Annotated in this window: 104 protein-coding genes, 4 tRNA genes and 1 pseudogene (1 of these 109 running past the window's edge); 60 read left to right on the top strand and 49 right to left on the bottom strand. The window is 71.6% G+C overall.

The features are described 5' to 3' along the window. Positions 1-1,678, bottom strand: partial view of a LuxR C-terminal-related transcriptional regulator gene (locus tag AB0B39_RS01325; RefSeq protein ID WP_357573200.1) — the 5' portion only. It extends 1,001 nt beyond the left edge of the window; the window shows 1,678 of its 2,679 coding nt (coding positions 1-1,678); it begins with the start codon at positions 1,676-1,678; the stop codon falls past the left edge of the window. Positions 1,679-1,875: 197 nt separating this feature from the next. On the opposite strand from AB0B39_RS01325, the gene AB0B39_RS01320 reads away from it, so the two are divergent. The 11 genes from AB0B39_RS01320 to rdgB all read left to right on the top strand — a co-directional run bounded on the left by AB0B39_RS01320 (position 1,876) and on the right by rdgB (position 11,065). After that, positions 1,876-3,426, top strand: coding sequence for a hypothetical protein (locus tag AB0B39_RS01320; protein ID WP_357493995.1), 1,551 nt, complete (start codon positions 1,876-1,878; stop codon positions 3,424-3,426). A 148-nt stretch (positions 3,427-3,574) separates the two neighbouring features. Continuing rightward, complete coding sequence (gene clpS, locus AB0B39_RS01315; protein WP_234581506.1) at positions 3,575-3,865, top strand: ATP-dependent Clp protease adapter ClpS; 291 nt, start codon at positions 3,575-3,577, stop codon at positions 3,863-3,865. 2 nt (positions 3,866-3,867) lie between these two features. Continuing rightward, on the top strand, positions 3,868-4,362 hold the full coding sequence (locus AB0B39_RS01310) for a DUF2017 domain-containing protein (RefSeq protein ID WP_234581563.1): 495 nt from the start codon (positions 3,868-3,870) through the stop codon (positions 4,360-4,362). A gap of 52 nt (positions 4,363-4,414) precedes the next feature. Continuing rightward, positions 4,415-4,903, top strand: a complete 489-nt coding sequence (locus AB0B39_RS01305; protein WP_308195324.1) for a M67 family metallopeptidase — start codon at positions 4,415-4,417, stop codon at positions 4,901-4,903. Positions 4,904-4,971: 68 nt separating this feature from the next. After that, entirely contained in the window at positions 4,972-5,313 is a 342-nt protein-coding gene (locus AB0B39_RS01300; protein ID WP_357573199.1) for a MoaD/ThiS family protein, read from the top strand. Between the two features lie 11 nt (positions 5,314-5,324). Continuing rightward, complete coding sequence (locus AB0B39_RS01295) at positions 5,325-6,290, top strand: pyridoxal-phosphate dependent enzyme (RefSeq protein WP_357494000.1); 966 nt, start codon at positions 5,325-5,327, stop codon at positions 6,288-6,290. Positions 6,291-6,514: 224 nt separating this feature from the next. Beyond that, entirely contained in the window at positions 6,515-7,258 is a 744-nt protein-coding gene (locus AB0B39_RS01290) for an MBL fold metallo-hydrolase (protein WP_357494002.1), read from the top strand. 89 nt (positions 7,259-7,347) lie between these two features. Next, entirely contained in the window at positions 7,348-8,493 is a 1,146-nt protein-coding gene (locus AB0B39_RS01285) for a glycosyltransferase family 1 protein (RefSeq protein WP_357573198.1), read from the top strand. Continuing rightward, the gene (locus AB0B39_RS01280) at positions 8,490-9,659 is read left to right on the top strand and encodes a glycosyltransferase (RefSeq protein WP_357573197.1); all 1,170 of its coding nucleotides are present in this window, start codon (positions 8,490-8,492) and stop codon (positions 9,657-9,659) included. The genes AB0B39_RS01285 and AB0B39_RS01280 overlap by 4 nt, the downstream gene beginning before the upstream one ends. A gap of 10 nt (positions 9,660-9,669) precedes the next feature. Continuing rightward, positions 9,670-10,395: a ribonuclease PH gene (gene rph, locus AB0B39_RS01275; RefSeq protein ID WP_357573196.1), complete on the top strand. Its 726-nt coding sequence runs from the start codon at positions 9,670-9,672 to the stop codon at positions 10,393-10,395. A gap of 52 nt (positions 10,396-10,447) precedes the next feature. After that, on the top strand, positions 10,448-11,065 hold the full coding sequence (rdgB, locus tag AB0B39_RS01270; protein WP_357573195.1) for an RdgB/HAM1 family non-canonical purine NTP pyrophosphatase: 618 nt from the start codon (positions 10,448-10,450) through the stop codon (positions 11,063-11,065). A gap of 30 nt (positions 11,066-11,095) precedes the next feature. On the opposite strand, the gene hutH is transcribed toward rdgB, so the two are convergent. The 6 genes from hutH to AB0B39_RS01240 are packed head-to-tail and all read right to left on the bottom strand — an operon-like array spanning position 11,096 to position 18,895. Then, positions 11,096-12,634 carry a histidine ammonia-lyase gene (gene hutH, locus AB0B39_RS01265; protein WP_234581498.1) on the bottom strand — a complete coding sequence of 513 codons (1,539 nt, stop codon included), beginning with the start codon at positions 12,632-12,634 and terminating at the stop codon, positions 11,096-11,098. Continuing rightward, complete coding sequence (gene hutI / locus AB0B39_RS01260; protein WP_357573194.1) at positions 12,631-13,815, bottom strand: imidazolonepropionase; 1,185 nt, start codon at positions 13,813-13,815, stop codon at positions 12,631-12,633. Before hutI ends, hutH begins: the two co-directional genes overlap by 4 nt. Beyond that, on the bottom strand, positions 13,812-15,179 hold the full coding sequence (locus AB0B39_RS01255; RefSeq protein ID WP_357573193.1) for a formimidoylglutamate deiminase: 1,368 nt from the start codon (positions 15,177-15,179) through the stop codon (positions 13,812-13,814). Before AB0B39_RS01255 ends, hutI begins: the two co-directional genes overlap by 4 nt. Continuing rightward, positions 15,170-16,372: an allantoate amidohydrolase gene (locus AB0B39_RS01250; protein ID WP_357573192.1), complete on the bottom strand. Its 1,203-nt coding sequence runs from the start codon at positions 16,370-16,372 to the stop codon at positions 15,170-15,172. Before AB0B39_RS01250 ends, AB0B39_RS01255 begins: the two co-directional genes overlap by 10 nt. Further along, entirely contained in the window at positions 16,369-18,027 is a 1,659-nt protein-coding gene (hutU, locus tag AB0B39_RS01245; protein WP_357573191.1) for a urocanate hydratase, read from the bottom strand. Before hutU ends, AB0B39_RS01250 begins: the two co-directional genes overlap by 4 nt. A 16-nt stretch (positions 18,028-18,043) precedes the next feature. Then, positions 18,044-18,895, bottom strand: coding sequence for a MurR/RpiR family transcriptional regulator (locus AB0B39_RS01240; RefSeq protein WP_357573190.1), 852 nt, complete (start codon positions 18,893-18,895; stop codon positions 18,044-18,046). A gap of 327 nt (positions 18,896-19,222) precedes the next feature. On the opposite strand from AB0B39_RS01240, the gene AB0B39_RS01235 reads away from it, so the two are divergent. The 3 genes from AB0B39_RS01235 (at position 19,223) to AB0B39_RS01225 (ending at position 24,228) form a co-directional block, all read left to right on the top strand. Further along, positions 19,223-21,190 carry a trypsin-like peptidase domain-containing protein gene (locus AB0B39_RS01235; RefSeq protein WP_357573189.1) on the top strand — a complete coding sequence of 656 codons (1,968 nt, stop codon included), beginning with the start codon at positions 19,223-19,225 and terminating at the stop codon, positions 21,188-21,190. After that, positions 21,190-22,998 (top strand): hypothetical protein, encoded by a 1,809-nt coding sequence (locus tag AB0B39_RS01230; protein WP_357573188.1) that lies wholly within the window; start codon positions 21,190-21,192, stop codon positions 22,996-22,998. Before AB0B39_RS01235 ends, AB0B39_RS01230 begins: the two co-directional genes overlap by 1 nt. 300 nt (positions 22,999-23,298) lie before the next feature. Continuing rightward, positions 23,299-24,228 carry a glycosyltransferase gene (locus AB0B39_RS01225; protein ID WP_357494027.1) on the top strand — a complete coding sequence of 310 codons (930 nt, stop codon included), beginning with the start codon at positions 23,299-23,301 and terminating at the stop codon, positions 24,226-24,228. A 53-nt stretch (positions 24,229-24,281) separates the two neighbouring features. Here the strand turns inward: AB0B39_RS01225 and AB0B39_RS01220 are convergent, their stop codons facing one another. Genes AB0B39_RS01220 through AB0B39_RS01200 form a run of 5 tightly spaced genes read right to left on the bottom strand, consistent with a single transcriptional unit; the run spans position 24,282 to position 29,625 of the window. After that, positions 24,282-24,992: a nucleotidyltransferase family protein gene (locus AB0B39_RS01220; RefSeq protein WP_357494029.1), complete on the bottom strand. Its 711-nt coding sequence runs from the start codon at positions 24,990-24,992 to the stop codon at positions 24,282-24,284. Beyond that, positions 24,989-26,029 (bottom strand): GDP-mannose 4,6-dehydratase, encoded by a 1,041-nt coding sequence (locus tag AB0B39_RS01215; RefSeq protein ID WP_357494031.1) that lies wholly within the window; start codon positions 26,027-26,029, stop codon positions 24,989-24,991. The genes AB0B39_RS01220 and AB0B39_RS01215 overlap by 4 nt, the downstream gene beginning before the upstream one ends. Next, positions 26,022-26,969, bottom strand: coding sequence for an NAD-dependent epimerase/dehydratase family protein (locus AB0B39_RS01210; RefSeq protein ID WP_357494033.1), 948 nt, complete (start codon positions 26,967-26,969; stop codon positions 26,022-26,024). The genes AB0B39_RS01215 and AB0B39_RS01210 overlap by 8 nt, the downstream gene beginning before the upstream one ends. Beyond that, a complete protein-coding gene (locus AB0B39_RS01205) occupies positions 26,966-27,997 on the bottom strand; it encodes a glycosyltransferase (protein ID WP_357573187.1) in 1,032 nt (343 codons plus the stop codon). The genes AB0B39_RS01210 and AB0B39_RS01205 overlap by 4 nt, the downstream gene beginning before the upstream one ends. 32 nt (positions 27,998-28,029) lie before the next feature. After that, positions 28,030-29,625, bottom strand: a complete 1,596-nt coding sequence (locus tag AB0B39_RS01200) for a lipopolysaccharide biosynthesis protein (RefSeq protein ID WP_357573186.1) — start codon at positions 29,623-29,625, stop codon at positions 28,030-28,032. A gap of 204 nt (positions 29,626-29,829) precedes the next feature. Here AB0B39_RS01200 and AB0B39_RS01195 point away from each other — a divergent pair, with 204 nt between their 5' ends. Together AB0B39_RS01195 and AB0B39_RS01190 are read left to right on the top strand one after the other, a co-directional pair. Continuing rightward, positions 29,830-30,999: an endo-1,4-beta-xylanase gene (locus AB0B39_RS01195; protein WP_357494039.1), complete on the top strand. Its 1,170-nt coding sequence runs from the start codon at positions 29,830-29,832 to the stop codon at positions 30,997-30,999. 197 nt (positions 31,000-31,196) lie between these two features. Then, positions 31,197-32,651, top strand: a complete 1,455-nt coding sequence (locus tag AB0B39_RS01190; protein ID WP_234581560.1) for a sugar transferase — start codon at positions 31,197-31,199, stop codon at positions 32,649-32,651. A gap of 71 nt (positions 32,652-32,722) precedes the next feature. On the opposite strand, the gene AB0B39_RS01185 is transcribed toward AB0B39_RS01190, so the two are convergent. Next, positions 32,723-33,802: an LCP family protein gene (locus AB0B39_RS01185; RefSeq protein ID WP_234581448.1), complete on the bottom strand. Its 1,080-nt coding sequence runs from the start codon at positions 33,800-33,802 to the stop codon at positions 32,723-32,725. A 146-nt stretch (positions 33,803-33,948) separates the two neighbouring features. On the opposite strand from AB0B39_RS01185, the gene AB0B39_RS01180 reads away from it, so the two are divergent. Together AB0B39_RS01180 and AB0B39_RS01175 are read left to right on the top strand one after the other, a co-directional pair. Beyond that, the gene (locus tag AB0B39_RS01180; RefSeq protein WP_357573185.1) at positions 33,949-34,767 is read left to right on the top strand and encodes an MOSC N-terminal beta barrel domain-containing protein; all 819 of its coding nucleotides are present in this window, start codon (positions 33,949-33,951) and stop codon (positions 34,765-34,767) included. Positions 34,768-34,891: 124 nt separating this feature from the next. Further along, positions 34,892-35,941, top strand: a complete 1,050-nt coding sequence (locus AB0B39_RS01175; RefSeq protein ID WP_357573184.1) for an expansin EXLX1 family cellulose-binding protein — start codon at positions 34,892-34,894, stop codon at positions 35,939-35,941. A 22-nt stretch (positions 35,942-35,963) separates the two neighbouring features. Here AB0B39_RS01175 and AB0B39_RS01170 read toward each other — a convergent pair whose 3' ends face one another. The 3 genes from AB0B39_RS01170 to bcp form a co-directional block, all read right to left on the bottom strand. Then, positions 35,964-36,491 (bottom strand): GNAT family N-acetyltransferase, encoded by a 528-nt coding sequence (locus AB0B39_RS01170; protein ID WP_357494047.1) that lies wholly within the window; start codon positions 36,489-36,491, stop codon positions 35,964-35,966. A 93-nt stretch (positions 36,492-36,584) separates the two neighbouring features. Next, positions 36,585-36,667: transfer RNA gene (locus AB0B39_RS01165), tRNA-Leu, on the bottom strand. 109 nt (positions 36,668-36,776) lie between these two features. Next, positions 36,777-37,253: a thioredoxin-dependent thiol peroxidase gene (gene bcp, locus AB0B39_RS01160; protein ID WP_234581438.1), complete on the bottom strand. Its 477-nt coding sequence runs from the start codon at positions 37,251-37,253 to the stop codon at positions 36,777-36,779. 283 nt (positions 37,254-37,536) lie between these two features. Between bcp and AB0B39_RS01155 the strand changes: the two genes are divergently transcribed. The 4 genes from AB0B39_RS01155 to AB0B39_RS01140 are packed head-to-tail and all read left to right on the top strand — an operon-like array spanning position 37,537 to position 40,240. Continuing rightward, positions 37,537-38,253 carry an energy-coupling factor ABC transporter permease gene (locus AB0B39_RS01155; protein WP_357573183.1) on the top strand — a complete coding sequence of 239 codons (717 nt, stop codon included), beginning with the start codon at positions 37,537-37,539 and terminating at the stop codon, positions 38,251-38,253. Next, positions 38,250-38,699, top strand: a complete 450-nt coding sequence (locus AB0B39_RS01150; protein ID WP_357573182.1) for a PDGLE domain-containing protein — start codon at positions 38,250-38,252, stop codon at positions 38,697-38,699. Before AB0B39_RS01155 ends, AB0B39_RS01150 begins: the two co-directional genes overlap by 4 nt. A gap of 15 nt (positions 38,700-38,714) precedes the next feature. Beyond that, positions 38,715-39,485, top strand: coding sequence for a cobalt ECF transporter T component CbiQ (gene cbiQ / locus AB0B39_RS01145; protein WP_357573181.1), 771 nt, complete (start codon positions 38,715-38,717; stop codon positions 39,483-39,485). Next, a complete protein-coding gene (locus AB0B39_RS01140) occupies positions 39,482-40,240 on the top strand; it encodes an ABC transporter ATP-binding protein (protein ID WP_357494055.1) in 759 nt (252 codons plus the stop codon). The genes cbiQ and AB0B39_RS01140 overlap by 4 nt, the downstream gene beginning before the upstream one ends. A gap of 98 nt (positions 40,241-40,338) precedes the next feature. Here the strand turns inward: AB0B39_RS01140 and AB0B39_RS01135 are convergent, their stop codons facing one another. From AB0B39_RS01135 to AB0B39_RS01120, 4 genes are read right to left on the bottom strand one after another with little or no spacing between them, the layout of a single operon-like run. Further along, a complete protein-coding gene (locus AB0B39_RS01135; protein WP_357573180.1) occupies positions 40,339-41,412 on the bottom strand; it encodes a hypothetical protein in 1,074 nt (357 codons plus the stop codon). Further along, positions 41,409-42,125, bottom strand: coding sequence for a thioredoxin domain-containing protein (locus AB0B39_RS01130; protein ID WP_234581425.1), 717 nt, complete (start codon positions 42,123-42,125; stop codon positions 41,409-41,411). Before AB0B39_RS01130 ends, AB0B39_RS01135 begins: the two co-directional genes overlap by 4 nt. Continuing rightward, positions 42,118-42,642, bottom strand: a complete 525-nt coding sequence (locus tag AB0B39_RS01125; protein WP_357573179.1) for a MauE/DoxX family redox-associated membrane protein — start codon at positions 42,640-42,642, stop codon at positions 42,118-42,120. Before AB0B39_RS01125 ends, AB0B39_RS01130 begins: the two co-directional genes overlap by 8 nt. A gap of 32 nt (positions 42,643-42,674) precedes the next feature. Then, a complete protein-coding gene (locus tag AB0B39_RS01120) occupies positions 42,675-43,256 on the bottom strand; it encodes a sigma-70 family RNA polymerase sigma factor (RefSeq protein ID WP_357494061.1) in 582 nt (193 codons plus the stop codon). Positions 43,257-43,458: 202 nt separating this feature from the next. Between AB0B39_RS01120 and AB0B39_RS01115 the strand changes: the two genes are divergently transcribed. The 3 genes and pseudogenes from AB0B39_RS01115 to AB0B39_RS01105 form a co-directional block, all read left to right on the top strand. Next, on the top strand, positions 43,459-45,123 hold the full coding sequence (locus AB0B39_RS01115; protein ID WP_234581420.1) for a copper resistance protein CopC: 1,665 nt from the start codon (positions 43,459-43,461) through the stop codon (positions 45,121-45,123). Positions 45,124-45,140: 17 nt separating this feature from the next. Next, positions 45,141-45,872: a YcnI family protein gene (locus AB0B39_RS01110; protein WP_357573178.1), complete on the top strand. Its 732-nt coding sequence runs from the start codon at positions 45,141-45,143 to the stop codon at positions 45,870-45,872. A 675-nt stretch (positions 45,873-46,547) separates the two neighbouring features. After that, positions 46,548-46,826 (top strand): annotated as a pseudogene (locus AB0B39_RS01105) (hypothetical protein); the annotation flags it as partial. A gap of 282 nt (positions 46,827-47,108) precedes the next feature. Here AB0B39_RS01105 and AB0B39_RS01100 read toward each other — a convergent pair. Continuing rightward, positions 47,109-48,386, bottom strand: a complete 1,278-nt coding sequence (locus AB0B39_RS01100) for a glycosyltransferase 87 family protein (RefSeq protein WP_357494067.1) — start codon at positions 48,384-48,386, stop codon at positions 47,109-47,111. 73 nt (positions 48,387-48,459) lie between these two features. On the opposite strand from AB0B39_RS01100, the gene orn reads away from it, so the two are divergent. Then, positions 48,460-49,050 (top strand): oligoribonuclease, encoded by a 591-nt coding sequence (gene orn, locus AB0B39_RS01095; protein ID WP_308195323.1) that lies wholly within the window; start codon positions 48,460-48,462, stop codon positions 49,048-49,050. A 108-nt stretch (positions 49,051-49,158) separates the two neighbouring features. Beyond that, positions 49,159-49,234, top strand: a tRNA-His gene (locus tag AB0B39_RS01090). 79 nt (positions 49,235-49,313) lie between these two features. Here AB0B39_RS01090 and AB0B39_RS01085 read toward each other — a convergent pair. Further along, on the bottom strand, positions 49,314-50,087 hold the full coding sequence (locus AB0B39_RS01085) for a GntR family transcriptional regulator (protein ID WP_357494069.1): 774 nt from the start codon (positions 50,085-50,087) through the stop codon (positions 49,314-49,316). Between the two features lie 362 nt (positions 50,088-50,449). Here AB0B39_RS01085 and AB0B39_RS01080 point away from each other — a divergent pair, with 362 nt between their 5' ends. After that, a complete protein-coding gene (locus AB0B39_RS01080; protein ID WP_357573177.1) occupies positions 50,450-50,761 on the top strand; it encodes a hypothetical protein in 312 nt (103 codons plus the stop codon). A 92-nt stretch (positions 50,762-50,853) separates the two neighbouring features. On the opposite strand, the gene AB0B39_RS01075 is transcribed toward AB0B39_RS01080, so the two are convergent. Both AB0B39_RS01075 and AB0B39_RS01070 read right to left on the bottom strand, forming a co-directional pair. Continuing rightward, entirely contained in the window at positions 50,854-52,143 is a 1,290-nt protein-coding gene (locus AB0B39_RS01075) for an Ig-like domain-containing protein (protein WP_357573176.1), read from the bottom strand. Positions 52,144-52,394: 251 nt separating this feature from the next. After that, entirely contained in the window at positions 52,395-53,666 is a 1,272-nt protein-coding gene (locus tag AB0B39_RS01070; protein WP_357494074.1) for an Ig-like domain-containing protein, read from the bottom strand. Positions 53,667-53,854: 188 nt separating this feature from the next. On the opposite strand from AB0B39_RS01070, the gene AB0B39_RS01065 reads away from it, so the two are divergent. Continuing rightward, a tRNA-Lys gene (locus tag AB0B39_RS01065) sits at positions 53,855-53,930 on the top strand. An 87-nt stretch (positions 53,931-54,017) separates the two neighbouring features. Here the strand turns inward: AB0B39_RS01065 and AB0B39_RS01060 are convergent. From AB0B39_RS01060 to AB0B39_RS01045, 4 genes are all read right to left on the bottom strand, one after another. Beyond that, positions 54,018-54,959 carry a helix-turn-helix domain-containing protein gene (locus AB0B39_RS01060; protein WP_357573175.1) on the bottom strand — a complete coding sequence of 314 codons (942 nt, stop codon included), beginning with the start codon at positions 54,957-54,959 and terminating at the stop codon, positions 54,018-54,020. A 16-nt stretch (positions 54,960-54,975) separates the two neighbouring features. Then, entirely contained in the window at positions 54,976-55,395 is a 420-nt protein-coding gene (locus AB0B39_RS01055; RefSeq protein WP_357494077.1) for a DUF6010 family protein, read from the bottom strand. A 159-nt stretch (positions 55,396-55,554) separates the two neighbouring features. Then, positions 55,555-57,090 (bottom strand): sigma-70 family RNA polymerase sigma factor, encoded by a 1,536-nt coding sequence (locus AB0B39_RS01050; protein WP_357494079.1) that lies wholly within the window; start codon positions 57,088-57,090, stop codon positions 55,555-55,557. 82 nt (positions 57,091-57,172) lie between these two features. Next, on the bottom strand, positions 57,173-57,643 hold the full coding sequence (locus AB0B39_RS01045; protein ID WP_030331183.1) for a TspO/MBR family protein: 471 nt from the start codon (positions 57,641-57,643) through the stop codon (positions 57,173-57,175). Between the two features lie 273 nt (positions 57,644-57,916). On the opposite strand from AB0B39_RS01045, the gene AB0B39_RS01040 reads away from it, so the two are divergent. Then, positions 57,917-60,397 (top strand): M14 family metallopeptidase, encoded by a 2,481-nt coding sequence (locus AB0B39_RS01040; protein WP_357573174.1) that lies wholly within the window; start codon positions 57,917-57,919, stop codon positions 60,395-60,397. Between the two features lie 124 nt (positions 60,398-60,521). Then, positions 60,522-61,736, top strand: coding sequence for an FUSC family protein (locus AB0B39_RS01035; protein ID WP_357494084.1), 1,215 nt, complete (start codon positions 60,522-60,524; stop codon positions 61,734-61,736). 16 nt (positions 61,737-61,752) lie between these two features. Here the strand turns inward: AB0B39_RS01035 and AB0B39_RS01030 are convergent, their stop codons facing one another. Further along, a complete protein-coding gene (locus AB0B39_RS01030; protein ID WP_357573759.1) occupies positions 61,753-63,420 on the bottom strand; it encodes a Na+/H+ antiporter in 1,668 nt (555 codons plus the stop codon). Between the two features lie 414 nt (positions 63,421-63,834). Between AB0B39_RS01030 and AB0B39_RS01025 the strand changes: the two genes are divergently transcribed. The 8 genes from AB0B39_RS01025 to AB0B39_RS00990 all read left to right on the top strand — a co-directional run bounded on the left by AB0B39_RS01025 (position 63,835) and on the right by AB0B39_RS00990 (position 75,895). Further along, positions 63,835-66,819, top strand: a complete 2,985-nt coding sequence (locus tag AB0B39_RS01025) for a glycoside hydrolase family 3 C-terminal domain-containing protein (protein ID WP_357573173.1) — start codon at positions 63,835-63,837, stop codon at positions 66,817-66,819. Positions 66,820-67,168: 349 nt separating this feature from the next. After that, the gene (locus tag AB0B39_RS01020) at positions 67,169-69,862 is read left to right on the top strand and encodes an RICIN domain-containing protein (protein WP_357573172.1); all 2,694 of its coding nucleotides are present in this window, start codon (positions 67,169-67,171) and stop codon (positions 69,860-69,862) included. A 119-nt stretch (positions 69,863-69,981) separates the two neighbouring features. Beyond that, a complete protein-coding gene (locus tag AB0B39_RS01015; RefSeq protein ID WP_357573171.1) occupies positions 69,982-70,278 on the top strand; it encodes a DUF6582 domain-containing protein in 297 nt (98 codons plus the stop codon). Between the two features lie 77 nt (positions 70,279-70,355). Continuing rightward, positions 70,356-70,431 (top strand) — tRNA-Lys (locus tag AB0B39_RS01010). Positions 70,432-70,663: 232 nt separating this feature from the next. After that, entirely contained in the window at positions 70,664-72,319 is a 1,656-nt protein-coding gene (locus AB0B39_RS01005) for a glycoside hydrolase family 44 protein (RefSeq protein ID WP_357573170.1), read from the top strand. A 54-nt stretch (positions 72,320-72,373) separates the two neighbouring features. Beyond that, a complete protein-coding gene (locus AB0B39_RS01000) occupies positions 72,374-72,943 on the top strand; it encodes a kinase (RefSeq protein WP_357494286.1) in 570 nt (189 codons plus the stop codon). A 109-nt stretch (positions 72,944-73,052) separates the two neighbouring features. Next, on the top strand, positions 73,053-73,439 hold the full coding sequence (locus tag AB0B39_RS00995; protein WP_357494092.1) for a hypothetical protein: 387 nt from the start codon (positions 73,053-73,055) through the stop codon (positions 73,437-73,439). A 230-nt stretch (positions 73,440-73,669) separates the two neighbouring features. Continuing rightward, positions 73,670-75,895 carry a peptidase M6 immune inhibitor A gene (locus AB0B39_RS00990; RefSeq protein WP_357573169.1) on the top strand — a complete coding sequence of 742 codons (2,226 nt, stop codon included), beginning with the start codon at positions 73,670-73,672 and terminating at the stop codon, positions 75,893-75,895. 125 nt (positions 75,896-76,020) lie between these two features. Here the strand turns inward: AB0B39_RS00990 and AB0B39_RS00985 are convergent, their stop codons facing one another. Continuing rightward, a complete protein-coding gene (locus tag AB0B39_RS00985) occupies positions 76,021-76,446 on the bottom strand; it encodes a VOC family protein (protein ID WP_234581386.1) in 426 nt (141 codons plus the stop codon). A 147-nt stretch (positions 76,447-76,593) separates the two neighbouring features. Here AB0B39_RS00985 and AB0B39_RS00980 point away from each other — a divergent pair, with 147 nt between their 5' ends. Further along, positions 76,594-78,426 carry a glycoside hydrolase family 15 protein gene (locus AB0B39_RS00980; protein ID WP_357494098.1) on the top strand — a complete coding sequence of 611 codons (1,833 nt, stop codon included), beginning with the start codon at positions 76,594-76,596 and terminating at the stop codon, positions 78,424-78,426. Between the two features lie 15 nt (positions 78,427-78,441). Here AB0B39_RS00980 and AB0B39_RS00975 read toward each other — a convergent pair whose 3' ends face one another. Continuing rightward, on the bottom strand, positions 78,442-79,257 hold the full coding sequence (locus AB0B39_RS00975; RefSeq protein WP_357494288.1) for a DUF72 domain-containing protein: 816 nt from the start codon (positions 79,255-79,257) through the stop codon (positions 78,442-78,444). Positions 79,258-79,373: 116 nt separating this feature from the next. On the opposite strand from AB0B39_RS00975, the gene AB0B39_RS00970 reads away from it, so the two are divergent. Together AB0B39_RS00970 and AB0B39_RS00965 are read left to right on the top strand one after the other, a co-directional pair. Further along, a complete protein-coding gene (locus tag AB0B39_RS00970) occupies positions 79,374-80,378 on the top strand; it encodes a glycosyltransferase (protein ID WP_357494100.1) in 1,005 nt (334 codons plus the stop codon). A gap of 59 nt (positions 80,379-80,437) precedes the next feature. Further along, positions 80,438-81,169 carry a Clp protease N-terminal domain-containing protein gene (locus AB0B39_RS00965; protein ID WP_234581381.1) on the top strand — a complete coding sequence of 244 codons (732 nt, stop codon included), beginning with the start codon at positions 80,438-80,440 and terminating at the stop codon, positions 81,167-81,169. Positions 81,170-81,179: 10 nt separating this feature from the next. On the opposite strand, the gene AB0B39_RS00960 is transcribed toward AB0B39_RS00965, so the two are convergent. Next, positions 81,180-81,698: a hypothetical protein gene (locus AB0B39_RS00960; protein ID WP_357573168.1), complete on the bottom strand. Its 519-nt coding sequence runs from the start codon at positions 81,696-81,698 to the stop codon at positions 81,180-81,182. 152 nt (positions 81,699-81,850) lie between these two features. Then, positions 81,851-82,039, bottom strand: a complete 189-nt coding sequence (locus tag AB0B39_RS00955; RefSeq protein WP_234581379.1) for a DNA repair protein — start codon at positions 82,037-82,039, stop codon at positions 81,851-81,853. Positions 82,040-82,239: 200 nt separating this feature from the next. Between AB0B39_RS00955 and AB0B39_RS00950 the strand changes: the two genes are divergently transcribed. Beyond that, the gene (locus AB0B39_RS00950; protein ID WP_357494104.1) at positions 82,240-82,902 is read left to right on the top strand and encodes a GNAT family N-acetyltransferase; all 663 of its coding nucleotides are present in this window, start codon (positions 82,240-82,242) and stop codon (positions 82,900-82,902) included. A gap of 242 nt (positions 82,903-83,144) precedes the next feature. Here the strand turns inward: AB0B39_RS00950 and AB0B39_RS00945 are convergent, their stop codons facing one another. The 4 genes from AB0B39_RS00945 to AB0B39_RS00930 form a co-directional block, all read right to left on the bottom strand. Continuing rightward, the gene (locus AB0B39_RS00945; RefSeq protein ID WP_357573167.1) at positions 83,145-83,840 is read right to left on the bottom strand and encodes a TetR family transcriptional regulator; all 696 of its coding nucleotides are present in this window, start codon (positions 83,838-83,840) and stop codon (positions 83,145-83,147) included. Then, positions 83,806-84,288 carry a DCC1-like thiol-disulfide oxidoreductase family protein gene (locus AB0B39_RS00940; RefSeq protein WP_357573166.1) on the bottom strand — a complete coding sequence of 161 codons (483 nt, stop codon included), beginning with the start codon at positions 84,286-84,288 and terminating at the stop codon, positions 83,806-83,808. Before AB0B39_RS00940 ends, AB0B39_RS00945 begins: the two co-directional genes overlap by 35 nt. Further along, positions 84,285-84,845 (bottom strand): hypothetical protein, encoded by a 561-nt coding sequence (locus AB0B39_RS00935; RefSeq protein ID WP_357573165.1) that lies wholly within the window; start codon positions 84,843-84,845, stop codon positions 84,285-84,287. Before AB0B39_RS00935 ends, AB0B39_RS00940 begins: the two co-directional genes overlap by 4 nt. A 159-nt stretch (positions 84,846-85,004) precedes the next feature. Next, the gene (locus AB0B39_RS00930) at positions 85,005-86,459 is read right to left on the bottom strand and encodes a glycoside hydrolase family 3 N-terminal domain-containing protein (RefSeq protein WP_357573164.1); all 1,455 of its coding nucleotides are present in this window, start codon (positions 86,457-86,459) and stop codon (positions 85,005-85,007) included. 165 nt (positions 86,460-86,624) lie between these two features. Between AB0B39_RS00930 and AB0B39_RS00925 the strand changes: the two genes are divergently transcribed. Further along, positions 86,625-87,800, top strand: a complete 1,176-nt coding sequence (locus AB0B39_RS00925) for an ROK family transcriptional regulator (protein WP_234581370.1) — start codon at positions 86,625-86,627, stop codon at positions 87,798-87,800. A 109-nt stretch (positions 87,801-87,909) separates the two neighbouring features. On the opposite strand, the gene AB0B39_RS00920 is transcribed toward AB0B39_RS00925, so the two are convergent. Continuing rightward, positions 87,910-88,926, bottom strand: coding sequence for an ABC transporter permease subunit (locus tag AB0B39_RS00920; protein WP_357494114.1), 1,017 nt, complete (start codon positions 88,924-88,926; stop codon positions 87,910-87,912). Beyond that, positions 88,923-89,930, bottom strand: coding sequence for an ATP-binding cassette domain-containing protein (locus tag AB0B39_RS00915; RefSeq protein ID WP_357573163.1), 1,008 nt, complete (start codon positions 89,928-89,930; stop codon positions 88,923-88,925). Before AB0B39_RS00915 ends, AB0B39_RS00920 begins: the two co-directional genes overlap by 4 nt. 131 nt (positions 89,931-90,061) lie before the next feature. Here AB0B39_RS00915 and AB0B39_RS00910 point away from each other — a divergent pair, with 131 nt between their 5' ends. Beyond that, entirely contained in the window at positions 90,062-90,904 is an 843-nt protein-coding gene (locus tag AB0B39_RS00910) for an ABC transporter ATP-binding protein (protein WP_234581363.1), read from the top strand. A gap of 10 nt (positions 90,905-90,914) precedes the next feature. Next, complete coding sequence (locus AB0B39_RS00905) at positions 90,915-91,811, top strand: ribokinase (RefSeq protein WP_357573758.1); 897 nt, start codon at positions 90,915-90,917, stop codon at positions 91,809-91,811. 40 nt (positions 91,812-91,851) lie between these two features. Here the strand turns inward: AB0B39_RS00905 and ftrA are convergent, their stop codons facing one another. Beyond that, positions 91,852-92,877, bottom strand: coding sequence for a transcriptional regulator FtrA (gene ftrA, locus AB0B39_RS00900; RefSeq protein ID WP_357573162.1), 1,026 nt, complete (start codon positions 92,875-92,877; stop codon positions 91,852-91,854). A gap of 71 nt (positions 92,878-92,948) precedes the next feature. Between ftrA and AB0B39_RS00895 the strand changes: the two genes are divergently transcribed. Beyond that, positions 92,949-93,407 (top strand): rhodanese-like domain-containing protein, encoded by a 459-nt coding sequence (locus tag AB0B39_RS00895; protein ID WP_357573161.1) that lies wholly within the window; start codon positions 92,949-92,951, stop codon positions 93,405-93,407. A gap of 33 nt (positions 93,408-93,440) precedes the next feature. On the opposite strand, the gene AB0B39_RS00890 is transcribed toward AB0B39_RS00895, so the two are convergent. Further along, entirely contained in the window at positions 93,441-94,169 is a 729-nt protein-coding gene (locus AB0B39_RS00890; RefSeq protein ID WP_234581361.1) for a hypothetical protein, read from the bottom strand. 78 nt (positions 94,170-94,247) lie between these two features. Here AB0B39_RS00890 and AB0B39_RS00885 point away from each other — a divergent pair, with 78 nt between their 5' ends. Next, on the top strand, positions 94,248-95,771 hold the full coding sequence (locus AB0B39_RS00885; protein WP_357573160.1) for an alpha/beta fold hydrolase: 1,524 nt from the start codon (positions 94,248-94,250) through the stop codon (positions 95,769-95,771). Between the two features lie 35 nt (positions 95,772-95,806). Here AB0B39_RS00885 and AB0B39_RS00880 read toward each other — a convergent pair whose 3' ends face one another. The 3 genes from AB0B39_RS00880 to AB0B39_RS00870 all read right to left on the bottom strand — a co-directional run bounded on the left by AB0B39_RS00880 (position 95,807) and on the right by AB0B39_RS00870 (position 97,245). Then, complete coding sequence (locus tag AB0B39_RS00880) at positions 95,807-96,178, bottom strand: hypothetical protein (protein ID WP_357494123.1); 372 nt, start codon at positions 96,176-96,178, stop codon at positions 95,807-95,809. Continuing rightward, complete coding sequence (locus AB0B39_RS00875; RefSeq protein WP_357573159.1) at positions 96,175-96,657, bottom strand: DUF6232 family protein; 483 nt, start codon at positions 96,655-96,657, stop codon at positions 96,175-96,177. Before AB0B39_RS00875 ends, AB0B39_RS00880 begins: the two co-directional genes overlap by 4 nt. A gap of 105 nt (positions 96,658-96,762) precedes the next feature. Continuing rightward, on the bottom strand, positions 96,763-97,245 hold the full coding sequence (locus tag AB0B39_RS00870) for a DUF6232 family protein (protein ID WP_234581352.1): 483 nt from the start codon (positions 97,243-97,245) through the stop codon (positions 96,763-96,765). A 98-nt stretch (positions 97,246-97,343) separates the two neighbouring features. On the opposite strand from AB0B39_RS00870, the gene AB0B39_RS00865 reads away from it, so the two are divergent. The 4 genes from AB0B39_RS00865 to AB0B39_RS00850 all read left to right on the top strand — a co-directional run bounded on the left by AB0B39_RS00865 (position 97,344) and on the right by AB0B39_RS00850 (position 101,771). Then, positions 97,344-98,117, top strand: coding sequence for an enoyl-CoA hydratase-related protein (locus tag AB0B39_RS00865; protein WP_357573158.1), 774 nt, complete (start codon positions 97,344-97,346; stop codon positions 98,115-98,117). Between the two features lie 82 nt (positions 98,118-98,199). Then, positions 98,200-99,822: an acetolactate synthase gene (locus tag AB0B39_RS00860; protein ID WP_357573157.1), complete on the top strand. Its 1,623-nt coding sequence runs from the start codon at positions 98,200-98,202 to the stop codon at positions 99,820-99,822. A 171-nt stretch (positions 99,823-99,993) separates the two neighbouring features. Continuing rightward, positions 99,994-100,965: an ATP-binding cassette domain-containing protein gene (locus AB0B39_RS00855; RefSeq protein ID WP_357494131.1), complete on the top strand. Its 972-nt coding sequence runs from the start codon at positions 99,994-99,996 to the stop codon at positions 100,963-100,965. Beyond that, the gene (locus AB0B39_RS00850) at positions 100,962-101,771 is read left to right on the top strand and encodes an ABC transporter permease (protein ID WP_357494133.1); all 810 of its coding nucleotides are present in this window, start codon (positions 100,962-100,964) and stop codon (positions 101,769-101,771) included. Before AB0B39_RS00855 ends, AB0B39_RS00850 begins: the two co-directional genes overlap by 4 nt. Before the next feature lie 24 nt (positions 101,772-101,795). On the opposite strand, the gene AB0B39_RS00845 is transcribed toward AB0B39_RS00850, so the two are convergent. The 3 genes from AB0B39_RS00845 to AB0B39_RS00835 are packed head-to-tail and all read right to left on the bottom strand — an operon-like array spanning position 101,796 to position 102,934. Continuing rightward, positions 101,796-102,212, bottom strand: coding sequence for a PLD nuclease N-terminal domain-containing protein (locus tag AB0B39_RS00845; protein WP_357573156.1), 417 nt, complete (start codon positions 102,210-102,212; stop codon positions 101,796-101,798). A 27-nt stretch (positions 102,213-102,239) separates the two neighbouring features. Continuing rightward, positions 102,240-102,545: a DUF202 domain-containing protein gene (locus tag AB0B39_RS00840; protein ID WP_357494137.1), complete on the bottom strand. Its 306-nt coding sequence runs from the start codon at positions 102,543-102,545 to the stop codon at positions 102,240-102,242. Beyond that, positions 102,542-102,934, bottom strand: coding sequence for a DUF202 domain-containing protein (locus AB0B39_RS00835; protein ID WP_354855211.1), 393 nt, complete (start codon positions 102,932-102,934; stop codon positions 102,542-102,544). Before AB0B39_RS00835 ends, AB0B39_RS00840 begins: the two co-directional genes overlap by 4 nt. Positions 102,935-102,976: 42 nt before the next feature. Between AB0B39_RS00835 and AB0B39_RS00830 the strand changes: the two genes are divergently transcribed. From AB0B39_RS00830 to AB0B39_RS00815, 4 genes are all read left to right on the top strand, one after another. Next, positions 102,977-103,774, top strand: a complete 798-nt coding sequence (locus AB0B39_RS00830; RefSeq protein ID WP_234581340.1) for a GNAT family N-acetyltransferase — start codon at positions 102,977-102,979, stop codon at positions 103,772-103,774. After that, on the top strand, positions 103,771-104,184 hold the full coding sequence (locus AB0B39_RS00825; protein WP_354855213.1) for a hypothetical protein: 414 nt from the start codon (positions 103,771-103,773) through the stop codon (positions 104,182-104,184). Before AB0B39_RS00830 ends, AB0B39_RS00825 begins: the two co-directional genes overlap by 4 nt. 187 nt (positions 104,185-104,371) lie before the next feature. Then, positions 104,372-105,151, top strand: coding sequence for an electron transfer flavoprotein subunit beta/FixA family protein (locus tag AB0B39_RS00820; RefSeq protein WP_344357351.1), 780 nt, complete (start codon positions 104,372-104,374; stop codon positions 105,149-105,151). A gap of 15 nt (positions 105,152-105,166) precedes the next feature. Then, positions 105,167-106,126, top strand: a complete 960-nt coding sequence (locus AB0B39_RS00815) for an electron transfer flavoprotein subunit alpha/FixB family protein (RefSeq protein WP_234581336.1) — start codon at positions 105,167-105,169, stop codon at positions 106,124-106,126. 95 nt (positions 106,127-106,221) lie between these two features. On the opposite strand, the gene AB0B39_RS00810 is transcribed toward AB0B39_RS00815, so the two are convergent. Beyond that, on the bottom strand, positions 106,222-107,040 hold the full coding sequence (locus tag AB0B39_RS00810; protein ID WP_357494142.1) for an anti-sigma factor: 819 nt from the start codon (positions 107,038-107,040) through the stop codon (positions 106,222-106,224). Next, on the bottom strand, positions 106,994-107,596 hold the full coding sequence (locus AB0B39_RS00805) for a sigma-70 family RNA polymerase sigma factor (RefSeq protein ID WP_357573155.1): 603 nt from the start codon (positions 107,594-107,596) through the stop codon (positions 106,994-106,996). Before AB0B39_RS00805 ends, AB0B39_RS00810 begins: the two co-directional genes overlap by 47 nt. Before the next feature lie 230 nt (positions 107,597-107,826). Here AB0B39_RS00805 and AB0B39_RS00800 point away from each other — a divergent pair, with 230 nt between their 5' ends. The 4 genes from AB0B39_RS00800 to mnmA all read left to right on the top strand — a co-directional run bounded on the left by AB0B39_RS00800 (position 107,827) and on the right by mnmA (position 111,845). After that, a complete protein-coding gene (locus tag AB0B39_RS00800) occupies positions 107,827-108,657 on the top strand; it encodes a DUF4397 domain-containing protein (RefSeq protein WP_357494144.1) in 831 nt (276 codons plus the stop codon). Next, entirely contained in the window at positions 108,654-109,313 is a 660-nt protein-coding gene (locus tag AB0B39_RS00795; protein ID WP_357573154.1) for a class F sortase, read from the top strand. The genes AB0B39_RS00800 and AB0B39_RS00795 overlap by 4 nt, the downstream gene beginning before the upstream one ends. Positions 109,314-109,421: 108 nt before the next feature. Further along, complete coding sequence (locus AB0B39_RS00790) at positions 109,422-110,597, top strand: cysteine desulfurase family protein (RefSeq protein ID WP_357494148.1); 1,176 nt, start codon at positions 109,422-109,424, stop codon at positions 110,595-110,597. Between the two features lie 174 nt (positions 110,598-110,771). Then, the gene (gene mnmA, locus AB0B39_RS00785; RefSeq protein WP_357494150.1) at positions 110,772-111,845 is read left to right on the top strand and encodes a tRNA 2-thiouridine(34) synthase MnmA; all 1,074 of its coding nucleotides are present in this window, start codon (positions 110,772-110,774) and stop codon (positions 111,843-111,845) included. Positions 111,846-111,899: the final 54 nt, after the last annotated feature.

The following is a 111,899-nucleotide window of genomic DNA, read 5'->3' as shown; positions in this document are numbered from 1 at the left end:
CGACGAGGTCTCCGGTGAGCATGAGCCGGGTGCCGCGGGCCAGCTCCAGGGCCAGTTGCAGGTACGGCATGTCGGTGCGCCAGCTGGCCGCGGCGGAGTGCACCTGCGCGATGGCCGCACCGCTGCGCGTCAGCTGACCCTGGGCCGCCTGGACGTACGCGATGGTGCTGCGCGCCAGTTCACGGGCGGCGATGCTGGCCGCGGGCCGATCGAGCACCCGCTGACTGAGCCGTACGGCGGTGGTCGTGTCGAGCCGGTGCAGCCGCATGATCGCCTCGAAGGCGTGCACCCGGGCGCGGTCGGCCGAGTCGCCGAGCTGCTCGACCCGGCTCGCGATCTCCTCCACGGTGGACTCCCGGCTGAGCCCCCAGTAGCTGACCATGCCGCGGACGGTCAGCCACCGGCAGAGCCGCCGCTCGTCCCCGGGCTCCAGGGTCACCGCGTCGAGAACGGTGATCGCCTCGTCCGGTCGGTCGGCGAACATCAGAATCGTGGCCAGCAGCTCCGCCGCGTCCGAGCCGCCGTCGGCGTTCAGCGCGGCCCGGGCCAGCCGGGTCGCCAGCGGTACGTCGTAGCGGGTGAACGCCTGCATCGCGGCGTCCACGAGCAGGGCGGCGTCCTGTGCGGTGCCCGAGTCGAGCCGCCAGACCGCCACCCGCAGCAGGTCGTCGCGGCGGCGCTTGCCGACCTGTTCCAGCAGCTCGGCGAGGTGCGCCTGGAGGCGTCGGGTGCGGCTGACCGGGCACCGGCGGCGCATCACCTCGCCGTAGAGCGGGTGGGCCAGGCGTACGTTGGTCCGCCGGTCGTGCTGGATGACGGTGATCAGGCCGCGCTCCTCGGCGCACTCCACATCGGACTGCTCGGCGGCCTGGTTGAGCAGGTGCAGGCCGAGTGGCTCACCGAAGGCGACCAGCTCGACGACCGTACGAACGCCGTCGGTGAGCTGCCCGACGCGGGTGTCGATCAGGTCGGTGAGGCTGGGCGCCAGCTCCAGCCGCCCGGTCCACTTCCAGATCCCGTAGGTGCGCTTCAGCTCCTCGCTGCCGCTGGCGGCGTGCACCAGCTCGCGCAGCAGCAGCGGGTTGCCTGCCGACAGCCGGCCGAGCCGGTCGGCGGAACCGGCGTCGACCGGGCCGCCCAGGATCGCCGCCAGCAGGCCGGCGGTCTCCGACGGTGGCATGGGGGTCAGCTCGACGTGCTCGACCAGGTCGTCGGTCCAGAGTGCCCGGATCGGCAGCGGGATCTGTTCGCCGTCGCGCAGGGTGCCCACGACTGTGGCGTTGTCGGCGCGGGCGACCAGATGCACCAGCGCCGCGGAGGGTGGGTCGAGCAGGTGCGCGTCGTCGATGGCGAGCACGATCCGGCGGCCGGCGGCCTGCTGTTGCAGAACGCCGAGCGCCCAGCGGAGTATGCCGGCGGGGGAGAGGCCCTGGGGCTGCTCCGCCGGGAGGACCTGCACCAGCCCACCGAACGGCAGCGCGGCCGTGGTGGCGCTGGCCGCGATGGACCAGATCGCGTACCTGTCGGTGGGTAGGGTGTTGACCCCCTCGCGCAGCAGCCGGCTCTTGCCGATGCCCGCGCTGCCGCTGAAGAAGAGCCCTCGGCCGGCCTCGCCGGTCACCGCCGCCAGCAGGCGGTTGAGCTCGTCGGTCCGGCCGACGAACTGCCATCGACTCATCCGGGCAGCATATCCATCGAATTCCGTCCGCGCCCGCATCGTCACGCACCGAAGTTGAGTAGCGGCACAATTACCGGTGAGTATCCGATGTGTTCCGCCTGGTCGGCCGGCCGAACGTACTCTTCCGGCATCCGGGTAGTGTCACCGGAATTTCCACGCGACCGGCGTGCCGGTCGCCTGCCCCGGGAGGCCACCCGATGCAGCAGGGCCCTCTCCCCTCGCTCGACTCGCCCGGCGACATGGCCAGCTCAGCCGACCCGCCGAGCTGCGCCCCGCTGCCCACCGATCTCGGCGTGCCGGTTGCCCGCGCGGACGAGCCGCTCGGCGTGGTCGCCGTCGGCCCGGCCGGCGCGGACCGGCGCGCGGTCCTCGCCAGCCTCGTCGGGCTCGACCCGGTGATGCTCACCGTGCCGGCGGGCAGTTGGCTGCTGGTCCGGCACGCCCAGGTGCCCACGCGGGCAGCCTTCGTCCCCGGCTACCGCCAGCCGCACTCGTACGGCGCGGACCGGGACGCCGCCGGCCCGGCGTTGGCCCGGCCACCGCGGCGGGTCGAGCTGAGCGTGCCCGAACCCCTGCTGCGCCACTTCACCCTGATCGACACACCGGACACGGGCGCGCTCGGCGTGGCCGGCGTCCGGGTGCTGCGCGAGGCGGTCGGCCGGGCCGGCGCGCTGCTCTTCGTGATCGCGGCCGACCAGGCGTTCACGGCCCAGGAGCTGAACCTGCTCGCCGAGGTGGCCGCCGCTGCAGTGGAGGTCGTCTTCGCGGTGACGCCGGGTGCGGCGGGTTGGGCGCCACCGGCCGACGGCGGGGCGCTGACGGAGGACGCGGGGGCGTCCGTCTCGCCGGCCGACGGCCGGCCGGGGGAGGTGGACCCGGTGGCGGTGATCGTCGAGGCACACCGGGCGGCGCTGCTGGCCGCGGTCCCCTCGCTGGCGGGCTCGCGGTGGTTCCCGGTCGACGGCGCCGATTCCGCAGCCGACCTGCGCCGGGCGCTGGTGGGCTGGTCGGCGAACGAGGGGTTGCAGCGGGCCAGCGCCGATCCGCCGGTGCTGCCGGGGCAGCACGACCGGGTGGCGGTGTCCGCCGAGCCGGGGGACTGGTCCGAGCGGCTCGACCGGCAGACCCGCTCCTGCTCCCAGCGGATCCGCCAGCACCTGGCGCTGGAGCTGGCGAACATCCACCTCCGGGCCGTCCAGGAGATCGTCTTCGGGGTCGGCTGCGCCGGCCTACCGGACCTGCTCGACCGGGAGATGGCGGCGCTGTCGCTGCTGGCCACCGCCCAGTGCGACCACGCGGTACGGGGCATCGTGGCCGACACCGCCGCCCAGGTGCTCGGCGGGACACCGGCGGAGGGCGTCCGCCGCCGGATCGCCACCGCCGTCCAGTACGGCCTGGCGGATCACCGCTCCGGGCGCGACCTGGACCGGGTGCTGCTGATCACGAGTACGGCGGGTGTGGCCGGACTGACCGGCACGGAGGCGATCGACGCGCTCGCCGGCTATCCGACGGTGACCCGTGACGAGGTGCTTCCGCCGGTCGCGGTGGCGCTCTCCGGCGGGTGCTGGCAGCAGTGGCGTACCCCGGGCAACGATGACCACAGCGCCGCGCGGGCCTGGTCCCAGCGGGCGTTGCGGGAGGTCGAGTTGGAGCTTTCCCGGGAGATCTCCCGACGGTTCGAGGTGATCCGTCTCTCGCTGGGCGTGGTGCTCTCCGATGCGGTCGACCACGGCATCCTGCTCGCCTGACGGCGTGGCCATCTCCTGGCTCGGGCCCGTACCGCGCCCCGGCTCCGACGGGGTGCGGGCCGACTCCGGGGTGGCCACGGCGGGTGATCCTGGTTCGCCCGGCGTTCCGGTTCCTCGGTTCCGGGAAACCGGTGGCACGATGGGGGGCATGGCGGCTCCACAGGTTGCACCGGTCGAGACGCCGGCCACTGACGAGGTGCCGGCGCCCGACCGGCAATGGGTGACGATCGTGTGGGACGACCCGGTCAACCTGATGACGTACGTGACCTGGGTCTTCCAGAAGCTGTTCGGCTACAGCCGGGAGAGGGCGGAGCAGCTCATGCTGGACGTGCACCACAAGGGCCGCGCCGTGGTCTCCACGGGGGCCCGGGAGCGGATGGAGCACGACGCGTCGCAGTTGCACGCGTACGGGCTGTGGGCGACGGTGGACCGCTCGTGAGCATGTTCCGGCGCCAGGCCGGCCGCTATGTCGCCACCTTCGCCGTGGACGAGGTGCGGGTGCTGCGCAAGGTCGCCAGCGAGGTGGTCGGCCTACTCACCGACGGTTTCGACCACACGGACCCGGTCGTGGGCCGGCTGTTTCCGGCCGTCTACCCGGAGGATGCGAGCGGCACCGCCGAGTTCCGCCGCTACACCGAGGGTGATCTGAAGACTGCCAAGATCGACCAGGCGGGGGCCATCCTGGCCGCGCTGCCCGACGAGGCCGGCGGCGAGGTGCGGTTGGACGCCGAGGCCGCCGAGGCGTGGCTGCGGGCGCTCAACGACGCGCGGCTGGCGATGGGCGTCCGGCTGGAGATCAAGGACGGCACGGATCTGGGTGAGGAGCTGGACGACGCGGTGACCGAGGATCCCGGTTCCAGCCGGGTGTTCCAGCTGTCGGTCTACGCGTATCTCGGGTATCTACAGGAGTCGCTGCTCAACGCCTTGATCGACTAGGCGTGACCGGCACCACTTCAGGGCCCGCCCACTAGGCGTTAGGCTGGTGCACGTGCTGAGCATCGACCGGTCGATCATTGACGCGATCGTCGCCCACGCGCGCCGGGACCACCCGGACGAGGCGTGCGGCGTCGTCGCCGGTGCCGTCGGCAGCGACACCCCGACCCGGCACATCCCGATGGACAACGCCGCCCGGTCGATGACCTTCTACGAGTTCGACTCGATGGAGCATCTGCGGGTGTGGCGGGAGATGGACGACCGGGACGAGGAGCCCGTGGTCATCTACCACTCGCACACCGCCACCGAGGCATACCCGTCCCGGACGGATGTGTCCTTCGCCGGCGAGCCGGGCGCGCACTACCTGCTCGTCTCGACCCGTGAGCCCGACTCGGAGGAGATCCGGTCGTTCCGGATCGTCGACGGCGTGGTGACCGAGGAGCCGGTCCAGATCGTGGAGGCCGGAATCGACCCGCACGCCGTGCAGTCCTACATGTTCGGGCAGAGCCCGGCGACGGTCGACTACGAGTGTTCCGGCCGCTGACCCGTCAGCGTTCGCACCCGTTCTCCGTCCCGTCACCGTTGGCACACCCGTTTGAGGAGCACGACATCATGGCCATCGAGGTTCGCATCCCCACCATCCTGCGCAGCTACACCGGCGGCGCCAAGGTCGTCGAGGGCGCCGGCGACACGCTGGCAGACCTGCTCACCGACCTGGACTCCCGGCACGCCGGGCTGCGTGGCCGCCTGGTCACCGAGGCCGGCGCGCTGCACCGTTTCGTGAACGTCTACGTCAACGACGAGGACGTCCGCTTCCTCGGCGCGCTCGACGCGAAGCTCTCCGACGGTGACAGCGTCACCATCCTGCCGGCCGTGGCCGGCGGCGCGTTCGGCTTCGCGGCGGCAGCGGCGATCAGCTCGCACAGCGCCGCGACCGCCGTCGCCGCGCGCTGAGGGCGGCCGCCATGGCGCGGTACGACAGCCTCCTCGACGCCTGTGGTGGCACGCCGCTCGTCGGTCTGCCCCGGCTCTCGCCGACGGTGCCCGACGGCGCACCGCCGGTGCGGCTCTGGGCGAAGCTGGAGGACCGGAACCCGACGGGCAGCATCAAGGACCGCGCGGCGCTGTTCATGGTCCGCGCGGCGGAGGAGGCCGGCCGGCTCCGGGCGGGTGACACCATCCTGGAGCCGACCAGCGGCAACACCGGCATCTCGTTGGCCATGGTGGCCAAGCTGCGCGGGTACCGGCTGGTCTGCGTGATGCCCGAGAACGTCTCCACCGAGCGGGTCCAACTGCTCCGGATGTACGGGGCGGAGATCATCTTCTCGGCGGCGGCGGGCGGCTCCAACCAGGCCGTCGCGACGGCCAAGCAGATCGCCGCCGAGCACCCGGACTGGGTGATGCTCTACCAGTACGGCAACGAGGCCAACGCGCGGGCACACTACGAGACGACAGGTCCGGAACTGCTGCACGACCTGCCCACCATCACGCACTTCGTGGCCGGGTTGGGCACCACCGGCACCCTGATGGGCACCGGACGCTACCTGCGCGAGAAGGTCGAGGGCATCCAGGTCGTGGCGGCCGAGCCGCGCTACGGCGAGCTGGTTTACGGCCTGCGCAACATCGACGAGGGGTACGTGCCGGAGCTGTACGACGCCTCGGTGCTGTCCCGGCGCTTCTCGGTCGGCACCCGGGACGCGGTGCTGCGTACCCGTCAGCTCGTCGAGGTGGAGGGCATCTTCGCCGGCTTCTCCACGGGCGCGATCCTGCACGCCGCGCTCGCGGTGGCGCACGAGGCGGTCCGCGACGGCCGGCGTGCCGATGTGGCGTTCGTGGTCTGCGACGGCGGCTGGAAGTATCTGTCCACCGGCGCCTACGGCGGCACCCTCGCGGATGCCGAGGACGCGCTGGAGGGTCAGCTCTGGGCCTGATCGCAGGGGTCTTGCGCGAACGGGCCGTCGGCGTACGCGTCGGTGGCCCGTTTGTCGCACCGGGGCTGTGAGCGGGTGTCACGTTCGTGACAACTTCCAACGGATGATTCTTGTCCTCGGGCACCCCAGCGTAGGCTGCGCAGCGTGGCGTACGCGTCGGTAGAGATCATTGCCGGGACGACCGCCGGCACGGCTGCTACTGACAGTGACAGCGAGACGACCCGATGCGACTGACTGTCCTGGGGTGTGCCGGTAGCTTCCCCGGCCCCGAGTCGCCGTGCTCCGCCTATCTCGTCGAGGCGGACGGCTTCCGCCTCCTGGTCGACTTCGGCCCGGGGTCGCTGTCCAGCCTCCAGCGCTACGTGGGGCTGCACGCGCCCGACGCGATCCTGCTGACCCACCTGCACTGTGACCACATCCTCGACGCCGCGTCGTACGTGGTGGTCCGCCGGTACGCCCCGGACGGCCCCTACCCGCCGTTGCCGGTGTACGCGCCCTCCGGCGCACCGGACCGGCTCAGCGCCGCCTACGGCGACGACGGCACGGTGGAGGACGTCTACCAGTTCTACGCGTTGCAGCCGGGCACGTTCCCGATCGGGCCGTTCACCGTCACCGTCGACCGGGTCAACCATCCCGTCGAGACGTACGGCGTGCGGTTGGAGCACGGCGGTCGGTCGCTGTGCTACTCGTCGGACACCGCGCCCTGCGACGCGTTGCTGCGCCTGGCCCAGAACGCCGACGTGTTCCTGTGCGAGGCCAGCTACCTCGACGGCGTGGACAATCCTCCGGACCTGCACCTGACCGGCCGCGAGGCGGGCGAGACGGCGACCAAGGCGGTGGTGGGGCGGTTGCTGCTCACCCACCTGGTCGCGGCGTGGGGCAGCGAGGCGCACACGTTGGAGTCGGCTGCCGCCGCGTACACCGGCCCACTCGAGGTGGTCCGGGCCGGCGCCAGCTACGACATCTGACCGCCTCGCGGCGGTGTTGTGCCGTACTGTTCGCCGGCCGGTCAGCGGCTGGTCGCCTGGGGCACCCGTGGCACCAGCACGGTGTGGGCATGCGGATCGCCATCGTGACCGAGTCGTTCCCGCCGGACGTGAACGGCGTCGCGCACTCCGTGGTGCGCACGGCGGAGCACCTGCTGGCCCGGGGCCACGAACCGGTGGTCATCGCACCCGCACCGCCCGGGGCGGCAGGGCGGGACATCGAGGGGTCGCCGTACCCGGTGGTGCGCATCCCGAGCGTGCCGTTGCCCCGTTACCAGGGTTTCCGGCTGGGCGTGCCGACCACCACCCGGCTGGCGGGGGCGTTGCTGTCGGCGGCGCCCGACGTGGTGCACCTGGCCAGTCCGTTCATCCTCGGCGCCCGCGCGGCAACCCTCGCCAGCCGGTACGGGCTGCCCATGGTGGCGGTGTACCAGACCGACGTGGCGGCCTATGCCAGGGCGTACCGGGTGAGCTGGGGTGAGGCCGCCGCGTGGCGACGGCTTCGGGAGATCCACAATCTGGCGCAGCGGACCCTCGCGCCGTCGACCCGGGCGGCCGCCGACCTGATCGCCAACGGGGTGCAGCGGATCTGGCTGTGGGGCCGGGGCGTGGACGCCGTCCGGTTCGATCCGGCCAAGCGGTGCGACGACCTGCGGCGTCGGCTGGCCCCCGGCGGGGAGCTGCTGGTCGGCTACGTCGGCCGGCTGGCCCCGGAGAAGCGGGTGGAGCTGCTGGCGGCGACGTCCCGGCTGCCGGGCGTGCGGGTCGTGGTGGCCGGCGACGGCCCCGCCCGCCGCCAGCTGACCCGGGCGCTGCCGGGGGTGGACTTCCTGGGGGTGCAGCACGGCGAGGACCTGGCCCGGCTCTACGCCAGCCTGGACGTGTTCGTGCACACCGGGCCGCACGAGACCTTCGGCCAGACCCTCCAGGAGGCGCTGGCCTCCGGGGTGCCGGTGGTCGCGCCGGCCAGTGGCGGGCCGGTCGATCTGGTCGACTCGGGAACGACCGGGCTGCTGGTCCCGCCGGCCGACGGCGACGCCCTCGCCGCCGCGGTGGCCGAGTTGGCCGGGGACGCCGACCGGCGGCGGGCGTACGGGGTGGCCGCCCGGGCCGCGGTCCGCAGACGCAGTTGGGCGGCCGTCGGCGACGAGCTGGTCGGGCACTACCGGGCGGTACGCGCCCAGGGTGCCACCGTGGGCCTGCCGGCCGCGTCGTGACGGGGACGGCCGGCGGGCTGCGGATCGTCCGGCTCGCGAACTTCGTGACCGCGCGCTCCGGTGGCCTGCGCACCGCGCTGCGCCACCTCGGCGCGGGCTACCGCGCGGCGGGGCACGATCCGGTGCTGGTGGTGCCCGGTCGACGCGACGCACACGAGTGGCACCCGTGGGGTCGGGTGGTGACCCTGCCCGGCGTGGAGCTGCCTGGCACCGGCGGTTACCGGCTGCTGGTTGGTCGGCGGCGGCTGGCCCGGGTGCTCGCCGAGCTGGCGCCGGACCGGCTGGAGGTGTCCGACAGGTCGTCGCTGCGCTGGACGGGGAACTGGGCGAAGGCGCACGGGGTGCCGTCGGTGATGGTCTCGCACGAGTCGCTGACCGGGCTGCTCGGCCAGTGGGGTGTGCCGGACGTGCTGCGGCGGCCGGTCGCGGACCGGCTCAACCGGGCCACCAGCCGGGCGTACGACCGGATCGTGTGCACGACCCGGTGGGCGGCCGAGGAGTTCGACCGCATCGGCGCCGACAACGTGGATCTCGTGCCGCTCGGGGTGGACCTGGACACCTTCCACCCCGACCGGGTCGACCCGGCGATGCGGGAGCGCTACGCCGATCCGACCGAACTGCTGCTCGTACACTGCGCCCGGTTGTCTCCGGAGAAGCGGCCGGAGCTGGCGGTCGAAGCCCTCGCCGAGCTGCGCCGCTCGGGCGTGCCGGCGGTGCTGGTGCTGGCCGGGGACGGGCCGTTGCGGGCGTCGCTGGCCCGCCGGGCCGCCGGCCTGCCGGTCACGTTCACCGGTCACCTGCCCGACCGGGCGGCGGTGGCCGCGCTGCTCGCCAGCGCGGACGTGGTGCTCGCGCCCGGCCCGGTGGAGACCTTCGGCCTCGCCGGGCTGGAGGCGTTGGCCTGCGGCACCCCGGTGGTGGTGAACGCCGCGAGCGCGTTGCCCGAGGTGGTCGGCTCGGCCGGGATCGCCGCATACGGTTCCGGAAAGTCGATGGCCGAGGCCGTGACCCGCCTCGTGGCCCGGCCGGAGGCCGCGCGACGGCGGGCCGCCCGGGCCCGGGCACAGGAGTTCGGCTGGCCGGCGGCGGTCGCCGGATTCCTGCGGGTGCACGACGCGGACACTGCTCGGGACACCCAGGGGGAAGCGGATCGCCGCACCGCATAGGGTGCAGGGCATGGCGCGACCTGACGGGCGAGGGCCCTCTCAACTCCGACCGGTGACCCTGACCCGGGGCTGGAGCACCCATCCGGAGGGCTCGGTGCTCGTCGAGTTCGGCGGCACCCGGGTGCTCTGCACGGCGAGCGTCACCGAGGGCGTGCCCCGCTGGCGCAAGGGCTCCGGGCTCGGCTGGGTGACCGCCGAGTACGCGATGCTGCCCCGGGCCACCAACACCCGCTCGGACCGGGAGAGCATCAAGGGTCGGGTCGGTGGGCGCACCCACGAGATCTCCCGGCTGATCGGCCGCAGCCTGCGGGCCAGCATCGACCTCAAGGCGCTCGGCGAGAACTCGGTAGTGCTCGACTGCGACGTGCTCCAGGCCGACGGCGGCACGCGCACGGCCGCGATCACCGGCGCGTACGTGGCGCTGCACGACGCGGTGGGCTGGCTGGCCGCCCGCAAGGCCCTCGCGGGCAAGCCGGAGAAGGTGATGCACCGGTCGGTGGCGGCGGTCAGCGTGGGGATCATCGCGGGGGAGGCCCGGCTCGACCTCTGCTACGAGGAGGACGTGGCCGCCGAGGTGGACATGAACGTGGTGTGCACCGGTGCGGGCGACTTCGTCGAGGTGCAGGGCACCGGTGAGGCGGGCGTGTTCGCCCGCGACCAGCTCGACAGCCTGCTCGACCTGGCCGTGGCGGGGTGCGCGGATCTGGCCGAAGCCCAGCGCAAGGCACTCGCGTGAGCGCGAGGAGTGAGCTTGCGAGCCCCGCAGTCGCGAACGAAGGTGAATCCGCATGAACAAGGCCCTGCTGGCCACGCGTAACCGTAAGAAGCTGGTGGAGCTTCAGCGGATCCTGGACGGCGCGCTCGGCGCGCACCGGATCGCCCTGCTCGGCCTCGACGACGTCGACGAGTATCCGGAGCTGCCGGAGACCGGCCTGACTTTCGGCGAGAACGCGCTGATCAAGGCGCGGGAGGGCTGCCGGCAGAGCGGGCTGCCGACCATCGCCGACGACTCCGGGCTCGCGGTCGACGCGCTCAACGGCATGCCGGGGGTGTTCAGCGCCCGCTGGTCCGGCCAGCACGGCGACGACCGGGCCAACCTTCAGCTGGTGCTGGACCAGATCGCCGACGTCCCGGACGAGCAGCGCGCCGCCTCGTTCGTCTGCACCGTGGCGTTGGTGCTGCCCGGCGGCAAGGAACACCTCGTCGACGGCCGGCAGTCCGGGCGGGTGCTGCGTGCGCCGCGTGGTGACGGCGGGTTCGGCTACGACCCGATCTTCCTGGGCGACGGACAGGACCGGACCAACGCGGAGCTGACCCCGGCGGAGAAGGACGCCATCAGTCACCGGGGCAAGGCGCTGCGCGAGCTGGCCAAGCTGATCGCCAAGGTGCTGCCGCCCGCCGCCTGACCCGCGGCGGGCGACAGCGACCCGCGGAGGTCAGCCCAGCGGGCCGACCTCCCGTTCGATGGCGGCGCGCAGCTCCGGCCCGGCCAGCACCGCGCGGGCGGCCTCCAGCACCGGGGCGAGGAACACGTCCGGGCCGGGTTCACCGGCGGCCGTGCCCAGGGCGGCGACGGCGGCCCGGCCGGCCGGCGACGGCACCAGCGGTGCGCGCAGTTGCAGGCCGCGTACGCCGGCCAGCAGCTCGACGGCGAGCAGGCTGGTCAGGTTGTCCAGCACCGTGCGCAACTTCTTGGCCGCCGCCCAGCCCATCGAGACGTGGTCCTCCTGCATGCCGCTGGTGGGCAGCGAGTCCACCGAGGCGGGGGCGGCGAGCCGGCGGTTCTCCGCGACGATCCCGGCCGCCGTGTACTGGGCGATCATCAGGCCGGAGTTGACCCCGGCGTCGGGGGAGAGGAACGCGGGCAGTTCCCGGTTGCGGGCCACGTCCAGCAGGCGGTCCACCCGCCGCTCGGCGATCGCGCCCACCTCGGCGGCGGCGATGGCGAGGAAGTCGGCGGCGAAGCCCAGCGGCGCACCGTGGAAGTTTCCGGTGGACTCGACCCGGCCGTCGGGCAGCACCACCGGGTTGTCCACGACCGACACCAGCTCCCGTGCCGCGACCGTGCGGACGAAGTCCAGGGTGTCCCGGGCCGCGCCGGCCACCTGCGGCGCACAGCGCATCGAGTACGCGTCCTGCACGGCGTGCGCCAGGTCGTCGCGGTGCGAGTCCATGACCCGGGAGTCCTGCAACAGCCGGTGGATGTTCGCCGCCGACGCCGCCTGGCCGGGGTGCGGACGGATGGCGTGCAGCTCGGGCAGGAACGGCCGCTCCGAGCCGAGCATCGCCTCGATGGCCAGCGCTGCCGTCACGTCCGCCATGGCGAACAGGTGCGCCGCGTCGTGGATGGCCAGCAACAGCATGCCGAGCATGCCGTCGGTGCCGTTGATCAGCGCCAGCCCCTCCTTGGCGGCCAGGTCGATCGGCTTGAGCCCGGCGGCGGTCAGCGCGTCGGCGGCGTCGCGCCGCTCGCCGTCCGGGCCGAGCACCCAGCCCTCACCGAGCAGCGCGAGCGCGCAGTGCGCCAGCGGCGCCAGGTCGCCGGACGCGCCCAGCGAACCGTGCTCCGGCACCCACGGGGTGATGTCGTGGTTGAGCAGGTCGACGAGCGCCTCGGCGACCAGCGGGCGGACCCCGGAGCGGCCCAGGGCGAGCGAGCGGACCCGCAGCAGCATCATGGCCCGGACCACCTCGCGCGGCATCGGGGCGCCCACCCCGGCGGCGTGCGAGCGGATCAGCGCGTGTTGCAGTTCGGCCCGTCGCTCCGGCGCGACGAACGTGTTGGCGAGCGCGCCGAACCCGGTCGACACGCCGTACACGGGCCGCCCGGCGGCCTCGATCCCGTCGACGATCGCGCGGCTGGTCGCCATCGCGTCCCGGGTGGCCGGGTCGAGGGACACCGTGGCGGTGCCGCGCGCGACCGCGAGGACGTCGTCGGCGGTGATACCGGTGGGTTGAATGATCACGGTCGTCACTGGGGAACTCCGTTGCGTATTACCTGGTGGATCAGGGGGACACCGGGCCGGTAGGCCAGGTGCAGGTAGGACGGCGCGTCCAGGACGACCAGGTCGGCCCGCGCGCCGGGGATGAGCACGCCGACGTCGTCCCGGCGCAGGGCCCGTGCGCCGCCGGCGGTCGCCGCCCACAGCGCCTCCGCCGGGGTCATCCGCATCTCCCGGACGGCGAGGGCGATGCAGAACGGCATCGACGAGGTGTACGACGAGCCGGGGTTGCAGTCCGTCGCCAGGGCCACGGTGACTCCGGCGTCGAGCAGCCGGCGCGCGTCCGGGTAGGGCGAGCGGGTGGAGAACTCGGCGCCGGGCAGCAGGGTGGCCACGGTGCTGGTGCCCGACCCGTCGCTGTGGGCAGTGCCGGCGAGCGCGTCGATGTCGGCGTCCGACAGGTGGGTGCAGTGGTCCACGCTCGCCGCGCCCAGCTCCACACCGAGCTGGACGCCCGGGCCGGGGCCGAGCTGGTTGGCGTGCAGCCGTACGCCCAGCCCGGCGGCCTGCCCGCAGGCCAGGATGGCGCGGGCGTGGTCCACGTCGAAGGCGCCCCGCTCACAGAACACGTCGATCCACTTCGCGTGCGGCGCGGCGGCGGCAAGCATCGGTCCGCAGACGAGTCCGACGTAGTCGTCGGGGCGGTCGGCGTACTCGGGGGGCACCACGTGGGCGCCGAGGAACGTGGTCTCGCTGCTGGTCTCGGTGGCGATCCGCAGCGAGCGGGCCTCATCGGCGACGTTCAGGCCGTACCCACTCTTGATCTCGATGGTCGTGGTGCCCTGGCGCAGCGCCTCGCCGCGCAGCCGGCGCACGGTGGCCCGCAGCTCGTCGTCGGTGGCGGCCCGGGTCGCGCCGACAGTGGTGCGGATGCCACCGCCGGTATAGCGCTCGCCGGCCATCCGGGCGGCGAACTCGGCGGCCCGCTCCCCGGCGAAGACCAGGTGCGCGTGGCTGTCCACGAAGCCAGGCAGCACGGCGGCGCCACCGGCGTCGATCCGCCGGTCAGCGGCCGGCGCGTACGCGGCCGGCCCGACCCAGGCCACCCGGCCCTCCTCGATCAGCACGGCAGCCTTGCGGCGGATGCCCAGCGGGCCCTCGCCGACGCCGTTGGTGACCAGTTCGCCGATGTTGTCGACCAGCAGACTGCTCATGAGGGGATCACCGCCTCGATGGCCGCCGACAACTCGGCAGGCACGTCGACGCTCAGGTGCCGGCCCTCGGCCACCACCACGCGGCCGTCCACCACCACCTGGTCGACGTCGGCCGCCCCGGCGGCGAAGAACGTCCCCACCGGCGGCACACCGGCGGTGCGGGCGCTGTCCAGTCGTACCGTGACCAGGTCGGCGCGGGCGCCCACGGCGATCCGCCCGGCGTCGGCCCAACCCAGCGCGGCGTGCCCGGCGGCGGTCGCCATGGTCAGCAGGCCCGCCGGCGTGAAGTGGCCACGGCGGCGGGTGCGCAGCCGCTCGTCCAGCTCCACCGCCCGGGCCTCCTCGAACAGGTCGATCACGGCGTGGCTGTCGCTGCCCAGGCTCAGCCGGATCCCCGCGTCCGCCATCCGCCGGGCGGGGCCGATGCCGTCGGCGAGGTCGCGTTCGGTGGTCGGGCAGAGGCACACCCCGGTCCGGCTGTCGCCGAGCAGCGTCAGGTCGCCGCTGGTCGGATGGGTGGCGTGCACGGCTGTGGTGTCCGGCCCGAGCACCCCGTGCTCGGCGAGCAGCGCGGTGGGCGTACGCCCGTGCACGGCCCGGCACTCGTCGTTCTCGGCGGGCTGCTCGGAGAGGTGCACGTGCAGCGGCGCGCTCCGCTCCCGGGCCCAGTCGGCGACCGCGCGCAACTGCTCGGCGGGGACCGCCCGCACCGAGTGCACGGCCGCGCCCACCCGGACGTGCGGGTCCGTCGGTGCGAACGCCGACACCCGCTGCGCCCAGCGGGCCGCGTCGCCGTCGCCGAAACGCCGCTGCGGCCCGGCGAGCGGCCGGCCGTCCACTCCGGCGCTCAGGTAGCAGGCGTCCAGCAGGGTGAGCCGGATGCCGGCGTGCGCGGCGGCCTCGACAAGCGCCGCCCCCATCGCGTTCGGGTCGTCGTACGCGCCGCCGTCGGGCCGGTGGTGCAGGTAGTGGAACTCGCCGACGCAGGTGACCCCCGCGAGGGCCATCTCGGCGTACACGGCGCGGGCCAGCGCCAGGTAGGTGTCCGGGTCCAGCCGGTCCGCCACCGCGTACATCCGGTCCCGCCAGCTGAAGAAGTCGCCCCGGCCGCCGTGGGTACGCCCGCGCAGCGCCCGGTGGAAGGCGTGCGAGTGCACGTTCGCGAGGCCCGGCAGGGTCAGGCCGGGCAGCGGCACAGCGTCGGCGTACACGTCCACACCTGCGCTCGGCCGGCCGGGCGCGGCCAACGCGGTCACAGCGGTGATCACCCCGGCGTCGGTCTCGATGAGCACGTCGGGCGTGGGCTGGGCGAGATCGGGCAGCCAGGCGTACTCGGCGAGCCAGCGCGTCGGGGTCACCGGCATGTCAGCTCCTTGAGCACGCGGGCCAGCGCGCGCACCCCGGCGGCGCAGTCGTCGTCGGTCGCGGCCTCGGCGGGGGAGTGCGACACCCCGGTGGGATTGCGGACGAAGAGCATCGCGGTGGGCAGGTGCGCGGCGAGCACCCCGGCGTCGTGCCCCGCACCGGTCGGCAGCACCGGCGCGTCGAGCAGCGTGGCCAGGCGTCTGGCCAACCCACCGTCGAAGGCGACGAGCGGGGTCACCGACTCCTCGGTGACTGTCACCTCCGTACCGTCGCGGCGGGCCCGCTCGGCGAGCTTGCCGCGCACCGCGTCGACAAGCCCGGTCAGCGTCTCCGGGTCGGCGGCGCGGGCATCCAGCCAACCGGTCACCTTCGACGGGATCGCGTTGGTGGCGTTGGGTTCGACCGCGACCCGGCCCACTGTGGCGTGCGCCCCGCGCAGCCGGGCCTCCTTGTTGGCCGCCAGCACCGTGAACGCGTAGGTCAGCATCGGGTCGCGGCGGTCGGCCATCCGGGTCGTACCCGCGTGGTTGCCCTCGCCGACCACGTCGAAGCGCCAGCGGCCGTGCGGCCAGATCGCGCTGGCCACCCCGACCGGCGCGTCCGTGTCGACGAGCGCGCGGCCCTGCTCGACGTGCAGCTCCACGAAGGCGCCGAACCGGCCCAGCAGATCCGGCCGGGCGCCCGCCGGCGCCGCGCCGAGCGCGTCGGCGAAGCTCACCCCGGCCGCGTCGCGCAGGCCGGCCGCGCGGTCGGCCGCCAGCGCGCCGGTGAGCAGCCGCGAGCCCAGACAGGGTACGCCGAAACGGGCACCCTCCTCCTCGACGAACGCGCCCAGCACCAGCGGCCGGACGGGGGTGACGCCGGCGGCGCGCAGCTCGTCCACGGCCAGGAACGCGCTGACGATGCCGAGCGGCCCGTCGTACGCCCCGCCGTGCGGCACCGAGTCGAAGTGGCTGCCGGTCAACACCGCGTCGGCGCCCTCGGGGTCACCCCAGTGGGCGAACAGGTTGCCGTTGCCGTCCTCGGTGACCGGCAGGCCCCGCCGCTGCGCCTGCGTACGGAACCAGGCCCGCAGCTCCTGCTCCGGCTCGGTCAACGCGTAGCGCAGGTAGCCGCCGCTGCCGGCGTCCCGTCCGACCGGCGCGATCTCGTCCCACAGGGCCCGGAAACGGGCGGAGAGGTCGTCCCTCACGCGGGTCCCCCTTCCGTCATGGGCACCCGGACCCCGGTGCGCTCGGCCACCTCGCGGGCGCTGTCGTAGCCGGCGTCGACGTGTCGGATGACGCCCATCGCCGGGTCGTTGGTGAGCACCCGCTCGATCTTCTGCCCGGCGAGGGCGGTGCCGTCGGCCACGCAGACCTGCCCGGCGTGGATCGACCGCCCGATGCCCACGCCACCGCCGTGGTGAATCGACACCCAGGACGCCCCGCTCGCAGTGTTGACCAGGGCGTTGAGCAGCGGCCAGTCGGCGATGGCGTCGGAGCCGTCGGCCATGCCCTCGGTCTCCCGGTACGGGCTGGCGACGCTGCCGGTGTCCAGGTGGTCACGACCGATCACCACCGGGGCGGAGAGCTCACCGGACGCGACCATGTCGTTGAACCGCACACCCGCCCGGTCCCGTTCGCCCTGACCGAGCCAGCAGATCCGGGCCGGCAGGCCCTGGAAGGCGACCCGCTCGCCGGCCAGCTTGATCCATCGGGCCAGTGACTCGTTCTCCGGGAACAGGTCCAGGATGGCCCGGTCCGTGGCCGCGATGTCGGCCGGGTCGCCGGAGAGCGCCGCCCACCGGAACGGGCCCCGGCCCTCGCAGAACAGCGGCCGGATGTACGCGGGCACGAAACCGGAGAAGTCGAAGGCCCGCTGGTAGCCGCCGAGCTGCGCCTCGCCCCGGATCGAGTTGCCGTAGTCGAACACCTCGGCGCCGGCGTCGAGGAAGCCGACCATCGCCTCGACGTGCTTCGCCATCGACGCACGGGCCCGGTCGGTGAACTCGGCCGGCTTCGCGGCGGCGTAGTCGCGGGCGTCGGCCAGCTCGACCCCCACCGGCAGGTACGCCAGCGGGTCGTGCGCGCTGGTCTGGTCGGTCACGATGTCGATGGCGACGCCCCGGTTGAGCAGCTCGGGAAAGACCTCGGCGGCGTTGCCGACGACGCCGACGCTCAACGCCCGCCGCTCCCGCTTCGCCGCGAGGACCCGCTCGACGGCGTCGTTGAGGGAGTCGGCCACCTCGTCGAGGTAGCGGTCGTGCACGCGACGGTCGAGCCGGGTGCGGTCCACGTCCACGATCAGGCAGACGCCGCCGTTCATGGTGACCGCGAGGGGCTGCGCGCCACCCATGCCGCCGCAGCCGGCGGTCAGCGTCAGCGTGCCGGCGAGGGTGCTTCCGAACCTCTTCGCGGCCACCGCCGCGAACGTCTCGTAGGTGCCCTGGAGGATGCCCTGAGTGCCGATGTAGATCCACGAGCCGGCGGTCATCTGCCCGTACATGGTCAGGCCGAGCTGTTCGAGGCGGCGGAACTCCGGCCAGGTGGCCCAGTCACCGACCAGGTTCGAGTTGGCCAGCAGCACCCGGGGCGCCCACTCGTGGGTGCGCATGACGCCCACCGGTCGGCCCGACTGCACCAGCATCGTCTCGTCCTCGCGCAGGTCGGTGAGCGTACGGACCAACGCGTGGTACGACGGCCAGTCCCGCGCCGCCTTGCCGGTGCCGCCGTAGACGACCAGATCGTCGGGGCGTTCGGCCACCTCCGGGTCGAGGTTGTTCATCAGCATCCGCAGGGCGGCCTCCTGCTGCCACCCGCGGGTGGTGAGCTGGCTGCCCCGTGCGGCACGGATGGGCTGGGTCATCTGCGGTCTCCTCCGGTCAACCGAGGAACAACTGTCGGCGGGCCGCGGAGGCTTCGAACGCCTCCAGACGGCGTTGGGTGTCGGCCGGCGCGGCGTCGCAGATCGCCTGCAACAGCACCATGGCCAGGGTCATCGGGGCGGTGTGCAGGTCGAAGACGAGCTGGGCGCCGACGGCGGCCGGCAGCAGCACGTCGGCGTGTTCGGCGGCCGGGCTGACCGGCGAGTCGGTGATCGCCACGACGGTCAGTCCGGCGGCACGCGCGTCGCGCAGCGCGTCCAGGGTCTCGCGGGGGTAGCGGGGCAGCACGAAGGCGAGAACGGCGGACGCCCCGGCCTCGGCGGCCTGCTCCAGGCGGTCGGTGAGCAGGCTGCCGCCGTCGTCGAGCACCCGTACGTCCGGGTGCACCTTGGCGGCGAAGTAGGCGAAGTACGCCGCCAGCGGCGCGGCTGCGCGCAGGCCGAGCACCGGCAGCGGTCGGCTGGCCGCGAGCAGCCGGCCGGTCTCGGCGATCCGATCGGTGTCGGCGAGCTGGCCGGCCAACCGGTCGAGGTTGCCCATCTCGGCGCGTACCGCCTGCTGGAGCTCATTGCCGGCGTCCGTCGGCCCGCCGGGCGTCGTGCTGGTGAGGTCGCGCAGCCGGCGGCGCAGCGACGGATAGCCGTCATGGCCGAGCGCGACGGCGAACCGGGTGACCGACGGCTGGCTGACCCCGGCCAGTTCGGCGACCTCCGCCGCGGAGAGGTACGCCACGGCCGGCGCGTGTTGCACGAGACAGTGCGCGATCCGGCGCTGGGTCGGGGTGAGCCGTACGCCGTCGAACAGGTGGAACACCTGTTCGGCCGACGCCTGGACAGCTCCTTCATTCACTCCGTGACTCTATGCATGAAAACTTTCAGAGGGCAAGCGGCTACGCGGACAGGCTGGATGCCACAGCCGGGGCGGCCATCGATTCGGCAGCGTCGGCGAGCGACATACCCGTGTGGATGGCCAGCCTGGGTGCCGAGCGGATCCCGACGAAAACAGGTGCCCAAGAACCCGGTCCCTGCTGGTTTGCTGGGGAGAGCGAACGTCGTCGGTGTGGGCGAGAGTGCCGTCGGCGAGGGGTCCGGACGAGTGTCGGGCCGACGACCGCCGGGCCGGTGGGCGAGCGCGCTCTCTGTAGTATCCGCACGGCGGTTGAGCAGAGGAGTGCGCATGCAGCCGGTTGGCCCTTACAGGTTCACCCACATGCTGGGCGTCTGCCCTGCCGGGAAGGCATGGGCGGCTATCGACGGGCAGGGCCGATTGGTGACGATCGCCGTGCTGGACGCCGCCGTAGCCGGCACGCCGGGCTGGCGCGAGTCCTTCGCCGCAACGTCCAATGCGTTGGCACAGGCTTCCGGTGGCCAGGCGTTCGCGTACGCCGATTTCTCCGCCACCGAACCGTGGGTGGCGTACCCCGCGGAGGTCGGTCCGGGCGCGGAGCGGTTGTTCCGAGCGCTCGGTCAGGAATACCAGCCGATTCCGGCGGAGGGTGGTGCCACGGCCCCGGTTTCCGGGATACCGCAACAGGTGTCGGGCATTCCCCAGCAGGTCTCGGGGATACCGCAGCAGGTCTCGGGCATTCCCCAGCAGGTGTCTGGTGTCCCGCAGCAGGTATCGGGGCCGCCGCAGCAGGTTTCCGGCGTTCCGCAGTTGACTTCGGGACCGCCGCCGGCGCCGTGGGCGCTGCACGCCGGTCCGTCCGCTGCAGTCCCCGCCCCGACACCCGTGCAACCCGACGCTGACGCGCCGCAATCGCCCGCCGCTGCGCCGGTGGATGCGCCGTCCCATGATCCGTTCTCCGGCTCGATCCGCAGGATCCGGCCGTCGGAGCCGCCGAAGCGGCAGGCCGGGCTCTGGGGCGGACTGGTCGCGCTCGTGCTGGTGGTGGCCGTGGCCAGCGGCGGCCTCGTCTGGATACTCTCCGACGACGAGCCGGCTGGGCCCGGTACGCGACCGACGAGCGGCGTTACCGCGTTTCCGACGGCCGCCGCCGTGGATCCGCCGCTGAAGCCGTGGGCGCAAGCCGCGCCGTACAGCCCGGAGGAGCGCGCCCTGGCGGTCGCCGCGCCGTCGTTGGTCTTCGTCGAGGCGGTGTTCACCGGCTACGTCCGCGACGCCAGCACCAATGCACCGGTCCGGGCCACGCCGATCAGCTTCAGCCGCCGGTGCAGCGCATTCGTGGTCACGCCGGACGGGCATGCCCTCACCAGTAGCGCCTGCGTCAAGCCAACGCAGGACAATGCCCGCCAGATCGCCCTCGACGCCGTGGCCCGGATGCTCGTGCGCGAGAACCAACTGGACGCCGCGCAGGTCGAGACCTATGTGCGTACCAACCTGAGCAAGACCAGGTTCACCGGCATCGACCCCGGGACCGAGCCGGTCACCGAGATTCGTGGTCAGCTCAACACTGCCAAGGGCAATCTGACCACCGACACGGCGATCCCGGCGCAGGTAATCCGGACCCTGCCCAACGAGACCGGGAACACCGCGCTCATCAAGCTTGCGGGGGAAAACCTGCCCGTGGTGGAACTCAATCAGTCGGCGAGCCTCGCGGAAGGCAGTTCGCTGCTGATCCTGGGCTTCACGACCGCTGACACCGACTTCCGCACAGCCTCCTACGGCCCGCAGTCGAAGCTGGTGGACATCACGAGCACCGGCCGGCGGGGCCCGGTGTCCATCTACCGGATCAACCAGGATCTCGGTGCCAGCTCCCATGGCGGCATCGCGCTCGACCCGACCGGCCGGGTCGCTGGCATGATCGACCAGGACCAAGCCCGCCCCGACCGGGCGAATCGGGTGGTGGTGCCGTCGTCGGCCCTGGGCACGCTGCTGGGCGAGGCCGGCGTCGCCAACAGGCTCGGTGATTCCGACAAGCTCTACCGCAGTGCCCTTGACGCCTATTTCGCCGGCGAACACTCGACCGCTATCGCTCAGTTCAGCACCGTCGCGCAGACCTCCCCGGCCAACCTCCTCGCCAAGGCGTACCGGCAGAACGCCGTGGAACGGCAGCAGAACGAAATCGAATCGGGCAACCGGACGACGTGGCCCATGGTGCTGCTCGCCGCCGCCGGCGGTGCGCTGTTTGTCGGTCTGGTCGTCCTCGTGGTGATGCTGGTCCGGCGCCGTAGGAACGTGTGATGACCGGTTCGCTCGACCGAGAAGTGGCGCCGGGGGCCGGCCCGACAGAGCCGTCCTTCCGGCCCATCTCGGCGTTCCTCTCCACCGTCATCGTGGTGGTCGTCGGTGCACTGCTGGTGCACGTGCTTCTCGAGACGTGGGCCCAGGTGCTCACCGGGCCAACGAGCGAGGATCCGCGGGTCAACCTGGATAGCGCCGCGCAGTGGCCCAAGCAGTTGAAGACCGCCCTCTACCTGGGGCTCGCGGCATTGACCGTGGCCAAGGTCGCCACCGACCGCCTGTGGCACCGGTTTCGTACCGGTGCCGACCTCGCCCTGGTGGCGCTGGGGCTGGTGATGGTGCTCGCCGGAGTGGTCAACGACTCCTCCACGTCGCTGATGGGCGAGGCGCTGTTCGTCTACTTCCGCGGCGTCATCGTCTTCTACGCTTTACGCGCTGCCGAGCTGAATCAGACGATGATTCGCCGTCTGTTGCTCGTGGTGGCTGCTGTGGTGGGCGTCAACGTACTGCTCGCACTGGTCCAGATGGTCGTCGGTCGCCCGGCCTACCGTGCCCTAGGCTGGGTGGATCTGACCTGGGCGGATCAGAGCCGCGCGCAGGGTCTGCTGTCCCATCCGAATCACCTCGGTCACGTCCTGGGGCTGACTCTGCTCGGCGTCGTCGCGTGGGTGGCGACCACGACCGAAGTCCGACGGCGTTGGTGGGTGGCGGGTGCCGTCATCGCCGTCGCCATGTCAGCTACCCAGTCCCGGGAAACCCTGCTGGGTGTGTTGATCGGCGCGGCGGTCGTCGCGGTGGTGGTCCGGAGCAACCTCCGACGGATCCTCGCCGTCTGCCTGCTCGTGGTTCTGTGTACGGTCACACAGATCGCCGTCCGCCCGGACAACCGGGCCGAGTGGGAACGCCGCATCGGCAACGCGTTCTCGAGCTTTAACCACCCCGCCGGAAGCGAACCGTCCCGGCCTGCGGCGGCACCCGGTACGACGCCGGGGCCTCCCACCGTCAGGCCCTCGGCCCCTGTCACAGCGAAGCCGTCCACACCGGCCACGGGTAAGGCCAGTGGCCTCAAGGCCTCGGTGAAGCCGTCGTCATCTCCCCGGCCGGGCGGTTCCGCATCTCCCCGGCCGGGCGGTTCCGCGCAGCAGGCCACGTCGCCGAGGGCGGTCACGCCGACGGCCACTCGCTCGCCGGCTCCGGTCCGCGAGATCCGGGTGCTCTACCTCCAGCAGGCAGCGAACATTCTGCCGCGTCAACCCGTTCTCGGCTTCGGTATCGGTCAGTTCGGTGGTGTGGTTGCCGAGAAGAACAATCCCAACTGGCACAAGAACCCGAAACTTGGTCCAGGCGGCTTCAATCGCTACGGCTTCCAGGCCGTTCAGGTCGACTCGTTCTGGCTGCATCTGATCATGGAGGTCGGCGTCCTGGGGTTCGCCACCTACCTGGTGTGGCTGTTCCTCGTTGCCAGACCGCTCCTGTCCCGGCCGCGGCATTTGCATCAAGTGGACCGACGCATACCGCCCACCGTCCTATGGGGAATCGCCGCCCTCGTATTCGCCTGTATCGTCGGCTTCTTCTCGCCCTCGATGGAGGATCCGTTGCTCCCGCCGCTGCTCTGGACGGTCGTCGGGCTCGCGTGGTGGGCCGAGCGCCAGCCTGCGGCTGTCGATCAGGAGCCAGACAGAGAAGGTGTTGCGGCCGCGGGTAGCGGTCGCCCCGCAGGGGCGCAGGAGGCCGAGACTCTCGTCCTCGCCACTGACGAGATCCTGGCTACCGCACGTCAGATGCGTCCTCCGACCGAATCCACCTGAGTCGGTCCGACACGGCCCGCGTGACCCTCCGTCCACTTTCGGTAGTGGTGCGGTGGTGTGAGCATCGTTAGAATCCATCTGCCGCGCACGGCGTCCACATCGGCGTCCATCGGTGTGACGGTCCTCCGGAGCGTCGCCAGGACGGCCAGCAGTGACCATCACGGGGGTTTTGGGCATGGGCGATAGCAGCAGAGTCGACGGCTCGTTCGACGGGCGGGTTCCGACCTGTGTGGACGCCATCCCGGACGGCGGTCGGCGCTCGCCGTGAGCGACAGCGTTTCCGTTCTGAGGGCCGCGCAGGTGACCAACCAGGACGGCCATGCGCCGCCGCGATGCCCGGGGGTGTCCGGCCACGACATTGACGCGCCGACTGTTGGTCCCAACGAGCCCGTGCGCACGGCGGTCGACGCGCCGACGGTCGGCCTCATCGAGCCAGTACGACGGATCACCCCGGCAATCTCTGTGTGCATCGCCGTGCGCGACCGCCCGGAGCTGCTGGTCACGTCGATCCGCAGTGTCCTCGGTGGCACCTTCGACGACTTCGAGGTCGTCGTGGTCGATGACGGCTCCACCGTCCCTTCCCAGGAGTGCCTGGCAGCCGCCGGTCTTCTGGCCGACCAACGCATTCGGCTCGTCCGTCAGAAACCCTCGGGCATCAGTGCGGCCCGCAACACGGCGCTGCGCGTCGCCCGCGGTCGGTACATCACCGTCCTCGACTCCGACGACGAGCTCACCGAAGACGGTCTGAGCCACATCCAGGACTTCCTGATAGCGACCGGCGCCGTATGGATCTACACCGACTATCGGGAACTGGCCGGCGGTTCCGTCCGGCAGATCCGCCTTCCGTCCTATCCGACGGCACGCCGCATGCTCTGGTCGGTCCTGGCTCGCCCCCGGCTGCCGTTCAAGCACTCCGGCATGTCCATCGATCGGGAGCTGCTGATCCGGTTGGGCGGATACGACGAGAAACTGCCCATCAAGGTGGATGTCGAACTCGTCCTGCGGGCACTCGCCAGCGGCGTTCATCTGACTCATCTCGGGCATCCGGTCGTCCGGTTCCATCGGCACGTCGGGAGTATCAGCCGGCATCGGCTCGCCGGGCTCGCCGTCTGGTTCCAGCTGATCAGCCGGTACACCCGACCCCGCGTGCCGGGTCTGGCGCTGGGCATCAAGATGCTCCGCGCAGCCAGCGAGATCGGCAAGTTGCTGGTCGCCGCGCTCGGGCGGTGAGCCGCCGTCAGCAGCCCGGCCGCCCCTGCGGTGGCCGGGCTGACTCGGCAACGTCAGCTGGGAGGCAGAAACACCGCGGGGTTCTCGGTGAACATCTTGTTCGCCAGGTTGTAGTCGTCCAACCGGCCGATGTCCAGCCAGAACCCGTCATGCCGCCAGCTGGCGACCCGGCCGGTCCTGGCCAGCAGGTCGAGAACGAGTTGCGGCATGTCGTACGCGCCCACGGGAATCTGTTCGAGCGCCTTCGGTGACATCGCGTAGGCACCCATGGAGACGTCCAGGTTCAGCGTCGGCTTCTCGTCGTAGCCGACCACGTCACCAGACTCGTCGATCTTCAGGATGCCCAGCTCGATCTTCTCTGACCGGGTGTACACGCTGACCGTCACGGGGGCGCCGCTGCCGCGGTGATGCGCCATCAGGGCGTCGAAGTTCAGGTCGGTGAGCAGGTCGCCGTTCATCACGAGAAAATCGTCGAGCAGGGACCCCGCGAGCTGGCGCAGCGGCCCTGCCGTGCCCAGTGGCCGCTCCTCACGGAGGTAGTCGATACGCAGGCCGAGCTTGCTGCCGTCCTCGAAGTACCCCTCAAGCAGGTAGGCCAGGTGACCGGTCAGCAGCGTCACGTCCGTGACGCCGTGTGCCTTGAGCTGGCGGAGCAGAATCTCCAGGATCGGGATGTCGCCGACCGGCATCAGGGGCTTGGGGAAGCTGGTGGTGAAGGGACGCAACCGGGTGCCGCGCCCACCAGCGAGAATGATCGCCCTCATACCGCGTACCGGTCCACGTCGAATCGGTCCAGGTGCGTGCGTACATAGTCGACGACTTGGGCGAGACCGTCACGCAGCGACACCGTGGGTTCCCAGCCGCAGCGTTCCCGCACCCGGTCGATGCCGGCGATCAGCTCGAACACCTCGCTCTGGGCAGGTCGGAGCCGCTGGCTGTCCTCGACGATGTCGACGTTCGGCCGCCCGGCCACCTCCGCGATGAGGCGGGCGAGATCACCGATCGTGATACCCCGGCCGTTGCCGATGTTGGTGACCCGTCCCACGCAGTCGTCCGCACCCGCCACGGCCAGGAAGCCGTCCGCAGTGTCGGTGACGAATGTCAGATCTCGCACCGGCCTCAGATCGCCCAGGGCGATCTTCTCTCGACCAGCCACGACCTGCGCGGCCACGGTGGGAATCACCGCGCGTGCGCTCTGGCGGGGGCCATACGTGTTGAACGGGCGGATTACGGCCACTGGCAGACCGAACGACCGGTGGAACGACTCTGCCACCGCGTCGGCGCCGATCTTCGACGCCGAGTACGGCGACTGGGGCTGGAGGGGGTGCTCCTCGTCGATCGGTGTGTAACGAGCCGTTCCATACGTCTCGGAGGTGGATGTGTGCACCAGCCGCCGTACCCCGAGATCCCGTGCCGCCTCCAGCACGTTCAACGTGCCGCCGACGTTGGTCGCCAGGTACGACGCCGGGGCGACGTAGCTGTAGGGAATCGCAATCAGCGCGGCCAGGTGGAAGACCGTGTCGCAGCCGGCGATCGCGCGACGGACCGCGAAGGGATCGGTGATGTCGGAGTGCACCACCTCCATCGACCCGCGTACCTCCGGATCGACGTCACCGAGCATGCCGAGATCCGACCTGCCGGTGTACCGGACCATGGCGCGTACGTCTGCGCCGGCCCGGACCAACCTCTCGGTCAGGTGGGAGCCGATGAACCCGCCGGCACCGGTGACCAGGACACGGCGCCCCGTCCAAGCCCGATCGGTCGACAACGCGGTCATCCCGTGCCTCTCCTTGTCAGTCATCGGCCGACTCCGGCCGGGTGGCCAGTTCTGTCAGTAGGTCACGAAGGCTCTCCCGCAACGGCGTCTCAATCTTCCAGTGGGTCTCGACCGCGAGCCTGTCCGCGGAGCCCACCTGACAACGGATGTCGCTCTGCCCGGCGGTCACGTCGACGACCGACCAGTCCAGCCCGGCCACGTCCAGCAGAATCTCCAGGACCCGTCGCACCGTGACACCGGAACCCGAGCAGACATTGTAGATTCCGCCCGGTGTTCCCAGCTCCGCCAACTCGACGTAGGCCCGCGCGACATCCCGGACGTCCGTAAAGTCACGCACCGCGTCTAGGTCGGAGACCCGGACCCGCTCGGCGCGACCGGCTGCCACCTCGACCACCCTTCGAGCGAGCGCACCGGTCACGGTGAAGCTGTCCTCGCCGGGACCGACATGGTTGAAGGAGCGGGCAGCGAGCACCGCTATCCGCCCGTCAGCGCCGAGCGCGAGGGCCAGGGACTCGGCGGCAGCCTTGGCGTGGCCGTATGCGCCAACGGGGCGGGGCAACGTCTGCTCGGTCACCGGATTCAGCTCCGGCGGCACGGCCCCGTACTGTGCGGAGGACCCGGCGAGGACGAGACGTACCGGGGCGCCCGACCGGGTGTCGACGCGTCGCAGTTCCTGGCAGAGGTTGTAGGTGGTCTGCACGGCATCGGCCACCACGTCGGCCCCGTCGGCGCCGCGCTGGGGGAGGGTGGCGGCCAGGTGGAACACGACGTCGGGCCGCACCGCCTGAAGTGCCGCCTGCACCTTCCTCGGGTCGCGCAGGTCCACTTGGTGGTAGGTCTCGCCCGGCCCCGCCGGCCGCGGCTGGCGACCCAGCCCGACGACCCGCTGGCCATCAGCGACGAGTAGGCGGCGCAGGTGGGTACCGACCCAACCGCAGGAACCGGTGACGAGCGCGGTGCTCACGAGTCGAGCACCGACCGGTAGATCTCGGCGATCCGCTGCGCGACGAGGCGCTCGTCCAGCCAGCTGCTGCGTTCCCGCCCATCAGCCCGTGCCCCGTGGTCCAACACCTGGCGCACCTGGTTGGCCAGCTCGGTCACCAGATGGTCGCGAGCAGGACCGGTCACCGGGCCTGCCGGGAAGGGCACGACCGCTCCCGGTCGGACGTCGGCCAGCACCTCGACGACATCTCCGACGTCAACGGAGACGACCGGCAGGCCCATCGCCGTGGCCTCCTTGACCACCGTGGGGGAGCCCTCGCTGCCGGGCCGTGAGGTGAACAGAAGGACGTCGGCCGCGTCGTACTTACGGACCAACTCCGCCTCGGGCTGGCCCGGCGCGGACAGGATCAGCTCCTGCACGGAGGGATCCGCACGTCGCAGTTCGGCCAGCGCGTCACGGAAGACGTCGTACCCCTTCACGGGCCGGCCTGGGTCGGCGCCGAAGAGCATCACCCTGGCGGTGGGTGAGATGCCCAGCGCGCGCCGGGCGGCGAGCCGGTCACCCGGTCGGAAAAGCTGGAAGTCGACCCCGTTCGCCACCACGTGACCGGCGGGATCGCCGGCCGTCTCGGCGAGCCGGCGGGACACGTAGATCCGAGCCCGAGTGCCACCCCAGCCGAACTTCGTGACGAGCCGCTGGCGTGGCGCGTTGACGTCACTGCCGTAGAGAGAGAGCACCCGCGCGGGGTGACCGGCGAGCCGGGCGGCGGGAGCCGTCATTCCGTAGTGCACGTGGACGATGTCGTAGCCGCCCGTTCTCGCACGCCGACGAATCCGCGGCGCCGCAGTGAGATAGTCCCGTTTGCCGCGGGACTGCGCGACCACCTCGACGTCGACGTGATGGCCCAACGCCCGCAGCGCAGACACCTGCCGCTGCACGAAGATTCCCCGGTAGCTGCCCTGCTCCGGCCACAGATTGGTCACCGCCAGGATCCGCAGGCTACGTATCTTGGCGGGGGACGGGGACAACTGCTTGTGAGTCTCGTTCACGTTGTTCTCTCTCGTGGTCCGCACGGGTTGTCTCAGGCAGGAGTTTCGGCTGACGGGTACCCGGATCCGCGGTGGGCCCGGACGAGGCCGAGGAGCTTGCGGAAGTCCCCGTTCAGCACCAGCACGGTCACCGCGAGCCCGGCGAGGGTCACGGCGGCGGCGGTCCACGACCAGGTCTGCAGGACGTCCAGGCGGGCCACCAACGCGGCAAGCGTGACCACACCGATGCTGCGTGCCAGAGTCGCCGCCCAGGCTAGTCGGTGCAGCCACCAGACCGTGACGACTGGGATGGTCGCGGTGATGGCCGTGCCCACCAGGTAGCCGATGCCGACTCCCGTGGCACCCATCGATCCGGCCGTGGAGACCGCCACACCCAGCCCGACCAGGCAGCCCACCACAGCGGAGATCACCGGAACCCGGGCCTGCGTCAGCGGTCCGCTGGCCAAAGCGTTCACTGACGGCACCTGGAGGGTGCCCAGGAAGGCGGCGCACAGCATGATCCGCAGCACGGGGGCGCCTGCGGTGTATTCGTCACCGCCGAAGACTCCCAGCACGAGCGGGGTAGCCAGCAGGCCGACCACGAAGACCGGGGCCATCGTCACCGCCAGGGCCCGGGTGGACGCGTCCACCTGCCGGCGTACCGCGGTGGTGTCACCCGCTCCCTGCGCCCCGGCCATAGCGGGGAACAACGCCAGCGCAAGGGCGCGGGGCAGGAACCACAGCGGCGCGATCAGCGCGACGGCCGCGACCAGGTAGGCCACCTCGGACGGGTCGGCGAAGTGTCCGGCGAGAAGCTGCGTCGCCTGGAGGAATCCGGCGCTGGCCAGAGTGCCGATGCTGCCCAGGACGGCGAACATGACGACCTGCCGCCGGTCGAAGCGTCCGCCCTCCGGCGCACCCTCGCGTCGACGCTGGGCGCGCAACCGATGCCGGCACAGTCCGACGAAGATGCCGTACCCCAGGCAGAGCGGCAAAAGATAGGCGGTCTCGCCGGTCGCGATGACCACGACGGTGCTCACCACGGCCAGTGCGGAGGTGGCCAGCTCGATGCGGGCGTACTGCGGGACGAGTCCGTGCCCGTACATGGCCGCCTTGTCCACCGTGTAGAGCGAGTAGGTGGCCGTCAGCACCGCGAGCGTCAGTGTGTCCAGCACGCCCAGGTTGTATATCCGCTGGATCACCAGCCCGGTCGCCGCGCCGAGCACCAGGCAGGCCATCAGGCCGAGTCGGGAGAGGAATCGGTGGACCGCCCAAGCCCCGGGCAGGTCGCCTGCGCCGCGATGAAAGGCGACGAACTTGGACAGCCCGCTGGAAACACCGCCCGGCAGCAGCAGGCTGGCGACCATGCTCGCGGCAAGCATGATGCCGACCAGTCCGTAGGTTGCGCGGTCGGTGGCGTGGCTGGTGAGCGAGCCGTGCACGAGCCGGGTCGCGCCCACCGCAACCAGGGCGAGCATCGAGAGCGCCCCGGTCCGGATGATGGCAGAGCCACCGAGGACCGGGGGTGTCGCCAAGGACGCCATGGTGGCGCCGGTCGTGGTGGCGTCGCCAGGGGTCCGGCCGAGCGGTGGGAGCCCGGGGTCCCGCAGCCGGGCCGCGCTGCCGTCGGAGGGGTTGCCGTATGGCACTGTCGGACCGCCGATGTCTCTATGGGTCGCGACGCGACCGAGGTCGAGCGCTGGCTCCGGTCGGCCAGCGCCGTAACGTCAGCGCTGAGGAGTTCCGCCGACAGTAGGGCGGACCCGGTGTACCGAGGGCCGTAGGATCTGTCAGGCGCACCAGTTGGACCTCGTCATGCTGGCGTCGCTACGTCTGTCTGTCGGGGGATGGTAATGGCCGAAGAGGTCCGCACCGGTGCCGCAACCGGCACCACCACCCCGCCTGACCAGGGCTGGCCGGCGAGGGCGCGCGTTCCCGTGCTGTCAGTTGTAGTGCTGGTCCTCGTTGCCTGCGCAGCATACGTGGGCTGGGGTCGTGGCGTGGGGCAAGCCGAGTCGGCAGCCATGCCCTCCTGGGAGGCGTCCCCTACGCCGGGCTTCCCGGCGTTGCGCGACCTGATGCCGGACAACGTCCGGATCGGATCGGCCGTCGACGGGCGCCTGTTGGCCGTCGACCCCCGGTACCGCGCGACGCTCACGAGCCAGTTCAACGCTGTGACCTCGGAGAACGCGATGAAGTGGGGCAACCTCGAACCATCACCGGACGTGTACGACTGGACGATCAGCGACCAGTTGGTCGACTTCGCCCAGGCCAACGGGCAGGCCGTGTACGGTCACACGCTCTTGTGGCACAGCAGTGTCCCGGCCTGGGTGTCCGAGGAGTGGTCGCCCGAGCAGCTGCGGGCGGTGCTCAAGGAGCACATCAGCACCGTGGTAGGCCGGTACCGGGGCAAGATCTGGGCCTGGGACGTCGTGAACGAGGTGCTCGCCGAGGACGGGTCCCTGAGGAACTCGCTGTGGCTTCGCAAGCTGGGCCCCGGTTACATCGCCGACGCGTTCCGCTGGGCGCACGAAGCCGACCCGGATGCCCGACTGTTCATCAACGACTATGGCACCGAGGGCCGCACCCGCAAGGCTAATGGGCTGCTGCGGTTGGTCAGAGAGTTGCGTGCGGGTGGCGCACCGGTGAACGGCGTCGGCTTCCAGAGCCATCTCCGGGTGGGGTCCGCGCCGAACGACCCGACGGGCAACCTGCGCCGCTTCGCCGCCCTGGGCGTCTCCGTGGCCATCACCGAGCTGGACGTGCGGATCCAGTTGCCGGTGTCCACTGAGAAGCTGCTCGATCAGGCTCTGCTTTACCAACACATGCTGAGGGCGTGTCTTGCCGTGTCCACGTGCGAGTCGATCACGTTGTGGGGCTTCACGGACGCCAGTAGCTGGATTGGTTCGCACTATCCCGGGTACGGCGCCGCCTGCGTCTTCGACACGAAGGTCGAACCGAAGCCGGCGCACGACGCCCTCGCGCAGGAACTGCGCTCCCGCAAGTCGGCACAGCCGAGCTGATCTGGCGCGAAACGCACCCGAACGCCACTAGTCAGGACACCTTACCGCCGCATAGGGTGCTCGTCGCGATCCTCCGTCGGGGAAATTGGGAAAGGAAGGTCGTGTCCGCGCACACTCAGTTCCTCACGCCTGTCACGCCACAGCAGGCGCCAAGGTTCGACCCCGACCTGGGGGTGATCACACCCCCCTCCAACGGCATGGCCCGGACCGTGTTCGCGCGTCCGGCGCCGCGGGCCAACTGGCGTCGACGGTACGTGGCCTGGCTGGTGCTGCTCGACGTGCTCGCCGCCCTGGCCGCCAGCCGGACCGTGGTCGCCCTGCTCGACGAGGCCGATGCCGGCTTCTGGGACCAGCGGGTCCTGGGCAACATCAGTTCGTTCACGCTGGTGGCGAACGTCGGGGTGCCGGTGGGGTGGCTGGTCATGCTCGTCGCGGCCGGCGCGTACGACAGGCGGGCGCTCGGGCTGGGCACCGAGGAGCTGAAGAGGGTGGCGCGGGCCAACCTCGCGATGGCCGCCATGGTGTCCTTCCTGGCGCTCGGTTTCAAGAAGGACCTGTCCCGGGCGACGGTCGCCGCCATCATCATCTGCCTGCTGGTGTACACGCTGGTGGCGCGGTTCGCCGCCCGGGTGGTGCTGCGCCGGGTCCGGCGTACCGGGCGGGCGGCACAGAAGGTGCTGCTGGTCGGTCGGCTCTCCGACGCGCTCGCCCTGCACGAGGTGGTGACCCGCAACTACGGTGCCGGGCTGCATCCGATCGCGATCCACCTGCCCCGTCACCCGAGCCCGGGCGCGCGGGTGACGGCCCCGGTGCCGGTGTACGTGGGCTGGGACCTGGTTCCGTTGGTCCAGCAGATCGGCGCGGACACGATAGCGGTCTGCGGCCCCGCCAGCCTGGAGTCGTACGAGCTGCGCAAGCTGGCCTGGCAGTTGGAGGGCACCGGCCTCAACCTCGTAGTGGTTCCGCAGGTCACCGACGTCACCGGTCCCCGCATCCACGTCCGGCCGATCGAGGGTCTGCCACTGCTCAACGTGGACGAGCCGACGATCTCGGGCCTGTCGCTGCTGGCCAAGAACGTGCTCGACCGGGTCACCGCGCTGGTGGGACTTGTCGTCCTGAGCCCGGTGCTGATCGCCATCGCGGTGGCCATCAAGGCCAGCGGTCCGGGGCCGGTGATGTTCCGCCAGACTCGCATCGGCCACGAGGGCCGGGCGTTCAAGGTCTGGAAGTTCCGGACCATGTACATCGACGCCGAGGAGCGGCTGGCGGCCCTGCGCGACCGGAACGAGAGCGACGGGCTGCTCTTCAAGATCAAGGATGATCCTCGGGTCACCCCGATCGGCCGGCACCTGCGGGCGCTCTCACTGGACGAGCTGCCCCAGCTGATCAATGTGCTGCGGGGGCAGATGTCGCTGGTGGGCCCGCGCCCGCTGCCCACCGAGGACGACGACTACCGCGGTGACGTACGACGGCGGCTGCTGGTGCGACCGGGCATCACCGGCCTCTGGCAGATCTCCGGTCGCTCCGACCTGACCTGGGACGACGCGGTCCGGCTGGACCTGCACTACGTGGACAACTGGTCGCTGCTGTACGACCTGGCCATCCTCTGGAAGACCGTCAGCGTCGTGCTGGCCCGCAGGGGCGCGTACTGATCCGTCGCTGCACCTGCCCCTACGGCGACGGGCGGCGGCCTCGCGGCCACCGCCCGTCGTCCGGGCCAGTCCTACTTCTTGCTGCCGAGGCTGACGATCTCGCCCACCGAGTCCCGCCGGACCGCGTCGTAGAACGTCTTCACCCGCGGCTTGTCGGCGAACACGACGCTCTCCGAACCGACCTGACCGGTGCCCTTGGTGGGGCTGGTCAGGAACGTCATGTTGCCGCCCCGGACCCCGCGCAGCTGCGTGGCCATGTCCAGCAGGGACAGGTCCCGGTCCACCGAGACGGAGTTCGAGGTGGCCTTGAGGAAGTCGTTGAGCTTGACGGGGTTGGTGATGATGCCACCGGACGACGCCTTGTCGATGATCGCGCGGATCACCTGCTGCTGGTGACGGATCCGGGCGAAGTCGCCGTCGGCGAACTGCTTGCGCTGACGTGAGTAGTCCAGGGCGGTCTCCCCGTCCATCCGCTGCACACCCTGCTTGAACGTGCGGAACGGCTCGTGGATCGAGGTGAAGCTCTTCTCGGAGTCGATCTCGATGCCGCCCAGCGCGTCGATGATCTCCTTGAAACCGGCGAAGTCGATCACGGCCACATGGTCCACCCGGACCCCGGTGAACGACTCCACGGTCTGCACCATGAGCGGAATCCCACCCCAGGCGTAGGCCGCGTTGACCTTCGCGTCCCGCCCGCCGTGGTTGCCGTCCTTCGACTTGGGCACCGGCACCCAGGTGTCCCGGGGAATCGAGATCAGTTGCGCGCTCGACCGGTCCTTGGGCAGGTGGGCCAGGATGATCGTGTCGGTGCGCGACCCGCTCGTCCGCTCCGGATCACGGGAATCGCTGCCCAGGATCATGATGTTCGTGGCCCCGGTGACGGCCGGCTGGGGGCGGGACTCCTCCGGCACCCCGTCGAAGGCGTCGACCCGTTCGATGTCCGACTCGACCGACCGGAGGTAGAGCCCGCCGGCCACCGCACCACCGGCACCGAGCACCACCAGCACCAGCAGGCTGATCAGGAGGATCCGCCGCCACCGGCGACGCGGCCGCGGACCGCCCGGCGTTGCTCCCTCGGCGGGCTCCAAGGACCCGGCGGCACCGGTGCTCGGTTCCGTCCCGGGCTCCGAGGTCTGTTCACGATGTGGCATGGGCGCGATGCTACTGAAGGCCGTTGCGCGCCGCGTACCCTCGTACAGCCGGCGGATGCTGTCATGTGGACGGTTCCTCGCCCGCCGCCGGTGCGACGTCGACCACCGGTACCCCGGCGACGGCATCGGCATGGCATGGTGGCCGGGTGCGGCTGACCTCGATCCACACGTACCCCGTCAAGGGTTGTCACCGCCTCGACCACGACGGCGCGTTCGTGCAGCCGTGGGGCCTGGCCGGCGACCGACGCTGGATGGTGGTGGACGCCGACGGCGTCGGCGTCACCCAGCGGGAGACCACGCTGCTGGTCGGCCTACGCGCCATGGTGCGCCCGGGCGGCCTGGTGCTGCGCGCGGACGGGCGGCCCGACCTCGACGTGCCGGAGCCGGCCGGCGGCGACCCCGTGGCGGTACGCACCTTCCGCAGCCGGACGATCCGGGTCGAGGCGCTGCCCGCGGGCGCGGCGGCCGACGCCTGGCTCGGCGCGCTGCTCGGCCGGCCCGTCCGGCTGGTCTGGTTGGCCCACCCGGCCCGGCACGTGGCCGCCGGCACGCGCGAACACGACACCGGCGACCAGGTCAGCTTCGCCGACGCCTACCCGCTGCTGCTGACCAACGCCGCCTCCCTCGACGCCCTCAACGGCTGGCTCGCCGACGCGGGAGAGGAACCGGTGCCGATGACCCGGTTCCGGCCCAACCTGGTCGTCGACGGTGCCCCGGCCTGGGCCGAGGACGGCTGGGCCGGCCGGTCGCTGCGCATCGGTGACCTGCGGCTGCGCGCCGCCGGGCCGTGCGACCGCTGCGTGGTCACCACGACCGACCAGGAGACCGGGGTACGCGCGAAGGAACCGCTGCGCACACTCGGCCGCTACCGAAACGTCGGCCAGAAGCTCCTCTTCGGACTGAACGTGGTCCCCGTCGACAGTGGTGAGGTGCGCATCGGCGACCCGGTCGTCGTCGAAGCCTGACGCGGCGGCAGTTCCGGTTCGTGGATCCGCTGCGGGAGCGCATCCGTCACCGTGCGTCGATGCTGTCTTAGCTTTGGCTTAGCCGGCTTGTCCGGTCCCGCGCCGGTCCGGCAGCATCGCCGACGTGACCGACGGAAGCGCTCCCGGCGGCGTCGACAGCAGAGGCGCCGACGTCCGAGGTGTGGACGTCCGAGACGTCGACATCGAACTCGACCTGGACCCTGCTCCGGACGACCTGTCGGCGTCCCCGTCCGGCCCGGTGCCCTGGCTGGTCGCCACCGGCGTCGTCGTGCTCGCGGCGGTGCTCGGGCTCACCCTGGCCCTGCGCTCCGGCTCCGCCCCGGCCTGCGCGGCCGGCCGGACGCTCGCCGCCGCGCCACCCACCGGCACCGCCACCCACAGCGGCAAGGCGACCTTCTACGACTCGAAGGGCACCGGCGGCAACTGCTCGAACCCGGCGGCGCCAGCCAACCGGCTCTACGTCGCGCTCGGCCCCAGCGAGTACGCCGCAGGCGCCGCCTGCGGCGGTTTTCTCGACGTCACCGGCCCGAAGGGCACAGTGCGCGTCCTGATCATGGACCAGTGTCCGGAGTGCGAGCCGGGGCACCTCGACCTGTCCCGCGAAGCGTTCGCCCGGATCGCCGACCCGGTGCAGGGCCTCGTCCAGGTCACCTACCGCGCGGTGGTCAACCCGCCACTGCCCGGCCCGCTGAGCTTCCGGATCAAGGAGGGCGCGTCGCAGTTCTGGTTCGCCGTCCGCGTCGGCAACCACGGCAATCCGCTGCGCTCCGTCGAGGTGCGCCAAGGCGCCGACGGCCCGTGGCGGGCAACCGCCCGGCAGGACTACAACTACTGGCTGCTGGCCTCCGGCGCGGGCCCCGGCCCGTACAGCGTGCGGGTCAGCGACGTGTACGGACACCGGGTCACCGTGTCCGGCATCCGGATGGCGCCCGCTCAGGTGCAGTCCACTGTGGTGCGGATGTACGAGCGCGGCGTCGTGGCCAGGACCTCGCGACCGTCCGCGACGGCCCGCCCACCGACCGGCCGACCCGGCGGTACGCCGACAGCGGCACGCCCACCGGCCGAGGTGGCGAAGGCGAACGCCCCGGCCACCCCGGTCGTCGACCGGCCCTCCACCCGCCCGGCCGGGGCAACCGCCCGCTGGTGCGGCTGACCGGCCTGGTGCGGTTGGCGGCTCAGCCGGTCGGTGTCAGGTCGAGCCACATGAGGATCTCGTCGCGGTCGTCACCCGGCGCCACCCGCAGCGCGCCCGGCAGCCGACCGATCTCCCGGTACCCGAGGCCGCGGTAGAACGCGTCCAGCCCCAACCCGTCGCGCACCGTCACGTGCAGCGCCTCGTGGCCCAACTCCCGGCCCAGTCGCGCGGCCTCGCGCATCAGCGCCGACCCGTGCCCCGCACCCTGGGTGTCCGGGTGGACCATCACCCGCTTCAGCACACACCAGTGCGCCTTGAGGCCGAACCGGTTGTCGGCGAAGATCAGCACCGCGACAAGCCGGTCGCCGTCGTACCCGACCAGCAGCCGGTCCGGCCCGTCCGCGATGCCCGCGAACGTCGGGTCGGCGATCGTACGGACATCGGTGGCGGTGACCGGCGGTACGAAACCCACCGCGCCACCGGCGTTGCTGACGTCCACCCACAGGGCGACGATGTCGGCGCGCAGCCGTGGGGTCAGCTCGGGATCAAGGACGAAGCGCAGACTCACGGCGCCCATCCTGACCCGGCGGCCAGGCTCCCGGCCCGTGATCGTGACGCGGCCGACAGCCAGCTCCCGCGGCACGCGGTGTCCGTTGATCGGTGCGGGAGAGGGGATTCGAACCCCCACATCCTTCCGGATACAGGTTCCTAAGACCTGCGCGTCTGCCGTTCCGCCACTCCCGCGTAATCGCAAAGTCTAGAGCGTCTGGCTTCGACGGTGTTGAGCCCGGCCTCCCTCAGGATGGTGAAGGTCGTGCCGTGACTCACCCCGCGCTTTGAGCGTGCGCCAGGTTCAGTCCAGGCCGAGGTCGCGGCGGAGCTTGGCGACGTGCCCGGTGGCCTTGACGTTGTAGAGCGCCCGTTCGATCTTGCCGTCGGCGTCGATGACGAAGGTCGAGCGGATCACGCCGGTGACGGTCTTGCCGTACAGCTGCTTCTCGCCGTACGCCCCGTACGCGGTGAGCACCGACCTGTCCACGTCCGACACCAGTGCGAAGGTGATGGCGTCGCGGTCGCGGAACTTCGCCAGCTTCTCCGGCTTGTCCGGGGAGATGCCGACCACCTCGTAGCCGGCCGCCTGGAGCGAGGCGAGCGAGTCGCGAAAGTCGCAGGCCTGCTTGGTGCAGCCGGGGGTCATCGCCGCCGGGTAGGCGTACAGGACCACCTTGCGGCCCCGCAGGTCGGCCAGGGAGAGCTGGTCGCCGGTGTCGGTGGGGAGGGTGAACTCGGGCGCGGGGTCACCGGGGGAGAGGCGGTCGGGCGCGGTCATGACCCGACCCTACCGCCGTGCGTACCGGTGCCGGCGTCGGCGGCACGCCCTCCTCTGGCAGGGGCATGAGCAGATCTTGGACAGTTTCCGTCAGCTGCTGACGGAAACTGTCCAAGATCTCGGAGCCGGCCAAAGCGAACGGGAAGCGGCCGGCGCGCGACGTCGGGGCCCGCCAAAGGTGATCAAGACCATCCGTTGTTGCCAGAGTCTGGCAACAACAACTCCTAGGAAATAGGCTGACCCGGCCGGTCCCGGTCGGGTCCGCTGACGCGTGGGAGGTCGCGTGGAAACACTGGCGATGCACATCTCGAACGGGATCATCGACGGCCCTGTCGCGGCGGTCTTCGCGGCCCTGGCGCTCGCCGCGCTCACCGGATGCGTCCTGCGCGGCCGGCGGGACCTGGACGACCGGCTCGCCCCGATGGCCGGCCTGGTCGCGGCGTTCATCTTCGCCGTCCAGATGCTCAACTTTCCGATCTTCACGGCCGGTGTGAGCGGTCACCTGCTCGGTGGCGCGCTCGCCGCGATGCTGGTCGGGCCGTGGGTCGGCGCGCTGTGCGTGGCAGTGGTGCTCGTCGTGCAGGCGCTGATCTTCGGCGACGGCGGTGTGGCGATGCTCGGCCTGAACATCACCAACATGGCGCTGCTCGGCACCGCCGCGGCGTACCTGCTGATCGCCGTGCTGTTGCGGGTGCTGCCCCGCACGCGGGCCGGCCTGGCCGTCACCGCGTTCGTCGCGGCGCTGGTCAGCGTGGTGGTCGCGTCCCAGGGCTTCGTCGTCGAGTACTGGCTGGGCGGCACCACCGACCTGGGCGGCAACCTCGCCGGCCTGGCCGGCACGATGGCCGGCGTACACCTACTGATCGGCATCGGCGAGGGCCTGATCACCGCGACCACCGTGCTCACCGTCGCGAAGGTGCGCCCCGACCTGGTGTACGCGCTGCGCGCGCTGCCCACCCCCGCCACCCCCGCCGTCCCGGTTTCCGGAGGTGTCCGATGAAGAACCGTTCCTGGGCGTTCCTGGCCGGCGGTCTGCTGGTCGCCCTGCTGCTCGCCGGTGTCGTGAGCAACTACGCCTCGTCGCACCCGGACGGGCTGGACTCCTCCCTGCTCAAGGGCTGCACCGTCGACGCCGACGACAACATCGTCGGTGGCAGCTGCCCGGCGCAGCAGGCCCGCGAGCACGAGCTGGGGGACAGCCCGCTCGCCGACTACGGCGTGCGGGGCATCGAGAACAGCTTCGTCTCGACAGGTCTCTCCGGGGTGCTCGGGGTGCTGGTGACCTTCGCGATCGGCGTCGGCGGCTTCTGGCTGCTGCGGCGGCGAGGCACCACGTCCACCACCGGCGACGGCCCGGCCACCCGCGACGCGTCGACCACTACCGACGCGACCGGCGACGCGGTCACCGCCAGTGATGCCGGGCACCGCACCGGCACGGCCGGCTGAGCAGGAGGTACGCGGATGGGTGCCGGTCACGGGCACGTGTTGTACCGCGAGTCGACCTCGCCGGTGCACCGGCTCCCGCCCGAGGTCAAGATCATGGCGATGGTGGTCTTCACGATCGCCGTGGTGGCCACCCCGCGCGAGGCGTTCTGGGCCTTCGGCGCGTACGCCCTGCTGGTGGCCGGGGTGGCGGCGCTGGCCCGGGTCGGGCCGCGCTGGCTGCTCAGTCGCGCGCTGATCGAGCTGCCGTTCGTGCTGTTCGCGGTGGCGCTGCCGTTCCTCGGCGCCGGCGAGCGGGTCGAGGTGCTGGGGCTGCGGCTGTCCGAGGACGGCCTGCACGGGGCGTGGAACATCCTGGCCAAGGGCACTCTCGGTGTCCTCGCCTCGCTGCTGCTCGCGGCGACCACCACCACCCGGGACCTGATCGTCGGGTTGGACCGGCTGCACTGCCCGCAGGTGCTCACCCAGATCGCCACGTTCATGCTGCGCTATCTCGACGTGCTGGTCGGCGAGGCGCGGCGGATGCGGGTGGCGCGGATCTCGCGGGGTGACGACCCCCGCTTCCTGTGGCAGCTGCGCGGCTTCGCCGCCGGCATCGGGGCGCTGTTCCTGCGCGCCTTCGAGCGCGGCGAGCGGGTCTACCTGGCGATGCTGTCGCGGGGCTACACGGGGCGGATGCCCGCGGTGTGGCAGGGCGACGGCGCGGCGACCGCCGGTCAGTGGCTGGTCGCGGCGACCGTGCCGGTGGTGGCGGCCTCCATCGCCGCGACCGCCGTCGTGCTGACATGATCGGTGTCGTGCAGACCGCCCTCTCGCTGGACGTTCGTGGCGTCCGGTACGCGTACCCGGACGGTCACGTGGCCCTGCACGGGGTGGACCTGACGGTGCCGCGCGGTGACCGGGTGGCGCTGCTCGGGCCCAACGGCGCCGGTAAGACGACGCTGGTGCTGCACCTCAACGGCATCCTCACCCCGACCGAGGGCAGCGTGAGCGTCGGTGGGCTGACTGTCACGCCGGACCGGGCGACCCTGGCCGAGGTGCGTCGCCGGGTGGGTATCGTCTTCCAGGACCCGGACGACCAGCTCTTTCTGCCCACGGTGGCGGAGGATGTGGCGTTCGGGCCGGCCAACCTGGGCCTGCGTGGCGCGGAGCTGGCCGCCCGGGTGGACGAGGCGCTGGCCGCCGTCGGGATGAGCGAGCATCGGGCCCGGGCACCGCAGCACCTCTCGTTCGGGCAGCGCCGACGGGTGGCGGTGGCCACCGTGCTGGCCATGCACCCGGAGATCCTGGTGCTTGACGAGCCCTCGTCGAACTTGGACCCGGCGGCCCGGCGTGAGCTGGCCGAGATCCTGCGTGGCCTGCCGGTGACCCTGCTGATGGTCACGCACGACCTGCCGTACGCGGCGGAGCTGTGCGAACGCTCGGTGATCCTGGACGCCGGCCGGATCGTCGCCGACGCACCCACCCACGACCTCCTGAGCAACGAGCCCCTGCTGGCGAGCCACCGCCTGGAACTCCCCTACGGCTTCACCCCACGCCCGTAGCCCCCCTGCCGCCGCTCTCGGCGATCTTGCACTTGCTGTCCCGGCTTTTGCCGCGAAAGCCGCAGAACTCCGACACAAAGTGCAAGATCGCGGGGAGGTCAGCGGGTCGGGACCGTGGCTCGGGAGGTGGCGTGCAGGCGTAGGACTCCGGCTGCTGTCGCGCCGACACCGGTGATCAGGACTGCGGCCACCATGGCGCGGGCGACCTCGGGTGACCACGGCACCGGGGCGACCGACCGGGCGAACACCGCGGCGTTCGCCACGCCCGCGAAGAGGGCCAGGCAGGCGCCGGCCAGCGCCACCACGAAGTCGGCCGCCGGGCGGCGGGCCAGCGCGTAGGCACCGGCGGCGAGCGCGCCCAGACCGGTGAGCAGCGCCCAGACCTGACCGCCCAGCAGCCCGGCGAGGACCCCGCCGACGCCCTGGGCGCCAGCGTCCAGCTCCCGCCCCACGGGATAGAGCACGGCGACCGCGCCGCCGACGACCAGCAGCGCGCCCACCGCGGACAGCGCCCGGGCGCCGGCCGTGGAGGCGGCGGCGAGCAGGCCGAGCGCGCCCACCGCGAGCAGGCCGACGATGGTCACCGCCCACCAGGTGTACGCGTCCGGCGGTGGCACCCAGTCCAGCGTGCCGGCTATCTGCGCGGGCTCGGCGCCGTCGCGCAGCGGGATCGTCCAGTCCCGGACCCGGTGCTCACGCTCGGGCGCGGCGCGTGCCACGTCCGGTGGTGCCGACTCCTGCCACAGGGCCCTCTGGTCGTGCCAGCGCACGCTGACCCCGTCGTCGACGCGTCGCCAGGACGGCGGAGCGGCCGGGTCGGCGTCGGCCGGCAGCGCCGTGTCCCCGGCGAGGGTGCGGTTGAGGTAGGTGGCGGGGGACCGGCTGTTCTCGTACACGCCGTCCGGACCGACCCGCAGGTACGGCTCGCCGGAGTAGCCGATCACCTCGATGGCCCGGCCCGTGCGGTTGGTCAGCTCCAGTCGGGCGCCCGCCTCGATCACCCGTACCGTCAGGCCGGGCCGGGCCGGCGTGACGCCGGTGACGCGGGTGCGGTAGTCGGAGCCGTCCGGGGCGTCCGCGCCGTGCGCGGCGGCGGGCGCCGCGGTGAGCACTGTCGCCGCGCAGGCGGTGGCGGCGATCACTGTGGCGCGCGCCAGCAGGGTACGGATCACTTGCCGGCCGCCGCCACGGCTGCGGTGAGGCCCTGCGGGCTGCGGTCGGCGAGTGGCTGGCCGTTGACCAGGACGGTGGGCGTGCCGGTGACGTCGCTGCGGCTGGCCTCCTCGGTGACGTGCTCGGTCCACGTCTTGTACGTGCCATCGGACACGCAGCCGCCGAATGAGCCACGGTCCAGTCCCACGCCGACGCCGATGTCGATCAGCTCGTCGTCGCTGAGCCCGGCGCTGCCCTCGGGCGGCTGCTTGGCGAAGAGCGCCTTGGCGTACTCGTGGAACTTGCCGCCGGCCGCCGCGCACCCGGAGGCGGCCGACGAGCGCGTGGAGTACTCGGTGGTGGAGAAGCGGTTGAGGAACGCGACCGGGTGGTATACCACCTTCGCCTTGTTCTCGGACACGAGCTGCTCCAGCGTCGCCCCGGTGCTCTGCTCGAACTGCTTGCAGACCGGGCAGAGGAAGTCCTCGTAGACGTCGACGGTGACCGGCCCGCCGCCGACGACGATGCCGGTGCCGGGCTCGTTGGCGCCGGGCGGGGTGGTGAAGTCGTCCGAGCGCTGGCTGGACCACACGCTCCAGCCGATCAGACCGGCGATGACCAGCACCGCGACGGCGGCGGCGGAGACCCAGAGCGTGCGGCGGCGGCGTCGTTCGCGGGCCAGTTGCTCGCGGACGACCCGAGCCGCGTCCCGCTGCCCCTTGCGACTACTCATCCTCGTCCTCCACGGCCGGTTCGGCGGACAGCCACCCGTCCACCGAGACGGGCGTACGCGGCCAGATCACCAGAAATCCGGCCAACACCAAGAATCCCAGGTCCCGCAGGATCTCCGGGAGGTAACTCGGGGCCTGTCCCTCGGCGAGCTGCCCGCCGCTGCCGAAGCAGCCGCAGTCGATGGCCAGGCCACGCGTCCAGGCCGAGGAGATCCCCGCGATGAAGACCAGCAGCAGCGCGACGGAGATGCCCGCGCTGAGCCGGGTGGCCAGACCGAGCAGCAGCAGCACGCCCAGGGCCAGCTCGACGAACGGCAGCGCGGCGCCGACCACTGTCGCCACGTCGTACGGCAGCACCTGGTAGGCGTTCACGGCCCGGCCGGAGGCGGCCAGGTCACCGACCTTCGACGCCCCGGCGACCAACCACACGGCGGCGAGGCCGAGGCGGGCGGCCGTGCTGAGCCAGGGGCGGACGGCCGCCCAACGGCCGGCCCGGGTGGGGGGTGCGGTCACGTTCATTTGTCGTCCCGTCTGCGCCGGAAGTTCCGGACTCAACCGGTGAGGGCGTCGCCGACGGCCTCGACCAGCTCGTCGCGGGCCCGGGCGACCCGGGAGCGGATGGTGCCCACCGGCACCCCCTCGACGTCGGCGGCCTCGGCGTACGACAGGCCGAGCAGTTGGGTGAGCACGAACGCCGCACGTCGCTCGGGGCTCAGCCGGCGCACGAGGTCGGCGGCGCCGAGCTGCCCGGCCGGGTCGGGATGCGGCCGGTCGGTGTACGCGTTCGCGGCCAGCCGCTCGTCGAGACGGCGACGCCGGATCACCGTCCGCAGGTGGTCGGCGCAGGCCCGCCGGGCGATGCCGAGCAGCCACGTGCGGACGCTGGACCGGCCCTCGAACGCCGGCAGGGCCCGAAAGGCCCGCAGGTAGGTCTCCTGGGTGAGGTCGTCGGCGCTGTCCGGGCCCACCAGGGCGGCCGCGAAGCGCCACACCTCGGCCTGGGTCAGCCGGACGAACACGGCCTGGGCCGCGGGGTCGCCGTCGCGCGCGCTCAGGGCCGACTCGGTCGCCGGGTCCCGGGCGACGTCACCTGTCGCACCGGCGGCACCGGAGTCACGCGGGACGGGGATCACGACAAACCAGGTTACGCGCCGCCGGGTGTGACGTCAGGGTCCTTCGGCCCTTGGATGGTCTGCGCCACGTCGGGAACTTTTCCCCGCCGCCAGCCGACTACCTGCTCATGACACGCGACCTCTCGTGCGCGGCGCTGGCGGCTGGCCACAGGTGAGCCGATCCCCCGCCTCGGGTCGCCGACATCCAGGTCCGTCGGCGACCATGGCCGGCATGACTGTCGCACCCCGCCGCTGGATCGCCCGGCTGGCCGCCGCCGCCGGCCTCCTGGTCACCGTCGTCGCCCTGTTGATCGCGCCCGCCACCCCGGCCAGCGCCCACGCGGTGCTGTCGAGCAGCAGCCCGGCCGCCTCGTCGGTGGTGTCGAGCGGGCCGGCCGAGGTGGTGCTCACGTTCAGCGAGTCGGTCCGCAAGGTGCCCGACAAGATCCGGGTCATCGCGCCGGACGGCGCCCGGGCCGACCGGGGCGAGCCGTCCTTCGAGGGCGGCGTCGTCACCATCCCGGTGGACCCGGCCGGTCAGCGCGGCACCTACCTGGTGACCTTCCGGGTGATCTCCGCCGACAGCCACCCGGTCTCCGGCGCGTTCACCTACTCGGTGGGCGCTCCCTCCACGCCGCCTGTCGATTCCGGCAACGACAGCCGCGCCGACCCGGTGGTGGAGAACGCCGTGAAGGTGGCCCGCTTCCTCGGCTACGCCGGTCTGGTGCTGCTGGTCGGGCCGGCGCTGGTGCTCGCCGCGCTGTGGCCGCGCCGGCTCTCCCGCCGGGGTCCCACCCGGCTGGCCTGGGTCGGTCTCTCCCTGGTGGCCGTGGCCACCCTGGCCGACCTGTGGTTGCAGGTGCCCTACACCGCCGGTGGCGGCCTCTTCGAGGTGACCGGCGAGGGGTTCGGCAGCGTGTTCGGCAGTGCCTTCGGCGCCGCCCACCTGGTCCGGCTCGGCCTGCTGGCGGCCTCGGCGTTCCTGCTGCGGCCGCTGCTGGCCCGCCCGGCCGGCCGGGCCGACGCGATCATCCTGGCCGTGCTCGGCGGGGCGGCCCTGCTGACCTGGCCGCTGGCCGGGCACCCGGCGGCCTCCCCGGCGCCGGCGGTCTCCGTGGTGGTCGACGCGGTGCACCTGGGCAGCATGGCGGTCTGGCTGGGCGGCCTGCTGATGCTCGCCGTCTTCCTGCTGCGCCAGGCCGACGAGCGGGAGTTGGGCGCGATCCTGCCGATCTGGTCACGCTGGGCGGCGCTCGCCGTGTCGGCCCTGCTGCTGGCGGGCACCGTCCAGGCGCTGATCGAGGTGGCCACCCCGGACGCCCTGTTCACCACCACGTACGGGCGTCTGCTGCTCGCCAAGATCGGGCTGTTCGCGATCGTGATCGCCGTGGCCGCGTACTCCCGGCAGTTGGTCCGTCGACGCACGGCGGCCCAGCGACCGACGCCGGTGCGCCGGGCGGTCCTGGTGGAGTTGGCCGTCACCGTGGTGGTGCTGGGGCTGTCGGCGACGCTGGTGCAGACCACGCCCGCCCGCACCGCCGTGGCCGGGCCGTCCGGCACCCAGGCCGGGCTCTTCTCCACCACGCTGACCAGCTCGCTGTTCACCCTCCAGGTCGAGCTGGACCCGGCCGAGCGGGGCAACAACTCGGTGCACCTGTACGCGTACACCAAGGACAACCAGCCGCAGCCGGTGGCGGAGTGGCGGGCGACCGCCGCGCTGCCCTCGGCCGGGATCGAGCCGATCGAGCTGCCGCTGCTGCCGCTTACCGACAACCACTCCTACGGCGACATCAGCCTGCCGGCCGCCGGCGACTGGCAGTTGAAGATCACCGTTCGTACGTCCGACATCGACCAGGCCACGGTGACCGCCACCGTGCCGATCCGTTAGAGAGGTTTCCCAAGCCCATGATCCGTCTCCGGCGTACCGCAACCGCCGCTGCCGCCCTGGCGTTCACCGCCGTCGCCACCGCCGTGCTCGGCTTCGCCGGGCCGGCGTCCGCCCACGTCACGGTGAACCCGAAGGAGGCGACCCAGGGCGGCTACGCCCGGGTGGCGTTCCGGGTGCCCAACGAGAGTGACACCGCGTCGACCACCAAGCTGGAGGTCGTGCTGCCGGAGAACGCGCCGATCGGCTCGGTGTCGACCATCCCGGTGCCGGGTTGGACGGTGACGACGGAGAAGCGCAGGGTGGACCCGCCGATCGACGTGCACGGCAGCCAGCTCACCGAGGCGGTCTCCAAGATCACCTGGACGGCTACCGGTGACGCGGCGGTCAAGCCCGGCCAGTTCCAGGAGTTCGGCGTCTCCATGGGGCCGCTGCCGAAGGTCGAGTCGATGGTCTTCAAGACCCTCCAGACCTACTCGGACGGCAACATCTCGCGCTGGATCGACGAGCCGCAGCCGGGCGGCGAGGAGCCGGAGAAGCCCGCCCCGGTGCTCACCCTCACCGCCGCGGGGCCGTCGGCGTCGGCCGCCCCGGCCGCTACGGCAGTCGCCGCGGCCGACGACGACGATGACGAGAGCGACGGCACCGCGATCGGCCTCGGCATCGCCGGCCTCGTCGCCGGCCTGGCCGGCCTGGTGCTCGGCGGTCTCGCGTTCGCCCGGACCCGCCGGAGCCCGGTCGCGAAGTCCTGACCCGTCGCTCACCGCTGGCCCGCCGGATTCCGGCGGGCCAGCATGCTTTCGCCGACCGAAGCCGGCCGTGCCGTCGATATCCCCTGATCAGCCGGTCTACGTCGGTAAGGTCGGCCGGGTATCTGGCTACGGAGGGGGACGCTGCGAATGCGGTTCGTGCGGGTGATCACCGGAATGCTGCTGTTGGTCATCGGGATTCCGGCGCTGTTCGCCGGCGGCGGGCTGTGGCTCGTCACCCGGCACGCCGACCCCGGTGGGACCTTCACCGCCCGGTTCGAGACGGTCCGCACCCCCGGCCACGCGGTAGTGGTCACCGACCTCGACCGGTTGCTGCGGCGGGAGGCGCCCTTCACACGCGCCGCGCAGACCCGCCTCCGGCTCGACGCCCGTACCCCCGACGGCCCGGCCTTCGTGGGGCTGGCGCCCACCGCCGAGGTGCGTCGGTGGCTGGAGTCGGTGCCGTACGCCTCGGTCCGCCGGGTGGCGTTGGCCCGAGGTCCGCTGCCGGTCCGCACGGACCCGGCGGTCCCTGCGGCGGCTCCGCCCGCCGGTGCGGCAGTCACCCCGCTCGGTCGCCCGTTCTGGGTACGCGAGGGTGTCGGCACCCTCCAGTGGAGCGCCGACGAGCTGAGCGGCGAGTCGATGAGCCTGGTGGTGATGCGCCCGGACGGCCGCGCCGACCTGAGCCTGGATCTGCGCGCCGAACTGAGCGCGGGTTGGGTCGGTCCGGTCACCTGGGGTCTGCTGGCGGTGGGGGTGCTGCTGGTGGCGTGCGCGGTGCTGCTCCTGCTGCGTCCGCCGCGTCCGCGCGAGGTGGTCTTCGTGGTCGAACCGGACCAGGTGCCGGTGCTCGCCGGCCGGCTCGGGGTCACGTCGCTCAGCGGCCTGAGTTCCCGGAATTCCGGTGCGGCCCCGCCGTTGCCGGCGGTGCGACAGCTCGCCCCGGTCGGCTCCGGCGCGGCCGGGTGGCCCCGGTCGGCGTCCGGCGCCGAACCGACCCGGCCGGTCACCCTCGCCGACCTGGACGTGCCGGCCCGGCTGCCCCGCCCGCCGGAGGTGGCGTTGAGCCTGGCGTGGCCGCCCGCCGGCGCCGAACCCACGGCACGGCCGATGCCGACGGACTGAAGCGGCGAGTGGCCCTCCGCGCTGCCGACGCGGAGGGCCACTCTCACCGGGGGATCGGTGCTACCCGAGCGACGCTTGAGGTAGGTGAGTCCAGATTAGCGCCGATGGTCGCTACTGGGGAGTTGTGTCCATTTGGTGCGACTTTTCCACGGTCCGGACCGGGCGGGCCACGCGGACCGGCAGGACCACCAGCAGCAGCAGGCTGAGCAGCACATAGCCGTTGCGCGCCACGAAGTCCACCGGGTCGTCGGTGCGGACCGGCGCCACCCCCCAGTCGTGGAACGACACCACGCCGTAAATGATCAACGCGGCGGTGCCCACGGCGAGCCCGGCGAGCCACCGCCGTCGACGGAACTCCTCCGGCCGGTTCGCGCTCAACGCCGCGTCGGCGAGCACCACCACCGCCGGCACGAACCAGTAGATGTGGTGGGTCCAGGTGATCGGGCTGACCAGAGCGCCGACCAGGCCGGTCAGGGTCAGGCCGGTCAGCGCGTCACCGGCACGCGCGGCGCGGGCAGCCCGCCACAGGCCATAACCGGCCACCACGGCGACCACCAGCAGCCACAGCAGCCGGTCCGGCTTCTCCGGCGCGGTGAACCGGCTGAGCAGCCCGAAGAGCGACTGGTTGCCGGTGTAGTCGGTGCGACCCACCCGGTCGTTGTCCCACAGCTCCTGCGTCCAGAACCGCCACGAGTCCCCGGGCGCGACCGCCGCCGCGAGCAGCGTCGCCGCCGCCGCCGTCGCGCTCGCCACCGCAGCGGCCCGCCACCGTCGGGTGGCCAGCAGGTACACGATGAAGATGCCCGGGAAGAGCTTGAGCGCCGTCGCCAGCCCCACGCCGACCCCCGCCCAGCGCCGCGCCTGCGGTACGGCGAACAGCAGGTCGGCCAGGATCAGCACGACCAGCAGCATGTTGATCTGCCCGAACGTGATCGTCTCCCGGGTGCTCTCCACCGCCAGCACCAGCAGGACGGCCACGGTCAGGGTGAACGTTCGCGGCAGGTGGTGCCGGGCGATCACCGGCGTCACCAGCCACCGGGTGGTCACCACCACGGCCACCAGAGTGAGCACCGTGAAGATCACCACGGTGGCGCCGAGCCGGATCAGCCCGAACGGCCACAGCAGCAGCGCGCTGAACGGCGGGTACGTGAAGTACAGCTCACCCTGCACGCGGTCCGGCTGGACGTAGTCGTAGAGCGGGTGGCCGGCCGTCCACCAGTCCATCGCCGACATGTAGATCTTCAGGTCGAAGAAGTTGTGCACCAGGCCGGGCAGGTAGAGCGCCGGCAGCACGGCGATCAGCGCCACGATCGCGACCAGCCGACGGACCGTACGGCCGCCGGGATCGTCGTCGGTGACGGCGGGCGGTGCGACGGGTTTGACTGGCACTTGAGAAACCCTAGCGGTCCGTCCGGCCGAGAGCGCGCAGCCGTGGGGCGTGGGCTGCGCGTAGGCTGTCCCGGTGGCTGATCTCCTCGTCTGGATCGACTGTGAGATGACCGGGTTGGACCTTGGCAGTGACAAGCTGATCGAGGTCGCGGCACTGGTCACCGACCCCGACCTCAACGTGCTGGGTGATGGTGTCGACGTGGTGATCCACGCCGACGAGGCCGCGTTGGAGGCGATGCCGGAGATCGTCCAGACCATGCACGCCAAGTCCGGCCTCACCGAGGAGGTCCGCCGCTCGGCGGTCACCCTGGCCGAGGCCGAGGACCGGGTGCTGGAGTACGTCAGCACCTTCGTCAAGGACCCGCGCACCGCGCCACTGTGCGGCAACTCGATCGCCACCGACCGTGGCTTCATCGCCCGGGACATGCCCCGCCTCGACGCGCACCTGCACTACCGCATGATCGACGTGTCGTCGATCAAGGAACTCTGCCGCCGCTGGTACCCCCGGGTGTACTTCGGTCAGCCGCAGAAGGGCCTGGCGCACCGGGCGCTCGCCGACATCCGCGAGAGCATCCGGGAGCTGGAGTACTACCGGCGCACCATCTTCGTTCCGCTTCCCGGCCCGGACGTCGAGACCGCAAAGGGCATCGCCGCCGAGCTCTAGAGCGGGGCCGCGCGGTCGGCGGGGAACCCGCTGGACGCCGTGAGCGGTGGTGTGGCTATTATTGGTCCGCACCCCGCCCGGGGCGATCGACCGGGCGTCGGAGGCGTGGTGGCTGTAGCTCAGTTGGCAGAGCACCGGGTTGTGGTCCCGGTTGTCGTGGGTTCAATTCCCATCAGTCACCCCACTAGTGGATCTCTTCCACTGCGGCTCAGGCCCCCTCTTCGGAGGGGGCCTGAGCCGTCATAGGGGACTGGTAGGGAAAATCAGTCCACCGGTATCCGGTAGATCAGCTCGTATCGCCCGCGCGGCAGCACGATAGTCGCCGTCTCGACCGGCGTGCCCCCGGCGAAGTACGTCCGATCGATCTCGTACACGTCCGCCGGCCTACCAGGCAGACGCAGCGCGTCCGCCTCCGCGTCCAGCGCAGGCCGACTACTGATTCGCTCTTCGAACTCGTCGACGCGCACGCCGATCGCGTCCATTCGGGCGACCACGCCGACGGCCGTGCCGCCCTCGGGCCACTCGACCGGTGTTCCGCCCGTGATGCTCAGCGGCTCGTACGACGTCGAGAGTTGGACCGGCTCGCCGTCGGACAAGAACCGATATGCCGTCCGCATGACGGGAGTGCCCGGCTCGACGCCGAGGCGCACCGCGATCCGCTCATCGGCCTGCTCGTGGCGGCTCTCGTGCTCCCAGGTGGCCTGCTGGCCGGCGCGGGCCGCGTCCCGGGCGAACGGCGACGTCGATCCGGAACTGCTGCGGACGTCGCGGCCGGGTGCACGCCGCACCAGCCGTCGAGTGGCCTGGACGTAGACGCCGGAGCCTGCCCGGCCCTCGACGAGACCTTCACCCTTGAGCACGCTGATCGCCCACTTCGCGACGGTGCGGCTTACGCCGAACCGGGTCATGAGCTTGGTCTCGCTGGGCAACTTGGCACCCGCCGCCAACGCGCCGGACTGGATCTCGGCGCGTAACTCAGCGGCGATCGCCAGATAGGCAGGCGTCTTAGCCATGGGAATACAACCTCCGGTCAGCACGACCAGTCGATCACAGGCAACCTGGCGTGCCAAGTTTGCGCGGCGGGCTTGTTCGGGCGAACCTAGTGCACTAGGTTTCGAATAGCTCCCTGCTATCGGACGGCTCCGGTCAGCAACCATCGCTGCCGGTAGCGGGGAGTCCCAGACGACGTGTTGCCGCAGCACCTTGCCTATGCGGCCACCCACCGGGAAGGGATGTCGATGTGGCACATGATCAAACGAATCGCTCGGCAGTGGCCCCGCTGCGACCCCACGGCCGGCCGGGCCTGGCAAGCCGCGGACCGGCTGGCCGCGCACCAGCGCCTACTCGACCTGGCGGCCCGTCGGCGGGCCGAGCATTTGGCCGACGGGCCGACGCCATGATGGAAGAACCGACCACCGCCCGGGCTGGGGTAGAGGCGCACCACCAGCGGGCGATCCGTGAACTGACCGTGCTTGAGGCACGGCTCGCCGACGAGCACGTGCCGCGCCGCCCCGAGTGGGAGTGCCAGAGTTGTGCGCCGGGCACGTCCTGGCCTTGCCCGCCCGCACAGGTCCGCCTGTTCGAGCTGTACGGCCGCGACCGTATTGGGCTTTCCATGCACGTCGGTGCGCTGTACTACGTCGCCAGCCGGGAGCGGCCCGACGACGACCCGGGCGAGCTGTACGACCGGGTCGTCGGTTGGATTCGCTGATGACACCTGACGGTGGACTTACAGGAATCCGGGGTGTCCCGTCAGCGGGGACACCCCGGATTCCTGTAAGACGAGTCGATGGTGCGTGGGGCTCAGGCGGTCGGCGTGGCGGACGGGGTGCCGGCGCCGTCCGGGGTCGACGTGGCGTCCGGGTCGGCCGGCGGCTCGTACGGCAGGGCGCTGCCCTTGACGTACTCGTCCCAGCTCATGTTCCAGTCGGTCCAGCCGTTGCCGTTCTGGAGCTTGCGCTCGGTGCCCTTGACCGTGATCGGGTCGCCGATCTGGGTGTTCCTGAACAGCCAGTCGCCGTTGGCCATCGACACGTTCACGCAGCCGTGCGAGACGTTGACGCTGCCCTGCTGCCCCTCGGACCAGGGGGCCGCGTGGATGAACTCGCCACCCCAGGTGAGTCGCTGCGCGAAGTCAATCTTGGTGCGGTAGCCCTCCTCGGGGCCCAGCTCCTCCATCGTGTCGAACACGGTCTTGCGCAGTTTCTCGATCACGACCATCGTCCCGCTGGACGAGGGGGTGCTCTTCTTGCCCAGGCTGACCGGGATGGTCTTGATCACCGAGCCGTTGCGGGTCACCGTCATCCGCTTGGTCTTGTTGTCCACGGTCATGATCAGCGATGAGCCGATCTTGACGTCCACGGAGAGGTCCGAGCGGCCGTAGTAGCCGTCACCCATCGGCAGGCCACCGGCCTGAACGCGGTAGGAGACCTTGGTGTTCGCCTTCCAGAACTCCTTCGGCCGGTACCGGATCTCGGTGGGACTGACCCAGTGCCAGATGCCCTCCTGGGCCGGCGTCGAGGTCACCGTCATCCGGCGCTGGACGTCGTCGCGGTAGTCCTCCGGCACGGCACGGCTGAACTTCACGATCAGCGGCATCCCGACGCCGACCACCTGGTTGTCGCCGAGGAAGCTGCTCACCCGTACCTGCTTGTCGGGCTTGGCCATCGTGGTGAAGCTGCTGGTCGCGGTGGCCGGCCGGCCGTCGTCGCCGGTGGCGGTGACCGTGGCGGTGTAGCTGGTGCCGTACTCCAGCGCCCCGTTCGGAAGCCACGTCTTGCCATCCTTGGCGAGGGTGCCCTCGACCGCCTTGCCGGCCGCGTCCTTGAGGTCGACAGTGGTCTCCTCGGCGTCCTTCGTGCTGAAGGTGATGCTGGTGGACGCCGGCACGTCCTTGGCGTCCGCCGCCGGCTCGCTGATGGTGGCCGCGGCCTTGGGTGCCGGGCTCTCGTCGCCGCCCTGCCACGAGGACGGCTTGCCGCCGTCGCTGTCGGTGCAGGCGGAGGTGAAGGCCAGCGCCACGGCGAGCAGCCCCGCCGCGAGCACGCGGCGTCGCCCACGGGGCCGGATCAGCTGGTCCTGGCTAGCTCGCATGATGTCCTCACAGTCGTGGTCCCTGACCCATCGTCTCCTAATGACGCGCCAGAACCGGCCCCGGTTGCCGAGGGTGAACCGGAACACGCCGATCAGGATGCCGGATTTTTGTTACTATCCGGCGTTTCGTGATTCGGGCTCGTCTTTGCGCGGGACTGAGGGTCGCCGCCGCCGTCGTCGCGGCGCGGGCAGTGCAAGGGTACGCGCCGGCCCGTGCCAACGGCAGGGGCCGGCGCGCAGGAGTCGAACCCTCAGAGCATCGGGCCGGAGCCACCCTTGGGCACCGGCAGAGCGCTGCCCTTCACGAACTCCGACCAGCTCAGGCTCCACGCCGTCCAGCCGTTGCCGGCGACGACCTTGCGCTCGGTGCCCTTGATCGTGATCGGATCACCGATCCGCGTCTTGTCGAACAGCCACTTGGCGTTCGCCATCGACACGTTCACGCAGCCGTGCGAGACGTTGGACCGCCCCTGCACATGCTCCGACCAGGGCGCGGCGTGGATGTACTCGCCACCCCAGGTGAGCCGCTGCGCGAAGTCGATCTCGGTGACGTAGCGGTTGGCCGGGTCCGGATCGTCGCGGGTGTCGAAGACCGTGGACTCCTTCTTCTCCATCACGACCATCGTGCCGCTCGACGACGGGGTGCTCTTCTTGCCCAGGCTCACCGGGATGGTCCGGGACAGCGCACCGTTCTCGTACACCGACATCTTCTTCGTGGCGTTGTCGACCTTCATCACGAACGACCGGCCGATCTTGGCGGTGGCCTTGCGGTCGATGTCGCCGTACTTGCCGTTGCTCAGCGGCACGCCGGCCAGGGCGATCCGCACGGTGATGGTGGTGCCCGGCTGCCAGTACTCCGGTGCGCGGTAGTAGGCCTGGGTGCCGTTGTCGACCCAGTGCCAGGCGCCCGGCTGCGGCGGGTCGGTCTTGACGAACATCCGCTTCTGGACGGCGGCCCGGTCCTTCTTCGGGATGCCCGGGTGGAACTCGGTGACCACCGGCATGGCGACCCCGTAGCTCTTGTCGTCGAAGAGGTAGAGGCCCGACCCGATTGTCGACTTCGGCTTGGCCATCGTGGTGAAGGTGCTGGTGCCCTGGCTCGTCGTGCCGTCGGAACCGGTGGCCGTCACCGTCGCGGTGTAGTTGGTGCCGTACTTCAGGGGAGCCGACGGCACCCAGGCGGAGCCGTCGGTGCGCAGCTTGCCCTCCACCGAGCCCCCGCCGGCCGCGGTCAGGGTGACCGAGGCCACCTTGCCGCCGTCCGGGAGCTTGGCGCTGATCTCCGTGCTCACGGGCTTGTTCTTCGTGCCGTTGGCCGGGCTCAGCGTCAGTGCCGGCCCGCTGGGCGCGCTCGACGCGCCCGATGTCGACGGAGCGGCCGATTCGGGTACGGCACTTGCGTCTGTCGACGTACCGCCGACGAATTCCGGCTTCTTCTGCTCGTCGCCGCACCCGGTCAGTGCCAGCGACGCCGCCAGGGTCAGAGCGCCCACCACCGCCCCGGCTCGCGTGAACCGTGCCATCCCCACCTCTGTTCTCGCGTACCTGGCGGACATCGTGCCGTATCAGTGCCGCGACCCACGCCCCCGTCCCAGGGCTGACGGCCGGTTTGTGGCCATATGCCCAATAAGCTCGACCGAAGGGGGGAGCCGGGTAACCGGATTGGAGCCCGGGTTGGCGGGGTGCTAATGTTCTCTCCGTTGCCGATCGAGCGCCGCTAGCTCAACTGGCAGAGCAGCGGACTCTTAATCCGCGGGTTCGGGGTTCGAGTCCCTGGCGGCGCACCAACGAGTAAGACCCCGACGTGGCAGATCTCTGCCGGGCCGGGGTCTTTTTCGTCTCTCACGCACCCTCGACCATCCCGCGCGCCGCCGTCAGCCACCGCGAAAGCTACGCCGGTACGCCTGCGGGCTGGTGCCGGTGATTCGCCTGAAGCGGTCCCGAAAGGCGGTGGTGGAGCCGAACCCGACCTGCGTCGCCACCCGGTCGACGGGTTGGGCGGTGGTCTCCAGGAGGTGCTGCGCCCGGTGGACGCGGACCCGGTGCAGCCATCGCAGTGGCGTGGTCCCGGTCTGGTCGCGGAACCGCCGGTTCAACGTCCGGGTACTCATCCCGGCGTGGCGGGCGATGTCGGCGAGGGTCAGCTCACGCCGGGAGTTGTCGCGCATCCAGGCCAGCAGCGGTTCCAGGGTCGCCCCCTCGGGGGCCGGTGGTTCGTGCATGATGAACTGCGCCTGTCCGCCCGCGCGTTCCAGCGGCATGACGGACAACCTCCCCGTCTCGGCGGCGACGGCTGCGCCGTGGTCGCGGCGGACCAGATGCAGGCACAGGTCGAGCCCTGCGGCGGCGCCGGCGGAGGTCAGGAACTGGCCGTTGTCCACGTAGAGCACGTTGGGGTCGACCCGGACCCGCGGATGCCGAGCGGCGAGCTGGTCGGTGGCGACCCAGTGCGTGGCGGCACGGTGTCCGTCGAGCAGGCCGGTGGCGGCGAGGGTGAACGCGCCGCCGCAGATCGAGGCGATCCGGGCGCCGTTCGCGGCGGCCGCGCGCAGCGAGTCGAGGACCGCGGGAGGCGTCGCGGCGCCGGGGTCGGAGACACCCGGCACGATCACGGTGTCGGCGTCGGCGAGGACGTCCAGGCCCCACGGCACCGCGATGCTGAACGCGCCCGCGGTGACCGTCGGCGTGGCGGCGCAGACGAGGACGCGGTAGCCGGCGCTGCCGTCGGGCAGGCGGGTGCGCCCGAAGACCTCCATCGGGGTGGACAGGTCGAACGGGACGACGCTGTCGAGGGCGAGCACGGCCACCGTGTGCATGGCGAAATTCAACCAGTCAGGGCTGTGCGGTGACCGGTGGGCGCGTGCCGGCCGGGCGCCGCGCGACCCGGTCGTACAGGTCTCGGACCGACAGGCCGCCGGTGAAGCACCAGAGCGCGATCACCGGGTCGCAGAGCGCGCAGCCGAACGACGAGTCGTGCAGCGACGCGATGATCGGGGTGCCGTGCCTGTGGTGCAGCACGTCCCAGACCGTGTGCAGGAGCCATCCGACGCCGATGAAGGTGTACGAGGTGAGCCCGGCGTATCCCACCACCAGCAGCAGCGCGCAGAAGGCCAGCTCCCACAGCCCGAACCCGCCACCGCTGATGTAGGCGGCCCCGGCGCCGGTGACGACGAGGGCGTTCAGGCGCCGCCGGTGCGGCTCCGGCACGAGGGAGTTGAGCCCGACGTAGACCAGCCCGATCACCACAGGCATGACATAACGAAGCACGATCCAGCCCGTTCCCGTTGGCGGAAAAGCCTTTCGGAAGGAGCGTAGGAAGGCCCACCGCCGAGGACGAGAGGCGAAAATGCCAGGGTCCGCCTGATTCTCGCCACCCGTCCCCGGCGGGGGTCCCTCCCGGGCCGGCGAGCCTCAGTAGTCGATGGTGATGGCGGCGATCTGGCGGGTGCCGTTGGAGACGATGGCGGGGCCGGCGAAGCGGGAGCTGGCGTAGGTCAGTGCCGTCTTGTGGCCGGGACTGTTGAACCAGGCCTCGATCATCTGCTCGGGCGAGGAGTTGCCCGACGACGCGAACAGGACCTCGTGCCCGCAGTGCGTGAAGGTGCCCGCGTCCAGGTTCTGCTTCACGCAGGCCTCCGCGGCGTCCTGCTCGTTGGTGCGCATCTTGACCTCGGGCAGCCCGAGCGCGCGGCGTCGCTCGTTGAGCAGCACCAGGAGGCGTTGTTCGGCGGCGGACACACCGGCCGGCAGGGCGGCGGTCGACTTCCTGGCCGGCCTGCTCGGCGTCGGTGACGAGGTACGCGTCGGCGTCGCCGATCTGCTGGGGGTGGGGCTCGGGCGTGCGGCGCTCGGGGAGGGTACGGGCGCTGTGGGGGAGGGCGACTCGACAGCAGGTTCGCTCGGCTCGGGGGCGGCGTCGGTGACCTGCGCCGAGGGCTCGGCGGCTGCGGCGCTCGCCGGCTGTTTCGTCGGCCCGTCGGCGTAGGTGGTGAGGACGAGCCCGCCCCCTGCTACCAGGGCGACGGCCGCGACGGCGCCGACCAGGGTCTTGGGGAGCGACAGTGCCGTGAGGCGGGCCTTGGGCACCATCCCGGCCTTCGCGTACGCGCCTGCCGATGTGGCGCCCTGCGAGGAGGCGACGAGCTGGACCTGGTGGGAGACGTCCGACGCGAGGCGGGCCGGGACCGGCGTGAGCGCGAGGCCGGCGAGCAGCCGCTCGGCGGGAACCAGGTCCGAGGTGGTGTTCGGGCAGTACGTGCAGTCGCGGATGTGGCGTGCGAGCCGCTTGCGCCACACCGGCGCCGGTTGACCGTCCCAGTCGGCGGCCGTGTCGAGGAGGCCGGCGCAGCCGGGCCGGGCGATGAGGGCCCGCACCACCAGCCGAGCGGTGTCCAACTGCGCCTTCATCCGGGCCACGCGGACGGTCACGTGGTGCGGGTCGATCTGCAGCGCGTCGACCAGGTCGGCGCGGGACAGGTGACCGGCCTCGACCAGCCACCACAGGGAGAGCAGGTGGCGGTGGTCGTCGTCCAGCCAGCGCGTGGCCAGGACGACCTCCCGGCGCTGGTCGGACAGGCGCAGCTGGGTCAGGGTCAGATCCTCGAAGTCCGAACCCGGGGCGACCATGTTGTCGATGTCCTCCGGCGGCGTCGGTGTGGTGTGCCGGTGCTGCCGGTAGGCGCGGACCTCGTTCATGGTGACGGCGACCAGCCAGGACCGGAAGAGCCGCGGATCGCGTACGCCCGCCAGCCCTCGTACGACGCTCAACATCGTGTTCTGCACGACGTCGTCGACGTCCGCGGATCGATTCAGTGCCCGTCCCACGATGTTGTACACCAGTGGCAGGTAGTGCGAGACCAACTCGTCCGTCGCGGCGTGGTCACCGCGGCGGGCCGCGTCCACCACCGCCGACAGGTCGGTTCTGTTCGGGTACGCGTGATAGGTCACGCTCACAACCTCGCCTTCACGGGACATCGTCGTACACCGTGGAGATGGGTTGCGGCCCGCTCAGGTCACACAAACTGAGCTGTCACCTGGTGCTGTTGAGGCGGACGATGGCGCCGTTGAGCGCGGTGGCGAAGAGCGTCCACGCGGCGTACGGGGCCAGCGCGGCACCCGCGACCGGGTCGACGCGGGAGGCGCGGCGGACGAGCGCGAAGTTCGAGGCGTTGAGGGCGGCGATCTCGGCCAGCGCGACGGTGGGCCTGCGGGCCTTGAAGAACAACGCGCTCCAGCCGAAGTTGAGAGCCAGGTTGAGCGCGTAGGCGCGGGTGAAGGCGGCGCGATCGGCACCGTCGGTGCGGTCCAGTACGCGGGCGCCGGCCACCGCGATCAACGCGTACAGCGGCGTCCACGCCAACGGGAACGCCACCGGCGGTGGCTGCCAGCTCGGCTTGCGCAGCCGCCGGTACCAGCCGTTGGAGGTGTCGTTCACCGCTGTCCCGGCGGCGGCCGTGACGGTGACCGCCGCCGCGGTCTTGACGAGGGTCGGTAGTCGCATGGTGTTCAGCTACCCGGCCGGCGGCGGATCAACCACGGGTGGTCGCCGGGGCTGGGCGAAGGCGGGCGACCGCAGGCACCCGCGATGCCTCAAGTAATGCTCAAATTACGTTGATCCCGGCCGATGCCGATGAAGATCCGCATACGCTCACCGGACTCGCGCAGGGCCCCGGACCTTCTCGCCACGCCAACCATCACCCGTGCTCAGACCCAGGATGCGCGAGCGTCATCCGTCCGTCCTATGTGGATCAGTGTGAACACGAAGGAGGGGATAATGCGACGCAGACAACGGCGCATCGCGTTTGTGGTGCTGCCCGCCCTGATGGCGGGCGTCCTCGTGTCGACCGGGCCAGCGGGTGCGGATCCCGCGGGTCCGACCGCCACGGCCGGCTCCGCGCCATCCCAGCTTGAGACCGTGGACCAGGTACGCCGCGTACACGTCAAGCTGGCCGGCGCCGACATGCTGGACAAGGTCGTCGCTGCCGGCTTCGACCTCGAACACGGCCTCCGGCGCGTGCCGACCGGCATCGAGGGCGAGGCGGTGGTCACCGCCGAGCAGATCATCGAACTGACGGCGATGGGCGTCGAGGTCCTCCGCGATGGCGTCGGGTTCGGCTGGAGTGACGAGGCCGATGGCGGCATCGCGGGCGCTGCCGCGCGGGTGGCGCAACCGGCCAGCCACGAGGCGACGGTACGGATCGCCCGTGCCGACTGGTTCACCACCAAGGGCCAGGGCTTCCTCTACGTCGAGGCGCGCACCACGGAGGGGCAGCAGGCCGAACCGGTCGTCGAGATGCAGCTCGAGAACGACTCGGGCAGGGCCACGCCGTTCGGCTTCGCCCGGACGATGAGCCGCTTCGTCGACTCGGGGCAGTACATGTTCCACCGCAACCTGTTCAAGCTCGACGCGCGCCCGAACCAGATCCGGGTCACGAGCTCAACCGGCGGCGTCGCCACCGGCACGGTCTCCGACTGGCTTGAGGACGCTCCGCCGCCGCTGACGGCGAACCCGTCCTACAAGTCCGACTTCGTGGACGGCTACCGGCACCCGCAGCAGCTCTACAGCCGCGCGAAGGAGATCGCCCGCCAGTACCCGGACATCGCCGAAATCGTCTACCTCCCGAACCAGACCAACGGCTACCAGCGCAAGGCGCAGGCCACGATCGGCGGTACGGGTCAGTCGGCAGTCGTGGTCAGCTCGGCGGCGTGGGGCCACGAGGGTGGCAACGACGTCACTGTCGAGTTCGTGGACCGGCCGGGGGCGGACCTCCCGCTCACCGTGGAGGTCGCGGGCAAGGCGGTCCGCGTCCTGCTCGGCACCGACGCCTCCGGCGCTCCGGCGAGTACGGCCACCCAGGTCGCGGACGCGCTGATGACCCGGTCCCAGGGCCTCATCGACCGGGCGCACCCGTACCGCACCAACGCGGGCACCGGCATCGTCGCGGCGACGGCCGGCCCGGTCGCGTTGACCGACTTCCTCGACCAGAAGCGCGTCGGCGCACCGGACGGTGAGGTGCCGCGGGGCCCGGTCACCATCCCCGTCCTGCGGATCGGCAAGCACCGTGACGGCAGCAAGCCCGGCGTTCTCATCCAGGCGCAGGACCACGCCCGCGAGTGGGTGCCGGCGACGACCAGCCTGGAGTCGGCCGAGCGCCTGGTGCACAACTACCGGTCCGACCGGGAGACGAAGAAGATCGTCGAGAACACCGACGTCTTCTTCATCCTCTCCAACAACCCCGACGGGGCGAACTACAGCTTCTACAACTTCGCCTCCCAGCGGAAGAACATGACGAACCACTGCCCGAACGCGACCGCCGACCCGGGGCAGCGGAACTCCTGGGGCGTCGACCTGAACCGGAACTACCGGGTCGGGTCGGGCCACGACGGCTACGCGGGAGGGTCGACCAACTGCGTCAGCGGCACCTACCAGGGGCCGGAGGAGCTGTCCGAGCCGGAGTCGAAGAACATCATCTGGCTGGTCGAGAAGTACTCGAACATCAAGTTCATGATGTCCGTGCACTCCAACGGCGGGCAGCTGTTCTGGCAGCCCGGTGCGTACATCGCGGACGGGCGGATCACCACGCCGCGTCCGCCGCTGGGCGACGAGGCGTTCTACTGGCAGTCGGCCTCCCGGATCCTGTCGCAGGTCAAGGCGCACCGGGAGACGGTCGTCACGCCGGAGAACGTCGGCGGCTCGTCCGACGTCCTCTACTCCTCCGCGGGCAACGTGCGCGAGGACCTGTACTACACCTACGGGATCTACGCGTTCGGCTGGGAGGTCGGTGGCTCCGTCTACAACCCGGCCACCGGCGACTGGCAGGGCGGCTCGTTCCAGCCGGAGTGGGTGGGGAACCCCGAGCTGGTCAGCGGCCACGCCGAGACGATGGAGTACGCAAACGGGATCATGGAGATGTTCCGGGTCGCGGCGGACTGGGGCCGGGATCGGAAGAACCCGACGTCCGAGCTCGTTCCCGGCGCCGGGACGTACCGCGGGCCGGTCGACGTGCGCTTCGAGACGAGCGAGCCGGCCACCATCTACTACACGACCGACGGCAGCCGACCGACGCTACAGTCGCCGCGCTACGCGGCCACCGAGTTCCGGGAGCCGGGGCAGGTGTTCCACGTGACCGAGACGACGACGTTCCGCTGGTTCTCGGTGGACAGCGCCGGCAACATCGAGAAGAACTACGACCCCACGAAGAACGACAGGCGCAACAACTACCGTACGGCGACCATCAAGATCGCCAAGAGGTAGTCCGCGTACCGTGATCGTCGCCCCGCCGGTCGGTGTCACCCGCACCGGCGGGGCGGCGGTCAACAGGGCCCGCGCGGGCGTCGGCGGCGCGGATAGGTGCGCGTCCGGTGGGTATGCGGCCCGCATGCCCGCGAGCGAGGATTCGGCAGCCGAACCGGGCCCACCACCGCACCGGCCTTCTCGCGCCGACCGGGCGTTCGCCGCACTGCGGGAGCGGGCGCGCGAGGCGTGGCGCGTACGAGCCTGGCGTTTCCGGCTCTACGGGCTGCTCGCCGTGCAGGCCGCCGTCGCGGCGGGGCTCGCGTGGTTCGTCGTGTACCGGTTCCTCGGCAATCCGTCGCCGGTCTTCGCGCCCACCACTGCGGTCGGCATCGCGGCCGCCGCGATGGGCTCCCGCCTGCGGCGCACCATCGAGTTGCTGGTCGGGGTGGTGCTCGGGCTCGCCGTGGGTGACACGCTCATGCCGCTGTTCGGCATCGGCCCGTGGCAGACCGGTGGGGTCGTCCTGCTGGCGATCATCGTGGCCATCCTGCTCAAGGGTGGCGGGTCGCTGCTCACCCAGGCCGGCGGTACGGCGGTGCTCATCGCCACCCTCGAACCACCGGTCCGTGACCTGTCCATCCCCCGGTTCGTGGACGCCACGGTCGGAGGGCTGATCGGGTTGGCGGTCAGTCTGCTGCTGGTGCCCATCCATCCGCGGCGGACACTGCACCGACTGGCCGAGCCCGTGGTCGGCCCCGCGGTGGTCGCCATGCACCATGTGGCGGCGGCGCTGCGCGTGCGTGATCTCGGGCAGGCGGAGCAGGCCCTGCGCGAGCTGCGGAACATCGGCCCGCAGATCATCGCGTTACGGGACGGGCTGCAGGCCGCCGGGGAGGTGGTGCGACTCGCGCCGCTGCGCTGGCATGAACGCGACTCGTTCGCCATTCACGCGGAGTCGGTCCGGCATCTGGAACGCAGCCTGCACAGTTGCCGATCTCTGGCGAGGCGGCTCACGACGGCGCTCAAGGACGACGAGCCGCTGCCGGAGGAGCTCTCGGCCGCCATCGACCTGCTGGCCGACAGCGCGCAGGACCTACGCGGCGCGATCATCGCCCGAGAGGAGCCACGGGAGCCGCGCGAGCGGATCCTGGAGGCGGTCGAGCTGGTCGGACGCGCGCAGGGCCTGTCCGCCCGCGACCCCACCCGCCTGCACAGTCACCGTCTGGGCTACTCCGGGATGATCGCTGTGGGCGAGTTCCGGACCATCGCCCATGACCTGCTCATCGCCAGCGGCCTGGACCCCGAGGAGGGTGCGGCGCTGGTGCGCCTGGCGATAGGCCGGGGCCAGCATGACTGACCGCAGGGTCGGCCGGTCAGCTGGACGTCCGCTTGGGTAGCAGCAGCTCCTCGTGATCGAGTTCGCGTTCCAGGACGCGCAGTTCCTCGTCGGGCAGCCGACCGCTGTCCCGCCAGCGCACGAGTTCCTCCCGCTGGGCGTCGATCGCCGTCCGGCGGACCTGCAGCGCCGTCTCGTACTCCGGTGAGGTCGGTATCTCGGACGACTCGCTCTGTTCGAGCAGGTCGAGCCGCCCGCGGTAGCGCGCCAGGCGGGCCAGCAACTGGGTGCGGGTGGTGTTGACGGCCACCGCGCTGTCCGGGTCCTCGGCGGCGACCTCGTCCAGGCGGGCCAGGGCGGCCTCGACCGCCGCCGAGCGGGCCTCGTTGCGGACGCGGGCCTGGTCGGTTTCGTTGGCGCGTAGCCCGAGCCTGCGCACGAGCGGCGCGAACGTCAGGCCCTGCCCGACGAGTGTGACCAGGACGACCACGAAGGTGCAGAACAGCAGTAGGTCGCGGTCGGGGAAGGGGGCGCCGCTGTGGGTGGTCAACGGCAGGGTGAAGATCGCGGCCAGGCTGATGACACCACGGGTGCCCGACCAGCTCAGCGCGGTCACCTCGCGTGGGGACAGCCGTTGGGCGTTGCGGTCGGCGCGGGCGATCTGGCGGGCGCTGCTGCCGGGCTCGTCGGGGTCGTCCTGCTCGGAGACGCCGCCCAGCCGGGTGTGCAGCGACCGGGGGAGGGACTGGGTCAGCACCAGCCAGGCGGGGCGCAGCAGCAGCACCACGCCGACCGACACCGCGACGGCGATGACGATTGTCGACGTCTCGTACTGGCGCAGGCCCTTCACGACCTCGGGGAGCTGCTGGCCGATCAGCAGGAAGACGAAGCCTTCGAGGAGGAAGTCGACCAGCCGCCACACCGCGCTGGTCTGCAACCGGGCGGCCCCGGAGCCGAGCTGGGGCGTCTGGTGGCCGACGATCAGCCCGGCGATCACCACGGCGAGCACCCCGGAGACGTGCAGCTCCTCGCCCAGCAGGTAGGCCACGAACGGTGTCGCGAGCGAGATGGCGTTGGACATCAACGGGTCGGTGGTGAGCGGTCGGGCCAGCCGGACCAGCCAGGCGACGGCGGCGCCCACTGCGATTCCGCCGATCGCCGCCAGCAGGAACTTCGCCACGGCTCCCGGGAACGAGAACTCGCCACCCACGGCCGCGGCCACCGCGACGCTGAGCATCGTCAGGGCGGTGGCGTCGTTCAGCAGCCCCTCGCCCTGGATGATCGTGACCATCTTCGGCGGCAGGTTGACCCGGCGGCCCACCGCGAGGGCGGCCACCGGGTCGGGCGGCGCGATGGCGGCGCCGACCGCGATCCCGGCGGCGAGTGTCGCGCCGGCGACGAACAGGTGGAACCCGATGCCGACGAGGATTCCGGTGAGGAGCACCAGCAGCACGGACAGGCTGACCACGATGCGCAGGTTGCGGCGGATGTCCAGCAGCGAGGAGTCCAGTGCGGCGCTGTAGAGCAACGGCGGCAGCACGACCATGAGCACGAGGTCGGGATCCAGCTCGATGTTGGGGCCGGGGAGCAGCGCGTACGCGATGCCGATGAGCGGCAGCAGCGCGGCCGCCGGCAGGCCGGTGTGGGCCGCGACCCATCGCACGGCGACGATGACCGCGACGGCGGCGAGCACGAACAGCAACATCGAGTGCGTGCTCACCTGATGACGTCCCCTTCAGCGGCGCGGAGCGGATTTCGGCGGTCGACTGCGGGCTCGTGACCGAGCGACCGGTCGTATCTGTCCGGCCGCGCCCGTGGATGCCGTGCGGACAGCGCAGCACGCAGCGGTAACGAGTTTACCCGCTTGATCAACGGAACCGCCTGGTCGACGAATGGGTGGGGCCCCGCCCGGCCCGGAGCCGCCGCCGCCACTGGTGCAGCCCATCGGCTCACATCTATAGTTGCCGAAATCACCAGATCATGGCCGTGGTCCCTGCGGCCGGATCGTCGAAGCGCTTCGACGATCCGTCGTTCAGGCCCGTCAACCGGGTGTCGAGCCTGGCCACGCCGGTCTCGGCGTCCTTCGTGACGTCGCTCGTACGACATGAGGAGAAACCGCATGCGGAACAGGCGCCTTCGGCGCGGGATCACCGCGCTCGCGCTCGCACTGCTCGTCCTACCGGCCGTTCCCGGCACGGCGCACGCCGAACCCACCTACCCGTTCCGAGATCCCCACCTGCCCGTGCAGGCCCGGGTCGACGACCTGCTCGGCCGGCTCACCCTGGACGAGAAGATCTCGTGGCTGCACCAGTACCAGCCGGCGGTTCCCCGGCTGGGCATCGGCCTGTTCAAGACCGGCACCGAGGCGCTGCACGGGGTCGCCTGGTCCACCGACATCGACAACAACGGCGCGGTCGTGAAGGCTCGCGGCACGTCCTTCCCGCAGCCGGTGGGCATGGCGAGCACCTGGGACACCGACCTGATCCAGCGGGTCGGCTCGGCCGTTGGCGACGAGGCGCGCGGCTACCACGCGCAGAACCCGCGGGTCTGGGGCCTCAACCTCTGGGCGCCGGTGGTCAACCTGCTCCGCGACCCTCGGTGGGGCCGGAACGAGGAGGGCTACTCCGAGGATCCGCTGCTCACGGCGAAGATCTCCACCGCGTACGGCTCGGGGATGACCGGCGGGGACCCGGACCACCTCAAGAGCGCACCGACCCTGAAGCACTACCTGGCCTACAACAACGAGGTCCGGCGCGACGTCACCTCGTCGAACGTGCCCCCACGGGTGCTCAACGAGTACGACCGCGCGGCCTTCCGGCCGGCCATCGCCGCCGACGCGGCGACCGGGGTGATGGCCTCGTACAACCTGGTCAACGGCCGTCCCGCCACGGTTGACCCGGATCTGGCGACTGTGGTGCGCGGCTGGACCGACCAGCCGCTGATGAATGTCACCGACGCCTGGGCGCCGAACAACCTGGTCGCCTCGCAGGGCTACTACGCCACCCAGCCCGAGGCGAACGCCGCGATCATCAAGGCCGGCGTCAACAGCTTCATCACCGACGACACGAACGCCCAGCCGACGGTCACCGCCATCAAGCAGGCCCTCGCCTCCGGCCTGCTCACCGAGGCGGACATCGACGCCCGGATCTCCGAGACCCTGAACGTCCGGTTCCGCCTCGGTGAGTTCGACCCGGGAGGCGGCCGGTACGGCGACATCACCCCGGACGTCATCAACAGCCCCGAGCACCAGCGGCTGGCGCGGCAGGCCGCCGGTGCGGCGATGGTGCTGCTGAAGAACTCCCGACAGGCCCTTCCGCTCAACCCGTCCCGGACCCGCAAGGTGGCAGTGCTCGGCCCGCTGGCCGACACCCTCTACTCCGACTGGTACGGCGCCGACCTGCCGTACGAGGTGACCGCGCTCGACGGCATCCGCGAGCGGCTGGGCGGCTCCGCCGGCGTCAGCGGGCTCGACGGCGCCGACCGGATCGCCCTGAAGGACCCGGCGACCGGCCGGTACGTCACGGCCACCGGCACCACCGACGCCGACCCGGTCGCCGCGACCGGCGCCACCGCCTCGCTCGCCGCCCAGTTCGACGCGGTGGACTGGGGCCAGGGTGTGGTGACGCTGCGCAACGCCGCCAACGGCCGCTACCTCGGCTACAACTGGGGGCCCTTCATCACCCGCGACGAACAGCCGAACGGCTGGTACGTCCAGCAGCAGTTCACGCTGGAGCCGCAGGCCGACGGTACCGTCGCGCTGCGCTACACCGGCTACGAGACGACCGAGAGCTGGTTCGGCGCCAACACGTACGTCACGGTCGGCGACGGCGGCGCCCTCACGCTCGGCGCGTCCACCGCGGCGGACGCGACGCACTTCGCCCGCGAGGTGGTCAGCAGCGGAGTCGACCGCGCCGTCGCGGCGGCCAAGGCGGCCGACACCGCCGTCCTGGTCGTCGGCAGCAACCCGTTCATCAACGGGCGCGAGGCGCACGACCGGACCTCGACGGCGTTGAGCGCCGGCCAGGAAGCGCTGGTCAAGGCGGTGACCAAGGCCAACCCGCACACCGTGCTGGTGCTCCAGACCAGCTACCCGGTCACCATCGGCTGGGAGCAGGAGCACGTTCCGGCCATCGTCTGGACCACCCACGCGGGCGCCGAGACCGGGCACGCCGTCGCCGACGTCCTGTTCGGCGACCGCAACCCGTCCGGCAAGCTCACCCAGACCTGGTACCGCTCGGACCGGCAACTACCGCCGGACCTGCTGGAGTACGACATCATCTCGTCCGGACAGACCTACCTCTACAGCACCGCGAAGCCGCTCTACCCGTTCGGCCACGGGCTGTCGTACACCCGGTTCCGGTACGGCCAGCCCCGCACCGACGCCCGCTCGGTCGCGGCCGACGGCACGATCTCGGTGAGCGTCGACGTGACCAACGCCGGCAGCCGAGCCGGGTCCGAGGTCGTCCAGCTCTACACCCACCAGCGCACCTCCCGGGTGAAGACCCCGATCCGGGCGCTCAAAGCGTTCCAGCGGGTGCAGCTCGCACCCGGGCAGACCCGGGCCGTGACGCTCCGGCTGCCCGTCGCCGACCTGGCGAACTGGGACGTCACCCGCAGCCGGTGGGTGGTCGAATCGTCCACGTACGACCTGCTGGTCGGCACGAACGCGGACGACATCCGGGCCCGGACGGCGGTCGCGGTGCGCGGTGCGACGATCCCGGCCCGGGACCTCTCCCGGACCACCCGGGCCGAGAACTTCGACAGGTACGCGGGGGTCCGGCTCGTCGACGAGACGAAGGCGCGGGGTACGGCCGTCGGCGCCACCGCCGCCGGTCAGTGGATCGCCTTCGCCGGTTCCGCGCTGCGCCCCGGCGCCCACACCTTCACGGCGAGGGTCGCCAGGGCGGCGGTGGGCGCCGGCACGATCCAGGTCCGGCTGGGTTCGCCCACCGGCCGGCTGCTCGGCACGGCCACCGTGCCCAGCACCGGCGACGACTACCGGTACGTGAGCGTCAGCGCCGAGGTGGCCCGGACCGCCGGCACCCACGACGTGTACCTGGTGTTCGACTCCGCGCTGCGGCTGGCGGACTTCTCCCTCAGGTGACGCGTCGGCTCGGGCCGGGGTGCCGTTCGCCCCGGCCCGAGCCGTCCCGGACCGTGCTGCCTCGGTGGAAGCGCCAGGCCTACGAATTCATCGGATGATCCGTTATGGCGATGGGGGTCAGCCGGCCCCTTTGACCTATTTAGAAGGCATTTACGCATAGACGGGTTACAATCTCGTATTGCAGTCGTCACACGTGTGACTTACGCTCCCGGAGAGAGTTCGTAGCGATTGGCAAAAGAGTGCGGCCGGGCGGCAGGTGCCCCCGCCGGTCCTAAGTGGCGTCGCTGTTCCCTGCTCGTCGCTCGATACACGCCTCAGGCACCACGTCGACGACCAGGAAGGACAGCACGTGAGAACAGCCGCATCCACCACCCGAACGGCATTGATCGCGGCGGCGATGCTCATCGCCGCCACGGTGCCCGCCGTGATGTCACAGCAGCGCCCGGCCGCGGCCGCCGTTCAGGAGACCTACTACGTCGCCCCGGACGGGAACGACAGCAACGCGGGGACCCTCCAGTCGCCGTTCAAGACGGTGCAACGCGCACGCGACGCCGTCCGCAGTGTTAACGCGAACATGACCGGCGACATCACCGTGTACCTGCGCGGCGGCAGATACCCGGTCACCAGCACCATCGAGTTCGGCGCCAGCGACTCCGGCACCAACGGGTTCCGGATCAGTTACGCCGCCTATCCCGGCGAGACGCCGGTCCTCGACGGCGGCGTCCAGGTGACCGGGTGGACCCAGCACAGCGGCAACATCTGGAAGGCGCCGCTGGATCGCAGCACCAAGCTGCGCACGCTCTACGTCAACGACAAGCGGGCGCAGATGGCGACCAAGACCGTCAGTTCGGCGGGGTGCTACGGGACGTACAACGTCACCGCCGGTCAGGCGTCCTGGGCGTGGGAGTCGGGCTCGCAGTGCGACGGCGCGAAGTACAGCCAGAGCGACTTCCCCGCCATCCCCCGCAATCAGGACGACATCGAGATCGAGACGGGCACGACCTGGACCACCGCCATCGTGGGGGTCCGCCAGGTGACCACGGACGGCGCGAACCGGGTCGCCCTGTTCCAGCAGCCGGGCGCGGCCATCGCGCAGGGCGCGTTCAACGGCAACGCCCAGGTCGGCGGCAGCCACAAACTCATGAACGCGTACGAGTTCCTCGACGCCCCCGGCGAGTTCTACTTCGACAAGGGCACGAAGACGGTCTACTACTACAAGGCCAGCGCCGACAACATGTCGACCGCCGCGGTCTACGCGCCGAACAACGTCACCACCGTGCTGCGGGTCGCCGGCGCCTCGACGAGCAGCCACGCGCGCAACATCACGTTCTCCGGCCTGACCGTGGAGCACTCCGACTGGAACCTGTTCAACGTCGCCGGCTCGTCCTTCAAGCAGGCGCAGCAGGGCAACCTCGGCGCCCAGGTGTACGCCAAGGGCAACTTCCACGTCTACTACTACCGCAACGTGGACGTCACGCCCGGCATCGTCCAGGTGCAGAACGCCGACGGGATCCTCCTGCAACGCAACCGGGTCCAGCACACCGGCGCCGACGGCATCAGCATGGTCAACGACGTGCAGAACTCGCAGTTGATCGGCAACTACACGAACGACATCGCCGGCTCCGCCATCGACGTCGGCCATCCGCAGCACGTCTACATCGGAGACGGCACGTCGAGCAACCGGGAGAAGTACCTCCCGCAGGTCGAGGGGCTGCCGAAGAACATCGAGATCAAGAACAACTATCTGTACGACAGCGCGGTCCTGTTCAACGGGCACAGCCCCATCTCGGCGTACTTCGTCGACACCCTCACGATCCAGCGCAACCGGATCGAGAAGGCCCCCTGGTCGGGCATCACGATGGGCTGGGGCTGGTGGAACTTCGACGGGTCGTCGGGCTCGATCGCGCCCAACCGGCCGACCACGACGGCGCGGAACAACACCATCAGCTACAACCACATCATCGACACGGTCCAGCGCCTCAGCGACACGGCGCCGATCTACACGCTGGGCAGCCAGCCCGGGACCACGATCACCAACAACTACCTCCAGGGCGTGCCCTCGGGCCACAAGTACGGACTGCACCCGGATGAGGGGTCGGCGTACATCACCTTCCGGGACAACGTCCTGAGCATCGACAAGAACGTCACCTGGATGATCAATTCCGACGACTTCGGTCGGAAGCACGATCTGAGCATCACGCAGATCTACGGCCCGATCAACAAGGTGTCGAACAAGAACCTGCCGAACAGCACGGTCGCCGACATCCTCGTCTCCTCCGACTACGTCTGGCCGGCGGCGGCGTACACCATCGCGGCCAACTCCGGCCTGGAGGACGCCTACCGGGACATCATCCCGGCGAGCAACTTCTCCGCACCGAACTATGTGCTGCCGGCCAGCACGTTCGTCACCAGCACCACGGCGTCGATCCCGATCCGGAGCACCGGCGACGCCACCAGGTCGGTCTGGCTGGCTCCGTACGGCACGACCACCTTCACCGCCGGGCCGACGATGACCAGGGCTTCCGGCACCGCCACGTCGATCGCCGTGCCGACGAGTCAGGGCGAGTACCGGCTCTACGTCGTCGACGCACAGGGCAACCGGTCGGCCGAATCGACGTCGATCGTCCGGCAGCAGAGCGGGGGCGGCAGCCAGCAGGGCGGGCAGCTCGTGGGCGGCCAGTCCGGCCGTTGCGTCGAGGTCCCCAACTCGTCCACCACCAACGGCACCCAGGTGCAGCTGTGGGACTGCGGCGGGGGCGCGAACCAGCGGTGGACCGCCACCGCCAGCAAGCAGCTGATGGTGTACGGCAACAAGTGCCTGGACGCTTCCGGGGCCGGCACGGCCAACGGCACCCAGGTCATCATCTGGGACTGCCACGGCGGGCTCAACCAGCAGTGGAACGTCAACGCCAACGGCACCATCACGAACGGCCAATCCGGGCTCTGCCTGGATGCCAACGGCGCCGCCAGCGCCAACGGCACGAAGATCATCCTCTGGTCGTGCAACGGTGGCCCGAACCAGCAGTGGAGCCTGCGGAGCTGACCGACCGACAGCGCCCGGGGCCGGGCCGATGACGGCCCGGCCCCGGGCTGTCCGCATCTCCGCCCACACCTCGTCCGGCCAGCATGTGCTACCGGACAACAAGTGGGTAATGGTGGGTGATGAAGACAACCTGGAAGCCGCACGAGAAGCACGGCGGCCTGTCGGAGAAGGACAAGCGTGAGTTGCCGGAGAGCGTTTTCGCGTTCCCCGACAAGCGCAAGGAGCCGATGACCGACGCGAGTCACGTCCGTAACGCCATCGCCCGCTTCGATCAGGTGCAGGGCGTCACCGACAAGGAGCGCGACCTGGCGTTCCAGAACATCCTCGCCGCCGCGAAGCACTACGGCGTCGACGTCGCGGAGACGAACTGGCGCCAACTCGGCAAACTGCCGCACACGCCGAACCCCGCGCACTGAACGCACCGCGTCCGGCCCCGGGGACGGGTCGCAGGGCCGGGTCGAAGGCGTGTTAGCGTGCTCGTCGTTGTCAGCGGGCGCCGCTAGCTCAACTGGCAGAGCAGCGGACTCTTAATCCGCGGGTTCGGGGTTCGAGTCCCTGGCGGCGCACCAACGATCAAGGCCCTGACCTGGTGGTTCACACCGGGCCGGGGCCTTTTTCGCGTACGTCGGTGGCAAGGGTCCGGGTCAGGGTCCGCGATCCCGCCCTTGCGACGTTCCTGCTGCTCACCCGCGACGATCATCGCTGAACCAATTGACGGGAATCGATTGACTCGAGATAGACGACAAGTAATGTGTTCGTGGGTTCGGTCCGTCCCGGACTGATCGGCGGCAGGAGTTTCTGATGGGTGTGCAACGACGGCGCAAGCCGCGCCGGGCCACGGTGATCGGTGTGGCCGGATCTCTCGTGGCGGGGCTGCTGACCACCCAGGCCGTCGCCGGCCCGGCGGAGGCCGCCGCCGACCTCACCCTGGCCGTGGACGTGGCCGCCGCCCGCCACAAGATCAGCCCGGACATCTACGGCATGAACGGCGGCGACCCGTCGCTCGTCGCTGAACTCGGCACGCCGGTGGCTCGCTGGGGCGGTAATGCGACCAGCCGCTACAACTTCAAGAACCACACCTACAACACGGGCAGCGACTGGTACTTCGAGAACATCGTGGCCGGGCCCGACAACACGGTCGAGGCGTTCGTCCAGCGAAACCGGGACCACGGGACCAAGCAGGTGGTCGCCGTGCCGTTGATCGGATGGGTGGCGAAGGACTCGCCCTCGTCACACCCGTTCGCCTGCGGCTTCCCGGCCACCCGCTTCCCGGAGCAGGACTCGTTCGACCAGTGGGACCCCAACTGCGGCAACGGCCGGCACGCCGACGCGAACCTGACCGGTGCGCTCCCCACGGACACCTCGATCCCGGCCGACGCGTCGTTCGCCGGCGAGATGGTGTCGCATCTGGTGACCCAGTTCGGTCCGGCGTCACGCGGCGGCGTGTCGATCTACGAACTCGACAACGAGCCGGTGCTGTGGAACTCCACCCACCGCGACGTGCATCCCGACCCGGTGAGCTACGACGAGCTGGGCGGCAAGGGCACGGCGACCGCCGCGGCCATCAAGGCCGCCGACCCGCGCGCCGCGGTGCTCGGCCCCTCCGGCTGGGGTTACTGCGAATGGGTGGCGTCCGGCGTGGACGGGTGCGCGCCGGGGGCCGACGCGGCCGCGCACGGCGGGCTCAACCTGTCCCAGTGGTACCTGAAGAACATGAAGGACTTCAGCGACGCCCACGGCGGGAAGCGCTTCCTCGACTACTTCGATCAGCACTACTACCCGCAGATCAGCGGCGGCAAGGACCCGGATTCCAACGCGCTGCGGCTGCGGTCCACCCGGTCGCTGTGGGATCCGACGTACGTCGACGAGTCGTGGATCGGCCCCGGCGGGGTGAACGCGCCGCCGTTGCAGTTCATCCGCCAGATGAAGGCATGGGTCGCGCAGTACTACCCCGGCACCAAGGTCGCCATCACCGAGTACAACTGGGGCGCGCTGGACGACATCAACGGCGCCCTCGCACAGGCCGACGTCCTCGGCATCTTCGGGCGCGAGGGTCTGGACCTGGCCACCATCTGGGGCGAACCCAAACCGACCGACCCCGGCGCGTACGCCTTCCGGATGTACCGGAACTACGACGGAGCCGGGAGCAGGTTCGGCGACGTGAGCGTGTCGGCGGTCAGCGGCGATCAGGGTCAGCTCGCGGTCTACGCCGCGCAACGCTCGTCCGACAAGGCGCTCACCGTGCTGGTGGTCAACAAGACGGGCGGCGATCTGACCTCCCGGTTGGCGCTCGCCGGATTCCACGGCGGCGACAAGGCGCAGCGGTTCACCTACAGCCCGGCCGACCTCACCTCGATCGTCCGGGATGCGGATCTGCGGGTGGCCCGGGGCGGCGTCAGCGCGACGTACCCGGCGAACTCCGTGACGCTGCTCGTCCTGCCGCAGCGTCGGCCCTGAGCGTCCACGGGCGACCTCGAACGTGATCGGGTGCGGCGGGTGACGGCCAGCGTCATGCTCGCCGAACTCACGGGCAGCCCGGATACGATCCTCGTCTGCGTTCGGGGAAACTCCGGCTCGGGCAAGAGCAGCATCGCCCGCGAGTTACGACGCCGGCACGGCCGGGGCTGCGCCCTGGTCGAGCAGGACTACCTGCGCCGCATCGTCCTGCGCGAACGGGACAGGCCCGGCGGTGCGGCACCGGCGTTGATCGGGCAGACCGTTCGGTTCGCCCTCGACCACGGGTATCACGTCGTGGTGGAGGGCATCATGCACAGCAGCCGCTATCGCAGCATGCTGACCTCGCTGCGGGACGGCCACCGAGGGCGGTCGCTGTTCTGCTACCTCGACGTGTCCCTGGCCGAGACCCTGCGCCGGCACCTCACCCGCCCGCAGGCCACGGACTTCACCGCCGAGCAGATGAGGGGCTGGTATGTCGCCCGTGACGTCCTGGGCTGGCCCGACGAACTTGTCCTGCCCGAGACCACCGGACTGGACGATGCCGTCGAGGCCATCGCGACCGCCGCCGGGCTGCCCCAGATCGGCCGTGACGACGACCAGCTCCCGAACGTGCCGCTCCCGTAGCGCAGCTCAGTTGGCCACCGGTGGCCGCCCGCCATCCGGCAGGTTGAGTGCCCACCTGTGGCAGCATCGACGGTGTTGAGCGAGGGTGGACCGTTCTACAGGAGTGCGTATGGCGCTGGGTCCCGTACTGGTGATCGGTCTTGATCCGGCGCGGATCCCGGGCTGGGACCCGGAGCCGGTGGTCGCGGCGATAGCCCGCGGTCAGGCCCGTTTCGCGGAGCACGGCGTCGAGGCCGACATGTGCCTGGTGGCGCCGGACGACGACCCCGAGGCCGCGATCGTCGAGGCGCTGACCCGCCGGGACTTCGCCTGTGTGGTGGTCGGCGGCGGCATCCGCAAGCACGAGCCGTTGCTCCCGCTCTTCGAGAGGGTGGTCAACCTTGTCCGGCAGCACGCTCCCGGCGCGGCGATCGCCTTCAACAGCACCCCGGAGGACACTGTCGACGCCGCGCTGCGGTGGCTGCCCGGCGACGTGAGCGGACACCACGACGGCTGAGGCCGTAAGCCTCGCCAGCAGGCGGCGACCGGGATGGTCCGCGACGCCTCGGGTCAGCACGCGGGCAACGCCGAGGGAATAGGTCGGCGGGGTGACATGGATCGCTCCCATGATCAGTCGAGAGACATGGTTGCCTCGGGCTACCGTGTCGTCGGTCAAATGATCAGCGTGAGCGGCTGGCATCCCGGCCGAGTCACGGGCACCGGGTCAGACCCCCTGAAGGAGGTCCCATGGCACGCACCCGCATCGCCGGGACGCTCGCCGCCGTCCTCGTCCTACCGGCCCTCTCCGTCGTCGTCGCGGCGTCACCGGCAGTGGCGGAACCCGCCGCGTCGAAGGCCGCCCAGCCGAGCGACATGCGTGAGCTCACCCGCAAGGACTTCACGCTCGACGGGCGGCCCATCGCGACGCCGCCGCGCTACCAGCCGCGCACCCAGGCCCGCCGGCAGGCGCAGAAGGCGACCGTCGAGACGCCGGCGGTCGGTACGGTCCGGCAGTGGCTCGGCCTCGACGACGTCGAGGGCACCGTCTACCGCAAGGACTACACGCTGCGGGCCGTCGGTGAGCACATCGAGGTCTGGGTCGCCAACGACCTGGCATTCCCGGCCGGCGACTGCCGCGCCCAGGTGCCGTCCTCGACGCAGATCACCGACACGCAGGTGCAGCACCTCGTCGACGAGTTCGACAACAACATGTACCCGAAAGAGACGAACGCCTTCAGCACCCCGCCGGACCGCGACGGCACGAACGCCCAGATCGGGCCGGACGCCGACGGCAACGGCGGTGTCTACACGGGTGCGGGCGACAAGACCGTCACCCTCGTGGACAACGTGCGCGACGACAACTACTACACGTTCCCGGCCGCGCCGACCTACGTCGCCGGCTTCTTCTCGGCGCAGTTCAACGAGCTGCTCGACCGGAACGTGATGACCGTCGATGCGTTCGACTGGCTGCACCGGATGACGGCGAACCCGCCGGACGAGCCCACCGACGACCTGTGCACCAGTCGTGGCGCGCGGCCGAACAGCTACGAGGGCACGTTCGCCCACGAGTGGCAGCACCTCGCGCACTACTACACCGACCCGTTCGAGGGTAACTGGATCAACGAGGGTCTCTCCGACTTCGCCATGTCGCTGACCGGTTACAGCAACTCGAAGGCCACCGTCTTCGACCGGGGAGCGGACAGCCACCTCTACTGCTACCAGGGTTTCGGCACCGTCCAGACGCCGTACAACACCAACCCTCGCGAGTGCGGCGGGCCGGAGAACTCCCTGACCCTGTGGGACGAGAGTCCCGACCCGAACGCGGTGCTCGCCGACTACGGCAGCGCGTACTCGATGATGATGTTCCTGTACGACCGCTACGGCGCGGCCTTCATGTCCCGGCTGCACCGCGACGGCGAGCGGCAGGGCATCGCGAGTCTCGACGCCGAGCTGGAGACCGTCGGCGTGCACGACGTCTACCAGGTCGTCCACGACTTCCAGTCGATGACCCTGCTGGACAAGCTCGTCGGCGAGTCGAAGCTGGGCATCACCCTCGGCGTCGCCAAGAGCCGGGTCACCACGCCGAGCCTGCGCTCCACCGTCAACCTCGCCAGCGCGGCGGCCAACGGCACGCCGGGTGTCGCGCCGAACGGCGCCGACTACGTGCAACTCGGCGCCGCGAAGGGCAAGGTGCTCAGCGGTCGGGATCTGCGTTCGGTGAAGTTCCAGGGCGCGAAGACCCTGCCGGCGCTCCCGCTGGCGTGGACGAGCACCACTTCGGACCCGGACCGTCCGGGCAACGCCGTGCTGTTCTCCGGCAACGCCAACAGCCTGGACTCGGCGGCGGTCACCTCCGTCGAGGTGCCGACCGCGGACCCGACGCTGCGGTTCCTCGCCAAGTACGGCGCGGAGCTCGGCTTCGACTACGGCTACGTGACCGTCTCGACCGACGGCGGCGCCACGTACACGGCGATCCCCGGTGACCACACGGTCGAGGGCCCGCTGGGGCCGGCGCTCAACGGCACGACCGACGGATTCGAGGCACGCTCGTACGACCTGTCGGCGTACGCCGGCAAGACCGTGCTGCTCGGCTTCCGCTACGTCAGCGACGGCGGCGTCAACGAGGGCGGCCTGCTGCTCGACGACATCACCCTCGGCGGGAAGACGCTAAGTGACGGCGCCAGCCTGACGCCGTTCGACTCGCCCACCGAGATCCGGCCGACCCAGGTCAAGAACTGGAACCTGCGGCTCATCGGCATCGACGAGAAGCACTCGATCGCCTGGCAGTTCGAGTCCAACGGCAAGTCCGAGGTCACGATCGGCAAGGTGCAGTTGGCAGTGCTGGACGCGTTCCCCAAGGTCGTCGCCGTGGTGGCGTACGACGAGCCGACCGAGCAGGTGACGCAGTACGCGCCGTACCAACTCACCGTCAACGGCGTCGTACAGCCCGGAGGGGTCGGCTCGCTGAGCTGATCTCCGCCCCGATCGCGGGGGCACCTGCCGTCCTGGCCGAAGCCGGGTGCCCCCGCGTCGCTCTTCCCACAATCGGGACCATCAGTGCTGTGCGGTGGCGTACGGGGAAGTCGGGCACGTTCAGGTCAGGCCGACCTGAAGGACGCGAGAACGTCGAGGTAGTGCGGGTTGGTCATGACGCCCAGCACGTTGCCGAAAGGGTCCACCACCGCCGCGGTGACAAACCCGGCGTCCCCGTGCGACGTGATCGGCTGGTATTCCGTGGCGCCCATCGCGAGGAGTCGGTCCACGGTGGCGTCGAGGTCGTCCACGTGCCAGTGCATGACAGCGCCACCGGGGCCGGTCGCCGAGCCGGCTGGCGCGTACCTGCGGTCGATGATGCCCAGCTCCGCCTGGTAGTCGCCGACGCGGAACTCCGTGTAGGCGGGACGCCCGTCCGGACCGGGCCGCGAGAAGTAGGCCTCCTGGCCCAGGAATCGGGCGTACCAGTCAGTGGCCGCCGCCACGTCGTCCGCCCAGATGTTCAGGGTGGCGAATCCGCGCAGGCTCACCTGGTGTCCTCTCGTCGATGTCGTCCGGTGGTCACGCTATCGGCGAGCACCGACAGCTTCGTCTCCCGACACGGAGACGGCCAGCCGTGTAGCGCGCGGTATGCCGGGTAGTCGCCGCCGTCAGTCCGACGAACGGCGGGAGCCAACGTGGAGACGACGTACCCGGGTGTGGAGGAGCACGGCCTGATCGGTGACCTGCAGACCGCCGCGCTGATCAGCAAGGACGGCACGATCGACTGGTTCTGCGCGCCGCGCTTCGACTCGCCGAGCATCTTCGCCGCCCTGCTGGACCGTGGAAAAGGTGGCCATTTCCAGCTGTCTCCCGACGGTGTCGAGTATTCGAGCAAACAGCTCTACCTACCCGGCACGCCGATCCTGATCACCCGTTTCCACAGCGCCGACGGGGTCGGGGAGCTGTTGGACTTCATGCCCGTCACGGGCGAGCAGGCCACCGACCGGCACCGGTTGATCCGGCTGGTGCGGATGGTCCGGGGGACCATGCGCTTCCGCTTCGACTGCCGGCCGCGGTTCAACTACGCACGAGATCCGTACGAGCTGGAGGTCCACCCGGAGGGCGACGTCTTCCGCAGCTCGACCCTCTCCCTCACCATGACCCCCTTCATGAACGCGGAGGGCCTCGTCGACAGGCGGACGATCCAGCGCGACGCCGAGGGCGTCTGCTTCTCCAACGTGCTGCACGCGGGCGACATCGGTGGCGTCGTCCTGGAGACGGCCTGCCCACACGCACCCCGGGCCCTCAGCACCGCCGAGGCGTGCGAACTGCTCGCCGAGACCAGGGACTACTGGCGTCGGTGGGTCGCCCGTTCGTCCTACACCGGTCGCTGGCGGGAGATGGTCGACAGGTCGGCGATGACGCTCAAGCTCATGACGTACGCCCCGACGGGCGCCCTGGTCGCCGCCCCGACGGCGGGGTTGCCGGAGCAGATCGGCGGACCACGGAACTGGGACTACCGCTACACGTGGATCCGCGACGCCTCGTTCTCGGTGCACGCGCTGCTCAGCATCGGTTTCACCGAGGAGGCCCAGACGTATCTGTCCTGGCTCGAAGCGCGCATCCGGGACGCCCACGACGGCGACTCGCCTCTGCAGATCATGTACCGCGTCGACGGCTCGCCGGACCTTTCCGAGGAGGTGTTGGGCCACCTGGAGGGGTACCGCCGCTCGGCGCCGGTACGGATCGGCAACGGCGCGGCGGGCCAGGTGCAACTGGACATCTACGGCGAGGCGCTCAACTCGCTGCATCTCGCCGACCAGAGCGGGCTGATGACGTCGTACGACGGGTGGCGCAAGACGGCCGGCCTGATGGACTGGCTCTGCGACAACTGGAACCAGCCCGAGGACGGCATCTGGGAGACCCGCTCCGGGCGGCAGGACTTCACCTACGGGCGGATGATGTGCTGGCTCGCGTTCGACCGCGCGATCCGCATCGCCCACGCACGTGGGCGTCCCGCGAGCATCACCCGCTGGGCGGACGAACGCAACGCCGTCTACGAGCAGGTCGTCGCTCGGGGATTCCATCCGGAACGACAGGCCTTCGTGCAGCACTACCGCACCGACATCACCGACGCCTCGCTGCTCGCGATGCCCGGGGTGGGCTTCATCGCGCCGAACGATCCGATGTGGCTGTCGACGTTGCGGGCGATCGACAACGAGCTGGTCTCGGACAGCCTCGTCTACCGCTACGACCCGAAGGCGTCGCCCGACGGGCTCGCCGGCTCCGAGGGCACCTTCAGCATGTGCACCTTCTGGTACGTCCAGGCCCTCGCCCAGTCCGGTCGGCTCGACGACGCCCGGCTGACGTTCGAGAAGATGCTGACGTACAGCACGCCGCTGGGGCTCTACTCGGAGGAGATCGCGCCCACCGGTGAACAGATCGGCAACTTCCCGCAGGCGTTCAGTCACCTCTCGCTGATCAGCACGGCCCATCACCTCGACGCCCTGCTCGACCGGGAGGCGTGAGCGCGGGCGTACGCGTCAGAAGAGGGTGAGTGGTTCGACAGGTATCGGTTCGGGCAGTGCGTCGAGCCCCGGCACGCGCGCCCGTACCTCGTCGTGGAAGCGGCGGGCGAGTGCCGGCGCGTCGGCGTTGTCCGGCGTGTGGATGAACACGGTGGGGAAGCGACCCTCGCGCAGCCAGTCGGCGGCGACCTCGACCCAGCGCTGCCATCCCTGCACCGTCCGGGCGCTGTCGTCGCGGCCCAGGTAACGGACGATCGGGCGGTCGGTCAGCGCGACCGACCGCAGCGGCACCCGTGGCTTCTTGGTCCAGGCGTCGCGTTCCGCGTCGCTGGTCGGCGGACTGGCGAAGAACGCGGTGGTGTCGAAGGGGATCCATTCGGCCGAGGCGGCGGTGAGGGTCTCCTCGAGCCGCCGGATCGCGTGCGGGTCGGTGAAGAACGCCGGGTGGCGAACCTCCACGGCGTACCGGTGGGAGCCCGGGAGCTGGCCGAGGAACCGGTCGAGGGCGGGCACGTCGGCGGGTGAGAACGACCCCGGCAGCTGGATCCAGAGCGCGTGGGCGCGGGGACCGAGGGGCTCGATCGCGTCCAGAAAGGCGCGCAGCGGGTCGCCGACGTCGGTGAGCCGGCGTTCGTGCGTGACGACCTTGGGGAGTTTGAGGACGAACCGGAAGCGGGGATCGGTCTGCGCCGCCCAGGACGTCACGGTGTCCCGAGCCGGCGTCGCGTAGAACGTCGTGTTTCCCTCGACGGCGTCGCACCAGCTCGCGTAGTGCCGCAGGCGCTCTCCGGACGGCAGCGAGTGACCCGGCCACGACCGGTGGGTCCACATCGCGCATCCCACGTGCAGACGCATGACCGCCCCTCCTTCGCTGTGCAGCCGGGCTCACCGTATACGGGCCGGCGCGACGGGCCGGGCCGACGGTGCGGCGGGTAGCGTGCGGCGCCATGCGCGTGCTGTTCGCCAGTCTTGCGTCCGTCGGTCACACCTACCCGTTGATCCCGTTGGCCATCGCCGCCCGCGAGGCCGGTCATGACGTTCACTTCGCCGTTGGCGAGGCGGTGCACGCGCCGCTCGCCGCGAACGGCCTACGGCCGTTCCGCCCCGGCGACGTCTTCTACGAGGCGTACGCCGAGGATCTGGAACCGGAGCTGGCGCGTCTTCGACCCGACCTGGTGGTGCACGAGTGGGGTATGCCGGGAGCCGCCGTCGCCGCCCATCGGGCCGGCATCCCGGGCCTGTGGCACGGGTTCGGTCGTCTGTTTCCCCACGGCATCGGCCTCGAACTGCCCACCGCGAACGCCGAGGTCGCCGGCCGCCCGCATCTCGACATCTGGCCGCCCTCCCTGCAGGACGAGACGTTCCTCGCCACCGAGCGTCGGATCGAGCTGCGGCCGGTCGCCTTCTCGACGCCGGCCCCGCTGCCCCCGGCGGTGCGACACCGGACAAACCGGCCTCTGATCTACCTGTCCCTCGGCACCGCGTTCGGCACGCCGGAGCTGCTCCGGACGGCCATCGCCGGTCTGGCGACGCTGGATGCGCAGGTGGTGGTCGCCGCGGGTCGCGTGCCCCCGGAAGAGCTTGGCGACATCCCCGACCGGGTCACCGTGCACCGCTGGGTGCCGCAGGCGGAGCTGCTGCCGCTCGTGGACGTGGTGGTGCACCACGGCGGCAGTGGCACCACCCTCGGCGCGCTCGCGGCAGGCGTGCCGCAGGTGCTCATTCCGCAGGGCGCCACCCAGTTCGCCGATGCCGAGGCGCTCAGCGCCGCCGGTGTCGCCCTGCGGCTCCTACCGGGTGAGGTGGATGCGGAGGCGGTCGCCGAGCAGACCCGGCGTCTGCTCGCGCCGCACGCCGCGCAGCGTGCGGCGGTCCGTGACGTCGCCGAGGAGATCGCGCGGATGCCCGCACCGGCGTCCGTCGCCCAGCGCCTTCCGGAGTTCGTCGAGTGAGCAGGAAAGTGCGTCAACTCGTGGTTGACGACGGGAGATCGTCAACCTATGGTTGACGCATGACCGAACCTTTCCAGATGAACGACCAAGTCAAGCTCGACGACCTGATCCAGGCGATCAAGAAGGCGCACACCGACGCGCTCGACCAGCTCACCGACGCGGTGATCGCCGCCGACCACCTCGGCGAGGTCGCCGACCACCTGATCGGGCACTTCGTCGATCAGGCCCGGCGCTCGGGCGCCTCGTGGACCGACATCGGCCGCAGCATGGGGGTCAGCAAGCAGGCCGCGCAGAAGCGCTTCGTGGCGAAGGGCTCCACCGAGGCCGCGGCGCTCGACCCCAACGCCGGCTTCGCCAGGTTCACCCCCCGGGCCCGCAACGTGGTGGTGGCCTCGCAGGAGGAGGCCCGTGCCAGCGGTAACGCCGAGATCGGCCCCGAGCACCTGGTGCTGGGCCTGCTAGCCGAGCCGGAGGGCCTTGCCGCCAGGGTGATGGCCGGTCGGGGCGCCACCCCCGAGGCGGTGCGGGAGGCGGTCGGTGCCGTCCTCCCACCGCGCGCGGAGCAGGTTCCGGAGCTCATCCCGTACGACGCGCGCGGCAAGAAGGCGTTGGAGCTGACCTTCCGGGAGGCGCTGCGCCTCGGGCACAACTACATCGGCACCGAGCACATCCTGCTCGCCCTGCTGGAGCAGGAGGACGGCGCTGGCGTGCTCACCAACCTCGGCCTGGACAAGGCGGCGGTCGAGGGCGACCTGTCCGCCGCCCTCGCCGCCGCCGTCGGAAAGAAGTGAGTACCCGGGATCAGGACACCTCGGGGAAGCCGTAGCGCAGGGCGTGCTCCGGATCGGTCGGGTCGATCTGGCGTACGCCCGCGTCGGCGAGCCGCTTGTTGACCTCGTCGAGCTGCTCGCGGACCAGTCGGGCCTCCTCCTCGGTGACCCGGCCCCGGTGCGGCTTGCCGGCGTGCTCCAGCGTGCCGTAGTCGATCTTTTCGGCGCTCTTGCGGGCCTTGGGCGGGCGGACCCGCTCGGCAGTTTTCAGCAACTGCGCCATCGGGACGTCGGTGGCCATCGCGTCGAACTCGCTGGCGGTCAGGACCACCCGTCGTGGCTCGCCGCCGCCGTGCCGGTCGTGGATCTCCACCACCGCCACGTCCAGCGCGGCGTCGTCGATGCTCTCCACCTCGCCCGGGGTGGCGTCGAGCTGCACGGGCCCGGCGACCAGGTCCGGGTGCTCCAGGACGACGACACGAACCACCTCGTCGTCCTGCTGCAGAACGGTGCCGGTGAAGTCGGAGACGTGGATCGTCTTCTTGCCCATGCGCGGAGCTTCTCCTGTCGTAGGCCGGGGTGCCGGACCTGGAAGAAATTACCCGACAGGTGTGCGAATGCCGGCGCTGGTCCTCCTGCGGTGTGTCGTCCCCAACCAGCGTCAGAGGCCGCCTTCGGTGCTGGCCGGGCCGTTGCGGCGGGTCAGCGCGTGTTGAGGCCGTGCCGGCTGGAGCTGCCGGCCGGCAGTCTGTTCAGCTTGGCCCAGGACAGGGTGCCCGTCGTGCGGGTCACCCGGTAGCGCGGTTGGGCCGGAAGGGGTCCGGCGACCTCCGCTGCCCGCCAGAGTCGCGTGGGGTCCTGGTGGAAGCGGTCGTTCGGCTGAATCGGCATGACCATACCGTCCCAAACAAAGGTGTCCATGTATGGAAATACCTATGACGGTCGATCTCGCCACCCGGTTCCCGCATCTCGGGCAGCACCGTGTCCGACGCATTCACGGGCCCGGTCACCCGGTCCCGACGGGAAGGCCCGCCCGCGCGGGCCGCTGCGCGTACGGTGATCCACGACGTGTCCGGCGACGGGAGGTAGGCATGCTCGACCGGCGGCTCCAGCTGCACCTGGCCTCGTGGCTCGGCCAGTGGCCGGCCGGCCCGGGGCTGCACGTGGTCGCCTCGCATCGTCGCCTCAGGCCGGCCTGGGACGGGCGGCTGCGACCGGCCCTCGCCGTCGACACCGGTCGGAGCGCGGTGCTCTCCGTCGCGCCGGACCGGGTGGCGGCGATCCGGGCGTTGGTCGAGCGCGCTCCGGAGCGCATGCTCGCGGCACTGCCGGAAGCCGTCGGCCTGCCCGCCTTCTGCGTGCACGACGGTCCGTTCCGGTGGAGTCTGTCTCCCGCGCCGCTGCCCGACGTGGGGGAGTGGACCGAGTCGACAGCCCCCGGCCTGCCGCCCTGGCTGCGGCTTTTCGACCGGCAGGTGCTCGTGGTCCGCGACGCGGACGGCGCCTATCTCGCCGGAGCCGGGATAAAACGCCACGACGCGTACGGGCACGAACTGGCCATCGGCACCGCGCCTGCGGCCCGGGGCCGGGGCCTCGCCCGTCGGCTGGTGGCGCAGGCGGCGCGGCGGGTCCTGGACGAGGGGGCGGTGCCGACGTACCTGCACGAGAAGGACAATCACGCCTCCGCCCGGGTGGCCGAGGCGGCGGGCTTCCCGGACCGGGGTTGGCGGGCGTACGGGGTCTATCCGCGCTGAGGCGGGGCGGTCGCCGGGCGCCGGTCCCAGTGCGCGGACCGTGGATCCCGGGCCGGATCCACGGTCCGCAACCTGCCCCCAGGCCCCGGTTCTCGGGCGATCGGCCGCGTCGGTGGACGGGTCGATCCGATGTCGATCACGCTACGTATCGAATGTGCCCGGTGCAAGGTGCGAGCTGTCGGGTCGGAGTGTCGAATAACGGACTTGACCTGCGGCGGAGCCGCGCGTTGGGTGTGAACCGGTCAGTGACGCAGCGTGCGGATGAGGTCGAGCACCTGTCGGGTCACCGGGCGGAGCACCCGCAGCCGCGACAACGCGACCAGCCGGTCGATCAGCGGCACCACACCGTCGATCAACTGCCGGGTCTTGACCTGACCGGGCGACCGGTCGTGCACCCAGTAGAGGACGACGCCCATGTACGCCAGCCAGAGCAGCTCGGGCAGCGCGGGGCGCAGCTCCGCGTCGACCTTGGCGGTCGAGCCGGTCAGCACTTCGGCGAACAGCTCGATCGCCGCCTGCCGGGGGCCGGACGACTCGGCCGAGAAGGGGCTGAGCGGAGAGGTCGGCTCGGCCGCGGTCTTGAAGAAGGTCGCCGCGAACGCGTGCGACGGGGTCAACACGTCGATGCCGGCGTGCAGCACCCCGGCCAGCCGGTCGCCGAACGTCACCTCCCGGTCGAGCACCGGTTGGGCCTTCGCCCGGTGCTCGACCTGGGACTGGGCGTAGAACTCCTGGATCAGGTGGTCCTTCGAGCCGAAGTAGTAGTAGGCGTTGCCCACCGCGACGCCGGCCTCCTGCGCGATCGCCCGCATCGTGGTCTGGGCGTAGCCGCGCTCGCGGAACAGCCGCATCGCGGTGTCCCGGATCAGCTGCCGGGTCTGCTCGCCCCGGGCGGTCGCAGGTTCACCCGCAGTCGTCGGCGTCTGTTGCTCGGTCATCGGGGTCACGGTATCCCGCCGGCTCGTCGGTCGGCTCGGCCCACGGATCGCGGACCCGTTCCCGGATCGCGGAGGCGGTCGCCACCACCTGCCGGGCCAGCGGCAGCAGATGCGGCCGGGACAGCCGTTCGGCCGCCGACCGGTGGTCGGCCAACGCCCAGAGGCGGGCGAACCAGGCGCCGTCGCCCGCGTACACCTCGCCGGTGTCGGCCACGACGGTCAGGTCACGCAGGGTCGCGTCGTGGTCCAGGCCGGGGAAGCGCCGCCGGGCCTCGGTCGAGCCGGCCGGCACGAACTCCAGGGGTACGAGTTGGGCGCGGGACGCGAGCCACCGGCGGGCGGCCCGGCAGATCGGGCAGTTCGCGTCGAACAGGACGGTGAACCCCCGGACCCCACCGCCCCCGAGCGCGGTGGGATCCGAGGGCCCGCCGACCGGTGCGGCGGTCATCGGGTCGCGGGGTTGGTCCCCGGCCCGTCGGCGCCGGGCTGTGCCGCGCGGGGCTGTGCGGCGCCCGGCTGTGGTCCCAACGGTTGGGGTCCCGTCGGGTAGGGCCCGACCGGCTGTGCGCCGACCGGGTAGGGCCCGCTCGGGTGTGCGCTGTGCGGTGCGGGTGGCATGGGGAGCCGGCCGATCGGTGCGATGGGCGGGTGCGTGGCGAGCTGGCGGAGACGGCTGCGGCGGTAGCGGCCCAGTGCGAAGACGTTGAAGAAGTGCAGCGCGCCGAGCACCAGCAGCACCAGGCCGATCTTGAGGGACAGCTCCTCCATGGCCTGACTGGTGGTGAGCACCGGGTCGGGGTGCTTCATGGCCACCGTGACGTAGCCGAGGTTGAGCAGGTAGAAGCCGACCACCAGGAGGCTGTTGACCGCTCGGGCGAGTCGTTCGTCGGCGAACACCTCCTCCAGGAAGACCTGCCCGTTGCGGGACAGCGCTCGAGCCACCCAGATGGTCAGGCCGACGCTGACCGCCAGGTAGATCACGTACATCCAGACCTTGATGTCCATGTGGACGCCTTCCTTGAACGTGTTCAACTACCGACGACTTCAGCCTAGATCGGGCATTGAACATGTTCAAGAAGAGGCGACAGGTGACTGTGGACACTGTGGCGCAGCGCTGAGAGCCGCCCGGTCGAGCCCTGGAGCCCGACCGGACGGCGTCGAGACTCAGTGCGCCAGACCCAGGGCCTCGGCCGCCGCGCGGCCGTTGGCGTGGCTCGCGCCGTAGGTGGTGACGAAGGCGCGTACGCCCGCTGGGCGCCACTGTGCCGGCCAGCCCATCTCCACCACGGTCACCGGGTGCTGGGCCGCCAGGTCGGCGATCAGTTCCGGGCCGCCGGGCAGCCGGTGCAGGTGTCGTCCGACAAGCACGATCGGACGCTCGCCGGCCAGCCCGCGCAGCGTGGCCGGGTCGGTCTCGCTGGCGATCACCCGGATCTCCCGAGTGCCGTCGAGGTGCGGGCCGAGGCCCCACGGCACCCGTCCCTCGGCGATGGTGGACTCGGTGTGCAACTGCACCACCAGCGGCTCGTCCAGGCCGGTGAGCGCCCCGTGCACCCGCACCGCCCGGCGTGCCACCGCGTACCCCAGATCGGGGTCGGCGGCGGTCGGTGACGCGCCGGCGGCCCGGGTCCAGGCGGCGAGCGCGGCGGCGCGGCCGGCCGCCTCCTCGACCCGGGCGATCGGCAGCCGACCGTCGGCGGTCGCCTCGGCGATCTCGGCGGCCACCCGCTCGACAAGCGCGGCGTCGACCTTCGCGCCGATGCAGAGCAGGTCGGCGCCGGCCGACAGGGCCCGGACCGCGGCCGGTCCGACGCCCCCGGCGGCCACCGCGGCCCCCTTCATCTCCAGCGCGTCGGTGATCACCGTGCCGGTGAAGCCGTACTCGGTCCGCAGCAGGTCGACCAGGACGGCCCGGCTGAAGGTGGCCGGGTCGTCTCCGGTCAGCGCCGGCACCCGGATGTGCGCGGTCATCACGGCACGCGCCCCGGCCGCGACGACCGCGGCGAACGGCGGCAGGTCCCGCTGGCGGAGCACCTCCAGCGGTACGTCCACGGTGGGCAGCTCGTGGTGGGAGTCGGCGATGGTGGCGCCGTGGCCGGGGAAGTGCTTGGCGCAGGCCGCGACGCCTGCGGACTGCAGGCCGCTCACGGCGGCGGCCGAGTGGGCGGCCACCCGGACGGGGTCGGCGCCGAAGGAGCGGGTGCCGATCACGGGGTTGTCGTCGGCGGTGTTCACGTCGACGGTTGGTGCGAGGTTGACGGTGATGCCGAGCGCGGCCAGTTCGGCGCCGATCGACCGGTAGACCCGTCGGGTCAGCTCCACGTCGTCGACCGCGCCGAGCGCGGCGTTGCCCGGGTACGGGCTGCCGGTGGCGTGCGCCAGCCGCGTCACGTCGCCACCCTCCTCGTCGATGGCGATCAGCACGTCGGCCCGGCCGGCGCGCAGCGCCGCGGTGCCCGCCGCCACCTGCGCGGGGTCGTGCACGTTCGTGCCGAACAGCGTGTGCCCGGCCAGCCCGTCGGCCACGAGGTCGACCGCCCAGTCCGGCGGGACCGGTCCCGGGTACGCGGCGAGCAACGTGCCCAGCGCGAGCCGACGCAGTCCTGGATCGAGCCCCACGTGATCTCCCCCTTCGGTCCTTCGGGCACGAGCGTCGTACCCGCGGTGGTCGTCGCCCTGCCGGGTCGGCCGAGCGCTCTGCCTCCGGGTGGCCGTTACGCTACGGCTACCCGTTCGCAGGTCGGTTTACAGTTAGCAAAGTTTACTAAAACTAGAGGACGTGGCATGAGTGCGACCCGGCTGCCCGGCACCCCCCGCCTGTTGCGGGCGCTCAACGACCGCGCGGCGTTGGAACTGCTGCTGGAGCGTGGGCCGCTCACCCGGGCCCGGCTCGGTGAGCTGACCGGGCTGTCCAAGGTCACCGCCTCGCAACTCGTCGAGCGGCTGGAGGAGCGCGGCCTGGTCAGCCGGGTCGGCGAGCAGGCCGGCGGGCGGGGGCCGAACGCCCAGCTCTACGCGGTGCGTCCGAACAGCGCCCACGTCGTCGGCGTGGACGTCGGGCCGGACCGCGTGGTGGCCGCCTGCGCCGACATCACCGGTGCCGTCATCGGCCGCGTGGAGCAGTCGACACGGGACACCGACGATCCGGTGGGCGTGGTGCACAACGCAGTGGTGCAGGCCGCCAGCAGCGCCCAGGCTCAGCTCAGCAGCGTCCGCCGGATCGTGCTCGGCACGCCGGGCCTGGTCGACCCGCACACCGGCGACATCACCTTCGCGTTCAACCTGCCGCGCTGGCACAGCGGCCTGCTCGCCGCGCTGCGCGACGACCTGCACACGCCTGTGGTCTTCGAGAACGACGTCAACCTGGCCGCGGTGGCCGAGGCGCAGTCCGGCGCCGCGCAGGGCGTGGCCGACTTCGTCCTCGTCTGGGTGGGTGCCGGCGTCGGCCTGGCGATCATGCTGGGTGGCCGCCTGCACCACGGCAGCAGCGGCGCGGCCGGTGAGATCGGCTACCTGCCGGTGCCCGGAGCGCCGATCCCGCGCGACGTCTCGCGGCGTGCCAAGCCGGCCTTCCAGCAGGTGATCGGCGGCGACTCGGTACGCGCGGTGGCCCGCGAGCACGGCTACCCGGCCAGCGACGCCGCCGAGGCCGTCCGCGCGGCCGTCGCCGGTGGCGCCGCGGGCGGCCCGATGCTCGACGAGCTGGCCCGTCGGCTCGCGCTCGGCGTGGCAAGCACCTGTGTGGTGCTCGACCCGCCGTTGGTCGTGCTGGCCGGTGAGGTCGGCCAGGCCGGCGGGACGGCACTCGCCGACCGGGTGCAACGGGAGGTCGCGGCGATCACCCTGGTCCGGCCGCGGGTGGTGCCCACCGGCCTCACCGAGGAGCCGATCCTGCGCGGCGCGCTGCGCACCGCCCTGGACGCCGTCCGCGACGAGGTGTTCGGCTCCACCGTCGGCTGAGCCCGCTGGGGCGGTCATGTGAAGGAATATTTCACCGGTGGCAGCGACGCTGCAACCCGTTGCCGGGCCAGGCTGCCAAGCCGCCCACGGCGGGCGGCCCGGGTGGACCTCAGATCAGGTCGCGGCGACGGAAGGTGGCGAACGCCGCCATGGTCAAGCCACCGGTGATCACGAGCAGCACCACCAGCGACGGGCCCCAGGTCAGGCTGTAGAAGCCCGAGCAGGAGCCGGTGCCGGAGCTGCTTGTGCAGAGCTGATTGTCCCAGAAACGCACCTCGCCGTTGAGCCACGCCACGATGTGGCTGGAGAGCATCCACCGGTCCGGCCGCCGGGCGTCGACGATCTCCAGCACCAGCCGGGCGCCCAGCTCCCACACCACGGCGTACGCGGCGGCCACGCCGAGCGCCGCGGAGGTGTGCCGGCCCAGCGTCGCGATGGCGAAGCCCAGGGCCGTGGCCAGCAGCACCAGCACCAGGCCGCGTCCGTGGATCGCGCCCAGCGAACGCCAGAAGTCGCCGCTCAACTGGCCGGCCAGCCCGGCGGTCTGCCCGATCACCCAGAAGGTCGCCAGGTAGACCAGAGAGGCCGCCACCGCCAGCGCCAACACCGTGCCGAGTAGGGTGCCCAGCTTCGCGCCGAGCACCGTCAGCCGGCGCGGTCGCCACAGCAGCAGGTTCACCACACCGCCAGAGTTCAGATCGGCCCCGATGTACGAGGCGCCGACCAGGAACCCGAACAGCACCAGGAAAGCGATGAGGAAGTAGAGCAGCGGGCGGGCCTGCTGTTCGAAGCTGAACACCCCGGGCAGATAGTCGGCCGCGATCGGCAACCGGTCCTGCCGGATGGGGTCCACCTCCGAGCAGTCGGCCGGGAGGTACTCGTCGGTGTAGCCGGGCGGAAGCGTGCCGTTCTGCCGGGCCAGGCACGCTTGGTGAGTGTCCTCCATGCGCTGCAGCGTCTCGGCGGCCTGCGCCCGCGCAGAGCTGAGCTCGGCGGAGGTTGGCTTGTGCGAGCCCGCCAGTGTGGTCGCCGCCGTGACGGCGAACGCCAGCGCCAGCAGGACGACCATGAGCTGCACGAAGCGGCGCGCGGACAGCCGCTCCAACTCGGCCCGGACCAGGTTCACGCGTCCACTCCCCGTACGTCGAGATCGATCACGGCGTCGTCGGCGCCGGACGGCCGCGCCCAGTCGTCGACCTGGCGCGGGACCGACGGATGCTCGCCGCCGCCGGTCAGCTCCAGAAAGACGCTCTCCAGATCGGGCCGGATCGGCGTCAGCTCGCTCACCCACAGCCCCTGCTCGCCCAGCACCCGGCTGATGACCGTCGGATCGGTCGCCCCGCTCACCACCAGCGCGTCACCCTCGGCGGCAGCCGTCAGCTCCGCCGCACCCAGCAGTTCGGCGGCGCGGACCGGCTCGGCAACCCGGACCAGGAACTCGTGCCGGTCGTGACCCGCCAGCACCTCGTCCACCCGGCCGGCCGCCACCCGCCGCCCGCGCGAGATGATCGTGACGTGGTCGCAGATCAGTTGGATCTCGCCCAGGATGTGGCTGGACACCAGCACGGTCACCCCGGCCGCCGCGAGCGACCGCATCAGGTCGCGCATCTCGCGGATGCCGGCCGGGTCGAGACCGTTCGCCGGCTCGTCCAGGATGAGCAGCCGCGGATCCTTCAGCAGCGCGGACGCCACCGCGAGGCGCTGCTTCATGCCCAGCGAGTAACCCTTCACCCGCTCGTCGCCGCGGTCGCGCAGACCCACCAGCTCCAGCGCCTCGTCCACCCGGGAGATCGACACCCCACCGGCGCGCGCCAGCAGCCGTAGTGTGCGGCGCCCGGTGAAGTTGCCGAAGAACTGCGGACTCTCCACGATCGCGCCGACCCGGCCGGCCACCCGGGGCAGCAGCTCCGGCGACGGCTCGCCCAACACCGTCATCCGCCCGCCGTCGGCCCGGACCAGCCCGAGCAGGGCGCGCAGCGTGGTCGTCTTGCCGGAGCCGTTGGGCCCCAGAAAGCCGTGGATCTGCCCGGCCTCGACCAGCAGGTCGAACCCGTCGACCGCCACCCGTGGGCCGTGGCGCACGCTGCGGAAGGTCTTGCGTAGACCCTCGATCTCGATGACCGCGCTCATCCGCGCGGCTCCACACGTCGATCGGGCATCTGTCGTCCTCCGGCTGTGGTGATCAACGACACGGTGCCTCACCCTATGGCGGGGGCGCCGCCCATGGGGGGCGCCCCGACGCTGCGTGGTTGGATGGTCGGGTGACTGGTGACCTGATCCCCGGCGCTGCCGGCGCCGCGCCTGCCGCCGCTCCCGTGGACCCGGATCTGGTGGTCAGCCTCGACAGCGTCGGCGTACGCCGCTCCGGCACCGCCCTGCTGCAGGACCTGACCTGGCGGGTCGAGCTGGACGAGCGCTGGGTGGTGCTCGGCCCCAACGGCGCGGGCAAGACCACCCTGCTCAACCTGGCCGCCGGCCGGCTGCACCCCACCACCGGCGTCGCGCACGTGCTCGGTGAGCGGATCGGCCGCACCGACGTCAACGAGCTGCGTACCCGCATCGGGCTCTCCACCGCCGCGCTCGCCGAGCGGGTCCCCGCCGACGAGCAGGTCAGCGACGTGGTGGTGACCGCCGCCTGGTCGGTGGTCGGCCGCTGGCGGGAGAGCTACGACCGCGGTGACGAGGCGCGGGCGCGGGCGTTGCTCAGCCAGCTCGGTGTCGGCAACCTCGCCGAGCGCCGCTACGGCACGCTCTCCGAGGGCGAACGCAAGCGCGTCCAGATCGCCCGGGCACTGATGACCGACCCGGAGCTGCTGCTGCTCGACGAGCCCACCGCCGGGCTCGACCTGGGTGGCCGCGAGGACCTGGTCACCCGGCTGGCCGAGCTGGCGTACGACCCGGACGCCCCCGCCATGGTGCTCGTCACCCACCACGTGGAGGAGATCCCGCCCGGGTTCACCCACGCGCTGCTGCTGCGCGAGGGCGCCGTCGTCGCCCAGGGTCTGCTCGCCGAGACGGTGACCGGCGACAATCTTTCCAAGACCTTCGGTCTGCCGCTGGTGGTCGAGCGGTCCGGCGACCGCTACACCGCGCGCGCCGCCTGAGCGGGTGACCGTGTCGCAGACCCGGGTGGTGGTGGTCGGCAGCGCCAACATGGACCTGGTCGCGATGGCGCCGTCGCTGCCCCGGCCGGGCGAGACCATGCTCGGCACCGACTTCGTGATGGTGCCCGGTGGCAAGGGCGCCAACCAGGCCATCGCCGCGGTCCGGGCCGGCGCCTCCTGCGCCTTCCTCGGCGCGATCGGCTCCGACGCGTTCGGCGTGACGCTCCGGGCCCGGATCACGGCGGCCGGCGTGGACACCGGCCACCTTCGGGTGGTCTACGGCGCCTCCGGTGTGGCGCTCGTGATGGTCAACGCGCAGGGGGAGAACGCCATCCTGGTAACCCCCGGCGCGAACGACGCGCTGGTCGGCCTCACCGACGAGGAACTGGCGACGGTGCGCGGGGCGGACGTCCTGGTCGCCCAGCTGGAGATCCCGGTGCAGACGGTGACCGCCGCCGCGCTGGCCGCCCAGGCCGCCGGCACCCGGGTGATCCTCAACGCCGCACCGGCCCGGGACCTCCCACCGGAGCTGCTTCAGGCGGTGGACCTGCTGGTCGTCAACGAGGGCGAGGCGCAGGCGTTCACCGGTCGCGGCCGGGAGGAGCCCCGCGCGCTGCTTGACCTGGTGCCCCGCGCCGTGCTCACCCTCGGCGACGCGGGTGCCTGGTACGTCGATCGGGACGGCGCCGAGGTGCACGTGCCCGCCGTCGGAGTCGACGTGGTCGACTCCACGGCGGCCGGTGACGCGTTCACTGCCGCGCTGGCGGTCGGCTGGGGCGAGGGGCGGGACGTCGTCGACGCCGTGCGCTGGGCGGCGGCGGCCGGCGCGGCCTGCGTACGCAAGCTCGGCGCCTCGGTGGCCCTGCCGCACCGTGCCGAGATCGACGCGCTGTACGCGCCCGGCTGACCCGTCGTCGGGCACCGTGACGTCGGGGCGCCCGACCACGTCACGCCGGCCGGCCGGCGCCCGTGCGGAAGGCCCGCCGGTACGCCGACGGTGACGTCAGCATGATCCGTCCGAAGTGGTGGCGGAAGGTGACCGGGGTGTCGAAGCCCACCAACCCGGCGATCTGCTCGATCGGGGCTTCGGTCTCCTCCAGCAGCGCCAGACTGGCCCGGACCCGCTGGTCGATGAGCCACCGGATCGGACTGGTCCCGGTGGCTCGGGTGAAGTGCCGCAGATAGGTGCGCGGTGACATGTGTGCCCGCGCGGCGAGCCGGGCGACGCTCAACGGCTCGGTGAGGTGCGCGAGCGCCCAGTCGATGCTGGCGGCGATCCGGTCGTCGTCCGGGTCGGCGGTCACCGGCGCCTCGACGAACTGGGCCTGTCCGCCGTCGCGGTGCGGAGGGATCACCAACCGGCGGGCGACCGCGTTGGCGATCGCCGCCCCGTGGTCACGCCGCACCACGTGCACGCTGAGATCGAGGCCGGCGGCGCTGCCGGCGCTGGTGAGCAGGTCGCCGTCATCGAGGTAGAGCACGTCCGGGTCCACCTCGACGCGCGGGTACCGCCGTGCCAGCAGCTCCGCGTACCGCCAGTGGGTGGTGGCCCGCCGCCCGTCCAGCAGGCCGGCGCCGGCCAGCGCGAACGCGCCCGAGCAGATCGACATGATCCGGGCGCCGCGTGCGTGTGCCGTTCGCAGCGCCGCCACCAGGGCGGGCGACGGGTCGGCTGTCACGTCCGGCACGCCGGGCACGATCACCGTCCGCGCCGCCGCCAGCTCCGCCAGGCCGTACGGGGTGTGCAGGCTGACTCCGCCGACGACCGGGACCGGCCCGGGCTTCTCGGCGCAGATCACCAGGTCGTACCAGTCGACGTCGAACTCGGGGCGCGGCAGCCCGAACACCTCGGTGACGATGCCGGTCTCGAACACCGACATCCCCGGGTACGCGAGCACGGCGACGCGGTGAGCGGCCGGCCGTCGCGGCGTTGGCAGCGGGCGCGGGCGCGTCTCCACCGCACTGTTCGGCATGGCGGGATGTTAGCGCAGGACGTCGTTCCCGCCACTCGTTCCGGCCGCCCGGTGCGGCCACGATCAGTGTCATGACCTTTGCTCTCGCTGTCCCGCCGGCCGCTCCGGACGTCGCAGTCGCCCACTTTTCCGCCCGACTCAGCTTCCAGACCGATGTGAGTGACGTGCACGCCGACCTGGCGGCCCGTACCCCCGGGCTGGTGGTGGTCGACTCCCGGGGCGTGGCCGGCTGGGCGCAGGGGCACCTGCCGGGAGCGGTGCACCTGCCCACCGCCGAGATCGCCGCCCGGGCGCCCGACCTGATCCCCGCCGGCACGGCGGTGGTCACCTACTGCTGGGGGCCGGGCTGCAACGGCGCGACCCGGGCGGCGCTGGAGTTCGCCCGGCTCGGTGTTCCGGTCAAGGAGATGCTCGGTGGGTTCGAGTACTGGGTACGGGAGGGACTGCCGGTGGAGACGGAGACCGGGCTGACCCGACGTCCCGTCGACGAGCTGACCGCACCAAGGGGGACGATCACCTGCGACTGCTGACCCGGCCACCGACCAGCGGCCGGCGCGTGGGTCTCAGCCGGCAGGCTCGTCGCTGAGCTTCTCGCCGCGTCGCCGCAGCATGCCGAGACCGGGGATGCCCGCCACGGCGAGCTTGAGATCACGGGTGACGTCCAACAGGTCGTGCAGGTCGGGCCCGACCCGGTCCAGCGTCGCCAGGATCGGCAGGATGTCGGCGGTCAGGTGCTCCTTGAGCTTGGGCAACTCGTCGATCAGGTGGATCGCCGCGGTGATCTCCTCGTGGCTCAGCTCCTCGACGAACCGACCGGTCATCGGCGCGGCCCGCCGCAGCGCCGGCTCGTACGCCGCCAGCAGCTCCGCCGCCGTGGTCGCCGCCTGCGCGGCGGTGCCCACGGTGACCGCGGCGCTGCCGGCCACCGCCTCGGCCTCGGTGACCACAGTGCCGGCGAGGTGCGCGACCTTCTCGGCCTCGGTGACCACCACGGCGGCGGCCGTCGCCACCTCGCTGGCGGTGTCGATGGCGGTGGTCGCGGCGGCGCTGATCACCGCCACCTCGCGGACCGCCGCCTCGGCGTCGGTGAGCACCGCGTCGGTCCGGTCCAGGGTCGTCTCGATCCGGTCCACCACGCCGTTGATCCTGGCCAGCAGCGCTTCCACCCCGTCGAGCACCGCGAACGCGCGGGCGGGCACGGCGGCGAACGAGGCCGCCGAGCCGAGCGCCTGATCGAGGGCGGAGCGGGTCAGGCCGACCACGGCGCCTGGTGTGGGGAGGGGAATCGCCATGGGAACAAGTGTGCGTCGGCCCCGCCACAACCGCTCGCGGGCGATCACCGGTGCGGTCCGCGGCGGTAGGGTGCCGGCATGTCGGCCGCCTCGCCGCACCACCCTCCGAGCACCCGCGCGGCCGTCCTGCTCGCCGTGCTCGCGGCGGTGGCCGCCGCGCTCGGCACGGCGGTGCTGGTCCGCGCGGACGCCGGCCTCTCCGTGCGGCAGGTCACCGTCGACGGCGTGCCGATGACCGAGGTACGCGCCGGCCCGCCGACACCGGACGCGCGGCGGCCCGGCGTGGTGATCGCGCACGGGTTCGCCGGTTCGGGGCGGCTGATGCGCCCGATCGCCGACACCGTGGCCCGCCGAGGAGCGGTAGCCCTGCTGTTCGACTTCGCCGGGCACGGCGCCAACGCGGCCCGACTCGGCCCCGACATGTCACCCGCGACGCTCGCCGCCGACCTGGACGCCGCGGTCGCACATCTGCGCGCCCAGCCGGACGTGGACCCGGCCCAGATCGTGCTGGTGGGTCACTCGATGGGCGCGGGCGCGGTGACCCGGTACGCGGCCGCGCATCCGGAGATCGCCCGGACCGTGGCGATCTCACTGCCCGGCTCCGGCGAACTGCCGCCGGGTCGCCCGGCGGAGTTGTTGCTCATCGTCGGCGGCGCGGAGTTTCCCGCGTTCCGGCGCGCGGCCGACGACGCGGTGCGGCGCGGGGCGGCGGTCGGCCGGCGGCCAGCGGTGGTGGTGCCCGGGGTGGAGCACATCTCGGTGCTCTTCGCGCCCCGCACCCACGAGGAGATCGCCGACTGGCTGCCCAGCGTCGACGGGAGCGCGCCGCCCCGACCGCTGGTCCGGCTCGCCGGGGCGGCGCTGCTGGTGTTCGCGTTCGCCATCGGCGTCGTCCCGTTGGCTGCCCTGCTCCTGGGCCGGCGGGCCGGCGCAGGAGCGGCGTCGGTCGGCGGCGGGAAACCGCTGCGTGGTCTCGTCCTGCTCGGGCTGGCCGTCCTCGCGAGCGGTCTCGCGGCGTCGGCCGCCGCCGTCCTGCCGACCAACCGTCTCCCGCTCGCGGTCGGCGGATACGTCACGGGCTTCCTGCTGGTCAGCGGGTTGCTGGTGAGCGGCGGCCAACGCTGGCTGCCCGCCGCGACGCGAGCGCCCGGCGTGGCCGTGGACGAGACCGCTCGTCGTACGCCGGCACGGACCACAGTCGCCGCGCTGGCGCTGACGGCGTACGCCGTTCTCGCCGTGGGTCTGCCGATCCACCTCGGGCTGACCTCGGCGCTGCCCGTCGGCGCCCGCTGGTGGCTGCTCCCGGTGGTGCTGGGCGCGTGCCTGCTGTTCCTGCTGGGCGTCGAGCAGGTCGCGGCCGGCCGGACCTGGCGTCGTCTGCTTGTCGTCGCGGTCACCGTGCTCGTGCTGAGCACGTCGGCGGTGGTCGGCCTGGCACCCGGGTTCGTGCTGCTGGTGGTGCCGTTGTTCGCCGTGCTGCTCGGCTGGCACGTGCTGTGGGCGGCGGTGCTGCGCCGGTACGCGACCCCGCGCTGGCTGCCGGCGCTCGTGGGCGCCGCCCTGCTGGGCTGGCCGATCGCCACCACCCTGCCCCTGAGCTGACGGCTCCGCCGTCGAGTTGAGGCCCGGCCGGGGGTCTAGCGGCCGGCGCGGGCGACCCGCAGCGCCCACCAGATCAGTGGGACCTGCATCGGCACCCGGCCGTAGGCGACGGCCCGTTTCGACGGCCGCCGGTGCCGCCAGTCCACAGCCATCTTCACGTTGGCCGGCAGCACGGCGACGAACAGCGCGGCGGCGGCCCGACCGCCGGCTTGCCGGGTCGCGGGGTGCGCCACCGCCGCCGCCACCGCCAGCTCGGCGACCCCGCTGGCGTACGTCCAGAGCCGGGCCGGCCCGGGCAGCGCGCGCGGCACGATCGGGTCGTAGAAACCGGGGCGCAGCAGGTGGGTGACGCCGGCCGTGGCGAGCAGCCCGGCGAGCGCGACGGCCTCGCCACGTCGGGTGGTCATCGATGGTCCCCCTGCTGTTCGACGGCGCGCTGCACGGCCCGGTAGATCTGCCCGAACCGTAGCGCGTCCGGCGTGCGCAGCAGCATGTGCTCCTGACCGTGGTGCTGCACCCACAGCTCGTGCACGTGGCTGCCGCGCTCGTACGAGCGGTCCAGCCAGCCGAGGGGAATCTCCAGGAACGGGGCCAGCGCCAGCGCCCCCACCGCGCAGGCGGCCAGGATGATCAGCGCCAGTTGCCAGTTGCCCCGATCCTGTGCCGACCAGGCCAGCGAGACCACGCAGAGCAGCGCGACGAGGGGCGGCAGCGACAGCAGCAGGACCAGCACACCGCGACCCAGCACCCGGCCGCGTACGGCGAGGGTCTTCTGCCCTCGTTCGTGCCAGACGAACGTCACGTCGGGCAGGGCGATCACCTGACCGCCGGCCCGGATCGACTCGGAGGTCACCTGCACCGCGTCGTCCCGGTAATAGAGGGTCATCACTAAGCCTAACCACCGGCAGGCAACTCGCGCGCCTCGGCGGCGGCCGCGACAGTTCCGTCAGCGGTCGACGGAACTGCCCCAGATCGGCGAACGGCGAGAGGGCTAGCGGCGCGCGGTGGGCCGGGCGGCGGGCTGGGTGTGCTCCATCGCGCGCTGCACCGCCCGGTAGATCTGGCCGAAGCGCAGGGCGTCGCCGGTGTGCAGCAACCGCACCGGCTGCCCGCGCCAGCGGGCCCAGATCTCCATCTGCCGGCTGCCCCTGGCGTACGAGCGGTCCAGGTGTTCGAAGAGGAAGTCGGCGACCGGGCCGACGGCCAGCCCGACCAGCACCGAGGCGCCGACGATGGCGATGGTCACGGTGGGGGAGCGGTGCAGCCAGACGGCCAGGCCGATGCCGAGCACGGCCGCGACAAGTGGGCCGGCCAGCGCGGCGCCGAGCGCGCCTCGCCCGACCAGCACCCGCCAGGAGCGGCTGCCCCGGCGGTGCCAGACCATGGTGATCTCGGCCAGCGAGTAGCTGCGGCCGTCGACCTGGACGGCGGTGGAGGTGACCTGCACCGACCTGTCGTCGTAATACGTGATCATGGCTGGACTCCCGCCCGAGGGGCTGACACCACACTACTTACCCCAACGAGCCGGGTCGTAAGGTTGGCACGCGACTTCGACGAGGAAGTGAGGGCAGCGTGGGCGAGTTCGTTCGGCTGGAGACCACTGACGGCATCGGCACCATCCGGCTGGAGCGGCCGCCGATGAACGCGCTCAACACCCAGGTGCAGGAGGAGTTGCGCGCCGCCGCCACGGCGGCCACCGCCGACCCCGAGGTCCGCGCCGTCATCGTGTACGGCGGGGAGAAGGTCTTCGCCGCCGGGGCGGACATCAAGCAGATGGCCGACATGTCCTACGTGGACATGGCCGACCGGGCGACTGCCCTGTCCAGCGCGCTCGGCGCGATCGCCCGCATCCCCAAGCCGGTGGTCGCCGCGATCACCGGCTACGCCCTCGGCGGGGGCTGCGAGCTGGCGCTGGCCTGCGACTGGCGGGTCGTGGCCGAGGACGCCAAGCTCGGCCAGCCGGAGATCAGGCTCGGCATCATCCCCGGTGCGGGCGGCACCCAGCGGCTGGCCCGCCTGGTCGGGCCGGCGCGCGCGAAGGACCTGATCATGTCCGGGCGGATGGTGGACGCGCAGGAGGCGCTGCGGATCGGCCTGGCCGACCGGGTCGCCCCGGCTGCCGAGGTGTACGACGCGGCGGTCGCGCTCGTCACGCCGTACCTCAATGGGCCGGTGCAGGCGCTGCGCGCGGCGAAGCTGGCTGTCGACGGCGGCCTGGACATGGACCTGAACTCCGGCCTGGCCTGGGAGAGTCAGCTCTTCGCGGCGCTGTTCGCGACCGACGACCGGCGCGAGGGCATGGCGGCGTTCGTCGAGAAGCGCAAGCCGGACTTCACCGGCCGCTGACGATTAGCCGAGAACGGTTCACATTGTTCCTACCGGCCAGTAGCGTGGGGCCTCGGTCATGAGGAACGAAGGGGAGCGGCGAATGACGGAGCGGATCGAGGGTCACGGCGGAGAGCTGGCCCTCGCGGCACTACGCGCCCACGGCGTACGGGAGATGTTCACGCTGTCCGGCGGGCACGTCTTCCCGCTGTACGACGCCGCGCACAAGGCCGACTTCCCGATCTACGACGTCCGGCACGAGCAGTCCGCGGTCTTCGCCGCCGAGGCGGTGGCCAAGCTCCAGCGCCGTCCCGGCCTCGCCGTGCTCACCGCCGGGCCGGGAGTCACCAACGGCATCTCGGGCATGACCAGCGCCTTCTTCAACGCCTCCCCGGTGCTGGTGCTCGGTGGCCGGGCACCCGCGTTCCGCTGGGGATCGGGCAGCCTCCAGGAGATGGACCACCTGCCGCTGGTCGCCCCGGTCACCAAGCACGCCGAGACGGTGTTCAGCACCGACGACATCCCGCGCGCGGTGGGCGCCGCCCTGACCGCCGCGCTCACCCCGCACCGCGGCCCGGTCTTCCTCGACTTCCCGCTGGAGACGGTCTTCTCGGTCGCCGACGCCGACCTGCCCGCGCCGTCCGGCGTCGACGCCGTCGAGCCGGACCCGGACGAGGTCAGCCGGGCCGCGACGCTGATCGCCGGTGCGCAGCGGCCGGTCATCATCGCCGGTTCGGACGTGTACGCGGGCGACGCGGTGGCGGCCCTGCGCGAGGCCGCCGAGGCGTTGCAGGTGCCGGTCTTCACCAACGGCATGGGCCGCGGCTCCCTGCCCCCGGAGCACCCCCTCGCCTTCGCCAAGGCCCGCCGCGCCGCGCTCTCCGGCGCCGACGTCGTCGTGGTGGTCGGCACGCCGCTGGACTTCCGGCTCAGCTTCGGGGACTTCGGCGACGCCAAGGTGGTGCACATCGTCGACGCTCCCAGTCAGCGCGCCACGCACGTGCAGCCGGCCGTGGCCCCGGCCGGCGACCTGCGCCTGATCCTCTCCGCGCTGGCCGACCACGCCGGTGACCGGGCCGACCACACCGACTGGATCGCCGACCTGCGGGTTGCCGAGGACGCGGCGAAGGCCCGGGACGCCGCCGAGATGGCCGCCGAGACCGACCCGATCCGGCCGGCCCGCATCTACGGCGAGCTGCGCCGGGCGCTCGCCCCGGACGCGATCACCATCGGTGACGGCGGCGACTTCGTCTCGTACGCCGGTCGGTACCTGGAGCCGTCGCAGCCCGGCACCTGGCTGGACCCGGGCCCGTACGGCTGCCTGGGCACCGGCATGGGCTACGCGATGGGCGCCCGGGTCAGCCACCCGGACCGGCAGATCTGCGTGCTGATGGGCGACGGCGCGGCCGGCTTCTCGCTGATGGACGTCGAGTCGCTGGTCCGCCAGAAGCTGCCCGTGGTGATCGTCGTCGGCAACAACGGCATCTGGGGGCTGGAGAAGCACCCGATGAAGGCCATGTACGGCTACGACGTCGCCGCCGACCTCCAGCCCGAGCTGCGCTACGACACGGTGGTCAGCGCGCTCGGCGGCGCCGGGGAGACGGTCGCCAAGGCCGCCGACCTGGGCCCGGCCCTCAAGCGGGCGTTCGACGCCGGAGTGCCGTACCTGGTGAACGTGCTCACCGACCCGACCGACGCGTACCCCCGGTCGTCGAACCTGGCCTGAGTCGCACCCGCCGCCGCCGTCGCCCCTCGCGGGCGGCGGCGGCGCGGCGTCTTCCCGCAGCTAAATAGGCGGAATGTCAGCGTCGGTCGTCGTAACGTCAGCGCGGGATCGGCGGGATGTCAGCCCTGTCGCCCATGGTGGTGTCATCACCCGCAGACGACAGGAGTTGCGATGGACCACGCGATCCGCGCCGAGGGTCTGGTGCGGCGTTTCGGCGCCACCACCGCCCTCGCCGGAGTTGACCTGGCGGTCCCGACCGGGACGGTCTTCGGTCTGCTCGGGCCGAACGGCGCCGGCAAGACCACTGCGGTACGGGTGCTCGCCACCCTGCTGCGCGCCGACGAGGGACATGCCACCGTGGGCGGCTTCGACGTGGTCCGCGACGCCCACCGCGTGCGTCAGCTGATCGGCCTCACCGGCCAGTACGCCTCGGTCGACGAGACCCTGACCGGCGCGGAGAACCTGCTGCTGATCGGGCGGTTGCTCGGCCTGCGCCGGGCCGACGCCAAGCAGCGGGGCCGGCAACTGCTCGACGACTTCGGGCTGAGCGACGCCGCCGACCGGGCCGTGAAGACGTTCTCCGGCGGGATGCGGCGGCGACTGGACCTCGCCGCCAGCCTGGTCGGTAGGCCGCAGGTGCTGTTCCTCGACGAGCCGACCACCGGCCTGGACCCGCGCAGCCGCAACGACCTGTGGGACGTCGTCCGTACCTTGGTCGCGGACGGGGTGACGGTGCTGCTCACCACCCAGTATCTGGAGGAGGCCGACCAGCTCGCCGGCGAGATCGCCGTGGTCGACCACGGGCGGGTGATCGCCCAGGGGACGCCGGAGGAGCTGAAGGCGAAGACCGGCGGGCAGACCCTCACCGTGCGTCCGGTCGACCTCAGCGACCTGGGCACCGTGGTCGCCATCGCCGGCGAGGTGGCCGGCGTGACCCCCGAGGTCGCACAGACCGCGGTCACCGTCGCGGTGAACGACCCGCGCGTACTGCCCGTCATGGTGAGCCGCCTCGACGCGGCCGAGATCCCGGTCGCCGAGCTGGCGCTGCGCGGCGCGAGCCTGGACGAGGTCTTCCTCTCCCTCACCGGCCACCGGGCCGAGGACGCCCCGGCCGACACCGACCTGGAAAGGACCCCGGCATGACCTCCGTGACGCTCAGTCCCGCGCTCGCCCCGGCCCGGCGACTCGGAGTCGCCGCCGGGCTGCGGCACACCTTCACGCTGGCCTGGCGCAGCCTCGTGCAGATCAAACACAACCCGATGGAGCTGCTCGACCTCAGCATCCAGCCGGTGATGTTCGTGCTGCTGTTCACCTACGTCTTCGGCACGGCCATCGCCGGCTCGTCCGGCGAGTACCTCACCTTCATGCTGCCCGGCATCATGGTGCAGAACGCGCTCTTCGCCACGATGACGACGGGGTTCGGGCTGAACAACGACCTCACCAAGGGCGTCTTCGACCGGCTGCGGGCGCTGCCCATCGCCCGGTGGGCGCCGCTGGCCGGCCGGATCCTCGCCGACACCGTCAAGCAGGCGTGGTCGATCGCGCTGCTGCTCGGCGTCGGGTCGATCCTCGGCTTCCGGGTCGGCAACGGCGTGCTCGGCGTGGTGGGGGCGTTCGCGCTGCTGCTGGCGTTCACGCTGGCCGCGTCCTGGATCTCGGTGCTCGTCGGGGTGCTGGTGAGTGAACCGGACAAGGTGCAGATCTTCGGCTTCATGGTGATCTTCCCGCTGACCTTCACCAGCAACATCTTCGTCCCGACCGACCGGATGCCCGGCTGGTTGCAGAACTGGGTGGAGGTCAACCCGGTGACAGTGGTGGCCGACGCGCTGCGGGGCCTGCTGGTCGGTGGGCCGGTGGCCGGGCCGGTGCTCCAGACGCTGCTGTGGGGCGCCGGCATCGCGGTGATCTTCGCGCCGCTGGCCGTACGCGGCCTCAGGCGTCGGGTCTGAGGGGCGTACCGGCCGAGCTGGTGCTCACACCTCCGGCCGGTCACCCTCACGGGGCGGCTCACCGTCGCGGCGGCGCAGGTCGTCCTCACGCCGGCGCAGGTCCTCCTCCCAGCGGCGGAAGAGCTCCTGGTCCTGCTGGCGGGTGCGGTCCTGCACGGAGCGCAGGAACTCCGGGTCGTCGTCGGGAGCGAGCGGGCGGCGCGGCTGCCGGTCGGTGGAGCCGTTGCCGGAGCGCCACGCCGTGCGGGTCGCGGCGCCGGGCTCCCGGCCGGCGATGAACCAGGCGATCGACCCGACCAGGGGGAAGAACAGGATGATCAGCACCCAGGCGATCCGGGGAAGGGCGCGGATCTGGCCCTCCTCGGCGGAGAGGCAACTGATCAGCGCGCAGACGGCGAGGACAATCTGCGCCAGGAAGAGGAGAACGTACAGCCGGGCCATGCACCCATCATGGCGCACCGCGTCCCGTCACCACAGTCCGCGAACCGTCACCAGCACGCCGAGCAGTGCGAGCCCGACGGTGCCCAGCGCGACCAGCGGCAACGTCCGGCCGCCGGTGCGGGCGGCCCCGGTGCCGGTGCCGCGGGGCCAGCAGAGCACGAGCACGCCGCCCCAGAACAGGACGGCCGCACCGGCGACCACCGCTCCGAACGGGCCGCCGTTGGACGCCAACCGGACGGCGAGCGCGGTCACCACGGTCAGCGTCAGCAGGGTGCGTCGCCAGGCCAGCCGGGTCCGCTCCGGTTGCAGCCCGGGATCGCGTCCGGCGCTCACCGTCCGCCGATCGCGCGCGCCAGCACCGCGATGACCAGCAGCACCGCGCCGGCGCCCACGGCGAGGGCGAGGACGGCGGGGAAGCGGGAGGCGGGCAGCTCCTGACCGAGCCGGATGGCCCGTTCGGTACGCGCCCAGTGGTCCACCGCGCGGATCGCGACGGCGCCGCCGAGCAGCAGCAGCGCGACAGCGATGACCTCCCGCAGGTGGCTCATCGGCAGCTGCGGCAGGAACTGCGCGGCGGCCAGCCCGCCACCGACCAGCGCCAGGCTGGTGCGCAGCCAGGCCAGGAAGGTCCGCTCGTTGGCCAGCGAGAACCGGTAGTCGGGCGTCTCACCGACGGCCCGCGCCTCGGCCGGGTCGAACCACCGCCTGATCACCTCCCACATGCTGGGAGATTATCCGCTTCCCCCGGGTCTTAGCCTGAGCAGGTGACGGATCTTGATGTGACCACGCTGCGCACCGCCTACGACAACCAGCTCCGCCCGGAGATCCCCGACCCGGTTCCGGCCGGGGTGACGGTGGAGCGGGACGGGCCGCTGGTCCGGATCATCGGGCTCGACGCCGGGGGGTTCCTCACCTACCGCGACCTGGGCGGGTTGACCGGCGACGCGCTGGACGAGCTGATCGCCCGGCAGGTGGCGCTGTTCCGCGAGCGCGGCCAGTCGGTCGAGTGGAAGCTCAACGGGCACGACGAACCGGCGGACCTGGCGGATCGGCTGCGCGCCGCCGGCTTCGTGCCGGAGGACCGGGAGACCGTCGTGGTCGGGCCGGTCGCGCCGCTGGCCGCCGCGCTGCCCGTCGTCCCCGAGGGGGTACGCCTTCGTGAGGTGAGCGCCCGCGTCGACCTGGAGCGGATCGCCGCCATGGAGGAGGAGGTCTGGCAGGAGGACCGCTCGCACCTCGTGTGGGGTCTGGCCAAGGAGATCGACGCCGACCCGCACTCGATCACCGTGGTGGTGGCGGAGGTGGACGACACGGTGGTCAGCGCCGGCTGGGTGCGCTTCCCGGCGAACACCGGCTTCGCCACCCTGTGGGGTGGCTCGACCCTGGCGCAGTGGCGGCACCGGGGCATCTACCGGGCGCTGGTCACCTACCGGGCCCGGCTGGCCGACCAGCGGGGCCGGACGCTGCTGCAGGTCGACTGTTCCGAGGACAGCCGACCGATCCTGGAGCGACTCGGCCTCGTCCCGGTCACCACCACCACCCCGTACGTCTACACTCCGTGATCATGGAACAGCGGTTGACGGACGAGGAGCGCCTGACCCTCAAGACGGGTGCCTTCGGCGCGGTCTTCCTGGTCTCGAACGCCGATCCGGGGATGCTGGGCGTGATCCGGGAGAGCGTCGCCGCCTCCGGCGCGTTGGCCGACGCCAGTGGGGTGGTCAAGGAGGCGCTGACCACCGGTCCGCTGCCCCGGCTGCCCCGGGACTCCCAGCTGGAGATCGAGTCGGTGGTGTTGCCGGCGCTCGGCCGGGCGGTGCGGATCCTGCGGGAGAAGTCGCCGGCCGACGTCGAGGCGTACCGCTCGGTGGTGTTGACCGCGGCGGACCGGGTGGCCCGCGCGCACGACGGGGTGGCCCCGGCGGAGGCCGCCGCCATCGACCAGATCCGGGGTGCGCTGGCCGAGCCAGCCTGACCGCACGAGGTGCCGGTGAGCTGTGTCACTCTGAGTGCCCGGTGGTCGCAACCTACTGGCAGGTAACATTGCGCCGTGGGCAACTGCACAGCAGCCCGCGGTTGACCTGGCGTCGACCGACGCGCGAGGCTGCGGCCCAACCGGGCGAGCCAATCGCAACACCACACAGGAGGGTCGTCGAAGCGCGATGAATATCGTCGTACTCGTCAAGCAGGTGCCTGATTCGGGCGCGGACCGCAACCTGCGCAATGACGACAACACCGTCGACCGCGGTTCGGCGAACAACGTGATCAACGAGATGGACGAGTACGCCATCGAGGAGGCGCTGAAGATCAAGGAGGCGCACGGTGGCGAGGTCACCATCCTGACGATGGGTCCGGACCGGGCGACCGAGTCGATCCGTAAGGCGCTCTCCATGGGCCCGGACAAGGCCGTGCACGTCGTGGACGACGCCCTGCACGGTTCCTGCGCCGTGGCCACCTCGAAGGTGCTCGCCGCCGCCCTCGGTCAGCTCAACGCCGACCTGGTGATCTGCGGCGCCGAGTCCACCGACGGCCGGGTCCAGGTCATGCCGCACATGATCGCCGAGCGGCTCGGCGTCGCGGCGCTCACCGGCGCCCGCAAGCTCACCGTCGACGGCGCCACGCTGACCGTCGAGCGGCAGACCGAGGAGGGCTACGAGGTCGTCACCGCCTCCACCCCGGCCGTGGTCTCCGTGTGGGACACCATCAACGAGCCGCGCTACCCCTCGTTCAAGGGCATCATGGCGGCCAAGAAGAAGCCGGTGCAGACGTTCTCCCTGGCCGACCTCGGCGTCGCGCCGACCGAGGTGGGCTTCGACGGTGCGACAAGCGCCGTCGTCGAGCACACCAAGCGCCCGCCGCGCTCCGGCGGCGCCAAGATCACCGATGAGGGCGAGGGCGGCGTCAAGCTGGTCGAGTTCCTCGCCACCGAGAAGTTCGTGTGAGAGGGGGGTTCTGACATGTCTGAGGTTCTCGTCGTCGTCGAAGCCACCAAGGAATTCGGCGTCAAGAAGGTCACCCTGGAGATGCTCACCCTCGCGCGTGAGCTGGGCACTCCGAGCGCCGTGGTGCTCGGTGGCGCCGGCGCGGCCGAGGCGCTGAGCGCCAAGCTGGGCGAGTACGGCGCGGAGAAGATCTACGCCGCCGAGGGTGACGAGATCGACGGCTACCTGGTGGCCCCCAAGGCGACCGTGCTGGCCGAGCTGGTCAACCGGGTGCAGCCGGCCGCCGTGCTGCTGGCCTCGGCCCAGGAGGGCAAGGAGATCGCCGCCCGCCTCGCCGTCAAGCTGGACAACGGCATCCTGACCGACGTGGTCGGCCTGGCCGCCGACGGCACCGCCACCCAGGTCGCCTTCGCCGGCTCCACCATCGTCAAGTCCAAGGTCACCAAGGGTCTGCCGCTGGTCACCGTCCGGCCCAACTCGGTCACCCCGGCCCCGGCCGCCGCGAGCCCGGCGATCGAGCAGCTGACCGTGTCGGTCACCGACACCGACAAGCTGGCCAAGGTCGTCGAGCGGGTCGCCGAGCAGAAGGGCTCCCGCCCCGAGCTGACCGAGGCCGGCGTCGTCGTCTCCGGTGGCCGGGGTGTCGGCAACGCCGACAACTTCAAGCTGGTCGAGGAGCTGGCCGACCTGCTCGGCGGCGCCGTCGGCGCGTCCCGTGCGGCTGTCGACTCCGGCTTCTACCCGCACCAGTTCCAGGTGGGTCAGACCGGCAAGACGGTCTCTCCGCAGCTCTACGTCGCGCTCGGCATCTCCGGCGCCATCCAGCACCGGGCCGGCATGCAGACCTCGAAGACGATCGTCGCCGTCAACAAGGACGGCGAGGCACCGATCTTCGAGTTGGCCGACTTCGGCGTGGTGGGCGACCTGTTCAAGATCGTCCCGCAGGCCGCCGAGGAGATCCGCAAGCGTAAGTGACAGTGCAGGAACCGAAAAGTGGCCGCCCGTCGCCGGGCGGCCACTTTTTCGTGGGGAGCTGATCAGCGGGCCGGGGAGCTGAGCCGGCCCGCTGATCAGCCCGTCAGGGTGCCTCTCAACAGGCTGTCGCCGGAGTGGCGGGTGTTGTTGTCGTACTTCTCAGCGGAGACGTCGACCACCGAGTAGCTCTTGAGGTCGACATTCGGAGGCAGGGGCAGCAGAGCGTCCGAGTCGACACCGAGGGTGCCGATCGAGAACATCTCCATGTTCGTCGGGTTGATGAGCCAGACCTCGTAGTACCCCGGCACGCGCGGGAGATTCGCCACATGCAGATGCAGTTGGCCGCTCTGCAGAACCCGCGCGTCACCCTGGGCGGACTTCGGCGTCGAACCGAAGGCCGCCAGGGGCGCGCTGGCCAGTACCGCGGGCGTCGGAGCGGGCGCCGGATCGTCCGGGCGCAGCACCGAGACGGTGCCCACCACGCCGACCGCCGCCGCCGCGACGGCGGTCACCGCGGTGGCCGCCCAGCGCGACCAACCGGCACGCCGACGCGACCGTGACCGGCCGCCCCGTCCGGGGCCCGCGACATCCGGCGCCGCAGGCGCGGTCGGCGAGCCACCCGGCCGCTGCCCGATCGTCGCCTGCTCGGCGGCCTGCTGCCGGCGGGCCTCGGTCAGCGACGGTACGGCCTCGGCCGCCCTGATCTCGGCGGCGATGCCCCGCCAGATGTGCTCCGGCGGGTCGGGCAGGTCACCGAGACCCTGCGTCTCCACGCCGAGCCCGGCCACCTGCCGCAGAGCCGTCAGCTCCGCGCGGCAGTGCGCGCAGGTGTCGAGGTGGGTGCTCTCCCCGTTGTCCGCGTCGCTCTCACCGAGCGCCAGAAAAACCAGCCGCTCGTGCTCCAGGTGCTGCACCGTCCACCTCCCATCTGCGTTTCAAGCTCGCCATGCCGCGCCGGATGTGACTCTTCACTGTGCCCAGCGGCACCCCGGTCACCGTGGCTATCTGCTGGTGTGTCAGGTCGTCGTAGAAGGCCAGCTCCAGCATGCGTCGCTGGTCGTCGGGCAGGCGTGCCAGCTCGTCCGCGATGACCAGCCGGTCCACCACCCGGTCCGGGTCCGGTGTCGACTGCGCCGGCTCGGGCAACTGCCGGACCGTCTCCACCACGCGGGTCTCCCGCGCCGTGGCCCGCATCCGGTCGATCACCTTGCGCCGGCCGATGCCGAGCAGCCAGCCGATCAACGACCCCTTGGCCGGATCGTAGGTGTCCCTTCCCAGCCAGGCGGCCACGAACGTCGCCTGCGTCACATCCTCGGCGTCGGCGCGGTTGGCCAGCATGGAGGTGGCCAGGTGGAGGACGGCACGGCCGTAGCGGTCGTACGCCTCGCGCAGCGCCACCTCGTCGCCGGACCGAAACCGGGGCGCGAGGTCGTCCACCGGTGGGTCCGGTTGTTGTGGTAGCGCCGTCATCAGGCGTCCCGCCTTCGATGGGGCATACCCGACTGTAGCTGCCACAGTCCCCGCCCCACTTTCCCGGTCGATGTCATCTCACCAGCTCTTCGTCCGTCGGACCCGATCCGGATGCGGTGGTGGCCGGAAAAAGAAATCGCGTCGAGGGCGCATCCAGCCGTCGCGGAGCCGGCGTAACCCGTTCTGCAAGCCAGGCCTGACGAATCAGCACCAATCACCAGGAGGCAGACATGCAGCTCTCGTACTTCCGTCGGGTCGCCGCGGGCGGCGCCGTCGCCGCGTTGGCCTTCGCCGGCGTCGCCGCGTTCACCGCCAGCCCCGCGTACGCCGCCACCTCGAAGGTCTCCGTCGTGCACGGCATCCCGGACACCCCTGTCGACGTCTACGTCAACGGCAAGAAGACGCTCAACAACTTCAAGCCCGGTGACGTGGCCGGCCCGCTGAACCTGGCCGAGGGCGAGTACGACATCGCCCTCACCAAGCCGGGCGAGCCGGTCGGCAGCGCGATCCTCAAGGTCGACAACGCCGAGGTGCCGGGTGGGGCGAACATCAGCCTCGCCGCCCACCTCGACGCCGCCGGCAAGCCGAAGATCACGCCGTTCGTGAACGACGTCTCGAAGGTCGACGCCGGTAAGGCCCGGCTGATCGTCCGGCACACCGCCGCCGCCCCGGCGGTCGACGTGCGTGCCGGTGGCACCCCGGTCTTCAAGGGCCTGACCAACCCGAAGGAGGCCAAGGCCGACGTCGACGCCGGCACGGTGAAGGCGGACGTGGTGCTGGCCGGCACCGACACCGTGGCCATCGGCCCGGCGGACCTCAACCTCAAGGAGGGCACTGCCACGATCGTCTACGCGATCGGCTCGGCCGAGGACAAGAACCTCGACGTGGTGGCCCAGACGATCACCGGCCTGCACTCCGCCCCGGGCGGCGTGCCGAGCGGTGACGGTGGCCAGGCGGGCACCGGCGTGCAGACCTGGTGGTACGCGCTGGCCGGTGCCGGCGTACTCCTGCTGCTCGGTGGTGGGGTGCGGATGGCGACCGCGCGGACCGGTCGCAAGTGACGGTGCGCAACCGCGGCGCGCTGGCGGCCCTGGCCGCCGGCGTTGCCGCGCTCACCGTCGCCACCCTGGTGGCGTGCAACTCCCAGCCGGCCGGGAACGTCGGCGCCGAGGAGGCGAGCACGCTTGCCGCCAGCGCGACCCCCTCGGCCGCCGACGCCGACCCGTCGGTGCCGGTGGCCGCCGGTGAGCTGCCGGCCGGCGCCGGGATCGTCCCTCCGGTCCGGCTGGTGATCCCCGGGATCGACGTCACGGCCACTGTCAACGCGGTAGGCATCAACGAGCGGACCAACGAGTTCGAGGTGCCGCCCAGCGTCGATCAGATCGGCTGGTACCGCTACGGCCCCGGCCTGGAGGCGGACGCCGGTTCGGTGGTCATCGCCGGTCACGTGGACAGCGCCAAGCAGGGCAAGGGGGCGTTCTTCCGGCTGCGCGAGCTGGACCAGGGCGACACCCTGACCGCGACCGGCAGCGACGGCAAGGCGCGCGAGTACCGGGTCGTCGCCCGGGAGGAGTACGCCAAGACCAAGATCCCGCTGGAGCGGTACTTCGCCCGCGACGGCAAGCCGCGACTGACGCTGATCACCTGCGGCGGGCCGTTCGACGCCAAGGCCCGCAAGTACCGCGACAACATCGTCGTCACGGCGGTGCCCGCCTGACCGGGCGGTCGCGACGGTGCCGGGGTGGGGGAATCCCACCCCGGCACCGTCGCATGGAGCCCACTCCGCCCTCCGGTCTCTGACAACCCGGCCGTACGCTGAACGGTGATGGCTTACCTGGATCACGCGGCGACGACTCCGATGCTCGACGAGGCACTGGAGGCGTACGTCGCTACCGCCCGCGAGGTCGGCAACGCGTCCTCCCTGCACGCGGCGGGTCGTCGTGCCCGTCGCCGGGTCGAGGAGTCGCGCGAGCGGGTGGCCGCGGTGCTGGGCGCCCGGCCGTCCGAGGTGATCTTCACCGGTGGCGGTACGGAGAGCGACAACCTCGCGGTCAAGGGCATCTTCTGGGCCCGCCGGGGCGCCGGCCCCGACCGCCGACGGGTGATCTCCAGCGCCGTCGAGCACCACGCCGTGCTGGATTCGGTCGACTGGCTCATCGAGCACGAGAGAGCCGAGGTCGGCTGGCTGCCGGTGGACTCCGCCGGTCGTCTCGACCCGGAGACCCTGCGTGCCGAGCTGACCGCGCATGCCGACCGGGTGGCCCTGGTCACCGCCATGTGGGCCAACAACGAGGTCGGCACCGTACAGCCGGTGGCCGAGCTGGCCGCCGTCGCCGCCGAGCACGGCGTGCCCTTCCACACCGACGCCATCCAGGCCGTCGGTCAGGTGCCCGTCGACTTCGCCGCCAGCGGGGCCGCCGCGCTCACCGTCACCGGGCACAAGCTGGGCGGCCCGATCGGGGTGGGCGCGCTGCTGCTCGGCCGGGACGTCGCGGCCGTCCCGCTGCTGCACGGTGGCGGCCAGGAACGCGACGTCCGTTCCGGCACGCTGGACACCGCGGGCATCGTCGCCTTCGCGGTCGCCGTCGAGACGGCAGTGAAGGGCCAGCAGGAGTACGCGGCCCGGGTCGCCGCGCTCCGCGACGATCTGATCGAGCGGGTCCGTCGGGCGGTGCCCGAGGTGGTCTACAACGGTGATCCGACCGACCGGCTGCCCGGCAACGCGCACTTCTCCTTCCCGGGCTGCGAGGGCGACGCCCTGCTGCTCCTGCTGGACGCCCAGGGCATCGCCTGCTCAACGGGTTCGGCCTGCTCGGCGGGAGTGGCCCAGCCCTCGCACGTCCTGCTGGCGATGGGCGCCGACGACGACCGCGCCCGTTCCTCCCTGCGTTTCACCCTCGGCCACACCAGCACCCAGGCCGAGATCGACGCCCTCGTCGCAGCCCTCCCGGCAGCAGTGGAACGAGCCCGCCGAGCAGCAGCCCCCCGCACCCCCCGCTAACCCCCTGGTGCAGACCCGGGCGGCTAGCCCCCGTTGATCATGAAGTTGTTGCCGCGACACGCCGATCGGCAGGACAACAACTTCATGATCGACGCGCTGGGGGCGTGGGCGCTGGGCGTGGGGGTGGGGGTTGGGTGGGCTGGTGGTTAGGGTTGGTGGGGGAGGGGATTGCTGGTGAGAGTTCTGGCGGCGATGTCGGGCGGGGTTGACTCGGCCGTGGCGGCGGCGCGGGCGGTGGCGGCCGGGCATGACGTGACAGGCGTGCACCTGGCGCTGGCCCGCAACCCGCAGACGTACCGGACCGGGGCGCGCGGCTGCTGCACCCTGGAGGACTCCCGGGACGCCCGTCGGGCCGCCGATGTGATCGGCATCCCGTTCTACGTGTGGGACATGGCCGACCGTTTCCACGAGGACGTGGTCGACGACTTCGTGGCCGAGTACGCCGCAGGTCGTACGCCGAATCCGTGCCTGCGCTGCAACGAGAAGATCAAGTTCGCGGCGGTGCTGGACCGGGCGGTGGCCCTGGGCTTCGACGCGGTGGTCACCGGCCACCACGCCCGGCTCGGCCCGGACGGGCTGCTGCGCCGCAGCGTCGACGTGGCCAAGGACCAGTCGTACGTGCTGGCGGTCCTCACCCGCGAGCAGCTGGACCGGTCGATGTTCCCGCTCGGCGACTCGACGAAGGCGCAGGTCCGCGCGGAGGCCGCCGAGCGCGGCCTGGCGGTGGCCGACAAGCCGGACTCCCACGACATCTGCTTCATCGCCGACGGCGACACCCGCGGCTTCCTCGCCGGTCGGCTCGGCGAGGCGCCCGGCGACGTCGTCGACGCGAGCACCGGCGCGGTGGTCGGCAGTCACACCGGCGCGTACGCCTACACCGTGGGGCAGCGTCGCGGCCTGCACCTGGACCGGCCCGCCCCCGACGGCCGGCCGCGCTACGTGCTCTCCATCACGCCCAAGACCAACACGGTCACCGTCGGTCCGGCCGAGGCGCTGGAGGTCTCCCAGGTACGGGCCACCCGCCCGGTCTGGACCGGTGGCCCCCGTCCGGCCGCGCCGGTCGAGTGCGAGGTGCAGTTGCGCGCGCACGGTGACGTGGTGCCGGCGACCGTCGACCTCGACGGCGACACGCTGCACGCCGAGCTGCGTCGGCCGGTCCGCGGTGTGGCTGCCGGGCAGGCCGTGGTGGCGTACCGACCGGACCCGGCCGGCGACATCGTCCTCGGCTCCGCGACCATCACCGGCTGACCGGGCCCTCGGCGCGTGGTCGCCGAGCGGCCGGCGCGGCCAGCGGGATAGCCT

Origin of the sequence: Micromonospora sp. NPDC049114, assembly GCF_040648635.1 — a bacterium.
Classification (GTDB): domain Bacteria; phylum Actinomycetota; class Actinomycetes; order Mycobacteriales; family Micromonosporaceae; genus Micromonospora.
Note: the sequence above shows the minus strand (reverse complement) of the source record. Positions and strands in the feature narration are given on the sequence as shown.

Coding starts and splice junctions, on each gene's coding strand:
- AB0B39_RS01005 (WP_357573170.1), top strand. CDS start 70,664: ATGGGTGTGCAACGACGGCGCAAGCCGCGCCGGGCCACGGTGATCGGT.
- AB0B39_RS00990 (WP_357573169.1), top strand. CDS start 73,670: ATGGCACGCACCCGCATCGCCGGGACGCTCGCCGCCGTCCTCGTCCTA.
- cbiQ (WP_357573181.1), top strand. CDS start 38,715: ATGGGTGCCGGTCACGGGCACGTGTTGTACCGCGAGTCGACCTCGCCG.
- AB0B39_RS01230 (WP_357573188.1), top strand. CDS start 21,190: ATGACCGGTTCGCTCGACCGAGAAGTGGCGCCGGGGGCCGGCCCGACA.
- AB0B39_RS00925 (WP_234581370.1), top strand. CDS start 86,625: ATGAGTGCGACCCGGCTGCCCGGCACCCCCCGCCTGTTGCGGGCGCTC.
- AB0B39_RS00915 (WP_357573163.1), bottom strand. CDS start 89,930: ATGAGCGCGGTCATCGAGATCGAGGGTCTACGCAAGACCTTCCGCAGC.
- AB0B39_RS00805 (WP_357573155.1), bottom strand. CDS start 107,596: ATGACGGCGCTACCACAACAACCGGACCCACCGGTGGACGACCTCGCG.
- AB0B39_RS01055 (WP_357494077.1), bottom strand. CDS start 55,395: ATGCCTGTGGTGATCGGGCTGGTCTACGTCGGGCTCAACTCCCTCGTG.
- AB0B39_RS00870 (WP_234581352.1), bottom strand. CDS start 97,245: ATGATCACGTATTACGACGACAGGTCGGTGCAGGTCACCTCCACCGCC.
- rph (WP_357573196.1), top strand. CDS start 9,670: ATGGCGCGACCTGACGGGCGAGGGCCCTCTCAACTCCGACCGGTGACC.
- AB0B39_RS01015 (WP_357573171.1), top strand. CDS start 69,982: ATGAAGACAACCTGGAAGCCGCACGAGAAGCACGGCGGCCTGTCGGAG.
- hutI (WP_357573194.1), bottom strand. CDS start 13,815: ATGAGCAGTCTGCTGGTCGACAACATCGGCGAACTGGTCACCAACGGC.
- ftrA (WP_357573162.1), bottom strand. CDS start 92,877: ATGCCGAACAGTGCGGTGGAGACGCGCCCGCGCCCGCTGCCAACGCCG.
- AB0B39_RS01040 (WP_357573174.1), top strand. CDS start 57,917: ATGCGACGCAGACAACGGCGCATCGCGTTTGTGGTGCTGCCCGCCCTG.
- AB0B39_RS01215 (WP_357494031.1), bottom strand. CDS start 26,029: ATGACTGACAAGGAGAGGCACGGGATGACCGCGTTGTCGACCGATCGG.
- AB0B39_RS01000 (WP_357494286.1), top strand. CDS start 72,374: ATGCTCGCCGAACTCACGGGCAGCCCGGATACGATCCTCGTCTGCGTT.
- AB0B39_RS01295 (WP_357494000.1), top strand. CDS start 5,325: ATGGCGCGGTACGACAGCCTCCTCGACGCCTGTGGTGGCACGCCGCTC.
- AB0B39_RS00960 (WP_357573168.1), bottom strand. CDS start 81,698: ATGGGCAAGAAGACGATCCACGTCTCCGACTTCACCGGCACCGTTCTG.
- AB0B39_RS01045 (WP_030331183.1), bottom strand. CDS start 57,643: ATGCGACTACCGACCCTCGTCAAGACCGCGGCGGCGGTCACCGTCACG.
- AB0B39_RS00790 (WP_357494148.1), top strand. CDS start 109,422: ATGGCTTACCTGGATCACGCGGCGACGACTCCGATGCTCGACGAGGCA.
- clpS (WP_234581506.1), top strand. CDS start 3,575: ATGGCGGCTCCACAGGTTGCACCGGTCGAGACGCCGGCCACTGACGAG.
- AB0B39_RS01070 (WP_357494074.1), bottom strand. CDS start 53,666: ATGGCACGGTTCACGCGAGCCGGGGCGGTGGTGGGCGCTCTGACCCTG.
- AB0B39_RS01030 (WP_357573759.1), bottom strand. CDS start 63,420: ATGTTGCTGTTCGTGCTCGCCGCCGTCGCGGTCATCGTCGCCGTGCGA.
- AB0B39_RS01125 (WP_357573179.1), bottom strand. CDS start 42,642: ATGAACGTGACCGCACCCCCCACCCGGGCCGGCCGTTGGGCGGCCGTC.
- AB0B39_RS00815 (WP_234581336.1), top strand. CDS start 105,167: ATGTCTGAGGTTCTCGTCGTCGTCGAAGCCACCAAGGAATTCGGCGTC.
- AB0B39_RS00970 (WP_357494100.1), top strand. CDS start 79,374: ATGCGCGTGCTGTTCGCCAGTCTTGCGTCCGTCGGTCACACCTACCCG.
- AB0B39_RS01080 (WP_357573177.1), top strand. CDS start 50,450: ATGGAAGAACCGACCACCGCCCGGGCTGGGGTAGAGGCGCACCACCAG.
- AB0B39_RS00875 (WP_357573159.1), bottom strand. CDS start 96,657: ATGACCCTCTATTACCGGGACGACGCGGTGCAGGTGACCTCCGAGTCG.
- AB0B39_RS01060 (WP_357573175.1), bottom strand. CDS start 54,959: ATGCACACGGTGGCCGTGCTCGCCCTCGACAGCGTCGTCCCGTTCGAC.
- AB0B39_RS00965 (WP_234581381.1), top strand. CDS start 80,438: ATGACCGAACCTTTCCAGATGAACGACCAAGTCAAGCTCGACGACCTG.
- AB0B39_RS00935 (WP_357573165.1), bottom strand. CDS start 84,845: ATGGACATCAAGGTCTGGATGTACGTGATCTACCTGGCGGTCAGCGTC.
- AB0B39_RS01320 (WP_357493995.1), top strand. CDS start 1,876: ATGCAGCAGGGCCCTCTCCCCTCGCTCGACTCGCCCGGCGACATGGCC.
- AB0B39_RS01285 (WP_357573198.1), top strand. CDS start 7,348: ATGCGGATCGCCATCGTGACCGAGTCGTTCCCGCCGGACGTGAACGGC.
- AB0B39_RS00860 (WP_357573157.1), top strand. CDS start 98,200: ATGACGGAGCGGATCGAGGGTCACGGCGGAGAGCTGGCCCTCGCGGCA.
- AB0B39_RS00945 (WP_357573167.1), bottom strand. CDS start 83,840: ATGACCGAGCAACAGACGCCGACGACTGCGGGTGAACCTGCGACCGCC.
- hutU (WP_357573191.1), bottom strand. CDS start 18,027: ATGACCCAGCCCATCCGTGCCGCACGGGGCAGCCAGCTCACCACCCGC.
- AB0B39_RS00890 (WP_234581361.1), bottom strand. CDS start 94,169: ATGGCGATTCCCCTCCCCACACCAGGCGCCGTGGTCGGCCTGACCCGC.
- AB0B39_RS00895 (WP_357573161.1), top strand. CDS start 92,949: ATGACCTTTGCTCTCGCTGTCCCGCCGGCCGCTCCGGACGTCGCAGTC.
- AB0B39_RS00820 (WP_344357351.1), top strand. CDS start 104,372: ATGAATATCGTCGTACTCGTCAAGCAGGTGCCTGATTCGGGCGCGGAC.
- AB0B39_RS01235 (WP_357573189.1), top strand. CDS start 19,223: ATGCAGCCGGTTGGCCCTTACAGGTTCACCCACATGCTGGGCGTCTGC.
- AB0B39_RS00950 (WP_357494104.1), top strand. CDS start 82,240: ATGCTCGACCGGCGGCTCCAGCTGCACCTGGCCTCGTGGCTCGGCCAG.
- AB0B39_RS00845 (WP_357573156.1), bottom strand. CDS start 102,212: ATGGCCCGGCTGTACGTTCTCCTCTTCCTGGCGCAGATTGTCCTCGCC.
- AB0B39_RS01130 (WP_234581425.1), bottom strand. CDS start 42,125: ATGAGTAGTCGCAAGGGGCAGCGGGACGCGGCTCGGGTCGTCCGCGAG.
- AB0B39_RS01115 (WP_234581420.1), top strand. CDS start 43,459: ATGGCCGGCATGACTGTCGCACCCCGCCGCTGGATCGCCCGGCTGGCC.
- AB0B39_RS01310 (WP_234581563.1), top strand. CDS start 3,868: ATGTTCCGGCGCCAGGCCGGCCGCTATGTCGCCACCTTCGCCGTGGAC.
- AB0B39_RS00835 (WP_354855211.1), bottom strand. CDS start 102,934: ATGTGGGAGGTGATCAGGCGGTGGTTCGACCCGGCCGAGGCGCGGGCC.
- AB0B39_RS00940 (WP_357573166.1), bottom strand. CDS start 84,288: ATGACCGCCGCACCGGTCGGCGGGCCCTCGGATCCCACCGCGCTCGGG.
- AB0B39_RS01150 (WP_357573182.1), top strand. CDS start 38,250: ATGAAGAACCGTTCCTGGGCGTTCCTGGCCGGCGGTCTGCTGGTCGCC.
- AB0B39_RS01300 (WP_357573199.1), top strand. CDS start 4,972: ATGGCCATCGAGGTTCGCATCCCCACCATCCTGCGCAGCTACACCGGC.
- AB0B39_RS01110 (WP_357573178.1), top strand. CDS start 45,141: ATGATCCGTCTCCGGCGTACCGCAACCGCCGCTGCCGCCCTGGCGTTC.
- AB0B39_RS01140 (WP_357494055.1), top strand. CDS start 39,482: ATGATCGGTGTCGTGCAGACCGCCCTCTCGCTGGACGTTCGTGGCGTC.
- AB0B39_RS01185 (WP_234581448.1), bottom strand. CDS start 33,802: ATGCCACATCGTGAACAGACCTCGGAGCCCGGGACGGAACCGAGCACC.
- AB0B39_RS01255 (WP_357573193.1), bottom strand. CDS start 15,179: ATGCCGGTGACCCCGACGCGCTGGCTCGCCGAGTACGCCTGGCTGCCC.
- AB0B39_RS00995 (WP_357494092.1), top strand. CDS start 73,053: ATGGCGCTGGGTCCCGTACTGGTGATCGGTCTTGATCCGGCGCGGATC.
- AB0B39_RS01290 (WP_357494002.1), top strand. CDS start 6,515: ATGCGACTGACTGTCCTGGGGTGTGCCGGTAGCTTCCCCGGCCCCGAG.
- AB0B39_RS01025 (WP_357573173.1), top strand. CDS start 63,835: ATGCGGAACAGGCGCCTTCGGCGCGGGATCACCGCGCTCGCGCTCGCA.
- AB0B39_RS00800 (WP_357494144.1), top strand. CDS start 107,827: ATGCAGCTCTCGTACTTCCGTCGGGTCGCCGCGGGCGGCGCCGTCGCC.
- AB0B39_RS00975 (WP_357494288.1), bottom strand. CDS start 79,257: ATGTGGACCCACCGGTCGTGGCCGGGTCACTCGCTGCCGTCCGGAGAG.
- AB0B39_RS00850 (WP_357494133.1), top strand. CDS start 100,962: ATGACCTCCGTGACGCTCAGTCCCGCGCTCGCCCCGGCCCGGCGACTC.
- bcp (WP_234581438.1), bottom strand. CDS start 37,253: ATGACCGCGCCCGACCGCCTCTCCCCCGGTGACCCCGCGCCCGAGTTC.
- AB0B39_RS01195 (WP_357494039.1), top strand. CDS start 29,830: ATGGCCGAAGAGGTCCGCACCGGTGCCGCAACCGGCACCACCACCCCG.
- AB0B39_RS00955 (WP_234581379.1), bottom strand. CDS start 82,039: ATGCCGATTCAGCCGAACGACCGCTTCCACCAGGACCCCACGCGACTC.
- AB0B39_RS01190 (WP_234581560.1), top strand. CDS start 31,197: ATGGCCCGGACCGTGTTCGCGCGTCCGGCGCCGCGGGCCAACTGGCGT.
- AB0B39_RS01075 (WP_357573176.1), bottom strand. CDS start 52,143: ATGCGAGCTAGCCAGGACCAGCTGATCCGGCCCCGTGGGCGACGCCGC.
- AB0B39_RS00855 (WP_357494131.1), top strand. CDS start 99,994: ATGGACCACGCGATCCGCGCCGAGGGTCTGGTGCGGCGTTTCGGCGCC.
- AB0B39_RS01220 (WP_357494029.1), bottom strand. CDS start 24,992: ATGAGGGCGATCATTCTCGCTGGTGGGCGCGGCACCCGGTTGCGTCCC.
- AB0B39_RS00885 (WP_357573160.1), top strand. CDS start 94,248: ATGTCGGCCGCCTCGCCGCACCACCCTCCGAGCACCCGCGCGGCCGTC.
- rdgB (WP_357573195.1), top strand. CDS start 10,448: ATGAACAAGGCCCTGCTGGCCACGCGTAACCGTAAGAAGCTGGTGGAG.
- AB0B39_RS00880 (WP_357494123.1), bottom strand. CDS start 96,178: ATGACCACCCGACGTGGCGAGGCCGTCGCGCTCGCCGGGCTGCTCGCC.
- AB0B39_RS01035 (WP_357494084.1), top strand. CDS start 60,522: ATGCCCGCGAGCGAGGATTCGGCAGCCGAACCGGGCCCACCACCGCAC.